The 115,343-nt window shown below is 45.7% G+C and carries 95 protein-coding genes, 5 tRNA genes, 1 other RNA gene and 6 pseudogenes (1 of these 107 running past the window's edge); 65 read left to right on the top strand and 42 right to left on the bottom strand.

Going from position 1 to position 115,343, the window contains the following annotated elements:
* A protein-coding gene (locus tag ACE3T3_RS00535) for an MFS transporter (RefSeq protein ID WP_374663053.1) crosses the window boundary here: on the bottom strand, positions 1-716 show its 5' portion. The gene continues 592 nt to the left of window position 1, outside the view; 716 of the gene's 1,308 nt are visible here — the first part of the coding sequence; its start codon is at positions 714-716; its stop codon lies beyond the left edge, outside the window.
* A 373-nt stretch (positions 717-1,089) separates the two neighbouring features.
* On the opposite strand from ACE3T3_RS00535, the gene glpD reads away from it, so the two are divergent.
* Positions 1,090-2,622, top strand: coding sequence for a glycerol-3-phosphate dehydrogenase (gene glpD, locus ACE3T3_RS00530; protein ID WP_374663052.1), 1,533 nt, complete (start codon positions 1,090-1,092; stop codon positions 2,620-2,622).
* Positions 2,623-2,756: 134 nt separating this feature from the next.
* On the opposite strand, the pseudogene ACE3T3_RS00525 reads toward glpD, so the two are convergent.
* A pseudogene (locus ACE3T3_RS00525) lies at positions 2,757-3,084 on the bottom strand (hypothetical protein).
* A gap of 174 nt (positions 3,085-3,258) precedes the next feature.
* Positions 3,259-5,088 carry a phosphoenolpyruvate carboxykinase (GTP) gene (locus tag ACE3T3_RS00520; protein WP_374663051.1) on the bottom strand — a complete coding sequence of 610 codons (1,830 nt, stop codon included), beginning with the start codon at positions 5,086-5,088 and terminating at the stop codon, positions 3,259-3,261.
* Positions 5,089-5,500: 412 nt separating this feature from the next.
* Between ACE3T3_RS00520 and ACE3T3_RS00515 the strand changes: the two genes are divergently transcribed.
* The 5 genes from ACE3T3_RS00515 (at position 5,501) to ACE3T3_RS00495 (ending at position 10,764) form a co-directional block, all read left to right on the top strand.
* Positions 5,501-6,439: a diacylglycerol kinase family protein gene (locus ACE3T3_RS00515; RefSeq protein ID WP_374663050.1), complete on the top strand. Its 939-nt coding sequence runs from the start codon at positions 5,501-5,503 to the stop codon at positions 6,437-6,439.
* Positions 6,420-7,190 carry a metallophosphoesterase gene (locus tag ACE3T3_RS00510; RefSeq protein WP_374663049.1) on the top strand — a complete coding sequence of 257 codons (771 nt, stop codon included), beginning with the start codon at positions 6,420-6,422 and terminating at the stop codon, positions 7,188-7,190. Before ACE3T3_RS00515 ends, ACE3T3_RS00510 begins: the two co-directional genes overlap by 20 nt.
* A gap of 199 nt (positions 7,191-7,389) precedes the next feature.
* A complete protein-coding gene (gene groES / locus ACE3T3_RS00505) occupies positions 7,390-7,680 on the top strand; it encodes a co-chaperone GroES (protein WP_374663048.1) in 291 nt (96 codons plus the stop codon).
* A gap of 79 nt (positions 7,681-7,759) precedes the next feature.
* Positions 7,760-9,394, top strand: a complete 1,635-nt coding sequence (gene groL, locus ACE3T3_RS00500; protein WP_374663047.1) for a chaperonin GroEL — start codon at positions 7,760-7,762, stop codon at positions 9,392-9,394.
* A 209-nt stretch (positions 9,395-9,603) separates the two neighbouring features.
* A complete protein-coding gene (locus ACE3T3_RS00495) occupies positions 9,604-10,764 on the top strand; it encodes a helix-turn-helix transcriptional regulator (RefSeq protein ID WP_374663046.1) in 1,161 nt (386 codons plus the stop codon).
* Positions 10,765-10,883: 119 nt separating this feature from the next.
* Here ACE3T3_RS00495 and ACE3T3_RS00490 read toward each other — a convergent pair whose 3' ends face one another.
* Positions 10,884-12,119 (bottom strand): hypothetical protein, encoded by a 1,236-nt coding sequence (locus ACE3T3_RS00490; RefSeq protein WP_374663045.1) that lies wholly within the window; start codon positions 12,117-12,119, stop codon positions 10,884-10,886.
* Positions 12,120-12,322: 203 nt separating this feature from the next.
* A complete protein-coding gene (locus tag ACE3T3_RS00485; protein WP_374663044.1) occupies positions 12,323-12,817 on the bottom strand; it encodes a copper resistance protein NlpE in 495 nt (164 codons plus the stop codon).
* Positions 12,818-13,074: 257 nt separating this feature from the next.
* Between ACE3T3_RS00485 and ACE3T3_RS00480 the strand changes: the two genes are divergently transcribed.
* A complete protein-coding gene (locus tag ACE3T3_RS00480; protein WP_374663229.1) occupies positions 13,075-13,674 on the top strand; it encodes a 1-acyl-sn-glycerol-3-phosphate acyltransferase in 600 nt (199 codons plus the stop codon).
* A gap of 95 nt (positions 13,675-13,769) precedes the next feature.
* Here ACE3T3_RS00480 and ACE3T3_RS00475 read toward each other — a convergent pair whose 3' ends face one another.
* Complete coding sequence (locus ACE3T3_RS00475; RefSeq protein ID WP_374663043.1) at positions 13,770-14,108, bottom strand: hypothetical protein; 339 nt, start codon at positions 14,106-14,108, stop codon at positions 13,770-13,772.
* Positions 14,109-14,420: 312 nt separating this feature from the next.
* Between ACE3T3_RS00475 and ACE3T3_RS00470 the strand changes: the two genes are divergently transcribed.
* Positions 14,421-14,876: a hypothetical protein gene (locus ACE3T3_RS00470; protein ID WP_374663042.1), complete on the top strand. Its 456-nt coding sequence runs from the start codon at positions 14,421-14,423 to the stop codon at positions 14,874-14,876.
* 286 nt (positions 14,877-15,162) lie between these two features.
* Positions 15,163-15,477: a hypothetical protein gene (locus ACE3T3_RS00465; protein WP_374663041.1), complete on the top strand. Its 315-nt coding sequence runs from the start codon at positions 15,163-15,165 to the stop codon at positions 15,475-15,477.
* A 59-nt stretch (positions 15,478-15,536) separates the two neighbouring features.
* Here ACE3T3_RS00465 and ACE3T3_RS00460 read toward each other — a convergent pair whose 3' ends face one another.
* Positions 15,537-16,268 (bottom strand): sulfite exporter TauE/SafE family protein, encoded by a 732-nt coding sequence (locus ACE3T3_RS00460; RefSeq protein WP_374663227.1) that lies wholly within the window; start codon positions 16,266-16,268, stop codon positions 15,537-15,539.
* 365 nt (positions 16,269-16,633) lie between these two features.
* On the opposite strand from ACE3T3_RS00460, the gene ACE3T3_RS00455 reads away from it, so the two are divergent.
* Positions 16,634-16,855: a hypothetical protein gene (locus ACE3T3_RS00455; RefSeq protein ID WP_374663040.1), complete on the top strand. Its 222-nt coding sequence runs from the start codon at positions 16,634-16,636 to the stop codon at positions 16,853-16,855.
* A gap of 280 nt (positions 16,856-17,135) precedes the next feature.
* Here ACE3T3_RS00455 and rsmD read toward each other — a convergent pair whose 3' ends face one another.
* On the bottom strand, positions 17,136-17,696 hold the full coding sequence (gene rsmD, locus ACE3T3_RS00450) for a 16S rRNA (guanine(966)-N(2))-methyltransferase RsmD (RefSeq protein ID WP_374663039.1): 561 nt from the start codon (positions 17,694-17,696) through the stop codon (positions 17,136-17,138).
* A gap of 9 nt (positions 17,697-17,705) precedes the next feature.
* Positions 17,706-19,751: a penicillin-binding protein 2 gene (mrdA, locus tag ACE3T3_RS00445; RefSeq protein WP_374663038.1), complete on the bottom strand. Its 2,046-nt coding sequence runs from the start codon at positions 19,749-19,751 to the stop codon at positions 17,706-17,708.
* Between the two features lie 242 nt (positions 19,752-19,993).
* Here mrdA and ACE3T3_RS00440 point away from each other — a divergent pair, with 242 nt between their 5' ends.
* The 4 genes from ACE3T3_RS00440 (at position 19,994) to ACE3T3_RS00425 (ending at position 22,949) form a co-directional block, all read left to right on the top strand.
* Complete coding sequence (locus tag ACE3T3_RS00440) at positions 19,994-20,512, top strand: hypothetical protein (protein WP_374663037.1); 519 nt, start codon at positions 19,994-19,996, stop codon at positions 20,510-20,512.
* Positions 20,513-20,592: 80 nt separating this feature from the next.
* Complete coding sequence (locus ACE3T3_RS00435; protein WP_374663036.1) at positions 20,593-21,909, top strand: hypothetical protein; 1,317 nt, start codon at positions 20,593-20,595, stop codon at positions 21,907-21,909.
* 75 nt (positions 21,910-21,984) lie between these two features.
* Positions 21,985-22,644: an adenylate kinase gene (adk, locus tag ACE3T3_RS00430; RefSeq protein WP_374663035.1), complete on the top strand. Its 660-nt coding sequence runs from the start codon at positions 21,985-21,987 to the stop codon at positions 22,642-22,644.
* Between the two features lie 80 nt (positions 22,645-22,724).
* On the top strand, positions 22,725-22,949 hold the full coding sequence (locus tag ACE3T3_RS00425) for a hypothetical protein (protein WP_374663034.1): 225 nt from the start codon (positions 22,725-22,727) through the stop codon (positions 22,947-22,949).
* Positions 22,950-23,092: 143 nt separating this feature from the next.
* Here the strand turns inward: ACE3T3_RS00425 and nth are convergent, their stop codons facing one another.
* The 3 genes from nth to ACE3T3_RS00410 form a co-directional block, all read right to left on the bottom strand.
* Positions 23,093-23,782 carry an endonuclease III gene (gene nth / locus ACE3T3_RS00420; RefSeq protein ID WP_374663033.1) on the bottom strand — a complete coding sequence of 230 codons (690 nt, stop codon included), beginning with the start codon at positions 23,780-23,782 and terminating at the stop codon, positions 23,093-23,095.
* 1 nt (position 23,783) lies between these two features.
* Complete coding sequence (locus ACE3T3_RS00415) at positions 23,784-24,578, bottom strand: RnfABCDGE type electron transport complex subunit B (RefSeq protein ID WP_374663032.1); 795 nt, start codon at positions 24,576-24,578, stop codon at positions 23,784-23,786.
* 136 nt (positions 24,579-24,714) lie between these two features.
* Positions 24,715-25,032 carry a hypothetical protein gene (locus tag ACE3T3_RS00410; protein ID WP_374663031.1) on the bottom strand — a complete coding sequence of 106 codons (318 nt, stop codon included), beginning with the start codon at positions 25,030-25,032 and terminating at the stop codon, positions 24,715-24,717.
* 418 nt (positions 25,033-25,450) lie between these two features.
* On the opposite strand from ACE3T3_RS00410, the gene gdhA reads away from it, so the two are divergent.
* Positions 25,451-26,794, top strand: coding sequence for an NADP-specific glutamate dehydrogenase (gene gdhA / locus ACE3T3_RS00405; RefSeq protein WP_374663030.1), 1,344 nt, complete (start codon positions 25,451-25,453; stop codon positions 26,792-26,794).
* A 64-nt stretch (positions 26,795-26,858) separates the two neighbouring features.
* Here the strand turns inward: gdhA and ACE3T3_RS00400 are convergent, their stop codons facing one another.
* The 3 genes from ACE3T3_RS00400 to rlmH form a co-directional block, all read right to left on the bottom strand.
* Positions 26,859-27,626: a DUF4377 domain-containing protein gene (locus ACE3T3_RS00400; RefSeq protein ID WP_374663029.1), complete on the bottom strand. Its 768-nt coding sequence runs from the start codon at positions 27,624-27,626 to the stop codon at positions 26,859-26,861.
* Positions 27,627-27,770: 144 nt separating this feature from the next.
* Positions 27,771-28,547, bottom strand: coding sequence for a class III extradiol ring-cleavage dioxygenase (locus tag ACE3T3_RS00395; RefSeq protein WP_374663028.1), 777 nt, complete (start codon positions 28,545-28,547; stop codon positions 27,771-27,773).
* Between the two features lie 113 nt (positions 28,548-28,660).
* On the bottom strand, positions 28,661-29,143 hold the full coding sequence (gene rlmH / locus ACE3T3_RS00390; protein WP_374663027.1) for a 23S rRNA (pseudouridine(1915)-N(3))-methyltransferase RlmH: 483 nt from the start codon (positions 29,141-29,143) through the stop codon (positions 28,661-28,663).
* A gap of 152 nt (positions 29,144-29,295) precedes the next feature.
* On the opposite strand from rlmH, the gene ACE3T3_RS00385 reads away from it, so the two are divergent.
* Positions 29,296-30,252 (top strand): M28 family peptidase, encoded by a 957-nt coding sequence (locus tag ACE3T3_RS00385; protein WP_374663225.1) that lies wholly within the window; start codon positions 29,296-29,298, stop codon positions 30,250-30,252.
* An 807-nt stretch (positions 30,253-31,059) separates the two neighbouring features.
* Here the strand turns inward: ACE3T3_RS00385 and ACE3T3_RS00380 are convergent.
* The 3 genes from ACE3T3_RS00380 to ACE3T3_RS00370 form a co-directional block, all read right to left on the bottom strand.
* Positions 31,060-31,437, bottom strand: a complete 378-nt coding sequence (locus ACE3T3_RS00380) for a VOC family protein (protein WP_374663026.1) — start codon at positions 31,435-31,437, stop codon at positions 31,060-31,062.
* 232 nt (positions 31,438-31,669) lie between these two features.
* Positions 31,670-34,096, bottom strand: a complete 2,427-nt coding sequence (gene lon / locus ACE3T3_RS00375) for an endopeptidase La (RefSeq protein WP_374663025.1) — start codon at positions 34,094-34,096, stop codon at positions 31,670-31,672.
* Positions 34,097-34,243: 147 nt separating this feature from the next.
* A complete protein-coding gene (locus tag ACE3T3_RS00370) occupies positions 34,244-34,831 on the bottom strand; it encodes a 5-formyltetrahydrofolate cyclo-ligase (protein ID WP_374663024.1) in 588 nt (195 codons plus the stop codon).
* 437 nt (positions 34,832-35,268) lie between these two features.
* On the opposite strand from ACE3T3_RS00370, the gene ACE3T3_RS00365 reads away from it, so the two are divergent.
* The 12 genes and pseudogenes from ACE3T3_RS00365 to ACE3T3_RS00310 all read left to right on the top strand — a co-directional run bounded on the left by ACE3T3_RS00365 (position 35,269) and on the right by ACE3T3_RS00310 (position 49,289).
* Positions 35,269-36,480 (top strand): YncE family protein, encoded by a 1,212-nt coding sequence (locus ACE3T3_RS00365; protein WP_374663223.1) that lies wholly within the window; start codon positions 35,269-35,271, stop codon positions 36,478-36,480.
* 272 nt (positions 36,481-36,752) lie between these two features.
* Complete coding sequence (locus ACE3T3_RS00360) at positions 36,753-37,208, top strand: hypothetical protein (protein WP_374663023.1); 456 nt, start codon at positions 36,753-36,755, stop codon at positions 37,206-37,208.
* A 364-nt stretch (positions 37,209-37,572) separates the two neighbouring features.
* Positions 37,573-37,929 carry a DUF1304 domain-containing protein gene (locus ACE3T3_RS00355; RefSeq protein WP_374663022.1) on the top strand — a complete coding sequence of 119 codons (357 nt, stop codon included), beginning with the start codon at positions 37,573-37,575 and terminating at the stop codon, positions 37,927-37,929.
* Positions 37,930-38,308: 379 nt separating this feature from the next.
* The gene (locus ACE3T3_RS00350) at positions 38,309-39,040 is read left to right on the top strand and encodes a UTRA domain-containing protein (RefSeq protein WP_374663021.1); all 732 of its coding nucleotides are present in this window, start codon (positions 38,309-38,311) and stop codon (positions 39,038-39,040) included.
* 175 nt (positions 39,041-39,215) lie between these two features.
* Positions 39,216-40,187 carry a putative 2-aminoethylphosphonate ABC transporter substrate-binding protein gene (locus ACE3T3_RS00345; RefSeq protein WP_374663221.1) on the top strand — a complete coding sequence of 324 codons (972 nt, stop codon included), beginning with the start codon at positions 39,216-39,218 and terminating at the stop codon, positions 40,185-40,187.
* A 161-nt stretch (positions 40,188-40,348) separates the two neighbouring features.
* Positions 40,349-41,546, top strand: a pseudogene (locus ACE3T3_RS00340) (ABC transporter ATP-binding protein).
* Positions 41,540-43,252, top strand: a pseudogene (locus tag ACE3T3_RS00335) (putative 2-aminoethylphosphonate ABC transporter permease subunit). The pseudogenes ACE3T3_RS00340 and ACE3T3_RS00335 overlap by 7 nt, the downstream one beginning before the upstream one ends.
* A gap of 126 nt (positions 43,253-43,378) precedes the next feature.
* A complete protein-coding gene (locus ACE3T3_RS00330; protein WP_374663020.1) occupies positions 43,379-44,533 on the top strand; it encodes a TIGR03364 family FAD-dependent oxidoreductase in 1,155 nt (384 codons plus the stop codon).
* 67 nt (positions 44,534-44,600) lie between these two features.
* Positions 44,601-45,713 (top strand): 2-aminoethylphosphonate--pyruvate transaminase, encoded by a 1,113-nt coding sequence (gene phnW, locus ACE3T3_RS00325; protein WP_374663019.1) that lies wholly within the window; start codon positions 44,601-44,603, stop codon positions 45,711-45,713.
* 47 nt (positions 45,714-45,760) lie between these two features.
* Positions 45,761-46,576 carry a phosphonoacetaldehyde hydrolase gene (gene phnX, locus ACE3T3_RS00320; protein ID WP_374663018.1) on the top strand — a complete coding sequence of 272 codons (816 nt, stop codon included), beginning with the start codon at positions 45,761-45,763 and terminating at the stop codon, positions 46,574-46,576.
* A 321-nt stretch (positions 46,577-46,897) separates the two neighbouring features.
* A pseudogene (locus tag ACE3T3_RS00315) lies at positions 46,898-47,906 on the top strand (IS3 family transposase).
* Between the two features lie 230 nt (positions 47,907-48,136).
* A pseudogene (locus ACE3T3_RS00310) lies at positions 48,137-49,289 on the top strand (IS3 family transposase).
* Positions 49,290-49,560: 271 nt separating this feature from the next.
* On the opposite strand, the gene ssrS reads toward ACE3T3_RS00310, so the two are convergent.
* The 3 genes from ssrS to ACE3T3_RS00295 form a co-directional block, all read right to left on the bottom strand.
* A non-coding RNA gene (gene ssrS / locus ACE3T3_RS00305) (6S RNA) lies at positions 49,561-49,745 on the bottom strand.
* Positions 49,746-49,842: 97 nt separating this feature from the next.
* The gene (locus ACE3T3_RS00300) at positions 49,843-50,130 is read right to left on the bottom strand and encodes a cell division protein ZapA (protein ID WP_374663017.1); all 288 of its coding nucleotides are present in this window, start codon (positions 50,128-50,130) and stop codon (positions 49,843-49,845) included.
* Between the two features lie 2 nt (positions 50,131-50,132).
* Positions 50,133-50,684: a hypothetical protein gene (locus ACE3T3_RS00295; protein WP_374663016.1), complete on the bottom strand. Its 552-nt coding sequence runs from the start codon at positions 50,682-50,684 to the stop codon at positions 50,133-50,135.
* Positions 50,685-50,748: 64 nt separating this feature from the next.
* Here ACE3T3_RS00295 and ACE3T3_RS00290 point away from each other — a divergent pair, with 64 nt between their 5' ends.
* The 3 genes from ACE3T3_RS00290 (at position 50,749) to ACE3T3_RS00280 (ending at position 54,374) form a co-directional block, all read left to right on the top strand.
* Positions 50,749-51,366 carry a UPF0149 family protein gene (locus tag ACE3T3_RS00290; RefSeq protein WP_374663015.1) on the top strand — a complete coding sequence of 206 codons (618 nt, stop codon included), beginning with the start codon at positions 50,749-50,751 and terminating at the stop codon, positions 51,364-51,366.
* 55 nt (positions 51,367-51,421) lie between these two features.
* A complete protein-coding gene (pepP, locus tag ACE3T3_RS00285; RefSeq protein WP_374663014.1) occupies positions 51,422-52,744 on the top strand; it encodes a Xaa-Pro aminopeptidase in 1,323 nt (440 codons plus the stop codon).
* Positions 52,745-52,859: 115 nt separating this feature from the next.
* Complete coding sequence (locus tag ACE3T3_RS00280) at positions 52,860-54,374, top strand: hypothetical protein (protein WP_374663013.1); 1,515 nt, start codon at positions 52,860-52,862, stop codon at positions 54,372-54,374.
* A gap of 159 nt (positions 54,375-54,533) precedes the next feature.
* Here ACE3T3_RS00280 and ACE3T3_RS00275 read toward each other — a convergent pair whose 3' ends face one another.
* Positions 54,534-55,163, bottom strand: coding sequence for a class I SAM-dependent methyltransferase (locus ACE3T3_RS00275; RefSeq protein WP_374663012.1), 630 nt, complete (start codon positions 55,161-55,163; stop codon positions 54,534-54,536).
* 109 nt (positions 55,164-55,272) lie between these two features.
* Complete coding sequence (locus ACE3T3_RS00270) at positions 55,273-55,620, bottom strand: carboxymuconolactone decarboxylase family protein (RefSeq protein WP_374663011.1); 348 nt, start codon at positions 55,618-55,620, stop codon at positions 55,273-55,275.
* Between the two features lie 478 nt (positions 55,621-56,098).
* Here ACE3T3_RS00270 and ubiH point away from each other — a divergent pair, with 478 nt between their 5' ends.
* The 3 genes from ubiH (at position 56,099) to ACE3T3_RS00255 (ending at position 58,975) form a co-directional block, all read left to right on the top strand.
* Positions 56,099-57,307, top strand: a complete 1,209-nt coding sequence (gene ubiH / locus ACE3T3_RS00265; protein WP_374663010.1) for a 2-octaprenyl-6-methoxyphenyl hydroxylase — start codon at positions 56,099-56,101, stop codon at positions 57,305-57,307.
* A complete protein-coding gene (locus tag ACE3T3_RS00260; protein WP_374663009.1) occupies positions 57,304-58,548 on the top strand; it encodes an FAD-dependent monooxygenase in 1,245 nt (414 codons plus the stop codon). Before ubiH ends, ACE3T3_RS00260 begins: the two co-directional genes overlap by 4 nt.
* 178 nt (positions 58,549-58,726) lie before the next feature.
* Positions 58,727-58,975, top strand: a complete 249-nt coding sequence (locus ACE3T3_RS00255; protein ID WP_374663008.1) for a hypothetical protein — start codon at positions 58,727-58,729, stop codon at positions 58,973-58,975.
* A 28-nt stretch (positions 58,976-59,003) separates the two neighbouring features.
* Here the strand turns inward: ACE3T3_RS00255 and ACE3T3_RS00250 are convergent, their stop codons facing one another.
* Together ACE3T3_RS00250 and rsmI are read right to left on the bottom strand one after the other, a co-directional pair.
* Positions 59,004-59,414, bottom strand: a complete 411-nt coding sequence (locus tag ACE3T3_RS00250) for a hypothetical protein (RefSeq protein WP_374663007.1) — start codon at positions 59,412-59,414, stop codon at positions 59,004-59,006.
* Positions 59,415-59,760: 346 nt separating this feature from the next.
* Positions 59,761-60,612: a 16S rRNA (cytidine(1402)-2'-O)-methyltransferase gene (gene rsmI / locus ACE3T3_RS00245; protein ID WP_374663006.1), complete on the bottom strand. Its 852-nt coding sequence runs from the start codon at positions 60,610-60,612 to the stop codon at positions 59,761-59,763.
* Positions 60,613-60,622: 10 nt separating this feature from the next.
* On the opposite strand from rsmI, the gene ACE3T3_RS00240 reads away from it, so the two are divergent.
* From ACE3T3_RS00240 to ACE3T3_RS00225, 4 genes are all read left to right on the top strand, one after another.
* Complete coding sequence (locus ACE3T3_RS00240; RefSeq protein WP_374663005.1) at positions 60,623-61,567, top strand: penicillin-binding protein activator; 945 nt, start codon at positions 60,623-60,625, stop codon at positions 61,565-61,567.
* A gap of 58 nt (positions 61,568-61,625) precedes the next feature.
* Entirely contained in the window at positions 61,626-62,039 is a 414-nt protein-coding gene (locus ACE3T3_RS00235) for a YraN family protein (protein ID WP_374663219.1), read from the top strand.
* 63 nt (positions 62,040-62,102) lie between these two features.
* A complete protein-coding gene (locus ACE3T3_RS00230) occupies positions 62,103-62,789 on the top strand; it encodes a BON domain-containing protein (RefSeq protein WP_374663004.1) in 687 nt (228 codons plus the stop codon).
* Positions 62,779-63,660: an alpha/beta hydrolase gene (locus tag ACE3T3_RS00225; RefSeq protein ID WP_374663003.1), complete on the top strand. Its 882-nt coding sequence runs from the start codon at positions 62,779-62,781 to the stop codon at positions 63,658-63,660. Before ACE3T3_RS00230 ends, ACE3T3_RS00225 begins: the two co-directional genes overlap by 11 nt.
* 94 nt (positions 63,661-63,754) lie before the next feature.
* Here the strand turns inward: ACE3T3_RS00225 and nudC are convergent, their stop codons facing one another.
* The 3 genes from nudC to dnaQ form a co-directional block, all read right to left on the bottom strand.
* Positions 63,755-64,528: an NAD(+) diphosphatase gene (nudC, locus tag ACE3T3_RS00220; protein ID WP_374663002.1), complete on the bottom strand. Its 774-nt coding sequence runs from the start codon at positions 64,526-64,528 to the stop codon at positions 63,755-63,757.
* Positions 64,528-66,156 (bottom strand): chemotaxis protein, encoded by a 1,629-nt coding sequence (locus ACE3T3_RS00215; protein WP_374663001.1) that lies wholly within the window; start codon positions 66,154-66,156, stop codon positions 64,528-64,530. Before ACE3T3_RS00215 ends, nudC begins: the two co-directional genes overlap by 1 nt.
* Positions 66,157-66,283: 127 nt before the next feature.
* Positions 66,284-67,678 carry a DNA polymerase III subunit epsilon gene (dnaQ, locus tag ACE3T3_RS00210; RefSeq protein WP_374663000.1) on the bottom strand — a complete coding sequence of 465 codons (1,395 nt, stop codon included), beginning with the start codon at positions 67,676-67,678 and terminating at the stop codon, positions 66,284-66,286.
* 207 nt (positions 67,679-67,885) lie between these two features.
* Here dnaQ and ACE3T3_RS00205 point away from each other — a divergent pair, with 207 nt between their 5' ends.
* From ACE3T3_RS00205 to ACE3T3_RS00175, 7 genes are all read left to right on the top strand, one after another.
* A complete protein-coding gene (locus ACE3T3_RS00205; RefSeq protein WP_374662999.1) occupies positions 67,886-71,242 on the top strand; it encodes a LysM peptidoglycan-binding domain-containing protein in 3,357 nt (1,118 codons plus the stop codon).
* Positions 71,243-71,272: 30 nt separating this feature from the next.
* Positions 71,273-73,108, top strand: coding sequence for an extracellular solute-binding protein (locus tag ACE3T3_RS00200; RefSeq protein WP_374663217.1), 1,836 nt, complete (start codon positions 71,273-71,275; stop codon positions 73,106-73,108).
* A gap of 24 nt (positions 73,109-73,132) precedes the next feature.
* Positions 73,133-74,200, top strand: coding sequence for a microcin C ABC transporter permease YejB (locus ACE3T3_RS00195; protein WP_374663215.1), 1,068 nt, complete (start codon positions 73,133-73,135; stop codon positions 74,198-74,200).
* Positions 74,200-75,213, top strand: coding sequence for an ABC transporter permease (locus tag ACE3T3_RS00190; protein ID WP_374662998.1), 1,014 nt, complete (start codon positions 74,200-74,202; stop codon positions 75,211-75,213). The genes ACE3T3_RS00195 and ACE3T3_RS00190 overlap by 1 nt, the downstream gene beginning before the upstream one ends.
* A complete protein-coding gene (locus ACE3T3_RS00185; protein ID WP_374663213.1) occupies positions 75,188-76,810 on the top strand; it encodes an ABC transporter ATP-binding protein in 1,623 nt (540 codons plus the stop codon). The genes ACE3T3_RS00190 and ACE3T3_RS00185 overlap by 26 nt, the downstream gene beginning before the upstream one ends.
* Positions 76,811-76,920: 110 nt before the next feature.
* Positions 76,921-78,165 carry an NADH:flavin oxidoreductase/NADH oxidase family protein gene (locus ACE3T3_RS00180; protein ID WP_374662997.1) on the top strand — a complete coding sequence of 415 codons (1,245 nt, stop codon included), beginning with the start codon at positions 76,921-76,923 and terminating at the stop codon, positions 78,163-78,165.
* 108 nt (positions 78,166-78,273) lie between these two features.
* Positions 78,274-78,870 (top strand): YiiX family permuted papain-like enzyme, encoded by a 597-nt coding sequence (locus ACE3T3_RS00175; RefSeq protein ID WP_374662996.1) that lies wholly within the window; start codon positions 78,274-78,276, stop codon positions 78,868-78,870.
* Between the two features lie 74 nt (positions 78,871-78,944).
* On the opposite strand, the gene ACE3T3_RS00170 is transcribed toward ACE3T3_RS00175, so the two are convergent.
* The 11 genes from ACE3T3_RS00170 to pyrC form a co-directional block, all read right to left on the bottom strand.
* Positions 78,945-79,020 (bottom strand) — tRNA-Glu (locus ACE3T3_RS00170).
* Positions 79,021-79,074: 54 nt separating this feature from the next.
* Positions 79,075-79,150, bottom strand: a tRNA-Glu gene (locus ACE3T3_RS00165).
* A gap of 24 nt (positions 79,151-79,174) precedes the next feature.
* Positions 79,175-79,250 (bottom strand) — tRNA-Glu (locus ACE3T3_RS00160).
* 132 nt (positions 79,251-79,382) lie between these two features.
* Positions 79,383-80,267 carry an alpha/beta hydrolase gene (locus tag ACE3T3_RS00155; RefSeq protein ID WP_374662995.1) on the bottom strand — a complete coding sequence of 295 codons (885 nt, stop codon included), beginning with the start codon at positions 80,265-80,267 and terminating at the stop codon, positions 79,383-79,385.
* Between the two features lie 97 nt (positions 80,268-80,364).
* Entirely contained in the window at positions 80,365-81,777 is a 1,413-nt protein-coding gene (locus tag ACE3T3_RS00150) for an amino acid permease (RefSeq protein WP_374662994.1), read from the bottom strand.
* A gap of 121 nt (positions 81,778-81,898) precedes the next feature.
* A tRNA-Glu gene (locus ACE3T3_RS00145) sits at positions 81,899-81,974 on the bottom strand.
* A gap of 390 nt (positions 81,975-82,364) precedes the next feature.
* Positions 82,365-83,795, bottom strand: coding sequence for an amino acid permease (locus ACE3T3_RS00140; protein ID WP_374662993.1), 1,431 nt, complete (start codon positions 83,793-83,795; stop codon positions 82,365-82,367).
* Positions 83,796-83,917: 122 nt separating this feature from the next.
* Positions 83,918-84,064 carry a hypothetical protein gene (locus ACE3T3_RS00135; RefSeq protein ID WP_374662992.1) on the bottom strand — a complete coding sequence of 49 codons (147 nt, stop codon included), beginning with the start codon at positions 84,062-84,064 and terminating at the stop codon, positions 83,918-83,920.
* A gap of 115 nt (positions 84,065-84,179) precedes the next feature.
* The gene (locus ACE3T3_RS00130; protein WP_374662991.1) at positions 84,180-86,666 is read right to left on the bottom strand and encodes a TonB-dependent receptor plug domain-containing protein; all 2,487 of its coding nucleotides are present in this window, start codon (positions 86,664-86,666) and stop codon (positions 84,180-84,182) included.
* Positions 86,667-86,900: 234 nt separating this feature from the next.
* Entirely contained in the window at positions 86,901-87,560 is a 660-nt protein-coding gene (gene rnt, locus ACE3T3_RS00125) for a ribonuclease T (protein ID WP_374662990.1), read from the bottom strand.
* Positions 87,545-88,579 carry a dihydroorotase gene (gene pyrC, locus ACE3T3_RS00120; protein WP_374662989.1) on the bottom strand — a complete coding sequence of 345 codons (1,035 nt, stop codon included), beginning with the start codon at positions 88,577-88,579 and terminating at the stop codon, positions 87,545-87,547. The genes rnt and pyrC overlap by 16 nt, the downstream gene beginning before the upstream one ends.
* 152 nt (positions 88,580-88,731) lie before the next feature.
* Between pyrC and ACE3T3_RS00115 the strand changes: the two genes are divergently transcribed.
* The gene (locus ACE3T3_RS00115; protein WP_374662988.1) at positions 88,732-89,988 is read left to right on the top strand and encodes a GGDEF domain-containing protein; all 1,257 of its coding nucleotides are present in this window, start codon (positions 88,732-88,734) and stop codon (positions 89,986-89,988) included.
* 189 nt (positions 89,989-90,177) lie between these two features.
* Here the strand turns inward: ACE3T3_RS00115 and argG are convergent, their stop codons facing one another.
* Positions 90,178-91,521, bottom strand: coding sequence for an argininosuccinate synthase (gene argG, locus ACE3T3_RS00110; protein WP_374662987.1), 1,344 nt, complete (start codon positions 91,519-91,521; stop codon positions 90,178-90,180).
* A 255-nt stretch (positions 91,522-91,776) separates the two neighbouring features.
* On the opposite strand from argG, the gene ACE3T3_RS00105 reads away from it, so the two are divergent.
* The 15 genes from ACE3T3_RS00105 (at position 91,777) to ACE3T3_RS00035 (ending at position 107,096) form a co-directional block, all read left to right on the top strand.
* On the top strand, positions 91,777-91,947 hold the full coding sequence (locus ACE3T3_RS00105; protein WP_374662986.1) for a hypothetical protein: 171 nt from the start codon (positions 91,777-91,779) through the stop codon (positions 91,945-91,947).
* 348 nt (positions 91,948-92,295) lie between these two features.
* Complete coding sequence (locus ACE3T3_RS00100) at positions 92,296-92,649, top strand: hypothetical protein (protein ID WP_374662985.1); 354 nt, start codon at positions 92,296-92,298, stop codon at positions 92,647-92,649.
* A gap of 590 nt (positions 92,650-93,239) precedes the next feature.
* Positions 93,240-94,910, top strand: coding sequence for an L-lactate permease (lldP, locus tag ACE3T3_RS00095; RefSeq protein ID WP_374662984.1), 1,671 nt, complete (start codon positions 93,240-93,242; stop codon positions 94,908-94,910).
* Positions 94,911-94,938: 28 nt separating this feature from the next.
* Positions 94,939-95,682, top strand: coding sequence for a transcriptional regulator LldR (gene lldR, locus ACE3T3_RS00090; protein ID WP_374662983.1), 744 nt, complete (start codon positions 94,939-94,941; stop codon positions 95,680-95,682).
* Between the two features lie 2 nt (positions 95,683-95,684).
* A complete protein-coding gene (gene lldD / locus ACE3T3_RS00085; RefSeq protein WP_374662982.1) occupies positions 95,685-96,839 on the top strand; it encodes an FMN-dependent L-lactate dehydrogenase LldD in 1,155 nt (384 codons plus the stop codon).
* A gap of 227 nt (positions 96,840-97,066) precedes the next feature.
* A complete protein-coding gene (gene dld / locus ACE3T3_RS00080) occupies positions 97,067-98,761 on the top strand; it encodes a D-lactate dehydrogenase (RefSeq protein WP_374663211.1) in 1,695 nt (564 codons plus the stop codon).
* A gap of 257 nt (positions 98,762-99,018) precedes the next feature.
* Complete coding sequence (locus ACE3T3_RS00075) at positions 99,019-101,055, top strand: FAD-dependent oxidoreductase (protein WP_374662981.1); 2,037 nt, start codon at positions 99,019-99,021, stop codon at positions 101,053-101,055.
* A gap of 87 nt (positions 101,056-101,142) precedes the next feature.
* Positions 101,143-101,232 (top strand) — tRNA-Ser (locus ACE3T3_RS00070).
* A gap of 799 nt (positions 101,233-102,031) precedes the next feature.
* Complete coding sequence (locus ACE3T3_RS00065) at positions 102,032-102,292, top strand: hypothetical protein (RefSeq protein ID WP_114237855.1); 261 nt, start codon at positions 102,032-102,034, stop codon at positions 102,290-102,292.
* A gap of 17 nt (positions 102,293-102,309) precedes the next feature.
* The gene (locus ACE3T3_RS00060; protein WP_265466089.1) at positions 102,310-102,891 is read left to right on the top strand and encodes a hypothetical protein; all 582 of its coding nucleotides are present in this window, start codon (positions 102,310-102,312) and stop codon (positions 102,889-102,891) included.
* A gap of 11 nt (positions 102,892-102,902) precedes the next feature.
* Entirely contained in the window at positions 102,903-103,283 is a 381-nt protein-coding gene (locus ACE3T3_RS00055) for a hypothetical protein (RefSeq protein WP_265466088.1), read from the top strand.
* A 111-nt stretch (positions 103,284-103,394) separates the two neighbouring features.
* Positions 103,395-103,694, top strand: coding sequence for a hypothetical protein (locus ACE3T3_RS00050; protein WP_096902831.1), 300 nt, complete (start codon positions 103,395-103,397; stop codon positions 103,692-103,694).
* A gap of 111 nt (positions 103,695-103,805) precedes the next feature.
* A complete protein-coding gene (locus tag ACE3T3_RS00045) occupies positions 103,806-104,843 on the top strand; it encodes a DUF932 domain-containing protein (protein ID WP_265466087.1) in 1,038 nt (345 codons plus the stop codon).
* A gap of 144 nt (positions 104,844-104,987) precedes the next feature.
* Entirely contained in the window at positions 104,988-106,061 is a 1,074-nt protein-coding gene (locus tag ACE3T3_RS00040) for a YqaJ viral recombinase family protein (protein ID WP_374662980.1), read from the top strand.
* 138 nt (positions 106,062-106,199) lie between these two features.
* Entirely contained in the window at positions 106,200-107,096 is an 897-nt protein-coding gene (locus ACE3T3_RS00035) for a hydrolase or metal-binding protein (RefSeq protein WP_374662979.1), read from the top strand.
* Between the two features lie 103 nt (positions 107,097-107,199).
* Here the strand turns inward: ACE3T3_RS00035 and ACE3T3_RS00030 are convergent, their stop codons facing one another.
* The gene (locus ACE3T3_RS00030) at positions 107,200-107,796 is read right to left on the bottom strand and encodes a putative adenosine monophosphate-protein transferase Fic (protein WP_374662978.1); all 597 of its coding nucleotides are present in this window, start codon (positions 107,794-107,796) and stop codon (positions 107,200-107,202) included.
* Between the two features lie 12 nt (positions 107,797-107,808).
* On the bottom strand, positions 107,809-107,979 hold the full coding sequence (locus ACE3T3_RS00025; protein ID WP_000935322.1) for a YhfG family protein: 171 nt from the start codon (positions 107,977-107,979) through the stop codon (positions 107,809-107,811).
* Positions 107,980-108,279: 300 nt separating this feature from the next.
* Here ACE3T3_RS00025 and ACE3T3_RS00020 point away from each other — a divergent pair, with 300 nt between their 5' ends.
* The 4 genes and pseudogenes from ACE3T3_RS00020 to ACE3T3_RS00005 all read left to right on the top strand — a co-directional run bounded on the left by ACE3T3_RS00020 (position 108,280) and on the right by ACE3T3_RS00005 (position 115,197).
* The gene (locus tag ACE3T3_RS00020; protein WP_374662977.1) at positions 108,280-110,565 is read left to right on the top strand and encodes an N-6 DNA methylase; all 2,286 of its coding nucleotides are present in this window, start codon (positions 108,280-108,282) and stop codon (positions 110,563-110,565) included.
* A pseudogene (locus tag ACE3T3_RS00015) lies at positions 110,565-111,306 on the top strand (restriction endonuclease subunit S); the annotation flags it as partial. The gene ACE3T3_RS00020 and the pseudogene ACE3T3_RS00015, both read left to right, overlap by 1 nt.
* Before the next feature lie 163 nt (positions 111,307-111,469).
* On the top strand, positions 111,470-111,949 hold the full coding sequence (locus ACE3T3_RS00010) for a restriction endonuclease subunit S (RefSeq protein WP_374662976.1): 480 nt from the start codon (positions 111,470-111,472) through the stop codon (positions 111,947-111,949).
* A complete protein-coding gene (locus ACE3T3_RS00005) occupies positions 111,946-115,197 on the top strand; it encodes a type I restriction endonuclease subunit R (protein ID WP_374662975.1) in 3,252 nt (1,083 codons plus the stop codon). Before ACE3T3_RS00010 ends, ACE3T3_RS00005 begins: the two co-directional genes overlap by 4 nt.
* The last annotated feature ends 146 nt before the right edge of the window (positions 115,198-115,343 follow it).

Genomic DNA, 115,343 nt, shown 5'->3' with positions numbered 1-115,343 from the left:
TTAAATAAAGCCAGCAGGCCGGATTCGGGCTGGGTTTTATCATTTTGCGCATTTTTAAAGGATTGCGTTTCCAAAAGCCCGCGCCGGATGCGGAATACCACAATGGCTAAGCAGGCACCAATAAAGAAGGGGATGCGCCAGCCCCAGTCATGCAGCTGTTCTTCCGTCAGCAGCCATTGCAGAATCAGCAGAACGCACAGTGCGGTCAGCTGGCCAGCAATGAGCGTCACATATTGGAAGCTGGAAAAGAAGCCGCGCCGATTGCGGTCAGCCATTTCACTGAGATAGGTTGCGCTGGCGCCATATTCGCCGCCGACGCTGAGGCCCTGAATCAGCCGCGCAACCACCAGGATAATCGGTGAAAAGATGCCGATCTGGTCATGGGTGGGAGAAATGGCGATCAGCAGTGACCCGACGCACATCAAGGTGACGGACAAGGTTAAGCCGGATTTCCGGCCTTTTTTATCCGAGTAAATGCCCATAATCCATGCGCCGATGGGGCGCATGAGAAAGCCGACAGCAAAAATGGCCGCCGCTTGCAGCAGCTGCGCAGTCTGGCTGCCTTTGGGAAAAAAGGCATGAGCGAAATAGAGGGTAAAGGCGGCGTAAACATACCAGTCATACCATTCCACTAAATTGCCTGCGGAGCCGCCAAGAATGGATTTTATGCGTGTTCTGGTGTCTAAGTTCGGCTGCAGCGCCGTGTCTTCAGTCATGATGAAAATCCATTTTTTTATTCTGTTTTTTTATCTTATGCTTCCGGATTGAATGAAATGTAAACAAAATAAACATTCTGTATGTTAAATGTACTGTATGCATCAGATGTCATCATCTTCGTTTGAAATGGCTTTTATCCAAAATTCGATGCGGATTGTTAAAAAATCATATTGCTCGGCCTTTCTTTTTGCTATGTTTAAGGTTCAAGGATAAGCACAGCAGCACGGAGAGATGCTGAAAAATAAGATGTTTAATATGATGAAATAACGAGCTGTATTAAATAACGAATTGTGTGCAATAAAAACGATATGCCATAAACGCCGCGTGCTGTAAAAACCAAACTTTATAAAAAGCCGGCTGCAGGAGAACTCTATGAATGAACATCACACTCTCTATGATATTGCAGTGATTGGCGGCGGCATCAATGGTGCGGGCATTGCCGCCGATGCGGCAGGCCGGGGGCTTTCAGTATTCTTGTGTGAAAAAGATGATCTGGCTTCGCATACATCCTCTGCCAGTTCCAAGCTGATTCATGGCGGGCTGCGTTATCTGGAACATAAAGAATTCCGCCTCGTGCGCGAAGCTTTGGCGGAACGCGAGGTGCTGCTGAAGAAAGCGCCGCATATTATTCATCCTATGCGTTTTATTATGCCGCACCAGCCGCATTTACGGCCGGCCTGGCTGATCCGCACCGGTTTGTTTTTTTATGATCATCTGGGAAAACGGGAAACACTGGCGGGTTCAAATCCAGTGGATTTTCAGCCCTTAAACAGTCCTTTAAAGGCCGATATAACGCGCGGTTTCGAATATTCAGACTGTGCGGTAGATGATGCGCGGCTGGTGGTGCTGAATGCCATGCAGGCGCGTGAACTGGGGGCAAAAGTCGTGAGCCGGACACGCTGCATCGGTGCAGCACGGTGTTCGGATGGTGGGCAGCCGCATTGGCAGATTGAGCTGGAAAATGAGCAGGGCCGTTACAGCATTCAGGCCAAAGTGCTGGTCAATGCTGCAGGGCCTTGGGTGGCGCAGTTTATCCAGCAGGACTTGCAGCTCAAATCGCCTTACGGCATCCGCTTGATTCAAGGCAGCCATATTATTGTGAATAGGCTGCATGCGGGCGATAAAGCCTATATTCTGCAAAATGATGATCAGCGCATTGTTTTCGCTATTCCGTACTTAGGCAAATACACTTTGATTGGCACCACTGATAAAGAGTATTTAGGAGATCCTAATACGCTTGAGATTACAGCGGAAGAAATTGCCTATCTGCTGGATGTGTCGAATGATCATTTTAGAACACAGCTGACCGCCGAGGACATTATCAGCAGTTTTTCAGGGGTGAGGCCTTTATGTGATGATGAGTCGGATAATCCATCGGCAGTCACCCGGGACTATACGTTGGCGCTCAGCCATGAACGTGCAGATGAAGCACCGCTGCTGTCGGTATTTGGCGGGAAGCTGACGACTTACCGTAAGCTGGCCGAGTCGGCGCTGGAGCATTTGAAGGCTTTTTTCCCAGATATGGCGAAACCGTGGACAGCGGCGGCAGCCTTGCCTGGTGCAGAAAATTTCAATACTGCGGCTGAACTGATTGCTCAAATACAGGAGAAAGTCAGCACTGTGCCGGATGAGCTGGCCGCGCGCTGGGCGCATGCATATGGCACCCGAGCATGGGCAATGCTGAAACAGGCCGCTTCAATTCATGAGCTGGGGCAGGATTTAGGCCATGGCTTATATGCGCAGGAAGTGGATTATCTGGTCGAGCAGGAATGGGCTATTTGTGCAGAAGATATTTTGAGACGGCGCAGCAAGCTGTATTTGGAATTCACTGCGGATGAAGCGCTGCAGCTGGAACAGTATTTGCAGGCCTTGCATCAGCGCAGGCTGCAGCAAGATGTGGCGTAGCTGCTCTGGATCTGATTTGAATCATGGCGCAGCTGTGTTTTGCCGTCTTTGTTTAAGCAGTGCTTATAAAATTGATGCTGATGAAGATCAAAAGCCGCAATCCAATTTGTGGCTTTTGAACAGCGTGCCGGAGATTAAATTTCAATGCCGTCAAGGGATGTGCAGTTCACGGGAGTATTCCATTTTACTGCCGTTCCTGTAATTACAGGGCGCACGATGCGCCATGGCTAAAAACCAAAACGCTGGCTGATATGGTGGTTGATTACAATATCCGCTGATTTGGTGAGCGCAGGCCGCAAAACGCGGATTAACCCCGACCACGCTGCCATATATGCCTTTGGCTACTTTGATGTGCTTTTTAATGTGGTATTAGCTTGCGTCTGGTTTGCCCGCAATGGCGCAAATGCGCTGCGGGTTTTACGCTGTTTCTTGATCGGCGGCGGCAAAACCGGATGCAGTCATTAGCATGATTGAAGCGCTTAGAATTTTAAGAATAGTGAATTGTTTCTTTGCGTTTTGTAAAGCATGAATTGTTATGACGTTTTATACATTTTTTATTTAAAAAAAGACCGCATAAAGCGGTCTTTTTTTTAATCTTCTTGAATCCCTCTATTAAAAGAGGGATTCAAAGATGAATTAAGCAGATTTAACAGCAGCAATTAACTCAGCTTGACGCGCTTTAAGTGCTTCTGGAAGGCGATCACCAAGTTTGTTGAATAACTCAGTGTGGCTTTCAAGTTCTTTGATCCACTGATCTTTGTCTTGTGAAGTCACAAGATCAAATTGTTCTTTCGTGAAGTCAGAACCAGTCCAGTTCAATTGTTCGAAAGTCGGTACACGGCCGATAGGTGTATCAACAGCAGTTGCACGACCTTCACAACGGTCAATGATCCACTCAAGAACACGCATGTTTTGACCGAAACCAGGCCATACGAAGTTGCCTTCAGCATCACGGCGGAACCAGTTCACGTTGTAGATACCAGGAAGTTTGTTGCCATGAGCAGCAGCTTTCTCACCAACTTCTTTACCCATTTCTAACCAATGAGAGAAGTAGTCAGCCATGTTGTAGCCAGCAAATGGAAGCATCGCAAATGGGTCACGACGAACGATACCTTGTTGACCAACAGCAGCAGCAGTTGTTTCAGAGCCCATCGTTGCAGCTTTATAAACACCGTCAACCCAGTCAAATGCTTCTGAAATTAGAGGCACTGTATCTGCACGGCGACCACCGAAGATGAACGCAGAAATTGGAACACCTGCTGGATTTTCCCAGTCAGCGTCAATAGAAGGACATTGACCCGCAGCAACAGTGAAGCGAGCATTTGGATGCGCCGCTTTTTCACCAGCAACGTGTGGTTGACCTTTCCAGTTCGTCAGGTTAGCAGGCGCTTCTTTAGAAAGACCTTCCCACCAAACTTCACCGTTGTCAGTGACTGCAACGTTGGTATAGATAACATCTTTAGTCAATGTTGCCATACAGTTCGGGTTGGTCTTGGTATTTGTACCCGGTGCTACACCGAAGAAACCAGCTTCAGGGTTGATTGCATATAAGCGACCGTCTTCACCTGGTTTGATCCAAGCAATATCGTCACCTACAGTTTCAATTTTCCAACCTTCATAACCTGCTGGTGGAATCAACATTGCGAAGTTTGTTTTACCACATGCAGAAGGGAATGCCGCTGCGATATAGTGTTTTTCGCCTTGTGGGTTGGTCACGCCAAGAATTAGCATGTGTTCAGCTAACCAGCCTTGTTGACGGCCCATAGAAGATGCAATACGTAAAGCGAGGCATTTTTTACCTAACAATGCGTTACCGCCGTAACCTGAACCATAAGACCAGATTTCACGAGTTTCTGGGTAATGCACGATGTATTTTTCAGGGTTGCAAGGCCATGCAACATCTTTTTGACCTTCTTCCAGTGGCGCACCAACAGTGTGTACGCAAGGAACGAATTCACCGTCAGTACCAAGTACGTCATAAACAGCTTTACCCATGCGAGCCATTTTAGACATGCTTACTGCAACGTAAGGAGAATCAGTTAACTCGATACCGATGTGTGCAATATGAGAACCTAAAGGACCCATAGAGAAAGGAACAACGTACAAAGTACGGCCTTTCATTGAACCGTCGAATAAACCGTTAAGACGGGCGCGCATTTCAGCTGGAGCTTCCCAGTTGTTTGTTGCGCCAGCATCTTCCTGTTTTTCTGAACAGATAAAAGTACGGCCTTCAACACGAGCAACGTCAGAAGGATCAGAATTAGCAAGGTAAGAACCAGGATGTTTTTCTTGGTTCAGTTCTTGCATTGTGCCGTTAGCGATCATCAAGTCGATATAACGTTGATATTCTTCTGCGCTACCGTCACACCATTCAATTTTCGCTGGTTTCGTTAATTTTGCAATCTCTTCCACCCAAGCAATAAGCTTAGGATGGCGAACGAATTCTGGTGCGTTCACTTGGGTCATGGTGAGGCCTATCTTAAAAGTGTACAAAATGTACAAAGTATAATCGGAGCAATGGGGTACATCGCCCAGATGAAAGATGAAAAAAAGTGGCGCTATTAAAGCATAATTTCATAAAAAAAATAAGACTAAAGATGAGGTTGATTTATATGGGAGAATGATGATATTTATTGATAATAATATTAAAAAACAATAATTTATAATTGAATTTCTGATAATTTTATGTCATTTATTTATTTTATGGATATTATTTAGTTTATTAATTTTATTAAAAAACAATAATTTAGCTTTTGAATTCATTTGAGACTTATTATTGATTAAATAAATGGGGATCATTTGAATTTTACATAAAGGAACAGTTAATTGCTGATAAATTCGACAAAATTAGAATAAATGCTTTAAAGGCGCCTAAATAATGTCAAATCAAGCGCAGCCGCTGTCTATTATTTATAATAAGAACTCAGGATTTCATGCGGTAAATAAAGATGAAATCTATGAAGAACTTGTACGTTTATTATCCGAATATGATTATGAAATACAATCTTTTGAAATGGGCAAGTTTGAAACTTTTGCCGCGCTGATGAAGCAAGTGATGCAGCGCCATCAAAATGCAGCCAATACGGGGATCATTGCCGCTGCTGGCGGTGACGGCACTTTAAATGCCGTGGCCCGCTATCTCATGAACAGCAATGTGCCGATGGGGATTTTACCGCTGGGGACGTTTAATTACGTGGCGCGGGCGCTGAATATTCCGCTGGATATATTGCAAGCAGCCAAAGTTATTGCGGAAGGCGAAAACCGCGCCGTACACACAGCTGTCATCAATGATCAGATTTATTTAAATAATGCCAGCCTGGGGCTGTATCCGTTATTTATTCAAAAACGTGAGCAATACAATCAGCATTTTGGCCGTTTCCCTTTAAATGCCTATACCTCTGGGCTGGATGTGCTGATTCGAGACCGCAAAGAGCTGAAGCTGCAAATTGAAGTGGATGGCATGACATATCCAGTGAAAACACCGCTGATCTTTTTCGGCAATAATCAGCTGCAGCTGGCGGATTTAAATCTGAAAATTGCTGAAAGCGCCGCGCAAGGCCGAGTGGCGGGCGTGGTGGTCGCGAAAGGTGGCAAACTCACGCTGTTTAAATTGCTGTGGCAATTGATCAAGGGAACCATCGAAAAAGCGCCGGATGTTTACAGCTTTGATGCCGATCAGGTGGTGATTGATTCGCCGCGCAAAAAGCTGACCGTTGCCTTGGATGGTGAAATTGTGGAAATGAAGCCGCCGCTGCACATTCGCGTGCAGAAAAATGCTTTGCAGGTTCGGGTGCCTCATGCTGCTGCATCTGTCTGATTTGCACTTCGGCACGGAACGGCAAAGCTGCATTGATGCGATTCATCAGTTTTGCCAAGAACACCGGCCGGAAGCTGCGGTGATCAGCGGCGACTTAACTCAGCGCGCGCGCTACCGCCAGTTCTTGGCCTGCCGGCAATTTTTAGACAGCCTGAACATGCCGTATTTGGCTATTCCGGGCAATCACGATATTCCGTTGTACAATGTCTGGAGCCGTATTTTCAGCCCGTTTGCCCGCTATCAGCTGTTCTTCGGCAATTTGGAAACGGTTTTGGAAACTGAGCATTTTTATGTGGTTGGCGTAAACAGCATCCGCCGCCGCTACCACACACGCGGCCATATTTCTTTAGCGCAAATTCAGGCGGTCGATGAAAAATTGCGGCAGGCGCCGGCGCATAAGCTGAAAATTGTGGCGGCGCATCAGCCTTTTTATACGCCGCCGGACGATCCGCATGGCGTGAATGATTGTCCTGTCATGGGGCGCATGGCTTTGGAAACATGGAGCAAGAGCGGTTTATATGGCTTGCTGCATGGGCATTTGCATGTGCCGGCAGTGTATGACCTTAATCTGATTTATCAGCTGCAGGCGCAGCATCCCGTGCTGGATATTCATGCCGGAACCGCTACATCGTACCGGCTGCATGAAGGATTGCCGAACAGTTTCAATACTTTGGATGAGACCGGTGATGTTGAGCCTTATTTATTTGATCCGGCTTCAAAACAGTTTTTCAGCCGCCGTAAAAAGCGCTGAACGATGCTGAATTTAAAAACTGAATGGAATCTGCATAAAAAGCAGGCAAATTTAAAAATATTTTTCAGTTTTGCCCTTGAAGCGTTTTTTTCCATCCCCACAAAAGTGTCATATCAAAATTTTGTTGATGACCTAGGAATAAGAGTCATCTTCACATCGTAATCAAATGACATTTATGCAAATGTCTATGGAGTTAGAAATGAGCAAGATTCGCCCTTTACATGACAACGTTGTGATCCGCCGCGTAGAAAAGGAAACTAAAACTGCAGGCGGTTTGATCTTGAGTACTTCTGCTGCTGAACAGCCAGCTCAAGGTGAAATCATTGCTGTAGGCAATGGCAAAGTAACGGACAATGGCGTTCGCGCTTTAGACGTTAAAGTAGGCGACAACGTACTGTTCGGCGCGTATGCCGGCACGAAAGTAAAAGTCGACGGCGAAGAGCTTCTTGTAATGAAAGAGTCTGATATTTTAGCGGTTCTTGAAGCTTAATTCAGAAGATCAATCTGATTCAGAGCTTGCTATTGAAGCAATATAATTGATTAAAATTTAAAAATATTTGGAGTTCAGCATGTCAGCTAAAGACGTAAAATTCGGTGATTCAGCGCGTTCAAAAATGATCGCAGGCGTAAACGTGCTTGCAGATGCAGTCAAAGTGACTTTAGGCCCTAAAGGCCGCAACGTGGTCATCGACCGTTCTTTCGGTGCGCCGCACATCACTAAAGATGGTGTTTCTGTTGCTAAAGAAATCACTCTGAAAGACAAGTTTGAAAACATGGGCGCTCAGCTGGTTCGTGAAGTGTCTTCTAAAACCAATGATATCGCAGGTGACGGTACAACTACTGCAACTGTATTGGCTCAAGCGATCCTGAACGAAGGCATCAAGTCTGTGACTGCGGGCATGAACCCAATGGACTTGAAACGCGGTATCGATCTTGCGGTTAAAGCATTGGTTGCAGAAATTAAAGCCACTGCAAAACCAGCGTCAGATACTAAAGCGATTGAACAAGTCGGCTCGATTTCTGCCAACTCTGACGAAACTGTCGGCAAACTGATTGCGCAAGCAATGGAAAAAGTGGGCAAAGAAGGCGTAATCACTGTTGAAGAAGGTTCAGGTTTTGAAGATTCTTTAGACGTTGTGGAAGGCATGCAGTTTGACCGCGGCTATATCTCTCCATACTTCGCAAACAAACAAGATACTTTGACTGCAGAGCTTGAAAACCCGTTCATTCTTCTTGTTGATAAAAAAATCGGCAACATCCGTGAGTTGATCGCTGTTCTTGAAGCGGTTGCAAAAACAGGTAAACCATTGCTGATCATCGCTGAAGATGTTGAAGGCGAAGCGTTGGCAACACTTGTTGTGAACAACATGCGCGGCATCATTAAAGTATGCGCAGTGAAAGCGCCTGGTTTCGGTGACCGCCGTAAAGCAATGCTGCAAGACATCGCGATCTTGACTGGCGCAACAGTGATTTCTGAAGAAGTGGGCATGTCGCTTGAACAAGCGTCACTTGAACATTTAGGTACTGCGCACAAAGTGACTGTATCTAAAGAAAACACCGTGATTGTGGATGGTGCAGGCAATGCAGGTCAAATCGCTGAGCGTGTAACTCAAATCCGCGCGCAAATCGAAGAATCTACTTCTGAATACGACAAAGAAAAGCTTCAAGAACGCGTTGCTAAATTAGCAGGCGGTGTTGCCGTGATCAAAATCGGTGCAGCGACTGAAGTTGAAATGAAAGAGAAGAAAGACCGTGTTGACGATGCGCTGCATGCGACTCGCGCTGCGGTTGAAGAAGGCGTGGTTGCTGGCGGCGGTGTGGCGCTTGTACGTGCAGCGAAATCTCTTGACGGTGTAACTGGCGCGAATGATGACCAAAACGTAGGCATCAGCATTTTACGCCGCGCAATTGAAGCGCCGCTTCGTCAAATCGTAGCGAACGCGGGTGATGAGCCTTCAGTTGTCATCAATGCTGTGAAAAATGGCGAAGGCAACTTCGGTTATAACGCTGCAACTTCAACTTATGGTGACATGCTTGAAATGGGTATTCTTGATCCAGCAAAAGTAACACGTTCTGCGCTTGAGCATGCGGCTTCTGTTGCGGGCTTAATGCTGACGACTGAATGCATGATCACTGAAATTCCAGAAGATAAACCAGCGATGCCTGATATGGGCGGAATGGGTGGAATGGGCGGCATGATGTAAGTCATTCCGGTCATTTGATCTAAAAAATCCCTGCTATATGCAGGGATTTTTTATTTTAATAATCCGCGGCAGAATTAAGGGAGCTTCTTCTATATGAATAGATTTATATTTGAATGAAACCCTTAAGTTATGTAATAAATCATGTATTTTTGACTTTGAATAATAACTGGATAATATTAAGTCATACTAAATAATAAAAAGGGCATGCCATGGACCCTGAAATTGAGAATGCGATGATCGGGACGATCTATGATGCAGGCTTGGATGCCTCATTATGGCCCAATGTAATTAAGCAAATTGTTGAATGCACACATAGTAAAACAGCCATTTTAACAGCGATGGATCAGCTGAATCCGAATTATGATTTTCTGCATACATGGAATATTTCTCAAGCTGAGCATGAAGCTTTTCTGGATGAACAATTAACGCTGACAGATATGAAGCTGCATTTGCCTTTATGGCAGCAAGTCGGCCTTGGCGAAGTGATGCATCAGGACTTAAACAGCTATGCTGAATTGATGAATCATGATGAGGCGGTATTTTACGAGCGCTGTTTAAAATCGACAGGCATTTGCTATATCGCAGGTGTGCTGCTGGATGAGGGGAATTACCGCTGGGCGGTATTGGGCTTATACCGCGCAGCTGATCAGCCTGCATTCCAGCAGGAAGAACTGGCCTTTTTAAAGCGCATAGGCGTGCATATACGCAGAGCGCTGCAGATCCATCGGCAGCTGAGCTTTTCAAGAATCGAGCATGACAATCTATTTAAAATGCTGGATGCGATTAAAGTCGGCGTAATTTTAGTTGATGAACACTGCCGTTTTTACTATTCGAACAAGCGCGCGCAGCAGCAGCTGGCGCAAAATAAGATCTTTGAATTTGATCACAGCAATAAAATTTGCACGGGCAAGCAGTATCAGAAAAAGTTTGAACATTTGGTGCATGCAGCCCATTCTGGAACGAAGCTGAAACATCAGGATGCCGGGGGCGGCGTATTGGCGCTGGAGGATGAGCAAGGCCAGCAATTTATGGTCACCATCACACCATTTAACAGCATGAACGGTTTGGCGCATTTGGCAGACCGGATGCAAAATTATGTGGTGCTGTCTATTTCAGATTTGGAACAGCGCTATGCATTGGCTACGCCTTTTTTGAAAGAAAATTATGCGCTGTCTGCGAGAGAGTGTGAGATTTGCGAGCTGTTTGTCAATGGGTTGAATTTGGAAAAAATTGCCTCGCATTGCTGTTTAACCATGAATTCAGTCCGCACTTACGTTAAAAATATTTATTCAAAGATGCATTGCAATTCACAGGCAGAGCTGCTGTACAAGCTGATGGGTATGACCATTCATTTTGAGCATGTCTATTAAGGATTAAATCGTGCATTGGATAAATAAAAAAGCGGATCAAAAAACAAAAAGGCCTTGGAAAACCAAGGCCTTTTTGCAAATTAACTAAAAATAAAAATTAACTAAAAAAAGATACGATCTTATTTTCGGCTAAAAACTACCGGTACATCCGTCTCGCCAGTATCCCCATCAACATACTGCACAGTTAAAGAGTTGCCTGCCAAGGTAAGTTTAAATTTATCTAAATCATATTGGTCTGCGGCACTGCCCCAAGTATCCACAAAACCTGAGCATCCTGTTGTATCTATACTCATCGTTTTGGCTTGTATGTAATCAGCGCCTGCTTCATATGTTCCTGCTTCTATGCCTGGCTGCGCGCAATCATCAGTTTCTGTCGCAATTGTGATAAATGATTTATCGCTGGCCAGATTGATGATTAAGCCATCGGTCACCCATGTGCCTACAACACTATTTGCTGTATTGTCAGCTTTTTTAAAGATGTGTGTCTCATTGCCTTCTTTCAGGATTAAAGTATCTTTGGCTGTTCCATAGGTTAAAATGAAATCACCTTGCGGATGCGAAAGCCCCCATTCACCATTGGTATCTATTTCAAAATCTTGGACTTTGCTTAATTTGCCTGTCATTGGATCCCAGCTGATCTGGCCTTTTTCGATGCCTGGCTTGCCAGAATCATCAGCTGCAGCTGTTTCGCCAAGGAGGAAGTTAAAGGCATATTGATTGTCACCCGAAGCCGTTTCGCTATCGATATAAAGGATGACTTTGCTGTTGTCTGTTTTATCCTCAAGAATCCAAGCGCCAGCATTGTCTTTAATAAAGCTATCAAAGAAATTCTTTTTAGCCGCATCTGCCGTCACAAGCGTGAGATTTTCACTGCTTAAGACTTCTGTCAGCGCTGGACTTTGAACAAATTGTTCAGTATCTACGCTGAGATCCAGCGTTTTGCCTTTCAGTGCAGCAAGCACATCGTCACTGATCCTGATGCCATTGCTGTGATCGTGGTCTGAATCTAAAGACTGCAGCAGGATCAGAAGATTGGTGGCGCGTACTGGAGAATCAGGGGATAGGTCCAGCGGAGTGACATGCGCTTGTGCTTCGCTGCTGCCAAGTTTGATATCGCCTAAATAGAAAGTGACAGAATCACCAGTATTGTATTGAAATTGCCCTTGCGCATCGGTGGTGCCGGTTAAACCGCTCGAGGTTTCATAGCGGATATTTGCAACAGGTCCATCCGTGAATACGCCGGTCTGCAGGCTGGATGATGGCGCGCCGCCGCCAGAAGATGAGTCATCATCAGAGGAGCTGCCGCAGGCTGTTAATAAACAGGCCAAACTTATTGCCAATAGTGTTTTTTTCATGATATTCCCTTGGTTGTTGTGACGCGGTTTTTCCCATCTTATGAGGAATATAGCTGTTTAAACTATCCGCAAATGGGGAGGGGAAAGAACAAAATGAAAATGGCCGGCGGCGCCATAAAAAGAAGCTTTAATTAAAAAGGCGCTGAATATCAGCGCCTAAATGAGATGAATTGGGTTGTTGAGCTTGAAATAAATGCCACGTTTTAATGCATTTCTTTGACCAGCTTATAGTTTAATTTGCTGTCTATTGCCTTGCCTGTCTGCATGTCGCGCGCTTCGGCAAAGTTTTCGCCAATAAAAAATTTGCGGTTATCGCCGGCTTTATCCAGCGTAATGATAGAGGGATTTTCAGCATCAAAGCTGAATGAGCCTTGGCTTTCAAATTTTTTGCCGTCACCTTTGCCAAGGTATTTCTCGCTTAATTCAAAAGTTTTGTTGTCTTTGAGCTCCAGTTCGATTTCAATGCCTTCACAGTCTGCGCAAGGGAAAATACCTTTATATTCACCAGCCCAATCTAAAGCGTTTTCTGCAGTATCGCCTGCAGGTGCTGCATGATCCGCGTTTGAATCATGGTGTGCAGCGGCTGTTTCTGCTGGAGCTGTTTGCGCCTGATCTTTGGATGTGGCTGCATTGTCGGGTTTTGAACATGCTGTTAACACTAAACTGCTGATGGCAATTAATAAAAGAATTTTTTTCACGGAACTGACCCTCTATGTATAGCTGTATTTTATTTAATAAACAGTTTAGCCGGCGCTTCAAATATTGAAAGAAACTTCTTGTAAAGGCTTCTGTCTGCATAAAATATTGAAAATATTTATATATCTGCGTACATGGCTCAGATATAGGACTTGCAGGAAATATTTATACATTTATATATTAATTGCCTGATAAGTGATCAGCTTGGGCTGGCTTAATTTTGAATTGCCGTTAGAATTTGCGCCTTATTCACATGACGATGGTGCAGCCAGTGTTTGAAAAATTTGCAGAAAAAAGCCTGAATATGCTGGGCTGGGAAATTGATAACCATTGGCCTTTGGATTTAGCGCAATGCGTCATGATTGCTGCGCCGCATACCAGCAATTGGGATGCGCTGTATGCGCGTTTGGCCTTGAAAGCCTTAGGGGTGAATGTCCGCCTCACCATTAAAGACAGTTATATGAAGCTTCCTTTTGGCCCCTTTGTCCGCGCGATGGGCGGTATCGGCATTGACCGGAGTCCGAAAGCCGCTGGCGAGCAGCGCTTAAGTATGGTCGATGTGATGACAGGCTTATTTAAAGAGCATCCAGAACTGGTGATGCTGGTGACGCCGGAAGGAACCCGCGCCAAGCAGGAAAAATGGAAAACCGGCTTTTATCATGTGGCCTGCAATGCCGGCGTGCCGATTGCGCTGGCCTATATGGATTATGAAAAGAAAAAAACCGGTGTCGGTAAAATTGTTTATCCGACAGGGGATTATGAAAAAGACATGGCGGAAATCATGCAGTTTTATGCGCAAATCAGCCCCAAATTCCCTGAAGACTTCAGTGTTGACAGCCGCTATTATTCAGCGGAATAAGTGTTTAAAAGCATGCTGGGGGTTAGGTCTGGCATGCAGTTTAAAAACGCCGGATATGATGTCCGGCGTTTTTTTATGGGCATGGCCGCTGAAAATTATTGGTCTGAGGATGGTATGTCTTGTGAAATGCCGCCTAAGTTTTGGCAGGCGTCTTTATAAATGCTGTATTGCTGCTCAACAACGGACGTCAAAGGAATATTGAACAGCTTTTCGCCATTTTTATAGCTTTCTATATAAGCTGCTGCTTTTTGCTTTGAGCTTTGCAGTGTTTGTTCATGGTAGCTGGTGATGGGGGAATGCGCCATCTGTGAACTTTCAATATTGCTGCACTGGAAGCTGGACAGCAGTTTTTCGGCTTTTTTTATGTCACGGGAAGTACTAATCGAGCAGCCTGCCAAGACTAAAGCTGTGGCAAATATGGCGAGCGATTTCATAATGCGGATGAAGATAATGATTGGGTCAAATATTGTATAAACTTTTGCGGGCTATGTTTGGTTTTGATCGAAATAATCGCCGAATTAGTGTCCAGTTAAATGAGTCTGATCAATCACGCTGAGCAGATCTGCCGCTGCACTGTTTAGCTGCTCCGTTGAATTGGTATTTTTCAGGCGAGCCTCTGCCGCATCGTGAAAAGAACGGGTGATGCAATTTCTTTAGGACGCAGCGCGCCTGCAGATGGCATGGACATCCGGCTGATTTTTGAATATAAGTATTTCAAATCCATTTATTTTTAAGAATGCAGTTGCATGTGGCATGAGCGCGGGGCGAATTGGGGAAACTGCTTTCAGGCATGGGCAGTCGGCGTAGTTTTGAACTGCTGTTCAGCATCTGCGTTCAGCCAAATGCAAGACGGCATTATTGTCATGGATGAGAGCCTGGAAAACCCAAACGGGCAGGAACAGCAGAAACTGGCCCGCAATGAGCTGGAGGGGCAGCAGGACTATGCCGTGCTGAATCATGCATTTTTTGAAAATGATGTCGTGAAGATTTATAACTATACCGCTTATGAGGCTGGCTCGGCGCAAAATAAGTTTTTATTGGGGCATTCTGAACAAATTGGTCTGCAGGATTTCGGCATTTCATTCGGCTTTGGCCTCGAGCTGAGATTAAACGGCAGGCAAAGCATAGGCTACGAATATTTATCCAATTTTCCTTATGACCGCGGGCAAATTATCCGTTTCTATTGGCATGCGAAATTTTAAGCTTTCAGCCACTCAGCCACTCAGCCACTCAGCCACTGGCCATCAGAAGCTGCTTAAATGAGCAATTTCAGTATGCGTCTAAATATAAGATAGAATTTCGGACACTTTAAATATTGCAGGAGGATAGGCTGCAGTGCAGGCGCGGGCCGCAGTATTTGACTCTTGCATATAACAGCTGATGTATTTGAACGCCAACTGTACGAATGCTTACAAGGCTTTCAAGATTTCTGCAATATTTCCAATAATAATGCCTGAACTGCTTCAATCATCGCCCGAGGCCAGGCCTATGCGTTTAGAGCTGTTCAGAAAACCTTTTGCTGCGCTTTGCATTGTTTTAGTCAGCAGCAGTTATGCGGCGTCGGTACCTGCAGTTCTGCAGTCTATAGATCAGCGGGCAAGCAGCAGTGCCTATGCTGAAACACCAAATCCAAAGCCTGATATAAAAGCAAGTCATGCTTCTATTTCATCTGCAGCGCCTGGCTGCCTTTTGGTGAATAATCTATCGGGTTCACAGCAGGATGATTCTGATATCAAAGAAGCGAGGGAAGAAGATGCTCCTGTGCGTGACGCGCGTCCAGTCCGGCAGTCTAAACCGCTCTAAAGCCTTGCAAATGAGTTATGCATAGCAGTAAGTGCCAGCCTCGGGCATCTAAAAGAGCCTTAAATGAGGCTGGTCAGCAGCAAAAAACAGCCGGAGGCAAAAAGCAGGCTTAAAACGGTATGCTTGAATTGCCGTTCTGATATTTTATAAAACAGTTTTGCGCCAAGAATGGCGGGAATGCTGACGCACAGCAGCAGCACGCCCATATACGGCAGATGCATGCGGTGAATGGTGCCCTGCAGCAGATAACTGAACAGGGTAAAGACCTGAATGGCGAAATTAAAATGCCGCAAGATATAGCGCTGTTCATCTTTGGGCAGATGTTTCAGCATGACCCATGCTGAAGGCAACGAGCCGCAAAAACCGCCGAGCCCGCCCAGTATGCCGCCGATAAAGCCGATGCTGCTGTCGGCGATTTTTCCGGATTGGCGAATGCGTTTAATCTGCGGATTGAACAGCATCATGGGGCACCAAAGGACTAAAAATAAGCCCAAAACCAATTTAAAGGTCTGCGGATGAATAATTTCCAGCAAATGCGTGCCAATGGGAACGCCAAGCAGTCCGGCAAGAATATAGGGTAAAATCAGTTTTTTAGAGAAGTGATGCCGCTGCTCATGGAGCAAAGAAATGATGTGGCTCCAAATAGAGGCAAACACCACTAAGGGAGCCGCCAATTGCGGCGGCAGCACCCAGACCCAAAACGACATGGCGACAAGCGCAAAGGCGAAGCCGGTTAAACCTTGAATAAAGCCGGCGATCACCGCGCCGCTGATAAATAAAAACCAAGTCATCATATATGTCATTGAAACTGCAGAATGAGTGTAAAGGCTGGCGGCAGTACAGGAAAATCATTTTTTGTTCTATGCTCAGCAGGCGCTGTGCAGCAGAGCGGGAAGCTTAGGCATGCTGCTCCTGCAAAATACAGCCCTTGCTGCAAATGATGAATTTTCAGATACAAGAAACTTACACTAAATCCGATCCATCTCCATCGCGCTGCGCAATACTGAATGCATACACAAGGTTTAAACCGCAATTCAACTCATAGGAATTATTGAGCATGAGATGAATCTGCCGCAAACCGATGAATAAGTAAGCTGAATATTCAATGGATAACCGAAAATGAGCTGGAAATTCATTGAAATAGAGAGGTGATGAAATGATAAAAAAAATAATTCTGCTATCTGTTTTCGCCACTGTGCTGACAGGCTGCATGGTTTCGCCGTATGACGATGATTACCCGCACGACGGCAGGCATCATTCAGGACAGTATGACAACCATCACCGCTGGGATGGTGACCGCAATGACCATCCTGACTGGCGTAATCACAACCGCCATGATGATGGACACCGCCACTGGAATAATGAAAATCAGCAATAAGGCGCTGATGAAACCCGCCGGTGGGCAAAACAGAGCTTGAGCAAAGATTCCTTCAGGAATGGTCTAGGCCTATTGCAGCCATAACACTCAGCTGTGCACTGCAAGACCTTAAATTGTGCCTGCATTTGACAGCAAAAAGGACGCGTATTTCGCGTCCTTTTTGTGCTTTCAGGATGATGCGTTGAGCTTATGCAATTTCAAATCAAATCTAAATTTTTATGATGAATAGGCTGATGCTGGAAGCCGATCCAGCCGCAGTTTCATCCCGCTTGCGCTTATTTTAAACCGCTGCCGATTTTTGAAATAGGCCGGCACGGACAGTACCGGCTTTGGTTTCTTTAATTTTATGCCAGCTGCCGGGCAATTTCAGCTGGGCCAAGTCACGGTCTGCCTCAACATAAATCAGGCCTTGGTCTTTGATCAGCGGATCGGCCAATACCGCCAATTGTTCCCATAAATCCAAGCTATAAGGCGGATCTAAAAACACCAGATCAAACTGATCCTTTAAACCCGGCAGCGCTTGCTGCGCAGTTGAAACTTTCAGTTTGGCATGCTGTGCAGTGACTTTCAGCAGCTGCAGGTTGTCAGTTAAAAACTGGGCTTGCGTGCGGTCAGGCTCAATCATGACCACTTGCGATGCGCCGCGGGACAAGGCTTCAAAGCTCAGTGCGCCGGAACCTGCACACACATCCAAGACGCAGGCGTTCTGAATATCCCACATCAGCCAGTTGAATAAGGTTTCCCGTACACGGTCCGGTGTCGGGCGCAGGCCGTCAATGCTGGCAAATGGAAGCTGGCGGCGTTTCCATTCCCCGCCAATAATACGCAATTGGTTTTTCATTGTTGATTTCTACTCTTCATCATCAGCTGGCTGGCTGGCTGGCGCGACAGCATGGGCATTGCGGTTTGGCGCAGCAGGCGCATGGCTATGCGCGGCGCTGCTGGCAGCATCTTGGCCGCCGGCATTGTTTTGCACTGGATTTTCACCGCTCGGCAATTCACTTGGCTTAATGCCTGCGGTCATCAATCCGCCGCTGACTTGAGATGCCGATGGACGGATCGGAGATTTGTTGCGTGTCAGCAGCCAATAATCAAATACTGGACGGGCCAGCTGCGCAGCCGAACCGCCGTGCCGGCCATTTTCCCAAATCACCGCAATGGCAATTTCCGGCTTATCTGCGGGCGCAAAACCCACAAACAGGCCATGGTCGAGCTGGCGTTCAGTGAGCAGCGCTTCATTATAGCGTTTGCCTTGCGCAATGCTCTTCACCTGCGCGGTACCGGTTTTGCCGGCAATTTTATACATCGGGGTGCGGATGCCGCGGCCGGTACCAGTTTCAATCACATCCACCATGGCATCGCGCATTTTAATCCAGTCTTCGGGCTTGCCGTTGAAATCAATTTTGCCGTCCGGCGCATTATGCACCGTATAGGGTTTGGTTCCTTTGCTTTCGCGCAGCACGTGCGGAACAACGTGCTGGCCAGCATTTGAAGTGATAGCGGTAGCCATGGCCAGCTGCAGCGGTGTTGCAGTAAATGCGCCCTGGCCGATACTGACTGAAATGGTTTCGCCTTTCAGCCATTTGGTTTTCCGGGTACGCATTTTCCATTCCGGGCTTGGGTAGAGGCCGGTGCTCTCACTCGGTAAATCAACGCCGGTTTTTTCCCCGAAGCCGAATTGGCGCATCCAGGTATTCATACGCTCAATACCCATGCGGTAGGCAAGGGTGTAGTAATAGGTATCGCATGAAACCACTTGCGCTTTATGCAGGTTGACGGAGCCGTGGCCGGTTTTGCGCCAGTCGCGGAAACGGTGCGAATCGCCAGGCAAAGAGAAATAGCCAGGGTCAGAAATAGCCGTGTTCCAGTCCACGATGTTGTAGTGCAGGCCGCCTAAGCCGAACATCGGCTTAATGGTGGATCCGGGCGGGTAGGTTCCCTGCACGGCACGGTTGTACAGCGGCTGATCCAAATCATCACGCAGCGCAGAATAGTCTTTGCTGCTGATGCCGGTGACAAATAGATTCGGGTTGAAGCTAGGGCTGGACACCAGCGCCAGAATTTCACCCGTGCGCGGATCCATCGCGACAATGGCCCCGCGGCGGTCTGCGAGCTGCTCGGAGGCGACAACCTGCAAGCCATAATCCAGAGACAAATATAAATCATTGCCCCGAACCGGGTCTTTGCGGCCCAAGTGGCGCAGCACGTTGCCGTGCGCGTCCGCCTCTACAGATTCATTGCCGGGCAGGCCATGCAGCAGGTCTTCATAATATTTTTCGACGCCAATTTTACCGATCAGGTTGGTGCCGGCATATAAATCTTTATTGATATCTTTTAATTCTTTGTCATTGATGCGGCCGACATAGCCAATCACGTGCGCAAATAATTCGCCATGCGGATAATAGCGGGTCATTTGCGTCTCTATGTTGACGCCGGGGAACTGAAACTTCACTTCACTGAAACGGGCGATTTCCGTTTCATTCAAATTCAGCTTCAGCGCAACCCGCTCCGTTTTTTTCGAGGTTTTAATCCGGCTTTTGAAACGGTCAATATCTTCTTCGGACAGATTGATGACCGGCGTTAAGCGCCGCACGGTATCGTCAATATCCTGAATGTCGGCGCGGCTCATGGTGGCTGAAAAAACCGGATAGTTGTCGGCTAAGAGTACACCGTTGCGGTCATAGATATAGCCGCGGGCAGGCGGCAGCGGCTGCAGGCGGACACGGTTTTTATCCGAATCTGTGGCGAATTTGTCGTAATTGAAAATTTGCAGATAAGAATAACGTGAAACCAGCAGCAATAAAAAGAAGATCACAATGCCCAATGAGAAGTAAATTCGATTGCGGAAAATGCGCTTTTCTTGCTGTACATTTTTTAAAGGAAAGTGCTGCTTCATACGCGATCGACTTGAGATACACAAAGGGGAATTTAAGGCTGACCATTCTACCGCAAGTTCCCAAAATTTGATAAGCCAATTCAAAGCCGCATTGTAAGTTTCGCTTAAACTTTGACTTTGCAGACATTAAAAAAGTTCGGTGCTGTATATAAGAGTCCATATTATTCTGCTAAAGTCGGAAAGCATAAAAATAGGACTTATTACAACTAAAAAGCCTGAAATTAAGGATGATGGTGAAAATAATGAACAAAGCTTATTCTTTGTTAGCATTGGCATTTATTGCACATGCCGCGGCAGCGCAAGACAGCGGTATTCTGCCGGAAGCGAATTTAACTGGAGCGGATGTCTCGGCGTGGAATGTGGGGGCCGGATTTACGCAAAAATTACTGCATGTGAATACGGAATGGGTTAATCCATACGGCATTGCCTATGTAAAAGCGGGCGCATTTTTGAATGGCGATAAAACTTTCGGCGCTCAGGCCGGGTTCCGCCATCCCATTCATTTTACCGGCAAAGACAAGAATGGCTATTATTTAGGCGTATACGCCGGCCATATTGAAAGTAAAGATGTAGATGGCGATTATGAAAGCCGTTTAGGCGGCGGTGTGGATTTATCCTATGTTATGCTGAGCAAAGAGCGGATCAGCACCTTCAGCGTCGGCATTGGCGCCGGTGAAGAGCTGACCGACAGCAGCGGGCGCACGATTGCTGAAACAGAACCGAAAATACAATTTTCCTATACTTTAAGTATCGGTTTATAGAGACAATATTCAACTTTGTTTGAATTGAATCTGTTTAAATTAATATATTCCCTGAATAAAATTAAATATGGAAGTTATGCATGCTTGAGTACGTCAATGAGTTGTGGCAAACCTTTTTGAAACGGCCAGATTTCTGGGCTGTACTGAGCATTATTCCTGTTACTGCTTTTGTTACTTGGGCGCACGTCTGGATGGCGCTGAAAATGGTGTTTTACCCGATTAATTTCTGGGGATTCCATCTGGGGCCGCTGCCAGTGGGCTGGCAGGGCATCGTGCCGCGCAAGGCCGGGCGCATTTCAGGCATTATCACTGACAATACGCTGTCTAAATTAGGTTCGCTGCGTGAGTTTCTGGAGGCGATGGATCCGGAAGATATGGCGCGCATCATTGGCGAGCAGGTCGGATTTGAGCTGGAACATCTAATTGATGAAGTGATGATCGACCGCAATGCCGTGCTGTGGGAAAATTTGCCGTATTCAATTAAGCGCCGTATTTATGCTCAAGCACAGAAACAATTACCGGGTACATTAAAAGAACTTGTGACCGAACTGACCATGAACGTCGAGTCACTTGTGGATATGCGTGAAATGGTGGTGAGCCAAATGGAAGGCGACCGCCGCTTAATGGTGCGGATGTTCCTGAAAGTCGGCCAAAAAGAAATCAATTTTATTTGGCATATCAGCGCCTTGATCGGGATGTTCTTTGGCATATTCCAGATGATCGTCTGGTTTGTGGTGCCTTGGCATTGGACGGTGCCATTCTGGGCATCAGTTTGGGGTTTCTTGACCAACTGGATCGCCATTTGGATGGTATTCAATCCAATCGAGCCGCATTACATCCGCTATCCGCAATTCTTTGAATTAACAAAGAATCGCAAGTTCCCATGGATCAAGCCGGTGATTCCGCGCATAGGCACATACAATATGCAGGGCGCGTTTATGAAGCGTCAGGAAGAGGTTTCTGATGTCTTTGCCAGCGTCGTGACCGAAGACCTGATCACGCTGAAATCGATCATGACTGAAATGATGTACGGCAGCAAAAAAGACAAGACCCGCCGTATTGTCAAGCGCCATATTAATGAAATTATGGAAACTCCATTGGTCAGAACATCTTTACAGCTGTCATTAGGGCCAAGAGAGTACGCAAAACTCAAGACAGACTTGATTGATCGCTCAATTGAAATTACGATGGTGCCTGTATGCGACCCTGCGTTTAATGCGAGCCGTGCACAGAAAATCTTTCAAATGTTTCGAGACCGTATCCGCGAGCTGACACCTAAGGAATTTCAGAATCTGCTGCGTCCTGCCTTTCAGGAAGACGAATGGATCCTCATTGTTTTGGGCGGCGTTACTGGCTTTATTGCGGGCACCATACATTTGTTTGTGGCTTTCTTATAATTAGATGCTGAAGCATGTCAGAGAACTGATATGAACAAGGCGTCAAATACATTGTTTAAATGAGGATGTTTTTTTATGCGCATTATCTTACTCGGACCACCTGGAGCAGGTAAAGGTACACAAGCTCAGTTGATCTGTAAGCGCTACAATGTCCCACAAATTTCAACCGGTGATATGCTCCGTGCTGCAATTCGTGAAGGTACTGAATTAGGTCTTAAAGCTAAAAGCGTCATGGAAAGCGGCGGTCTGGTTTCTGATGAATTGATCATCGGATTGGTCAAAGAGCGTATTGCGCAGCCTGACTGTGTGAATGGTTGCATCTTTGACGGTTTCCCGCGCACCATTCCTCAAGCGGAAGCTTTGGAAAAAGAAGGCATCAATATTGATCATGTGATTGAAATTGATGTGCCGGATGAAGAAATTGTTAAACGCCTGTCTGGCCGCCGTCAGCATCCTGCATCTGGCCGCGTATACCACATTGTTTACAATCCGCCGAAAGTGGAAGGTAAAGATGATGAAACTGGTGAAGATCTTGTTCAGCGTCCAGATGACCAAGAAGCGACGATCCGCAAGCGTTTAGGTTCGTACCACACTGAAACTGAACAATTGGTCGGCTTCTACCAAGGCCGCGCGGCTTCTGGTGAAAATGCGCCGACATATGACAAGCTGAACGGCTTGCGTCCAATTGAAGAAGTTCAAATCGATTTGTTCGCCATTCTGGATCAGTCTAAATAATCCGTATTTGCGGGTTTTGACTTTCAAAGAGTCCTAAGTCATATTAGGGCTCTTTTTTATTGTGTGTTTGGAGATGGGCTGTGGAGCAGATTGCAGTGATTTTAGTTTTGGCAGCAGCTGCAGTGCTGGTCGTGGGCATGCTCTATTTCAGCTATAAGCTGCTGAAAAAAACGCAGGAACAGGAAAAATTGGAGCGCCGTAGCCAATCTGCGGAATATCAGCTGCACCCGAAATTAAAGCAGGAACAGCAAAAACGAGAACAGCAAAAGCAAAGCCAGCAGAAAAACGAACAGCACCCCAAATAACTGCTTATGCGGCTGCAGATGAACTGACCGCGCCGTTGGGGCTGTGACAAGACCGCCGGTTTTCAATGCGCACTGTGCGGTGCCGAGATTCAAGACCATCTTTTAGTCTGAACAATCAAACTCAAAACAAGCCGTTTTTGCGGCTAAGGCTCTATATTTTTGACAGCAATGGGCCGCGCTGCGCCGAATTCAAAACGGTCTGGCCAGTTGCAGACATCTGAAACAATGCATTCAGCGCATTTGGGCTTGCGGGCTGTACAGCAGTAACGGCCATGCAGAATCAGCCAATGGTGTGAGTCCACAATAAATTCCTTGGGAATCACTTTCACCAGACGCTGTTCCACTTCAAGCACGTTCTTGCCGACTGCTAGGCCTGTACGGTTGCCGAGGCGGAAAATATGCGTGTCTACAGCCATGGTGGGCTGTCCAAAGGCGGTATTCAGCACCACATTGGCCGTTTTGCGTCCCACGCCGGGCAGGGCTTCTAAATCGGCACGGTTATTCGGCACAATGCTGTTATGTTTTTCAATCAGCATTTTGCAGGCTTTAATGACATTTTCCGCTTTGGAATTATATAAACCAATGGTTTTGATATATTCCTTCAGGCCATCCACACCCAGCGCGTAAATGGCTTCAGGCGTATTGGCGACAGGAAACAGCTTATCTGTGGCTTTGTTGACGCTGACATCGGTCGCTTGAGCAGATAAGGTTACAGCCACCAGCAGCTCAAACGGGCTTGAATAATTCAATTCTGTTTTGGGGTTGGGGCGCTGTTCACGCAGCCGTTCAAAAAAGATTTGAATCTGCTTCTTGGTCATATTCTTGACGGCCATGCTATTCCCCTTGCAGCGCATTCAACTGCTGGTTTAACTCTTCCAGTAGCGTACGTTTTTTGGCATCGTCACGGACATTGAGCTGTTTTTCCAGTTTTTTGATCTGGGTGCGGATTTTAGCCAGCTCAATGGTGGCTTTGGCATCCTGCACTAAGGCTTTTTTGTCGGTTTTTTCAGTCAGCTCAATATTCGGCACGCTGTCAGTCTGTGTTGAGAAGCGGGCAAACAGCGCGGTATCAATTTCAGCACGCACCACCGGGCCTTTGCGGTTGATGCGGCGTTTTTCCTCACGCTGAATATGCGCATAATAGCGCTGGCGCAAATCCTGCTGTTCCTGATCACGCAGGTCGTCGGTCGGCAGGGGCTGCACATCTTCAATTAAATCAATGCAGTCGACAGGGCAAGGTGGAATGCACAGTTCACAGCCGGTGCACAAGTCGGTCAAGACGGTATGCATCAGCTTGCCGGAACCAATAATGGCATCCACTGGGCAGGCGCTGATGCATTTGGTGCAGCCGATGCATTCATCTTCACGAATCACGGCTTTCATGCGCTGCGGGCGGCCATCTTGCTGTATAGGCCAAACGCTTTCTTCTGCCGGCAAGGGCGCACGGTCCAGCAAAGCTGCCAGCGCATCCGCTACCGGCTGTCCGCCCGGTACGCATTTATTGGCTTCCTCACCTTCAGCAATGGATTTTGCATAAGGCAAACAGCCATCTCGATGGCCGCAAAGCCCGCATTGCGTTTGCGGGAGCAGGGCATCAATTTTTTGGATGAGGGAAATTTGTGTATTCATGAATAACCGGAAATGCTGTGCAATCAGCGTGAAACAAAAAATGCTGGAATGCAATATTAGCATGTTTTATCAGGGCTGTAGACTATTCCTGAACCCGCGGCTTGGCGCTAAGAGCCTGCGCTTCAGCCTCATCGCGTCAGGATCTCCGGCGGTTGTTGCGGTTGCCTATATTGTTGCTGTTGCATATAAGTGAGGTGTAAATAAAAAGTAAGGTGCATATAAAGAGGCTGTCCGCATGCAGTGGGCTTTTGGTAGATCTGCCGGCACGCTTTTGATCTGGCTGAGCTGCAAGAGCAGGCCAATGCTTAAGTGCATGGCGGGCATTGGCCTGCAGCGGGGAATACTGCAGGAGCAATTTATCGAATGGCTTCTGATTTAAACAAAACAATAAACAGGCCGTAATCCAGGCAATATCAAGGCTGTTCAGGCCTTTTGGCGCCTTTGGAATATGCATTGGAGAATGCAATTCGCCAAAGGTATAAAAGGCATGAGGCGTTTTATGGGAAAAATGGGCGCCTGATAGGCTGAATGCGCCTGTTCTGCACGCCTGCAGTATAAGGGAAATTTTTCTGGAATGCTGGAAGAGTCAAGCAAAATTCGGTATTTACAGTACAAAGCAGTGCGCAAAAATGGTTCGATCTATGCATGCTTATTGCGCAAAATATTACACTGTTATATTCTAAAAAGTTATTACATTTATAACAAAAAAGACTATGAAATTAAATTAAATCCATGTTCTATAAAGAAAATTCAAGTTTTTTTGAGAAAACTATTGCTGAACGGGTGTAAAAGATATTTAATGTTTTGCGCCAAAATATATCACCGATTGAAATTTTGACCGATTTTGATCCATTTCTGCTGAGGATTAAGCGTTGAAATATAACAGCCTTAAAGACTTCCTAGACTACGTAAAAACACGTGATTCACATCAACCAGAATTTCTTCAAGCTGTAGAAGAAGTTATGACCAGCCTTTGGCCGTTCATTGAAAAGAATCCTGAATATGCTGACTACGGATTACTTGAACGCCTTGTGGAGCCTGAGCGCGCGATTCAATTCCGTGTATCTTGGGTTGATGACAAAGGTCAAACTCAAGTGAACCGCGCTTTCCGTGTGCAATATAACTCAGCAATCGGTCCATTCAAGGGCGGTATGCGCTTTCACCCGTCTGTAAACCTTTCTATTCTTAAATTCTTAGGTTTCGAACAAACATTTAAAAATGCCTTGACCACACTGCCTATGGGCGGCGGCAAAGGCGGTTCAGACTTTGACCCTAAAGGTAAATCTGAAGGCGAAATCATGCGTTTCTGCCAAGCTTTAATGATCGAGCTTTACCGTCATCTTGGCTCTAACACAGACATCCCTGCGGGCGATATCGGTGTGGGCGGCCGTGAAGTGGGCTATATGGCCGGCATGATGAAAAAGCTGAGCAATGACACATCATGCGTATTTACCGGTAAAGGCTTATCTTTCGGCGGTTCTTTGGCGCGTCCAGAAGCAACAGGCTTCGGTACAGTTTATTTTGCTGAAGAAATGCTGAAAACACGCGGCGACAGCTTTAAAGATAAAGTGGTCACAGTTTCAGGTTCAGGCAACGTTGCGCAGTTCGCGGCTGAAAAAGCAATGTATTTAGGGGCGAAAGTGGTTTCACTTTCTGACTCTAACGGCACCGTTTATGTTAAAGATGGCTTCACGACTGAACTGCTGTGCGAAGTGATGGAACTGAAAAACGTAAAACGCGGCCGTATTTCTGAATTCGCTTCTAAGCACGGTTTTGAATATCTTGAAGGCAAACGCCCTTGGTCAATCAAATGTGATATCGCGCTTCCATGCGCAACACAAAATGAATTGAACGGCGAAGACGCTGCGCTATTGCTTGCAAATGGCGTAATCTGCGTAGCGGAAGGCGCGAACATGCCTTCTACTTTGGATGCCGTTGAGAAATTTGTTGAAGCGAAAATCCTGTATGCGCCGGGCAAAGCATCAAATGCTGGCGGTGTTGCAACTTCAGGTCTTGAAATGTCTCAAAACGCGATCCGTTTGGGCTGGACTTTCGAAGAAGTGGATGAGCGCCTGCATGCTATCATGAAAGAAATCCACCGCAACTGCGTGAAATACGGTACTGAAGAAGACGGTACTGTGAACTATGTAAATGGCGCAAACATTGCCGGCTTCGTAAAAGTCGCTGACGCAATGCGTGCTCAAGGCGTTTACTAAGTTCTGCGCAAGCACGAACTAAAAAACCGAGGCTTTTGCCTCGGTTTTTTATGCCGGATTGTTTTTATTTAACCGTTTCGCGCTCAATGATCATGTCTTGAACATAGGCATATTTTGATTGATCCGCCGCTGGGTTTTTAATTTCATAGCGTTTGATGCGGACAACTTGGCGCTCTTGAGGGTTATGGGTAAAGCCTTCAATGCTGTTGTAGAACAGTGTCCAGTCTTTGTCTGCCTGAGTTTTGACGCCATTTTCAGCATATTTGATTTCACGGACCTGCAAGCAGGTTTGCGGCGCTACACCTGTGCATTGCTTAGTGACCGGGCTGATTTCCAGGAAAATGGTTTCGCCTTGAGTTTGGTATTTTGTTTCAGGCGTCATTTTGCCAGTAAATACCAGCTGTTCGCCTTTTGCATTCACAATCGTCAAAGTCGGATTGTCTGCATCCTTCAGATTCAGGATAAATGGTGCTTTGCGGTCTTGGAATAATTGCGCCGCTACGCCTTCCTGCTGCATGGCATTGTCTGGGCAAGCCATTTGCGTAGACATCAGCGCGCCAGTGACAATCTGGTTGTTTTCAACTTTCCAGCTGCCGCCCATGGTATTGCAGCTGGTCGAAATGCTTAAGCGGTTATTGTCTAAAAATTTTAAAACCAGCGGTTTTGGCGCATTGGGCGTATTGGCGCTCCATTCGTATGCAGCCAGTGTTTTATCTGCATTTTGCTGTTGTAGAACAGACACGGCGAGATCTCCAGCTTTTTGAATATCACTTGATTGACACGCGGCTAAAGCGAGCGGAAATAATGCGATTGCTAAATATTTTAATTTCATTTTTGACGGTCTTAAAATGGGATATGGATAATAGGAGTTAGCATAACCGATTCAATTTAAAAAAGAATGGATACATTTAGCGCAATTCAGTTTCAAAATGTATCCATGAATAAAAATTAATATTTTTATAAAAAATATTTATGCTTAGTCGAAACGGTAAATATCCATGCCGAGTGAGCCCATGCTGAAACTGCTGTGCACAATGCTGAAACGGGGGCCCGTTCCCATGGCAAAAAACAGCGGCGCAAAGTGTTCCAGTGTTGGATGATTGCGTTCGACGTAAGGGATCGACTGCCAATCCAGCACGGCATTAAAATCGCTATGCGCCAATTTGCCGGTCACATAGTTGCGGAAAGTGGAGGCCCATTCAGGAACAGGCGCAGGCTGGAGGTTCCAGGATAATTCACGCAAATTGTGGGTAATGCTGCCCGAGCCAATCAGTAAAATCTGCTTCTCGCGCAGCGGCGCAAGCGTTTGGCCGATTTTGCAGATATCTTGGGCGGTCATGCTCATCGGCAGGGCAATTTCCACCACAGGAATATCCGCCTGAGGATACATGTGCAGCAAGGGCATCCATACACCATGGTCACGCGGGCGGGTGCTGTTGGCATGGGCTGAAAAGCCGGCTTCCGCAAGCAGATGCAGCACATCTTCAGCCAAATCCGGCTGGCCCGGCGCAGGGTAGCGGATCTCGTACAGTTCTGCGGGGAAGCCGCGGAAGTCATGCCAAGTGTCTGGCCGCGCGCCGGTGCTCACCTCAAGCGCGCTGCTTTCCCAATGCGCAGACATGACAATAATGGCCTCAGGTTTCGGCAGATTTACGCTCAAACGCTGCAGTGCCGGGCCGACTTGCTCAGGATTAATCGCAAGCATCGGCGAGCCGTGAGAAATAAATAAACCAGGAAGGGTTTGCAGATTCATTGCGATTAGCCTAATTAATTGTTGCTAAAGCATTTTGACAAATTACATTGTTCAAATAAATACTGGATATATCAACAAACCGTTGCATCTATAGAACGGTTGGATCTTTAGACTCAGCCGGCCCGGTGATAAGGATGATTATGATTGATGCTCATCGCGCGGTAGAGCTGTTCAATCAGCATGACGCGCACCATTGGGTGAGGCAAGGTGAGTTTTGAAAGTGACCAATGCCAGGCCGCTGCTTTGCGTACCGCTTCAGAGTGGCCGTCTGGGCCGCCAATGGCTAAAACGATGTCATTGCCTTCCAGCATCCAGCCTTTCATGGTTTCGGCCAGTTTTTCAGTGCTGAATTCACGGCCGCCGACCTCAAGCGCAATGAGGGTTTCATTTTGCTTCATGGCATTTAAAATGCTGTCGCCTTCAATTTGGCGGTATTTTAAAATATCGGCTTCTGAGTCATTTTTACCGCGTTTGGCCATGGGCAATTCAATAATTTGGGTTTGCACGAAAGGCTGAATGCGTTTGAAATAGTCTTCAAAGCCAGTCAGCACCCAGGCTGGCATTTTTTGGCCAATGGTAATGATGCGGATTTTCATAGCAGGCGGTATTGATGAGAAAGCGCCATTATAGCGTGAAATAGCGCTTGGCTCAGCGCCGAAACAATTTGCAATTGAATTGGCAGCGCTGTTGTTGTTTTAATACTCTGCAGAACAGCTTCGTTTGTATGATGTACGGAATAATAACAATGATGAATCAATTGCAGAAAAATAAAATTAAACAGTTCATTCAGCAGTGTCTTTTCGTTTTGACTGCAGCAGCTGCCGCGGCATCGGCGCATGCAAATGCTCCTCATTCTGCAGAGCCGCAGAATTTAACCGTCTACATGGAACAGCTGCTGGGCGGCGGCGATTTCCGCAATTTTAAGGACGTGAAAGAGCTGAACCGCGTATCTGCATGGATCCGTGAGCAAATGCGCCTGTTTGGCGTGCCATGCCAATATCAGACCTATAAAGTGAATGATGAGGCTTACCGCAATGTGGTGTGTTCTTTAAAAGGCCAAAGCGCCGACAAGATCATCGTCGGCGCGCATTATGATGTTTTTGAGGATAAACCGGGCGCGGATGACAATGCTTCGGGCGTGGCGGGCGTGATTGAAACCGCGCGCATTTTAGCGGCGGAGAAAAAGGCCTTAAAGAACAGTATTGATTTTGTATTCTATACCCTCAATGAAGCGCCGTTTTCCGGCACGGAAGAGATGGGCAGCTATGTGCATGCCAAATCGGTAGAGAAGCAAAGCAAAGCCATTAAAAGCATTTATATCTTGGAAAATATTGGCTATTACGATGTGAATTTAGTGCAGCAGTATCCGATTGGCTTGAAGTGGATTTATCCTAGCCATGGCAATTATATTGCGGCGGTCGGCAATTTGCAGTCGCGGGAGATGACGGCGGAATTCTGCAAGGCCATGAAAAGCCTGAATCAGCTGCAATGCGAGCGACTCATTGCGCCATCTTTTGTGCAGGCTATGGATTTTTCAGACCACAATAATTACTGGGCTTTTGACTTGCCTGCGATTGTGATTACCGATACTGGCGCTTACCGCAATAAAAATTTCCACACCGATAAAGACACCATTGAGCAATTGGATGTGCAGAAGATGGGGCAGGTGGTGAATGGGCTGGTGCAAACCCTCTTGAGGCAATAATCCGCCCAGCGGCTCAATGCCGGGATTTTATCCGGCAGCGCGGGGAGAGGGCTGAAAACAGAACTGCATAAAAAACGCAGCCCTGAAAGCCTTTGGACTGCGATAAAAGGTCACCCGCCTGGAGATGCAGATGACCATTTTAGAACTTAGAAAATCAATGCTTAGAAAATAAATACTAAGCGCCTAAGCAAGCAGAAACATACAGCGCATATGCATCTACTATTAAGATGAGGGAAAAATACCATTTTTCAAGTCTGGTATTGCTTCTGCTGATCAGCGATTTCCAATTGACACCGTCTCAGCGTGAGCGTGTTTGAGCGCTGATCGGCCATCTGCCGGATGCGCTTGATTCGGCAAGTTGAAACCGTCTGTTCATCTCATGATGCCAGCATAAAGTTTGGCTGAAATCATGAGCAATATCAGCAACCTTTGATTAAAAGCATTGTCCAGTTAAATGGGAACGCTATTCAGCCGAAGCAAGCATTCAGCTGTCTAAAGCCTGCTGATTGCAAGACTGCGCCTATAGAATTAATGTACGCTTAAATTGCATTTTTGCAATCGTATGGTTGAATTTTAATCAAAAAATAATTGCAGTAATCTTGCGTAAGCCAGATGAATCGGCAGATACAGCTTCATTTGTTTTTGCAAAAAAAATATACATTTTTTTTAATGCAGGCCGAAAACTGTTTAAAAAGCATCTTCGGCCGCGCAGCCCGTCTAGGCATTTGCATGACGGCTGTATATCCAACGCTGCATTTAAAAACACGTTCGGGCAATGCGTTTTGATCCGATATGCAGCAAGGGCCGCTACTTCATGGAATGGATTCCGAACATATTGCCTTCTGTATCTATGCCTAAAACCATTTGGCCGTATTCACCGATGGACAATTTGCCTTGGTGAACTTTGCCGCCAGCCGCTTCAATACGGCCTTGCTCGATGGCGCAATCTTCGCTGCTAAAGTAAATAATGGTGCTGTTGCCGCCTGCGGATACATCATCAGCTTTGACCAAGGCGCCGGAAGAGCCATATTGATTCATATCGGAGGGAAAGGCCCACATCGCCATACTGGAATCAGCGGGATTGCTGAGCTGGCTCAGCTGAATGTTCAGCAATGTTTCATAAAACTTTTTGGCTCGCTCCATATCATTGACATAAATTTCAAACCAGCAAACAGGATTTGGCATGGCAATGGTCCTCTTTTCATTTGAATGGCTGAATGTTGAGTTGATCATAAACCGATCTGTTTTATTATGCGTCAAATGTTTAAAAGCGGAATTTGATTATTGTAAGGGAAGGTATAGATTGTTCAATCTCCGTTCCTGCGGCGGCTGTATTTTAAGCATGATGAGGCTTCAAGCGAGGAATGCAGAACAAAAAAAAGAGCGCCGGAGCGCTCTTTTTTATACAGGGATCAGATCAATGGCGTGCTGCTTTGCCGCCTTCAGCGGCTTTGACAATCGGCGCTTTCACCAAAGGCTTCGGCATATCGATTAAAGCCAATGGCAGGATCTCATCGATGCTTTTCACGGGTTTAATTTCCAAGCCTTCTTTGACATTCTCTGGAATTTCCGCAAGGTCACGGACGTTTTCCTGAGGAATGAACACCAGCTTGATGCCGCCTCGGTGCGCTGCCAGCAGTTTCTCTTTCAAGCCGCCGATACGCATTGCGCGGCCGCCTAAGCTGGTTTCACCTGTCATCGCGATATCTGGACGGATCGCAATGCCTGTGAATGCCGAGACAAGGGCTGTGGTCAGCGCTAAGCCTGCAGACGGACCGTCTTTCGGTGTTGCGCCTTCTGGCAAGTGCACGTGCACATCGGTTTCTTCAAAGCGTGATGCTTCAATGCCCAGCTCATCAGCACGGGTGCGGACAACGGTCATGGCTGCCGTAATCGACTCTTTCATCACATCGCCCAGCGAACCGGTGGTAATGAATTTGCCTTTGCCTTTAACGGCGGCCACTTCAATAGTCAGCAATTCACCGCCGACTGACGTCCAAGCCAAACCGTTGACGCGGCCGACTTGCGCTTCTTCTTCCGCCATGCCGAAGTCAAACTTATGCGGACCCAGATAGTCAGGAAGATTGGCGGAAGTTACATCAACTTGCAGGTTTTTGGCCTTTTTGCTGACGGCTTCTTTCACCACTTTACGCGCAATTTTAGACACTTCACGTTCAAGGCTGCGCACACCGGCTTCACGGGTGTAACGCTGCACGATGTCGCGGATCGCTTCTTCATGCACAGTCAGTTCTTTCGCACGCAAACCATTGTTCTTAATCGCTTTCGGAACAAGATAACGTTCTGCAATGTTGATTTTTTCCTCTTCGGTATAGCCCGGCAGGCGAATGACTTCCATACGGTCGAGCAGCGCTTCTGGAATATTCATGCTGTTGGCCGTACAGATGAACATCACTTCAGATAAATCCAGATCAAGATCTAAATAGTGATCATTGAATTTATTGTTCTGTGATGGATCCAATACTTCCAGCAGGGCCGAAGCTGGGTCGCCGCGGTAGTCTTGCGCCATCTTGTCGATTTCATCGAGCAGGAACAGCGGGTTCTTCACGCCGACTTTAGTCAATGACTGCACAATTTTACCCGGCATCGCGCCAATATAGGTGCGGCGGTGACCGCGGATTTCCGCCTCATCGCGCACGCCGCCCAGCGCCATGCGGACAAACTCACGGCCAGTCGCTTTCGCTACAGACTCGCCCAGTGAGGTTTTACCCACACCCGGAGGCCCCACTAAGCATAGAATCGGGCCTTTGAGTTTTTTCACACGGGATTGCACGGCAAGATATTCCACAATGCGGTCTTTCACGTCATCTAAGCCGTAATGGTCCGCATCTAAAATTTCTTGCGCTTTTGTCAGGTTAATGCTGACTTTGCTCGCTTTATTCCAAGGCGTATCTAAAATCACCTCTAAATAGTTGCGAACCACTGCCGCTTCACTCGAAGCCGGCTGCATGGCTTTGAGCTTGCGGAATTCCGCTTCAGCTTTTTTGCGCACATGCTCAGGCAAGTCCGCTTCAGCCAAGCGTTTTTCAATTTCCGCAACGTCATCTTCTGCGCCGCCATTCATGTCGGACAGTTCGCGCTGAATCACCTTCATCTTTTCATTGAGGAAGTATTCGCGCTGGTTTTTCTCCATTTGGCGTTTGACTGAATCATGCAAAGTCTGTTCGATCTGCTGTTCTTCAGACTGCTGCAGCAGATAGGTCATCAGCTCTTGCAGATGCGCTTCGAACGCGTCGTGTTCTAAGAATTTCTGCTTCACATCAATATTCAAAGGCACGCGGGTTGCGACGAAGAACAATAATTGCAGTAAATCGTCAATTTTATTGGCGGCGGCAATCAGCTCGCGCGCATTGCGCAGTTTCGCTTCAGCGTACTGAGCGAACATGGTGCGCAATTCTTCAATGCGCGACTCTTGCGCTGCGCTTGCTTCAGGCACAGTCATCGGGCTTAAGCTGTGTTCTGCGGACAAGTGATCTTCGTTGTCGATGATTTTGACCAGCTTCGAACGGTGCAAGCCTTCGATTAATACTTTGATGCAGTTTTCATCATTCTCGTGATTCACAACTTGCACAATCTTCGCGACAGTACCGTATTGATATAAATTGTCGTGATCAATTTCTTCTGTAAGCGAATCTTTTTGTGCAACTACAAATACTAGATTGTCACTGTTACGAGCCACGTCCACTGCATTGATCGATTTTTCACGACCCACAAATAGCGCAATTTGCATATGCGGATAAACCACCACATCGCGCAGCGCTAAAAGCGGTAATACACTTGGAACCTGAGGCTCTAAGGTTTCTTCATTCATAATAATTTCAGACATGGGCACTCCTAATGAGTGACAACGGTGTTGCCATGTTTTTTATAGTGATGGGTATTTTTTAAATTACAAGGGCAAGGTAAAATAAATTGTATGAAAAATGAATAAATATGTGATTTTAAAGCATTCTCGACTGTCAAAATGATCAATTTAGCGTTTGAAGCCGAAGAAGTGCTGCGGGGTCAAAAGTCCATCTAAGGGCTGATCCCAGGCTTCACGCGGCAAGAGATCCTGTACCAGCTGAAAATCATGGGCGAGGCCCAGCCGGTAAGGTGCGCCCGGCGCTGCAGCCAAGGTTTTATCATAGAAACCGCCGCCCATGCCGATGCGTGTCCCGGCGGCATCGCAAGCCAGCAAAGGCATCAGCAGCATATCCAGCGTTGATACATGCAGGCCGCGGGCAGCCATAGGCTCTTTCATGCCCAGCGGATGGTGCGAAAAGCGTTGGCTGCGGTATTGATGCTGTGAAACTTTGACCCAGACCAAACGCTGATTCATCGAGCAGATCATCGGCAAATACACGGCTTTGCCGTGCGCAAAACAGTATTCCATGATTTTACGCGTATGAATTTCACCAAAAGCATGCAAATAGACGCCGATTTTTTGGGCGCGCTGAAATTTCGGCAGCCGAATCAGTTGATTGAGCACGCGCTGTTCGGCCTGTTTTTGCTGAAAAGGATTGACCGCGCGGCGCTGTTTGCGCAGTGTTTTACGAAGCGTATTCAGTGGGTATGACATGCGGGCAAAGCTGTGGTTTTTTTAAAGTTTAATCTTTTGAGCCGTGACTGCAAGCCCTGACCGCGCAAAAGCAAAGCTAAAGTCAATCACTGGATGAATTCGCTTTTGAGCAAAGCGTCTTTGATGGCATGGAATATTTCCGTTTATCTAAATTATTCTGCAGCGCAGATTTTTCATCGGAATAGCGGTGCATGAATATATTTACATTTGTATATTTATTGAAGCTTAACTTGCATGCAAAGGGATAAGCAGCTCAAAGGCAATGGTCAATACAGGCGGGCCAATACAGGAATTACCCGCTGATCATTGAATAAAACAAAGATAAAACAACTTGGTCAACACCAATAAATCAATGCAGCCGGTCTAGCTTCAATACTCGGGCGGTTTGCAGGAGAATAAAAATGAAAGCCAAAACAAAAATGGATGTAAAGACAAAAATGCGCAAGGGCTTGGCTGGATTGGCTTTAGCCGTTATTGGCGCCAACGCGGTATACGCCGCTGCGCCAGCGAACAGCCAGCAGGTGTTTTTTGTCGGCAATAACTGGGATGGAACGGTGACGGTGATTCGTCCGGCAGGCGATTATGGAAAAATCGGCGTGATTAATATGATTCCAGACCGTAAAGAGCGCCTGCTGGAAATTCATTTAAATCCTGTGAAATTGATTGCTTATACCTATATTCAATCGACCGCAGGTGAAGGGCATGATCAGCTGGTGGATGACATGTATTCTACGCCAGACGGCAAATCTATTGTGGCCTCCCGTCCAAGTTTTGCCGATGTGGTCTCGATTAATATTGCGACGGGTAAAATCAATTGGCGGACAGCGGTGCAAGGCTTCCGTGCTGACCATATGGCGGTGTCTCCAGATGGTCAGCAGGTGGCGGTTTCAGCATCGTCCGGCAATGTGGTGCAAGTGCTGGATATTAATACCGGCAAGGAATTAGGGCGTTTTGCCACGGGCGATAAACCGCATGAAAATATTTATTTCGATGGCGGCAGCAAGATTCTCAACTCTGCGATTGGCAACGTCGAAACATCAATGGATGCGGCATGGCAGGACTTTACCAAGGGCCAGCGCTATCTCACCATTGCCGATGCCGGTAATTTCAATGTATTGAAGAAAATTGATTTTCGCCCAGCGCTGGATGCCTTTGGCCGTAAAGACCTTTCCAGCTCAGTGCGGCCGATTGTCTTCAGCAAAGATGAGTCAAAAATCTATGCACAGGTATCATTTTTTAATGGCCTGGTGGAATACGACTTAAATCAGGATAAAGTTACACGCATTGGGCAATTGCCAGGCAGTTCCTCCATTCCATCTGACCGCAGCAAATGGGTCAATGATTCACGCCATCATGGCCTATCGATCAGCGCAGACGGCGAAAAACTCTGTGTGGCCGGCACCATGGATGATTACGCCACCATTGTAGACCGGCAAACGCTGAAAGCTGGCAAGCTGATTGCTGCAGGCAAGCCGTACTGGGCGACCCGCAGTCCAGATGGCAAAAATTGCGTGATCTCTGAAAGCGCCAATGATGCTGTGACAGTGATCAATTTTGAAACTGGCGATAAAGTGCTGACGGTGCCTGTGGGGAATCATCCGCAGCGTGTACGCATTGGCTATGCGCCTGCTGACTGGTCTGCGCCTTAAGGTTCACAGCATCGTCTAAAATGAAAGCGCTGAAACAGATGAAAGCGCACAGCTGAACATCGGGAAAAGCAGAAGCAATCTGAATGCGGCCTAATGCATGCAAATGCAAAATTTAAAGGCTGGCAGTCAGCTCCGAATAAATCGATGTGGCAGTGATGATGCGCTTATTTCTTTAAAATTGGTTCGAGGCGCAGAAGACTTGGTTGTTCTGCGCCTCATGCAATTTAAACCATTCGATCAAGCAGTCCAATAAAAAGAACAAGGGTTGAAGAATGAACTGGATCAAATTTTCCGCAGTTGCGGCAGGCGGGCTGATTGTTTTATGCCTCATCGTGTTTTTTTTCAAGCCCGAGGAAGCGCGGCCTTCTAAAGTGCCGGAATCATCAAAAGCGCCGCCAGATACGGTGCTGACTGCCGCCCAAGAATCTGGGCCGCAGCATTTGCAGCTGGCACCGCAGCGCCTAAAACAGGCGGATAATCAAACTGAACTCTTGCGCCAGCGTGATCAGCTTTACAGCGAATTTGCAGCCCTTAGCCAAAGCTTGAGTCAGGGTCAAAAACCGGATGTTCAAAAAGTCGAAATGCTGCTGCAAAAGCAGATGCAACTGGTGTCCAGCGGGGTGCTGTCCGCACAAGATGCATTGAATTATTGCCAGTTTTTAAGAAAAATCATGCCTGAAATGCAGGGGCAGCTGAATGGATATATCGATCAACTGGAAAAAATGTAAATTTTAAGATTCTGAATATGCAGTTGAGCAATCAGCTATCGGATGCCTATTTAAAATGAGGAGCATACGCAGCGAATGAGCCGAATTTGATTCCATGGAAATGGATGCGCGAAAATGGAGCTGAACGGCCTAAAGCCTAAATGGGCATTATAATTAATGTCATAAAAACATATGAAAGATGCAGTTTTTTAAACAATCTCGCCCAAGCATACGCTATGTATTTACCCTATAAAAAAATAGGGGAGGCAGTAGATTGGCCAGGCAGATAATCATGCTTTGCATGGGCTTGATAAATTGATATACAAGAAGGTTGAATAGCATAAAAATAGAAACCTGCTCATCAGATTATAAAAAGGACTTAGATGTGATCTCACAAATACTGATCGCCTTGATTGCATTGCTGCATCTTTACTTCCTGATTTTGGAAATGTTTCTCTGGGAACAGCCATCCGGTTTGAAGGCCTTTGGCAATACGCCGGAAAAAGCGAAATTAACCAAAGTGCTGGCGCAAAATCAGGGGCTGTATAATGGTTTTTTGGCGGCAGGTTTAATATGGTCACTGATGGCGGCGCAGCCTTTCGCAGCCATGCTGGGCAACTTCTTTTTAGTTTGCGTATTGATTGCCGGCATCTATGGCAGTTTAACGGCGAGCCGAAAAATACTGTATATACAAGCCTTGCCGGCATTCATTGCGCTGATTGCCTTAAATGCGGGCTGGTAGATTTAAGCGGTGATATGCATCAGAAAGGGAGCAGTTTAAATATCTGGGCTGAGCGTTTTTAATTATTCGTTTTTAAATTATTGAAGAGCGCTGCGTTTTTTATTTGGATTTTGATGAGGATAAAAATGAATAAACGGCCGTTGAAAATGAGTCTACTGATGCAGTGTTCAGTAAATTTACGGAATTAAGCTGACTTTATACTCAAGTTGTCACTTAAATTTGAGTAGCTTCGGGGGCAAGCTGGTTTTTTAAGTCTTTGTACGAAAAGCTATGAAATAAGTATTTGATACTTATTGTATTGATCACGATACAATTGCTTTTCATTACTTTGAAATTAAAATTTAGTATAGTGGTTTAAAATTCTCAAAAATTTACACTTATGTCCGATTTGGCTACAACTTCCCATCGTATTCCTAAATATTTAGCGATCAGAGATGTGATTGCTCATGAAATTGAGTCGGGTCAATTCAGCAGCAATACAAAATTAGCCTCTGAGCGTTTGCTGTCTGAGCAATTTTCAACAACACGAGTTGCTGTTCGGGAAGCATTATTGGCGCTGGAAATGGATGGTCTAATTTACCGTTTAGACCGCCGGGGCTGGTTTGTACGTGCGCCGCGTATTATTTATCGGCCTCAATCCACCCAAAGTTTTAATCAATATGTCCAAGAACAGGGCAGTATTCCAGAGACTGAACTGATTTCAGCTGAACTGTTGACGGTAACAGCATGGGATATGAAGCATTTAAGTCTTAATGCTGGAGATCTGATTTACTCAATTTGGCGCCGCCGCAGAATTAATGGCCGTCCTGTGGTTATAGAACACATTCGTGTAAATGCGGCACTTTTTCCTGAATTTTTAGAACAAAATCTGGAAGACTCAATTACTGTATTAATGGCTGAAAAATATCAGCGGCAGTTAACCCGGGCGCATATACATCTTTATCCAACAGCTTTTTCAGAACAGCAGGCCAAAGCCTTACATGTGAATATGGGGAGCATGGGCTTATATATTTGCCGGACCAATCGTGACCAAAATGGAACCATTACTGATGTAGATCAGGAATATTGGCTACACGATGTACTTGATCTGCATTTTGAAGCGTCAGAATAAAGAAATATAAAAAACAAACTGGTTTAAACCAGATTAATTAAACTGTCATAAACATTTGCTGAAATACTGATTAACAAGAAACCGCATTCATTAGGAATGTCAGATGAGTCAGTATTTAAAACAGTGCAAGAAGAAGATCAGTTTATGTGTCCTAAGCCTTGGTACGGCTTATGTTATGGCAGGATGCACCACGAGTTCAGTTTCACAGGATGCTGAACAAATTACGGTTTATACTGCTGTAGAAGCCGATCAGCTCAAACGCTATCAATGGGAATTACGCAAGGCGCATCCTGAGTTAAAAGTAAAATGGGTGCGTGACTCTACTGGCGTGATTACTGCAAAACTCTTGGCAGAACAAAAAAATCCTCAGGCAGATGCAGTGATGGGCTTAGCCTTGACTAGTTTATTGGTCATGGAAAAAAAGGACATGCTGCAGCCTTACCGTCCGCATAATGTTGAACAGCTTAAAACTGAATTTTATAGTCAAAAAGACATTCCAACATGGACAGGTATGACCGCTTGGGAATCAGCTGTTTGTGTCAATACCGTAGAATTAAAAAAGAAAAATCTGCCTATTCCGCAAACTTGGCAAGACCTGAGCAAACCTATTTATAAAAACATGATTGTGATGCCGAATCCAGCTTCCAGTGGTACAGGCTATTTGGATGTCACTGCATGGATGCAGATTTTTGGTGAAAATCAAGCTTGGTCTTATATGCAGGCACTGGACAAAAATATTTCTCAATATGTTCATTCAGGTTCCAAGCCTTGCAAAATGGCGGCGCAAGGTGAGGCAGTCATTGGTATCTCGTTCGGCTATCCAGGCTTTAAGCTTAAATCCCGCGGTGCGCCATTAGAGATTGTCTATCCTGAAGAAGGTTTGGGCTGGGAAATGGAAGCTTCTGCAATTGTGAAAGGCACCAAGAAATTGAGCAGTGCGCAGAAATTTATTGATTGGACGGTCAGTCAGGCTGCGAACCAAGCCTATGCACAAAATTTCTCTATGGTTGCTCATCAAAATGTCCAAAGCAGCAACACTGACTTCCCTAAAAATTTGTCTGAACAATTGGTCAAAAATGATTTTTATTGGGCGGCAGAACAACGGGACACGATTTTAAAAAAATGGTCAGAACAGTTTGAAAAGTAAATTAAAGGTTCGGTGAGTCATCTGCATTTCTTCAGCAGCGGCTATGTTGATCAGCGGTTTTTGCTCTGAATGTTTAGAGGGTAATGGGAAAAATACACATACCGTTTCATCTAGGCTGAAGCAATGTGATTTAAACAAATGAAATTATAATTAGGCGCAGTATGCAAATTCCAACTCATTTACAAAATGCTCTTCCCCCAAAAAGGGAGTGAGCTGTCAGCAGGACATTTGCTGTCAACCTTAAAAAGTTATCAAACAGCAAATAAAAAAATAGTGCTTGAAGCGGTGGATATTCAAAAATTGTTTGCACAAACCAAAGTATTGGAACACATCAATTTAGATTTAAAAGCAGGTGAGTTTGTCAGTTTTTTAGGGCCATCCGGCTGCGGGAAAACCACATTGCTGCGGATTATTGCCGGTCTGGAACAGCCTGATTATGGGAAAATTATCAAACAAGATGCTGATATTACCCATTTAAATACGGCTAAACGCAAGTGCGGCATTGTGTTTCAAAATTATGCCTTATTTCCGAATTTAACCGTTGCTGAAAACATTGCCTTTGGTTTGCATAAAAAGCTATGGACTGCTGCACAAATTCAAACACGAATTACTGAGTTATTACAGCTCATCGAACTGCCAGATATTGCTCACAAATACCCGAATCAACTGTCAGGCGGGCAGCAGCAACGTGTTGCGCTGGCGCGAGCCATTGCGCCTAAGCCTGATATTTTATTGCTCGATGAACCATTATCTGCCTTGGATGCTTTAGTTCGTTTAAATCTGCGTCAGAAAATCCGTACCATTCAACGTCAGCTCAATTTGCCGGCAATTATGGTGACCCATGATCAAGAAGAAGCTTTGAGTATTTCGGATCGGGTTGCGGTAATGAATAAGGGATTGATTGAGCAGCTGGATACCCCGCACAATATTTACTATAAGCCTCAAACACGTTTTGTTGCGCAATTTATTGGCACAATGAACTTTATGCAGGCGACAGCGATGTCAGCGCATGCTTTAAAGATTGCGGAGCAATATGAATGTGAGCATCTGAGTCTGAATTTTAAAGCCGGTGAGCAGCTGGAGATTGCATTCAGACCGGAAAATGTTGAACTGGTTTTAGAACCTGCTTTGTGTAAAGGACAATTCAATTTGCCGGTCCGTATTTTAAATATGGAGTTTCTAGGGGCAAAACGCCGTCTGTTTTGCGAGCTGAAGCAAAATAACGCTCAAGCCGAAGCAGTTGAATTGCAAATTGATATTGAAAATCAGCAACTCATGAATTTAAAGGATGAGATGTGGCTGCAAATCCCAGTTCAGGCTTTGCATATTTTTGATTTGCAAGGAAGAGCAAGATGTTAAATCAATCGGCTGCAGAAGCCATTTTAAGCAGCAGGAAATCCAAACCCTCATTGTACTCCTTGCGTTCTAGTACAGTGCTGTTTGCGGCTGCGATTTTATTGACATTGAGCTTGATTGCACCGCTGCTGTTATTGTTGCAAAGCGCCTTTTTAGATGAAAACCAGCAATTTGTTGGGCTGGAAAATTTCATTGCTTATTTCTCTAATCCAGCATTGTTGTCATCCATTTTTAATTCAGTCTGGATTGCATGTACCGCTATGCTGCTGACGGTAACTCTGGCGAGTATTTATGCATTTGCCATAACCAATGTGAATATTCGAGGCAAAGCATTTTTTAAAACTGTGGCATTTTTGCCGATTTTAGCTCCGTCGCTTTTACCCTCACTGGCTTTGGTGTATTTGTTTGGACAGCAAGGCGTCTTTAAAGGCTTGCTCGGCAGTACCGAAATTTATGGACCTTTGGGCATTTTAATCAGTTATTGCTTTTGGCTGTTTCCTGCCATGGTGATGCTGATGATGGCGTCATTCCGCAATATTGATCAGCGCTTAATTGAAGCATCCCATTCTTTAGGAAAAACCATCTGGCAAACGCACTGGGCGGTGACTTTACCGGCGATCCGCTATGGACTGGTCAGTGCCTGCCTGGTGGCATTTACCTAGGTTATTACCGATTTCGGCATTCCTAAAGTGATTGGCGGTTCGTTCAATATGATGGCCTTGGATGTCTATAAGCAGATTATTGGTCAGCAGAACATGAACATGGGTGCTGTGATTTCCATTTTGCTGCTTTGTCCTGCTGTGATGGCTTTTATCTTTGATCGCTATCAGAGCCGCCGTCAGGCACGTTTTCAGAATGTCCAGATTCAGCCGTACCGCATCAGGAACAACCCGCGTCTGGAAAAACTACTGACTGTATTTTGCAGTGTAATTGCGGGCAGTATTTTACTCATTGTGATCACGGCTATTCTGGCTTCTTTTATCCGTTACTGGCCGTATGATCTCTCGCTGACTTTGAATCATTACCGTTTTGATTATGTGGATGGCGGCGGTTGGTCGAGTTATTTGAACTCCATTCAGCTGGCGTTCTGGAGTACCCTTGCAGGCACAGTATTGATTTTTATCATCGCTTTGTTTACCGAGCGCTTTAAAGCCCATCCCCTAATTAAAAACTATGTACAGATGTTAGTGCTCCTGCCTTTGGCTGTGCCGGGTCTGGTACTCGGTATTGCTTATATCCTGTTTTTTAATCAGCCAGAAAACCCTATGTCTGTGCTGTATGGTTCGCTGACCTTATTGGTGATTTCAACCGTTATCCATTATTACACGGTGCCGCACTTAACGCTGAGCAATGCCATTAAGCAGATTCCCAGCCAGCTGGACCATGCAGGTCAAAGCTTGGGTGCATCCAATTGGACCATGTTTCATAAGGTCTACTTACCTTTAACTTTTCCTGCGCTGTGTGATGTGTCGGTCTATATCTTTGTCAATGCGATGACCACGGTGTCAGCGGCAATTTTCCTTTATTCACCAGACACCAATCCGGCTTCTGTTGCAGTACTGAACATGGATGATGCTGGAGATACGGTGTCGGCGGTTGCTATGAGTATTTTAATTTTAGTGACTTCCTGTGCAGTCAAATTGCTGCATTGGTTTTTCACCCGAAAAATGATGAAGTCAAGCCAGCGCTGGCGCGAACATCAGCATTAAGCCTTGCAAAACTTTAGCTTTTAAATTTGTTTTAAACCTTAATTTGTAACCCATTTTTTGAACGCTTTTTTAAGAAGGCCTGGGATTTTGCATCCTGAAAATCTTAAAAAGGCATGGAAACCTCAGATGAACACAGCAAAATCAGATTTAATTATTGTCGGCGCAGGTATTTTAGGGCTATCAGCAGCGATTCAGGCCGCTGAACAGGGACTGAAAGTACAGCTCTTTGAAAAAGATGCTCAGCCTGTGGGCGCGACCCGACGTAATTTTGGCATGGTCGGGACTTCAACACTTAGCCGACCAGATGAGGAATGGCGTGAATATGCGCTGGAAACACGCAAGTTTTATCAGCGTATACAGGCACAGCATGACATTTCATTTCAGCAGCGTGATGGCTTGTATCTGTCCAATACGGATTTGGAATGGCAAGTGCTGAAGGAGTTCGCACAAGCTGCGCCAGACTATCAGATTCCCGTAGAGCTGCTGAACCGGCAGCAATTATTTGAGCGGTATGGCTATTTAGATCAAAACGCAAAAATCAGCGGGGCGATGGTTTTTCAGGAAGATTATTCGGTTGAACCGCATCTGGTGGGGAATCGTTTGCTGCAGTATGCAAAGCAATTGGGCATTGAAATTTATTGTAATGCCTGCGTGGTGCGTACCGCATATCACAATGGACAGGCTGAAATTCAGTTGGCTTCAGGACAGCAGTATCGCGCGGATAAAATTTTGATTTGCCACGGTGAAGCTACACAAATCCTATATCCAGAATTATTGCAGCAATTAGGTTTGCAGCGCTGTGCTTTGCAGATGGCATTGACTCAGCCTTTAGCACATCAGTTGAATGCATCTATTTATTCAGGCTTATCCATTTCCCGTTATCCCGCTTTTGAAATTTGCCCAAGCCATCAGGCTTTGACCGAAGAATCACAGCAGGGCCTAGTCAAAGACTTCGGCATTCATATTTTGATTAAACAAAATGAATTTGGACAAATTATTTTAGGCGACAGTCATGAATATCTTCCTGTTCAGGATGCCCCGCAGTTTAGCCAACGTGAAGAAATTAATCAGTTTATTGAGAAATATTGCAAAGAAAATATTGGTTTAAGGCTGCCAGAGATTGCATCTCGCTGGAATGGTTATTACCTCACGCATCCGCAAGAACTGGCGTGTGTGACAGAAGCTGAGCCGAATATTTACCTGATCAGCGCTATTGCAGGCAAGGGCATGACCACGGGTGCCGGTTTTATGAAAAAAGTGCTAGAAAATCATATTTTGTAATCTGGTTTAAACCAGATTGGCTTATATTGTCTTAAATTGAATTGAAAACCTGATAAGGAATTGAGTGATGAATGTGCATATTGAACTGGAAAATAAATATTTGCTTCTGACACCAGGCCCATTGTCGACTTCTCCAGCAGTACGCCGTGTCATGCAGCGTGACTGGTGTACGTGGGATAAAGAATACAACGGCTTAGTTCAGGATATTCGCCAGCGTTTAGTGGCTTTGGCGACAACACAAACTGAGTTGTACAGTGCGGTGCTGATGCAGGGCAGCGGCAGTTTTTCTGTTGAAGCAGTATTGGGATCAGCGATTCCAAGAGATGGAAAAATCTTAATTATCAATAACGGTGCTTATGGCGCACGCATGGTGCAGATGGCGCGCTGTTTAAATATTGATGTAGTTGAACTGGCTTATTCTGAAACTCAGATTCCAGATTTAAAAGATATTGCAGCAGCTTTAGCCGATGCAAGCATTACTCATGTGTCATGTGTGCATTGTGAAACCACCACGGGGCTGCTGAATCCTATTCAGGAGATTGGCCGCATTGTGAAAGCAGCGGGCAAAGTGTGGATTGTTGATGCTATGAGTTCATTTGGCGGTGTGCCGATGGACATTGCAGAGCTTGAAATTGATTTTTTAATTTCAAGTGCCAATAAATGCATTCAAGGGGTTCCCGGTTTTGGCTTTATTTTGGCGAAACGTGAACAGCTGCAAGCCTGCGAAGGTCAAGCGCGTTCAGTGAGTCTGGATTTATATGATCAATGGAACACCATGGAACAGCACAATGGAAAATGGCGTTTTACTTCGCCTACACATGTGGTACGCGCATTTTATCAGGCTTTACTTGAACTGGAACAAGAGGGCGGTGTTGAAGCGCGCTATCAGCGTTATTTGAATAATCAAAAATGCCTAGCGGATGGCATGCAAAAACTTGGTTTTAAATTGGTACTTGATGCTGATATTCCACAGTCACCCATCATTACCACATTCATGTATCCAAGCGAGGCTGATTTTAGCTTCCAGAATCTGTATGACAATTTAAAACAGGCGGGTTTCGTCATTTATCCGGGCAAAGTTACCGATTTGGACTGTTTCCGTATTGGCAATATTGGCGAAGTTTATCTTGACGATATTGAACGCTTGCTCACCGCAATTTCGGGATACCGCCAGCAATAATCAGTTTATTCAGACCTATTTAAATTATATTTTTTAAGGAAAAGCACATGACGACTTCATCTAACACATTACAAGCAGTGGTTTTTGACTGGGCTGGAACAACGGTCGATTTTGGTTCACGTGCTCCAATTTTAGCGTTTATGGCATTGTTTGCAGATAATAAAGTTGAAATCACAATTGAAGAGGCACGTGCACCGATGGGGCTGGAAAAACGAGACCATATTGTAGCCGTACTGGCGATGCCACGTGTGGCCGCAGCATGGAAACAAGCCTATGAGGCAGAGGTGACCGTTGCCGATATTGACCGGTTATATCAGGACTTTATTCCTTACCAGCTGAAATCAATTCCGCAATGTTCACAGCTGATTCCCGGTGCGTTGGAAGCTTTTTCAGATATTCGTGCGCGTGGCGCAAAAATTGGCAGTAATACAGGTTATGCCAGCATGATGATTGGTCAACTGGTCAAGGATGCCGCTGAACAAGGTTATGTACCTGATTGTATTATTACAGCCAGTGATGTGAAGCATGGCCGTCCATATCCAGAAATGTTATGGAAAAACTTAATTGAATTGGACGTTTCAGACATTAAAACTGTGGTGAAAGTGGATGATACAGTTGTCGGTATTCATGAGGGTTTAAATGGAGGCTGCTGGACAGTAGGTCTGGCTGTAAGCGGCAATGAGGTCGGCCTAAGCTATGAAGCATGGAGTGCTTTATCTGAAGCTGAACAAGCAGTATTAAAAGAAAAAGCCTATGCAAAAATGAATGCTTCAGGTGCGCATTATGTGATTGACAGTATTGCAGATCTGCCTGCTGTACTGAATGATATTGAGGAACGCTTAGCGCAGGGTGAAAAGCCTTGAACAATTAAATCAGAGCTAAGAAATGGATATTGAAGCAATATCCATTTCTTATTACTCATTCAAGTATTGGTTTATTCCTTTGTGATATTTACCAGAGCATCGTGTGATAAAGGCGCCTATGATATTTATTTCATTAACTGAAGAACATGCTGATTTTGAAATGTATCGAGACAAAAATCATCATCAATTAACGAGAGTGACTCGTTTCAAGGGCATATGTCCAATTTATTCTTCTGATGTCATCGTTAAAAAGGGTGATGTGTGCTGAAAAAACAGGAGGGTTTAACTTGGTAAACTCTAGACACTCATCAGGAGTTTACCATGAGTAAAAAACAGAAGTTTTATACAGCAGAATTCAAAGCGGAAGTAATAAAAGCCATAGCGGAAAATAAAGGCAATGTTTCAGAAACAGCAAGGCAACTTGGTATTTCAATGCAAACCCTTTCTAATTGGCAAAATAAGGCTAAAGCAGGAACATTGACGGGTACACAACAATATTCACCTGATCTCGTTGCTCTGCTCGAAGAAAATAAAAAGCTCAAACAACAGCTTAAAACCGCTGAAATGGAACGTGAATTTTTAAAAAAGGCAGCAGCGTACTTTGCCAAAGAAAGTCAGTAAGGTACGCCTACATGAAACAATAAAGAAATTCCTTTCCAGTTAGTCTAATGGCTCGATTACTTCATGTATCCGTTTCACGATTTTATGATGGGCTAAAGCAAGGCATGAGTAAAAGATCCATCCAGCGAAATCAACATACGATATTGGTGAAAATAGCGCATAAAGAAACTGAGAAAAGCTATGGTTACATTAGATTAGCCAAGCACTTACAGGCGAAAGGCATAAAAATCAGCCTGTATGCTGTACGTCAGATAAAAAAGCTCAATCAGCTGTATTGTAAGCGTCATAAGCGTTTTAAAAGAACAACGAACAGTGATCACAATCGAGCAATCTATGACAATTTACTTAAGCTGGACTGCACTGAATATGGCGATTCGTAATCAAAAAACATCGAAAGGTTTAATTGTTCATTCAGACAGGGGCAGTCAATATTGCAGTCATGAATATCGAAACATACTTGAAAAAAAATGGTTTTCAGGGTTCAATGAGCAAACGAGGGGACTGTTATGATAATGCACCGATTGAAAGCTTTTGGGGCATACTCAAGAATGAATTAGTGCATCATTGCAATTATAAAACCAGAGAGAAAGCTAAAGCAGATATTACAAAATACATTGAGTTATTTTATAATCAGCGAAGAAATCAAAAGGGTTTAAATTTTAAGACCCCAAATCAAATGGCAGAGGACTTGTATCGGTCCGCTACCTAGAATCTCCCAAGTGAGAGTCTCCTGCTAATTCAGCACACATCACACCATTCGACAACTTCTTTTCAACAGTATATACAAGAGAATGGCGAGTTGCCCTGATAGCAAAGCCAATCAGTTTAAGGTCACGAAAAAAAGTTGTTTACCTTTCGGAATTTCAAAACAATATTGTTGGACTGCCACCACTCTCCTAGACAAATATGGTCTATTCTTTTTGCATAGGAGAAAACATTATGAGTGGACAACGTTATACCCCAGAATTTAAAGATGAAGCTGTTAAATTGATTACCGAACGTGGATATTCTGTCACTGATGTTGCAGAACGTTTAGGCGTATCACAACACAGCATTTATAAATGGCTAAAGGCCATACAGCCTTTACGCAACAACCCCGATGAACATGAATTGCTCGAGGCAAAGAAAGAAATCCTACGCCTTAAAAGTCAGCTCAAACAAACTGAAGAGGAATGGGATATTCTAAAAAAGGCCGCAAGGTACTTTGCAAGTCTGCCCGAGTAAAGTATCAGTTTATCCTGGAATACAGCCATCAATTTAAAATTAAAACGATGTGCCGGGTTCTTAAGATTGCTCGTGTTGGCTACTATGCTTGGTTGCATGAACCCGAATCAGGCAGGACTATTGAAGATAAGCGGTTATTACAGCTCATCCGTTCTTCTTATGATGCTAGTTATGGCATCTATGGTTATCGGCGCATCACGCTAGATCTTAAAGAGTTAGGTGAAAGCTGTGGGCCTAATCGTGTGTTGAAGATCATGAAAAACAATAGCATTGCCGCTGTGCGAGGATATAAAAAGCATAAAAGTTATGGTTATGGTCGCCCTCAGATTGTGCCACCTGACCATTTAAATCGAGAGTTTTTTGTAAACACACCTGATACCTCTTGGGTGACTGATATAACTTACATTCGCACATGGCAAGGCTGGTTATATCTGGCTGTGGTTCTTGATTTATATTCGAGAAAAGTCATCGGTTGGTCAATGAAACCTACGCTTGCCAAGGATATCGTTTTGGATGCACTTCTTATGGCGGTATGGCGACGCAGACCCAATGAGCCTGTGATCATACATTCAGACCAAGGCTCACAATACAGCAGCGGAGACTGGCAGAAATTCTGTCAGAAGCATAACTTAATACCCAGCATGAGCCGTCGCGGCCTTGCGCAGTATACTGCTCATGGGATAATGCTGTTGCTGAATCCTTTTTTAGCAGCTTAAAGAAGGAAAGAATTAAAAAGAGGATCTATAAAACACGAGAAATGGCTCGTGCAGATGTGTTTGATTATATCGAGATGTTTTACAATCGAATTAGACGCCATTCTCATCTTGATGGGATGAGTCCAGAAGCCTTTGAGGCAGCTTCAAAATGAGGCTTTCTCATGTCTAGGATACTGGGAGTAGTCCATGTTTTGAATCTTTTTGAGTTTCGTCAGCATATGGATCGTTCAATTGTTTGATTAGATTCTTAACAAATGAAAGGGTAATGTGTACTTTTTTGTTGGACATTTTCATTTCCTATCAGCACTTGCTGCATAAGCGAACTTTGGTATACATGGAGTATACAAAGATCAAAAAAATGAAAATTGATTTGGTGGGGATTTTAGAATTTTTGTTCATGATTGTTAGAAAACAATCATTTAAAAGCACTCCGAAGATGCCGCTGCAATGTCGTTGCCCTGAACCCGATGAGTTCAAGGTGGACACGACGCATACTTGCTGGGTTTCCCATACGAGATGGGCATACACTCTAAATATGCAGAACGCAATCCATAAGTTTAAGTATCGGCAGGGGAATTAGACGCCGCTGGCGAACACCTCAGAGTTAAGGCAAGTATAACGAATTCGGCGCTGTTGGCAAATCACTTGCGGTATTTGATGCGTAAACTTATTTTATTTGGCTGCGCTTTATGCAAAAAATCCCGCTTATTCAGCGAGATCTTTAGCTTCTTCCAAAATGCTCTGCAGCAAGCGCTCACAGTGCTCATATTCCTGCAGGCTTTTGTTCATGCTCAGCACTTCCTGCATCAGTTCCAGCGCAACCATGATAATCAGCTTGCTGGGCTCCATGCGCGGCGCTTTGCGGCGGAATTCATCATATTTTTCATTTAACAGCTGGGCTGCGCGTTCTAAATCTGCCTGCTGGCCTGCTGTGGTCGCCAAGCGGAAGTTATGGCCTAGAACTTTTAAATCGACAGCAATTTGTTCGCTCATGCTTAAACTTCCTCGTTTGCGTCAGTCGGATGGGCCAGTTGCTGAATTTCCTGCGCATGTTGGTCTTGCGCCGTGCCTAAAATGGCCAAACGCTGAATAATGGCTTCCACTTTGGCTTTGGCATGCTCATTTTTTTGCAGCAGGCGCTGGCGTTCTTGCTGCAGCGACTGAATTTCCTGAGCCGCATGACGCTGCTCATTTTGCAATTTTTCCTTCATGATACGCAGTTCATTGCGCTCGGCCAGAATTTCCTGAAAACGGTTTTTTAAATCGGTGCAGCTTTTTTCCAAACGGCTGTAACGGTCAGCCAAAGAGCTTGCATCATTATTGAGATGCTGAAATTGAGAGCGCGATTCCGTCAATTGCTCTGTCAGCGTATCAATTTCTTCTTGTTTTTGAGTGATGATGCCGTTTTTATGCACAATTTGCGCATGATGCTGTTCATTTGCAGAATCTTTATCTTCCGCAAGTGAGGTATTTTCACTTTCATATTGCGCAAGCTTGGTTTTTAAAACGCTCAAGTGCGCTTGCAGATGCTGTAATTCTTCTAACATATCGTGGTCGCACAGTATGGCAAACAAAGGTAATATATAAGAAGTATAGAGATTGGATAAACGAATGCAAGACGATATTTCAGGTTGGTCAGAATGGGACCGCAATTTCAGCGAAATCGAAGAGATTTCCAGCCCAAGCGAACTGCACGGCTTGCTGACAGGCATTGTCTGTGTCACTGAAGTGCCGACCCGCGATGAATGGCAGCAAATTTTAGCGACACTTGAAGTGACTGAGATCAGCGAAGAAGCGATTGCGATTTTAACCGACGAAACTGAAGACATTGCGCATGCGCTGTCTGAAGATGAATTGGACTATTTGCCGCTGCTTCCAGATGATGAACACAGCTTGTCTGAACGCGTGCAAGCCCTTGCAGACTGGTGCGCCGGCGTAGTTTTAGGCTTTGGCTTGGCTTCTGGCCATTTGCGCGCTGAAGAGCAGGAACTGATTGAACATCTGCAGGATGTCGCATCGGTTGAATTTGACGAAGCCGACGATGATGAAGAAGGCGAAGAAAGCTATCAGGAGCTTTATGAGTTCGTGCGCTTGATTCCGATCAGCCTGTCGATGGGCCGCAAGAAAATTCCGGTAACGGAAAGCCCGCTTTTACAGCTGTTTTCTGCTAAAAAATCGGCTGAAGCAAATAATGTTGTAGAAATGTTTACACCGCACCGCCCAAGCTGATTTTGGGCATTGAATTCCATTTAATCCATTTTTAAGAGAGACAAGAAGCATTCAGATGAAGAAATTGACTCAAGCCGATTTTGAGGAACGCCGCGCCATTTTAGCCGGCGAAATGGGGCTGCGCAGCATTGCAATCATTGCAACCAGCAAAGAAGCAATGCGCAACCGCGATGCAGACTATAAATTTCGAGCGGACAGCAGCTTCTTTTATCTGACGGGTTTTGCCGAACCTGAAGCGGTTGCGGTGATTGAAACGTTTAATACGGAAGATGAAGGCTATAGCTACAGCTTATTTTGCCGTGAACGCAACCGCGAAATGGAAATCTGGAATGGCTACCGCACCGGCATTGACGGCGCGGTTGACGATTATGATGCAGATGAAGCGTTTGCGATTGATTTGCTGGATGAAGAAATTCTAGAGAAACTGCAAAATAAGGACAAAGTATTTTACCGCATTGGCCATGAAGCGGACTTTGATGTGCGCGTGGCGAAATGGGTGGCAAAAGCCAATGCCGATTCACGCAGCGGCGCATCTGCGCCAGCACAGCTGATTCAGCTCGACCGCATTGTGGATGAGATGCGCCTGTGCAAATCTGAAGCGGAATTGGATCTAATGCAGATCGCCTCGGATATTTCAGCAGAAGCGCATACCCGTGCCATGCAAACCGTTAAACCGGGCATGATGGAATATGCGCTGGAAGCGGAGCTGAATTATGTATTTGGCAAAAACGGCTGTGTTCCATCGTATAACAGCATTGTCGGCGGCGGTGAAAACGGCTGCATTCTGCATTATGTGGAAAATGACAAAGAACTGAAAGACGGTGATTTGGTGCTGATAGATGCTGCCTGTGAATATCAGCTGTATGCTTCCGACATTACCCGCACGTTCCCAGTTAACGGTAAATTCAGTCCAGAGCAAAAAGCGCTGTATAACGTGATCCTCAAGGCGCAAATAGCCGCCATTGATGCGGTGCGCATTGGCAATTCATACAAAGAGCCGCATGCCGTTGCGGTGCGCATTATGGTGCAAGGCTTGCTGGATTTAGGCCTCATGCAGGGTAATATCGAAGAAATTATTGCTAATGAAAGCTACCGCCAGTTCTATATGCACGGCACAGGCCACTGGCTGGGCATGGACGTGCATGATGTCGGCTCATACAAGCAGGATGGTGAATGGCGCGCGTATGAAGAGGGCATGGTGGTCACGGTTGAACCGGGCCTTTATATTGCGCCAGATGATGACAGCGTGGATGAAAAATGGCGCGGGATTGGCATACGCATTGAAGATGATGTGGCCGTCACTCAAGCCGGTCCGCGTGTTTTAACCGCTGCGGTGGTGAAATCGGTTGAAGAGATTGAAGCCTTAATGGCGAAGTAAAATTCACGAAATAAAAAAGCCGGTCAGATGACCGGCTTTTTTTTGTGTAAATAATTGATTATTCTTATAAAAAATGAGACTTTATTACCTAAATAATAAGTAAACTGATTGTAATATGGTTTTTTCTACTGTTAGAAGGCTGATACTTTTATTACCTATACTTTGTGCTTTTATTGCTTGTTCAAAAGTAGAAAAACAAGCTATTCCTTTAGAAGGTGAGACTGTCACGTGGAAAATTACATCAGGATCCGAGCTCATTATTCATACAGTATTAAAAGAAAGATTGATACTTACTAAAGAGCATAAGAAATCAATTTATTACCGCCCAGAACAAGAAAAATATTTAGGCCAATTCGCTATAGATTATGTTCCTCCCAAGCTAAAAAAAATCACAGCACAAGAAGCATTGGCACTGCCCGTTAAATCAGGAGATCTTAGATTTAATTTGATGCTGAATGGGGCAAAAGTCCAAGCGAAAGGATATATGGATTTTATTCAAAGTGAACTTGATCACAAAGATCAAGTGCGGGTTATCCTTAGCAATCAACCTATGGGTTTTAATCCTTTAGCACTGACAAAAGAATACTATGTGGAAATTAAAAATGATCGGACTAAAATTTATGATCCTGAGTTTTCAAAGAAATATGGTCTAGAGTGTTTTAAAAATAGAGATATCAATCAATTAGAATGTTTTGGTAAATCAAGTAATAAACGCGTATCTGGAGTTCTATTTCGAATTTCACGAAATTTAAAGAATAAAGTAATTGCGTATTCGATAGAACCTCAATATGGCGCTATTAAGGTTGAATGGCAAATAGATTTAAGTAATTTAAAACATTGGAAAGAAGTGGATGCCAACATTTGGCGATTGTTGGAGGCATGGAATATATCTCCAACAGAATTAAATGATAATCATAAATTAACTGATCACCATAAAAAAGGTGATTTAGTTGCATGGGAAGTTACTCCTGAACTCAGGATTAAAACAAAGCTTGGTGAAAGAGAAATTACACCTTACAAATATCCTTCTACGCGTAGATTTTTAGGTCAATTCTCAATAGATTCAAAACCCCAAAATTATCAAATATCAAAACTCGATTCTGTGGAACAAGCTTCTGACCGAGAGCATCCAATGGAATTTAATTTATTATTAAATGGACAAAAAAACTTAGCTATTCATGGGTTTTATAATAAAAATATTGAAAATCAGGTAAAAGTTTTGGTAACCAATTTAAGCGAGCTGGATAAAGATCAAGACGTTCAAAAAAATGCACGAACTCCACGGGATTGGATTGATTATTTACTATCTACTGGATATGTGAAAAATGATCATTTGTCAGAAACGTATCACTTAGAATGTTATTCCCTTAAAAATAAACCAGCTCATATTTCGAGGTTAGATCACTGTATTGGCATATCTAATAGCCCTGAAAAAAATGACTTTATTTTAAAAATTTATGCAGCTTTAGATAATAAAATTATTGTGAATAGTACTGTTGAGACAAAGAGTTATGGGCATATTTCAGTTGAATGGCAAGTACCTGTCAGTTCATTAAAAGACTGGAATAAAATTGATCAAAATATTTGGCGATTGTTAGAAGTTTGGAATGTTCGAGATAATTTGAATTAATTAAAATATGTTTGAAAGCCGTTTTAATCTTAATTGGAATTGCTAAAGAGAAATTTATTCAAAAAGCCGGTCAGATGACCGGCTTTTTACTGCAGATCAGACATTGAAATTAAATAGAGAATCTCGATGTCCATGGATTAGCAGGCTAGGACACATGCATCATCCCTGATTTTGGTACTGCCACACACTGGTCAAAAAGCTTTGAGTCGAATCCCAAGGGGTTCTGTGCAAATCCTTTTGTGCGTGAACTAAAGTAAAGTCATGGCCTAACCGCTTTTGCAGTTCCTCAAGGCTGTAGCGCTGGACGGGCAGGCCGCTGCATTGGGCTGGGCCATCCTCAGCAAAAATAGACATCATTAAATAGCCGCCTTTTTTCAATGCGCCTTTTAAATTGGCCAGATATTGTTCTTGCTGCTGTGCAGTGGTCATAAAGTGGAATACCGCCCGGTCATGCCATAGATCAAAGGACTGCTGCGGCAATGAAACAGTGCAAATATCTCCGACAACCCAATCAATATTTTCTGTTTTTAGTCCCTTATGGGCTAATCGTAATTGGGTTTTTTCTAAGGCCGTCTGAGAAAGATCCAAGACATTTAAATTGGAATATCCCGATGCAATGAGCTGGTCAATTAAAATCGATGCGCCACTACCTACATCAATAATTTTTTGATCTGGTTGTATTTTTAGCGATTTTAAAAGATCTAAGAATTGATCATCCTGAGCCTGATACCAACTGACTTGATCGGCTTCTTTGGTTTGATAAACATCTTCCCAATGGTTCTGGCTCATACTTTTAAACCTGCATATTTGTTGCAATTCACTCAAAGCCTACTAAAAATAGGCTTTGATTCTATAAAAGTAAACACTTACGATTCAGTGTCATTCAAACTTTGATGCTTTATTTCGCAGCTTGATTGCTAAACTCATGAAATGCATCCAGCACATGTGTAGCGAACATCAAAGAAGAACCTCCTCCCATCATGACCGCTACGCCTAAAACTTCTTCGATTTCCTGAAGGTTTGCACCGAGTTTGACCAACGCTTTGGTGTGGAATGCAATGCAGTCATCACAACGTTTTTCCACAGCGATTGCTAAGGCAATAAACTCTTTCGTTTTGGTATCTAAGACTGAATTTTCTAAAGCCGCTTGACTGAGCTGGCCAAAACCTTGCATCAGTTTAGGCATATCTTGATGCAAGGTTTTTAAATTCTTCGCAATGTTTTGCGTGGTGTCTTGATAGCTCATATAAATCCCCTAATTAAACAGTATATTTAATTATATATTGTATATAAATATATTGTTTTAGGGAAATGATGTTTAATTGTGGTGATTATTGAATTGAATTCAGGGCGGAATTCAATAGGTAGTATTTCTTAATGAGAGTCTGAAATAAACATAAATAGATCAACTGTCTGTTGAGAAAATTGAAAAAGTGAATATATCAAAAGCAGACATTTTTATTTGAGAAAAGTTGGAGATTTCTGCTTGGTATTTACATTTTTGCTTTGTCTAAGAGCTATTATTTTAAGTGGTTGTACATAATAAATGGCTGCTTTGAAACAAGATAATAGGTGTTTGTACTAGTGATCCTGACTCAATTCAGTGCAAAAGCCTGCAACAAATTGCTAATTCATTATAAAAATCTAAGCCCTTGAGGTAAGATAAATTCAATCAAGATTATAAGTATCTAAACCTCGCTAGATACGCATAGAAGGATCAAAGCATGCAGCAAGAAGTCATCATTGTGGGTGGTGGAATGGTCGGACTGAGTCTGGCTCTGATGTTGGCAAAAGCCCAGATTGGCGTAAAGCTACTCGAAGAGATCAAATATCCAGATTATGATGATGCCAATCTTGCGCCATACCATTCAAGCTTTGATGCGCGAAACAGTGCTTTGTCACGCCGTACCGTGCAAATTTACCAAGAGCTGGGTTTATGGAATGCTTTACAAGCGCATGCAACGCCTATTTTAGAAGTTAACATTACCGAGCAAGGCAGTTTCGGCAAGGCACGATTAAAAGCAGAACAAGAAAAAGTCGAAAGCTTTGGACAGGTGATTGAAAATGCATGGCTCGGTCGTGTACTACTGACTGAAGTGAAAAAAGAATCACTCATTGAACTGATTGATGGCGTTCAAGTCACTGCACTTACTCAAGATGCAGACCATGCCTATATTGAAGCTCAGCGCGGCGATGAGCAGCTCAAACTACAATCTAAAATCGTCATTGCTGCCGATGGTCGAGACTCATTCTGCCGTAAAGCTTTAGGCATCGGGGCATCCGTACATGATTATGACCAAGTGGCGATTGTTACTACCGTGCAAACTTCGAAACCGCATCACCATGTCGGTTTTGAACGCTTTAGCCATTTAGGGCCATTGGCACTATTACCATTGCCGGGTGAATACCGCCGTTCAGTGGTCTGGCCCGTACCTAAAGGCACAGAAGGTGAATGGTTAGGCGATGAAAATGATCAACATTTCCTTGATGCCTTGCAAGAAACTTATGGCGACCGTGCAGGTAAATTCCAAAAAACCGGTAAACGCTTTAGTTTCCCACTGTCCCAAGTCCTTGCAGAGAAACAAGCGGTGGGGCGTGTGGTGCTGATGGGCAATGCAGCACATACCATTCACCCTGTTGCAGGTCAGGGCTTTAACCTATGTATGCGTGATGCTTATGTGCTGCTACGCTATTTAACTGAGCAAGTACAAAATCATGCCGATTTAGGTGATGCCGCAATGTTGCAGGATTATGAAAAATCCCGTCTGACCGATCAGCAACGCGTCATCAAGTTCTGCGACTCTGTGGTGCGTGGTTTTAGTAATCAAAACCCAATTTTAAAACTGATCCGTAATACCGGTTTGGTGGCCTTTGACACTATTCCGGGTATTAAACCTCTGGTTGCCAATTATGCAATGGGGTTAAAAGCATGAGTTTAAATCAGTCAGACATTCTTGATGTGGTCATCGTGGGCGGTGGATTAGTTGGCGGCTTAACGGCTTTATTGTTGGCTCAAGGTGGCGTACAAGCGACTGTACTCGATGCAGCTCCCATTTTAGATGCTGAAAAAACTAAAGGTGTTGCCAACCCACGTGTTTTAGCCCTTAGTCAAGCAACCATTCATTTACTGCAAACGGTTGATGTCTGGGACAAGCTTGCCCGTCAGCAACCTTATACTGGCATGCAGGTGTGGAATAAAAATGGCTATGGTGAAATTAACTTTGGTCATGCCACAGAACATACACCAAGAGTGGAGCAAGCATTGGGTTCGATGGTTGAGCCGAGCTTATTGAACTTAGCCATTCAAGAAAAAATGCTGGAACAGCTGCAAGACTATCGTACCCAAGTCAAAGTGACACGAGTAGAGCAAGGCGTGGGGGTATGGATTATTCATCTCGCCGATGGGACACAGCTTAAAACCAAATTGGTGATTGGTGCAGACGGCGCAAACTCCTTTGTTCGTGAGCAAGCCTTTATTGATCTGGATGTTTTAGATTACCAGCAGGCTGGTGTCAGTTGTGCGATTAAAACCGCACAACCACATCAACATGTGGCACGTCAAATTTTCCTAGAAACTGGGCCGCTGGCATTTTTACCGATGGCCAGTTTAAAAGCTGAGGAAAATGGTTATTGGCAATCGATTGTGTGGACTTTGCCTGATGATTATGCCGACGAATATGTGGCGCTTTCTGATGCTGAATTTACCCAATTGTTGACGCGTGAAAGCCATCACATGTTGGGTGAAGTGCTTGAAGCCACACCACGTGCAAAATTCCCTCTCAAAGCCCGTGCGGCGCAGCAATATGTGCGCGATGGTCTGGCACTAATTGGAGATGCTGCGCATGTGATTCATCCATTGGCAGGGCAAGGGGTGAATATTGGTTGCCTGGATGCCGCCATTTTATGTGATGCATTGCTGCATGATTTAAAACGTGGCGTATGGGCGCATGAACAGACCTTGAAGCGCTATGAGCACCGCCGCAAAGGGCAGAATGATGCCATGATGCACAGCATGTCTGCGATCGGCTGGATGGAAACATCATCTTTGTTTCCTGTCGTGTGGGCGCGAAATTTTGGCTTAAAGCAGGTCGAAAACCAGCCTGCGCTGAAAGATGCGTTCATGGCGCAGGCCAATGGCCTGTCTTTGCTGAAAGAAACCCGTTACAGCGCCTAGGCTGAAATAGCGAGTTTTTTGAGCATCTGTAAATACTTGATTACGATTTTGATTAAGAAATATACAATTTTTTAACTGTTGGCTCTATGCGAAAGCTCAAGAGATTGTTAAATTTCTTTTAAATCAAAATCAGGAAATTGCCTGAGTAGTACAAGCCGTCATTCGTGGGGAGAGCAAGATGACAGATATGAATGATTATGATGATGCAGAAGATTCTGCTGTTGATGATGATGAAGCGAAAGCTGCTGAAAAAGGCGCATCAGATTCAGCTGAAGGCGCATCAGATGGTGATGTCGCCGAAGCGGAAACCTTGACTGTTACTGCGAAGCTGAAACAGCGCCAATCTTTGGAAGATGAAGTGGCCGCATTTTTAGCGCGCGGCGGTAAAATTACTGAAGTGCCGCCAGATGAAGCAGCGCATGACTGATCCTGCTTTATCAGCTATAAAAACACCGCTATGATGCGGTGTTTTTCTTTTGTGCATATTTTCTGCGCAGCGCATAAAGGGGATAAAATACCAGATGCGCCAGCAGGATCAGCATGCAGTTGATGATCAGCGCGCCCCAGTAAGGCGGTGCATGCATTGCGCCGATAAAAGAGACAAAGCATTGAAACAGTAAAATTGCGCTTAAACAGAGATATGCCCAGCGGGGCATCTGGCGCCAAAACGGTGTCAGGCGCAGCAGGTTGTCGGCAATAAAATACAGTGAATACACCGCGCAAGCCATCAGCACCGCTTGAATATCTGGAGTGATCATTTCATCAAAAATATAATGCGGATAAGGTTTTGATCCGTAATAGCCAATGTGCAGTAACCCCAGCAGCCAAAACACATTAAAGACATACACGCTTTTTATCGTTTTCATTATTGCATCATGCTCTTTGATGAACTGCAATGATTTTAAAAACATGCATCCCTTTCAGCAAGTGATGCTTTTTGATCGGGCCGCAGCGCTGTGGGCAGCTTAGATGGAAAAGCCGAGGGATAGAGCCGATAGAAAAGCAGACCCTACTCATAGTAAGAGCAATTTAAAATTAAAGCGGATTGACCTTAAAACAGATTGAAGTTGGTGCGGAATAAAGTTAGCGGAATAAAAAAAGCGCATTCAGCCATGGAAGTGAATGCGCAATTTGAAGCTTTAAAATCTATTTTTAGTGCAGATAATGGCAAAGGGCGGATGATCAGGCCTTTGCCATGCGCTGTTGGGTGATTTACTCGGCGCCGTTATTTTGCTGGGTCAATTCCAAAGCGCGCTGATATGCCACTTTCTTTTTAATTCCAGTCAAATCAGCAGCCAGCTGTGATGCCGCTTTAACGGATAGGTCTTGCAGCAGTCGGTTCAGCAGCTGATCCAGTTTTTCCTGCTCCATGTCTTTTTCTTCAGTCGCGCCGCCAATCACCAGCACAATTTCACCTTTTTGCTGATTGTGATCCGATTCTACAAAAGTCACCAATTCGCCCAAAGTCATCTTTTTGATAGTTTCGAAGGTCTTGGTAATTTCACGGGCAAAACCGACTGGACGTTCAGCGCCGAAAACGTCCGCCATATCTTTCAAGCAATCCACAATGCGGTGCGGCGCTTCATAGATGATTAGGGTCTGGGTTTCATCTTTCAGCTTATTTAAAGCAAGCAGGCGCTGCGACTGCTTGGACGGCAAAAAGCCCTCAAAGCTGAAGCGGTCACTTGGCAGGCCGACGGCACTCAGCGCAGCAATGGCGGCGCAGGCGCCCGGTACCGGAATCACCCGAATATTTTTTTCTTGCGCTGCACGCACCAGCTTAAAGCCGGGATCGCTGATCAGCGGCGTGCCGGCATCGCTGATCAACGCCATATCTTCGCCGTTTTGCAGGCGCTGAATCAGCTGATCAATTTTATTGCTTTCATTGTGGTCGTGGCAGGCGGTAAGCGGTGTTTGAATATTAAAGTGTTTGAGCAATTGCGCAGAAGTTCGTGTATCCTCTGCGGCAATAATACTAACAGACTTCAGCACATGAATTGCACGATAACTAATATCATCTAAGTGCCCGATTGGAGTCGCAACAACAAATAACTGAGCACCCATAGGTTTCTCCATGTTTGAAAATAAGCAAAAGAATAAGAAAAATTTACTTGTATTGGCGTTGATGGGAGGAATGACCTGCGCCCAAGCAGAGGTTTTGGTTATTTTACCCGAATCTGGCCCTATGGCGCGAGCGGCTTCAAGCATCAAGCTGGGTTTTCAAAGCGCATACAGCGCTTCTGGCGAGAAAGAGCCGGTTAAATTTGTTAATTCGGATCAGAAACAGCTGGCCAGCGTGCTGAAAAAACATGTCACGGCCAAAACCAAATTGATTGTAGGCCCCTTGGGGCGCAGTGAAGTCGATGCCTTGATGAAAGCCAAGCCAAAACTGCGCGTGCTGACGCTGAATGAAGGCGCCAAGCAGGCGGGCAATATTACCCAGTTCAGCCTGTCTAAAAAAGATGATGTAGCAGCGCTGAAAAATGTCATGGAACAAGATCAGGTGCAGGAACTGCTGGTGCTGCGCCAGCCCGGAACCGAAACAGAGCATGAGCTGTTTTTGATGGCTTTGGTCGCGCAGGCTGGCCTGCCGATGCAGGTGCTGGATGCCTATCCGCAGAAATTAAAGAAGCATCAAGCCATGCTGCTGCTGGGCGGCAATACTTGGCTGAATGAGCAGAAGCTGCCAAAAAAACAGATTTATACGCTGTCCAATGCGATTGAAGAAGGCCAACCGATTCCGCTGGGCATCAAGTTCTGCGACACGCCGGCGCTGTACCGCGGGCAGTGGGCAGATATGTACAGCGCGTATAATCAGCATCCGGTCACCATGCCGTATCAGCGCCTGCTGGCTTTTGGCGGAGATGCGTGGAGCATCGCGCAATTGTACCTGCAGAATCCTACAGCTCAGAACCTTGCTTTTGAAGGGCGCACCGGCAGCATTCAAATCAGCGGCAATCAGATTCAGCGCAGTCCAAAGTGCTATCAAAATACCCGCAAAGGCGTGGCGGCGCTTTAATGCAGATTCATCTTTTTCAATACCGCGCATTTTTCTATATTTTGAGCAGTGCCACATGATGACGCTGGGGCCATGGGCCGAGCGGGAGGCGCTGAAATGGGCGCAGCAGCAGGGTTTTGTCTTGGTGCAGGCCAATTATCACAGCCGCTATGGTGAAATCGATCTGATTGTTCAGTACGCCTCGGAGCAGTCATTGCTGTTTATCGAAGTCAAAGCGCGTTCTAAAACCGCATATGCACAGGCGGCGGAAACGGTTTCCATACATAAGCAGCGTAAAATGCTAAAAACAGCGCTGCATTTTTTGCATGCACACCCTCATTTTCAGCAATACTATTGCCGCTTTGATGTGATTTGTTTTGATTTTTATCAAAGGTTTGCAAAATCACTACAGCATGAATTTTCCAATTTCACTTATGATTCGCAATGGATAGAAAATGCTTTTACTTTTGATCCAGAGTTTATTAATCTTTGAACAAAATAGACTGTGTAAATGCATAGATAGAAAACGATTGAAAAAAATGAGGAGTCTTGCCGAGTGGTTAAGCGTATTGCAATGACAATGCTGTGTGTCGCGAGTTTATCAGGATGTGCAAGTTTTATTGCTGGCGGCACAGGGACTGCTCCTGTTGGCACAGACAGCGGCGCGCGTTCTTTGGGCCAAGTTTTTATTGATTCATCCATTGTCAGAACAGCAAAAATTAATTTGTATAAGCTTGATGCGCGCTTTAAGCAGTCGCGGATCAATATCGACAGTTTTCATGGCAATGTGCTGCTGACAGGGCAGGTGCCGGACGGGCATTTAAAGCAGCTGGCGGAAGACAATGTCAAAGCCATGAGCGATGTAAAAAGCGTTCACAACTTTATTACCGTGGGCAATCAAATCAGCTATAACACCATCATGCAGGATACCGCAGTTACCGCCAATACCCGCGGCCTGATCATGAAAGCGCCAATCGTGTCCGACAGCAAAGTCAATATACACACCGAAGATGGCGTGCTGTATGTGATGGGCCGTTTGAATACGGCTGAAATCAATGATTTGAACCAAGTGCTGCAGCAGGTCGGCAATGTCACCAAAATCGTCACGCTGGTGGATAATGTTGACCAAGCGCAGCAAAGCTCCATGGCTTCCAGCTTCAGCTCCCCGATGCTGAACGCTGCGCCGGCTGCTCAAACTCCTGTAGCGATTGACCCGGATGCCGTTGACCCGAATGCGCCTTAATTTGCAGCGCTGGTCCCGCCAGCTGAATGAAACCGTTAAAGCGGTCAAAATACTGTATCGGGATTTCCGCATTTATGATTTTGGCAGCTATGCTTTAAACCGCTTAACACCAAAACAGGGCTATAGCGTACAGAAAAATGTGCCTTATGGCCTCAAAGCGCGCCACCGTTTGGATCTGTACCGCAGCAGCGCGCCGCGCCAGCAGCGGCCGCTGATTGTCTTTGTGCATGGCGGCGCATGGATGCATGGCGATAAAAAAGACTACAGCTTTATTGGCGAAGCCTTCGCCAAAGAAGGTTTTGATGTCGCAGTCATCAACTATCATCTGGCGCCAGCGCATATTTTTCCCAGCTATATCGATGATCTGAGCTTGGCATTAAACTTTATCAGCCAGTCACAGCAGAAACTGCAGGTGGTGACGGAAAATATCGTGCTGATGGGGCATTCAGCCGGCGCTTTTAATGTCATGTCGGCGCTGTATAATCCAAAGCCCTATGAGCTGCTGAGCAGAGACAAAATCCGCGCGATTATTGGCTTGGCTGGGCCGTATCATTTTGACTACAAAGGCGACCCGCTGTGTGCGGATGCTTTTGATCAGGAACTGCCATATCAGCAGGTGATGCCGTATTATTTTGTGCAGCAAAACACCATCAAGCACTATTTGTTTACCGCGGCCAATGACAATATTGTTGGCCCCAGCAACAGTACGGATTTGGATGCCAGGCTCAAGGAATTAGGCAATTACAGCCAGCTGATTTCTGTGCCGCGGGTCGGCCACATTACCATGATTGGGTCAGTTTCCAGCATCTTCAGCCGTTTTTTCAGCACCAAATCGCAAATTATGCAGGCTTTGGAAGACGCTTTAAAATAAGTCAGGCATTCAAATGCCATGCCATAAAAAACCGCTCACATAGGAGCGGTTTTTTTATGGGCCAATTACATGCGCCAGAAGCGGCTCAAAGGATTTAAAGCCAAGCTTGGGTATCATCCGCGACGGCCGTGCCGTGAATGACGTGCATGATCATGGCATGCGCAATGCTGCCTTTAAATGGAATTTCCGGCAGCTGATCAAATTTGAAAAAGGCGGCATCGCTGATTTCTTCCGGCTGCAGCTTAATCTCGCCAGACGCATACTCAGCTTTATACGCAATCATCAGGTTGCTGGGAAAAGGCCAGGGCTGGCTGGCCAAATATTGGATGTTTTTCAGCTTTAAGCCGATTTCTTCCAATGTTTCGCGCCGTACAGCATCTTCCAGCGTTTCACCGACTTCGACAAAGCCTGCAATCAAGCCGTACATGCCGCGGGTGTTTTTCGCATTTTTAGCCAGCAGGATTTCATCTTCGCCGCGGGTAATCACGGTAATGATACAAGGATTCACGCGCGGATATTGATGATAGTTGCAGGCTGGACAGATCATGGCGTATTCAGTGGTATGCGCTTCTGTCTGATGGCCGCAGTGGCTGCAGAATTTGTGATTGCGCCGCCATTCTAAAAGCTGAATGGCCCGGCTGGCCTGTTCAAATTCTTTAATATTCCACAGCTGCAGCAGCTGGCGGATCGGCACCAGCTGCAAGCCGGCAGGGATGGATTCATCATCGTGCAGGTCACGGGCAATCACTTGATCACCCGTGCCGATCAGCAAATCACTTGCCAGTGTTTCAACTTGTGGAAGCTGATAATGTTCATCGACCAGCAGCTGCTGCTGTTTGAAAATATAGGCAAGTGAAAGTGTGGTCATTAGGCTGCTGTTTTCAGTTTATCGCTGCTGTCCGTTGCTACTTTAAACATGGAATGCAATACAGGCAAATTATTTTTTAAATTGTCAATCAGCATGTCCGCGCTGGCTAAGGTATCCAGCACATGATTGATATGCTGCGTGTCAATGGCCTTGCCTGCTTCGAGGCGGTCTTGCAGGAAGGCTGCCGCTGTATTCAGCGCATTTTGCCCGGTTTCTGCATTGAGGAACAGCAATGCGCCGCCGATTTCACGCAATTGCGCCGGCACCGCTTCCAGTACCGCCTGATCTTGATCTTTCACGTATTGCACCAGAGTTTGGCTGGCTGCATCAATCTGCACGCGGGTTTCATTCAGCAAGGCGCTATGCGCTTCATCCAGACGGTCTAATGAAATATTCATATTATTGACGCGAAGCTGTAAACGGCTCGAAGTGTGATGGCGCTCCAGAACACCAATCGAGTTCATGGCCGATAAAATGCAATTCATCAGCTGCTGCGCAAAGCTTTCATCTTGATCCAGCGATGCCGCCTGACGGGTCAAGTCGTTATGCGCTTCGTTCAAATTCAGCACTTTGAAAATATTGCCCAGCTGCATCAACTTGCTTTGCAGTTCCTGGGTTTTTTCAGGCGTCATGTTTTGATAGTTGTATTCGATATCGTTGCGGATCTGCGCCATTTCAGCAGTCACAAGATCGCTGATGGTGTGCATGGTGTCAAAATCCGGGCCATATAAATGGCGGCTGAACACCTGCAGCTGAATATCAGTCAGCAATTCATCGCCGATATGCAGCTGCTCACGGATATGCTGAGAGACTTCATCTTCCTGGCTGATGCATAGGCTCAGGACATTGGCAAGGTCTGGCAGCGAAGCTTTAAAGCGTTCCGGCGCGCCGAAATACTGCGCCATATTGCGTTCAATGCTGATGAGGGTGCGCAGGCGGGGATCGCTGATAAGCAAATGGTCGATTTGGCTGAAAGCGCTGAAGACTAAGCCCCAATACTGCTTGCTTGGATGCCGGTCTGACATGCCGGAAAGATATGCGCCTACCAGTTTGATGGCTTGCAGGTCAGATTCATTTTCTTCCTGCTTCAGCAGTTTATTCAGCGCAAGCTTATACAGGCGGTGCACGTATTGCGATTTTTCCAAAGCCGGCGCTTGCGGCAGCTGGAAGTCCGGCGTAATGGAATCCAGCAGCATTTCAATATGCTGGCCTTCAGCCGTCAAGGGTTTGCCTAAAGCCAATTCCAGACGGTTTAAGGTGTCCAGCAGGAATTGCGGAATCTTGACTTCGCGCAGGCAGATGAATTCGATATAGCGCTTCAGCATGGTGGTACCTTCGCTCAGCGCAATCACATCGGAAGCATTGATAACGGCAGGATTCCCCATGATCTTGCGCATTAATTCCGCCGAGTATTGAGCGATTTTAGCGAGGCTGCACATATCAATCAGCGCAAGCACTTGAGCGCATTGCTCGAATTGATTCAGCGCATCATCAATGCCGAAAGGTAAAGTCTGGTCTTCTACTAAGGTGCTGACTGCTGATTCGACTAACTTGATCGAGTTATCAACCTCATTTTTTATTATCAGCAAAGCCGTTGGGTCAAAATGTATAGAGGTTTGGTAAGACATGGATCTGCACCTTTCCTAGGGTTTTATCTTGTTTGTGAACTGCCATGTTTCAGGCGGGCCATCTTTTGTTTTACTATAGCGTATGTTTTAACGGTTTAAATACAAAAAGTAACAGGAAATTGAGTTTTTATTTTGCAAAAAGGCAAGGCGCGCCATGCTTTTCTTCAAATTGTTTGACCCAATTCTCATGCTCGGCCAATTCTTCGGCACTGGGTAAAATGGCCGCCAGCTCAATTTGCACCGCTTGGCGGGCCGCTTCACCTTGCGCGCCTTCACTATGCGTCAGGGCATCAATATCGAAAGACACCTGGCCGCCGGTCATGGCTAAGTAGACATCGGACAGAATTTCCGCATCCAGCAAGGCGCCGTGGAAGGTACGGTCACGCTGCGGAATTTCATAGCGGCGCACGAGCGCATCCAAGGAGTTTTTCTGTCCTGGATGCTTGGCTTTGGCCATGGCCAAGGTATCGGTGACTTCGCAGACTTCTGACAGTGCAGGGAAGCCGGCACGGGTGAACTCCATATTCAGGAAGTTCATATCGAAGGTTGCGTTATGCGCAATAATTTCCGCGCCTTTCAGATAGTCAAATAAGGTATCGGCAATTTCAGCATACAGCGGCTTGTCTTTGAGGAAGTCATCGCTGATGCCGTGAATATTCTCTGATTCACCGACCGGTTTTTGCGGATTGATATAAATGTGAATGGAGCTGCCGGTCAGTTTGCGGTTGATCATTTCGATGGCGCCGACTTCAATGATGCGGTCGCTGTCCTGAAAATAAAAACCGGTGGTCTCCGTATCCAGAATCAGCTGGCGCGGGCCTTGCAAATCCACGGTTGCAGGCGTAATCACAATTTTAGGGTGCATCGGCGAAGCAGGCGCTGCTTGAGCCGCAGGCGCCTCTACTGGTTCTTCGGCATCATCTGCAGATTGCATTTCGACTGGAGCAATTTCAGCGGGCTCTAATTCAGGCTCATTCATTTCCTCTGCTTCGTCTTCCTCATCAGCGGCATCTAAACCAAAGGGATCGGTGAGCAGCCAGTCCGGCTCAGCTTTTTTTTTATCGGTGTTGCCAGCTGCCGCAGCGCCATTTTTCAGCTGCTGCGCTGTTTGTTCTGCGCCCAGGTTGGCCAATTGATCGGCCATTTCATTGCCGGCATGTCCCGCATGGCCTTTAATCCAGTTCCACTCAATTTCACGGCCTTGGCAAGCGGCGTCGAGTTTTTTCCAAAGATCCGGATTCTTTACGTCTTTCCAGTTTTTCTTTTTCCAGCCGTGAATCCACTCGGTAATGCCTTGCTTCACATAATTGGAATCGGTCCAAATCACCAGTTTGGCATCTGCAGGGCAAAACAGCACGCCTTCAAGGGCTGCCGTCAGCTCCATGCGGTTATTGGTGGTTTCGGCTTCCCCGCCGCAGAGCTTATGTTCTTCGGATTCGGTAATGACATATGCCCCCCAACCGCCTAAACCGGGATTGCCCTTGCAGGCGCCATCGACATAAAGCGTGATTGTTTGTGACATAAATGTGAATCCGGATAGTTAAGGCTGAGTTCAGGGGAGTATTGTATAACGCAAATGGAATTGGAACAGGGATATCCTGATGATTTTTTAATTTCTTGTAACATTTATACTGGAAACGCGTTAAATTAACGCCTTGTGTCTGCGTACCGCTTCACTACAATGGCATATCTAAAAAATAAATTTTATACGAGTTGTTTGGATTTTTTTATGTATAAACCAACCACAATCTGGTGTCAGCCTAATTTCCCGTCATTATTTAAAATTACAGTACTGGGTTCAGCGTTAGCGGCTTTAGGCTTAACGGGCTGTTCATCATCTTCAAGCGCAACCAGCGCCTCGAAGTCGAAAATGGTTGGTTCATCGGGCTACTTGGACGCCAACAGCTTAGATGGCCTTGAAGATTTGCTGTCTGCAACAGACATGCGCGCAGTAGAAGGCGACCGCCTGCAGGTGTTAAAACATGGTGATGTCTGGAAGCGCATGACCGTGGGCTTTAAAATGGATCTCAACCATTGGGATACCCGCATTGAAGCGCAGCGCGGCTGGTTCGCTTCTCGCCAGCCGTATATTGACCGCCTCAGCGCGCGCGCCTCACGCTATTTGTATCACACTGTTAAAGAAGCGGAACGCCGCGGCATGCCGACAGAATTGGCGCTGCTGCCCGTCATTGAAAGCTCATATGACCCGGCAGCCACTTCCAGTGCGGCCGCTGCCGGCCTTTGGCAGTTCATTCCAAGCACCGGCCGTATTTACGGCTTAAAGCAGACCAGCATGTATGACGGCCGCCGTGATGTAGTGGAATCGACACGCGCTGCCTATGAATTTTTAGGCGGACTGTATAATCAGTTTGGTTCGTGGGAGCTGGCTTTAGCGGCGTATAATGCCGGACCGGGCCGCATTCAGCAGGCGATTAACCGCAATAAAGCTGCCGGTTTGCCGACCGATTACTGGTCATTGAAATTGCCGCAGGAAACCATGAACTATGTGCCACGTTTTTTAGCTGTAGCGCAAATTGTAAAAAATCCTGGCGCATACGGTGTAAGTTTGCCGCCAATCGCCAACCGTCCTCACTTTCGTGAAGTGGTGGTCGGGCCTGCAAACTTGAATGAAGTGGCTTCTGTGACAGGCCTCAGCCGGTCTGAGCTGTATTCATTGAACCCTGGGCACCGCGGTGATGTGATTGATACATCCAGCCCAATGCGGATTTTAATTCCTGCAGACATCAGCCCGTCAGTCGATGAAAAATTGAAGAAGATGAAATCATCATCTGGCGGCTACTGGGCAGGCGGCTTAACGCAGAATTTGTCGCAAAATAATGCGGCCATTGCACCATCGCGTCAAACTCCGCCAGTTTTGAATACGCAGGTGATTACTCCGTCTAAAGCGGCGCCGCCGGCGATCTCAGCATCAAAACCTGCTGCTCCAGCAGCAAGCAGCGCCTCAGCCTTAGGCCGACCGCAAGCTCAAACGCCGCAAGGTTCTGCAGCGCTGGCGGCTTTTGCATCCAGTACTGATATTCCTAGCGCGCCGCGTATTCCTGTTGCGGTAACGCCAAGCGCCCAAGTGAAATCCGTATCTGCTGAGCCGCCATTGTCGGCCAAAGAACGTGAACAGATTATGGCGGCGATTAAAGCCGAAGGCGAGACCAAAACGGTTGATGAAGTGCTGAAACCGGTTGCAACCAAAGCCGAGCAGGATGAAGTGGTTCAGGAGCTGACAGCGCTGGCGCCTAAAGGCACAGAAATTGTCGATCCGTATGACGGCAAAATTAAGCTGACGGCTATTCAAACCAGCTTGTCTGTGGCAGAACAGCAAGGCAAAGAATTGACCAAAGGCTTTGCCTATCCTAAAAGCGTAGCGGAAAGCACCCGTCCTGATTCAGATGAAGTCCGCCGCAATCAAGGCAAAAATATCATTAAAACGGATTCCGAAATCGTGGTGGTTGCGCCGAAAGGCAAGCGCAGCACCTATACGGTTCAGTCGGGCGATACCTTAGCTGTGATTGCCATGAAAAATGGCGTGAACTGGCGTGATATTGCAAAATGGAACCAAATGGATGCGGACTCTAAATTATTTGTCGGCACCACCATCTATTTATATGATGCTAAACCTGCAGCGCAGCCAGATGAAACCAAGTCGAAACCATCATCTGCAAAGGCGCAGCCTGAAAGCTATGTTGTCAAAGCCAATGACAGCTTGACCGGCGTTGCCGGCCAATTCGGCTTATCCGTCAAGCAGCTGGCGGATTATAATAATCTCAGCACCACCAGCGGTTTATTCGTCGGCCAAAAATTGGCGTTAAAAGAAACTGCAGCCTCTAAGGCCAAACTTGAAGCAGACAGCAAGCAAGCTGAAGCTGAGAAAAAAGCGCTGAAAGTGAAAACCAAGCCTTATACCGTGAAGCGCGGCGAATATTTGAAATTAATTGCTGACCGCTATGCGCTTTCCAATCAGGAACTGGCAGATTTGACCGATGGCCTGACTGCAGGCAGCAGTTTAATGGTGGGTCAAAAAATCAATGTGCCTTTGAATGATGTGAATGAGGCCAATGAAAGCGCTGCTGTGAAATCAGATGCGAAAGGATCTGCTGCAAAAGCTGAGACGAAAACAGCTGCACCAAGCTACAAGACCGAAAGCTATAGCGTACAGCGCGGTGACACCTTATACAGCGTCGCAGCGCAATCCAAAATCAGTGTCGCTGAGCTGGCTGAAATCAACAGCATCGCTGCCAATACCGGCCTGCGCGCGGGGCAAAGCCTGAAAGTGCCGGCTCAAAATAAAACGCCTGAACAGTATGTGGTGCAATCTGGCGACAGTTTATCCGCTATCGCCAGCCGCTATGATTTAAGCATTGATTATATTGCCAATGTTAACGGCATCAGCCGCAATACCGGTTTGCGTGTGGGACAGAAACTGCAGCTGACCGGTGATGCGCCGGAAGAAAAACCAGAAGTGAAAGCTTCAGTTAAAGCGGAAGCTAAAACGGCGCCAAAGCATGACAAATCCGCTGCTGGCTTAATGCCGGATACGCATACGGTTAAATCGGGGGAAAGCCTGACATCCATTGCGCAAAAATATAAACTGCAGCTGAACTATTTGGCCGAACTGAATAATCTGAACCGCAACAGCCCAGTCCGTATTGGGCAAAAGCTGAAAATTGCAGAAGATACAGCGGAAGCTGAACAATCGGCTCCAGCGGCAAACAGCAAGTTGGCTTCATCGTCTAGCGCGCAGGCCGCTGCACCGTCTTCATCAGGCAAGCAGCGCAATACTGAAAGCTATAGCGTGAAATCAGGCGAGTCTTTGAATTCGATTGCCAGCCGTACGGGTTTGAGCGTTGTGGAATTGGCTGAGCTGAATAATCTGAGCGCCAAAGCAGGTTTGCGCGTGGGGCAAAAAATTCAGGTTCCGAAAACGGTGTCTGATTACCGCATCAAGCGCGGCGATACGCTGATTGGCCTTGCCAGCCGTTATGGCATGAACAGCAGTGCGCTGGCTGAGCTAAATAATATTCAGCCTTCGGCGCAGCTGCGGATTGGTGAAGTCATTAAAGTCCCGAACTAAAGCCAGAACACCGCAGGGAGCGCTGTGAATATTTTATTAGCCAAGCTTAATCCTTATGTGCTGGCAATTGGGGCTATTTTAACGCAAGGGGCGTGGGCAGCAGTGCAGACCACACCTTATATCGCGCTGCATAGTACGCCGCTGTATGCCTCTTTGCCGGCCATGCCCTATGCCAATGCCAGCGCGCCTAAAGGCGGTTATCTCAGTACTGCCAGCAATGGTACTTTTGATAATTTAAACAGCATGAATGGCAAAGGCAGCGCCGCCGATGGCGTCAATTATCTCTTTGACTCCTTAATGAGCAGTTCGCTCGATGAGCCGGGGGTAATGTATCCGCTGTTGGCGGAAAAGGCGACGTTTGATCCAAAGAAAACTGCTTATGTGATTTTTCATCTGAATCCCAAAGCTAAATTCAGTGACGGTTCGCCCGTAACAGCAGAAGATGTCAAATTCAGCTTTGATGCCTATCAGAGCAAATCCAATCCGGGCCTGCAAATGTATTTGGCCGATTTGGCTAAAACCGAAGTGCTCTCCAAGCATCAAGTCAAAATGAGTTTTAAATCGGACAATAATGCGGAAATGCCGCTGATTTTGTCGCAGATGCCGATCTATTCGAAAAAAGACTGGGCCCAAAAAGATTTTACCCGCGTGACCATGCAGCCGATCTTGGGTTCAGGGCCTTATCTCTTAGACCGTATTGATGCAGGGCGCAGCCTCAGCTTTAAACGCAATCCGAATTACTGGGCTAAAGATCTGCCTGTCAACAAAGGCCGCTATAACTTTGACCGCCTGAAATATGTGTATTACCGCAGCTTAGATATTGCCTTTGAGGGCTTTAAGTCTGGGCAATACACCTTGCATGAAGAATACACTGCGCGCAAATGGGTGACGGAATATAACTTTCCTGCGGTCAAAGCTGGCATGGTGGTGAAATACCGTTTTAAGCACAGCAACCCGATTGCCACGCAAAGTTTTGTCTTTAATACCCGCCGCGATCCATTTCAGGATATCCGTCTGCGTCAGGCGCTGACCTATGCCTATGATTTTGAATGGCAGAATAAGGCGCTGTTTTATGGACAATATACCCGTTTACAAAGTTATTTTGCCAACAGTGAGTTGGAAGCCAAAGGTACACCTTCAGCCGCAGAGCTGGCGGTGCTGAAACCGCTGCTGCCGAAATTGGATTCGGTGCAGCGTGCAGGGGTGTTGAAAAATTGGAAGTATCCTGTTTCAGATGCCAGTGGATTCAACCGCAATAACCTGCTGACAGCGCGTCAGTTACTGCTCAATGCAGGCTACAAATATAAAAATGGCCAGCTGCTGGACAAAAAAGGCCAGCCGATTCAAATTGAATTTCTGATCCATCAGGAAGGTTTGCAGCGCACCTTGATGCCTTTTGTGCGTAATATGAAGCGTTTGGGCATACAGGTAAATATCCGTCAAGTGGATGTGCCGCAATACATCGAGCGCATGCGCAGCAAAGATTTTGATATGACCACCAGTGTGATGCCGCAGTCCTTAAGCCCGGGCAATGAACAGGCACAGTTTTGGGGCAGTGCATCGGCGGATCAGCCCGGCAATTACAATTATGCGGGCATTAAAAATCCCGCAATTGATGCGATGGTCGAGCAGGTGATCCGTGCGCCAGACCGGCAGGCTTTGGTCATCCGCACGCGCGCTTTAGACCGGTTGCTGCGGGCAGGTTATTATCAAATTCCGACCTATGGCAAAGGGGAAAACTGGCTGGCCTATTGGAATATGTATAAACAGCCAGCCGTGAAGCCGAAATTGTCTACCGGTATTGATTACTGGTGGAGCGATACTGCACAAGCGCAGAAAGTCGCCAGCTATTTGCGCAAGCAATAAGCCCAAAGCATAAGGATAATAATGATGGGCACCTATATTTTAAAACGTCTGCTGCTGATTATCCCCACACTGCTGGTGATTCTGCTGATTAACTTTATTGTCATTCAGATCGCACCGGGCGGGCCAGTGGAACAAGCGATTCAGCAGGCCGAAGCTTTTCAGGGCATGGGAACCGCGGGCGGTGGAGAAACTGCGCAAGGCGGCAGTAAGTATCAAGGCGCCAAAGGCCTGAGTGAAGAGATGGTGCAAAAGATTGAAGCGCAATATGGTTTTGATCAGCCGGCCCATATCCGTTTTTGGCACATGCTGAAAGGTTATGCCACTTTAGATTTTGGCACCAGTTTTTTTAAAGATAAACCTGTGACTCAATTGCTGTGGGAAAAACTTCCGGTTTCACTGTCTTTGGGCCTATGGAGTACACTGCTGATTTACTTGGTGTCGATTCCCTTAGGCATTAAAAAGGCCCGTCAGTATGGCTTATTGTTTGATAAAGCCACGTCGATGTTACTGGCAGTCGGTTATGCCATTCCAGCCTTTGCTTTTGCTATTCTGCTGATTGTATTTTTTGCCGGTGGCTCCTATTTTCAATGGTTTCCACTGCAAGGCTTGGTGTCGGAAAATTTTGCTGAACTCAGTCTGTGGGGCAAAATCACCGATTATTTCTGGCATATGACTTTGCCGCTGCTGGCGATGGTGATTGGCGGCTTCGCAGGATTAACCTATTTAACCAAATATTCCTTTATGGAAGAGCTGAATAAGCAGTATGTACTGGCAGCGCGTTCCAAAGGCTTAACCGAGTCACGCGTGTTGTACGGCCATGTATTTCGTAATGCGATGCTGATTGTGATTGCAGGTTTGCCCGAAGCATTAATAGGCATCTTCTTTGTCGGAAATTTATTTATTGAGATTATTTTCAATTTAGACGGTTTAGGTCTGCTGGGTTTTGAGGCCATTGTACAGCGTGATTATCCGGTGATTTTCGGTACATTATTTATTTTTACCTTGCTGGGTTTAATTCTGCGTTTAATCAGTGATGTGCTGTATCAAGTCATTGATCCGCGGATTAACTTTGAATCACGGGGAGCAAAATAATGTCCCCAATTATGCAAGCGCGGTTAAAACGCTTTAAGCAAAATAAACTGGGTTTTGGCTGCTTCATTGTTTTTACCGTGATTTTTGTGCTGTCGCTTGGTGCAGAACTGATTGCCAATGATAAACCGCTGTTGGTTAAATACGGCAGCAGTCTGTATGTGCCCGCATTTAAAAGTTACCCTGAAACTGAGTTTGGCGGTGTATTTGAAACCGAAGCGGATTATAAAGACCCTGCGGTGCAGCAATTGATTGATGAAAAAGGCTGGGCGCTGTGGCCGATCAATCATTTTTCCTATCAAACCCCAAATTTAGAATTGGCCGTGCCAGTGCCATCTGCACCAACTGCACAAAACTGGCTGGGCACCGATGACCAAGGCCGTGATGTTTTGGCGCGTATTCTCTACGGTTTAAGAGTCTCACTGCTGTTCGGCTTTGCTTTGACGCTGGCTTCAGCATTGCTTGGTATTATTGTGGGCGCGGTGCAAGGCTATTACGGTGGTTGGGTCGATCTGATTGGACAGCGCATATTGGAAGTATGGGGCGGCTTGCCGATGCTGTTTATGGTGATGATTTTGGTCAGTATGTTTACCCCAAGCGTGTATTGGCTGTTTGTGATTATGCTGCTGTTTGGCTGGACAGCATTGGTCGGTTTGGTGCGTGCAGAGTTCTTGCGGGCACGGAATTTTGACTATGTACGCGCGGCGCGCAGTTTAGGTGTGTCGGATCGCGCGATTATTTTCCGACATATACTGCCGAATGCCATGAGTTCGAGTCTGTCACAACTGCCGTTTATGCTGACCGCAAATATTACTGCACTGACAGCTTTGGACTTTTTAGGTTATGGCTTACCGCCAGATGCAGCGTCATTAGGCGAGCTGCTGCTGCAGGGTAAAAATAATTTAAATGCGCCGTGGCTGGCGCTGTCAGGCTTTTTCACCTTGGCGATTGTGTTGTCATTGCTGATTTATATTGGGGAGGCGGCACGTGATGCATTCGATCCAAGACGTCAATAATATGCCGCAAAATACCGTGCAGCAGAATACAAAACAGCAAAGTCCAATTCTGTCGGTCTGTCAGCTGCATATTGAATATGAAGGGCTGGCTTTAGTTCAGTCCTTGAATTTTGAGTTGCAGGCGGGTGAAACACTGGCGATTGTGGGTGAAAGTGGTTCTGGAAAATCCATCAGTAGCCTAGCCATATTGGGGCTGTTGCCGAAAAATTTGCAGGTTAAAGGGCAGGCGTTGCTAAACGGGCAAAACCTTTTGGCGATGAACTCAGCACAATTGCGCCAAATCCGCGGTGAAAAGATTGCAATGATTTTTCAGGAGCCGATGACTGCGCTAAACCCGCTGCATCGTGTGGAAAAAATTATCGGTGAAAGCCTGCTGCTGCGTGGTTGGTCAAAAGCCAAAACCCGAGAGCGAGTGATTCAGCTGCTGCAAGATGTCGGCATTCCTGAACCTGAAGAAAAATTAAAGCGCTATCCACATGAGCTGTCTGGCGGTCAGCGTCAGCGGGTGATGATTGCGATGGCTTTGGCACTGGATCCGGAGATTCTGATTGCTGATGAGCCAACCACAGCACTGGATGTAACCCTGCAAGCCCAGATTCTGAATTTGCTTAAAGAGCTGCAGCAAAGCCGTAAGATGGCGATGATTTTAATCAGCCATGACCTGAATCTGGTGCGTAAATATGCCGATCAAGTGATTGTGATGCACAAAGGCGAGGCTGTGGAACAGGGCGGCGTACAGCAGATTTTTGCTGCGCCTGAGCAGGACTATACTCGAGATTTGCTGAATCATGATTTTGGTGAAGCATTAAAGCTTGAAGCTCGGCCCGTACTGCTGCAATTGGAAAATTTAGGCGTCAGGTTTCCAATCAAGCAAGGCTTGCTGAATCGGATCAAAGATTACTTTGTCGCAGTTGAACCGTTAAGTATGGCGTTGCAGCAAGGTCAATCCATTGGCATTGTCGGTGAAAGCGGTTCAGGTAAAAGTTCCTTGACTTTGGCGGTTTCGCGATTAATTGACAGTGAAGGCCAAATCCTATTGCAAGGGCAGGATTTGAATCGGCTGAATGAAAAACAGCTGCGGCCTTTACGCAGTGATTTTCAAATTGTATTTCAAGATCCGTTCAGCAGCTTAAACCCGCGTTTGAATGTTGAGCAGACTATTGGTGAAGGTCTGGCGCTGAAAAAGCTGTCAGCGGCGGAAATCAGCGCGAAAATTGAGGCGGCTTTGCAGCAGGTGGAATTGCCAGTCAGTTTTAAACAGCGCTATCCACATGAACTGTCAGGCGGTCAGCGTCAGCGGATTGCGCTAGCACGGGCGTTGGTGCTGCAGCCAAAAGTGCTGATTATGGATGAGCCGACTTCGGCATTGGACCGTACCACACAGCGTGCGATTGTAAAATTACTGCGCCATTTGCAGCAAGAAACGGGCATGAGCTATTTGTTCATCAGCCATGACCTGCAAGTGGTGAAAGCGCTGTGCCAAAAAGTGCTGGTGCTGCGTCATGCACAAGTGGTTGAATTTCAGGATACGGATCAACTATTTTCACATCCGCAGGCAGAATATACGCAGAAATTAATTGCCGCCAGTCAGTATTAAGGCAGGGCTGGCTTTGCCTAAAGTGACAATATAAATTGTCTAGCTGCTATTGACGTGCACATAAATGTCATTAGAGTAAAGGCATCAATTAAAATAATGGATATCACCACATGAGCCATCTTGCTAAAACAATTCAAATCCGCAATACACAGTTTAAAAACCGCATTATTAAAGGCGCAATGAGCGAGGCGCTAGCCAATATGGCAGGGCAGCCAAACCATCTGCATTTTGGCTTGTATGAGGCCTGGGCTAAGGGCGGTTTAGGCTGCGCGATTACCGGCAACGTGATGGTGGATTTACGCGCCAAAAATGAACCGGGCGTGGTTGGAGTTGAGTCTGAACGCGATTTGGCTTTACTTAAGCAATGGGCTGATGTCGGTAAAAAATACGGCATGGTGCAATTGGTGCAGCTGTCGCATCCGGGACGCCAATGTCCGAAAGGCTTAAACAAAGAAACGGTTGCACCTTCAGCTGTTCCTTTTAGCCCAATGTTGGCAACCACTTTTGGCACACCGCGCGCACTGCGTGAAGAAGAAATTTTAGATATTATCCAGCGTTTTGCTACAGCAGCAGCGGTGTGTGAAAAAGCCGGTTTTGAAGGCGTGCAGCTGCATGGTGCGCATGGTTATCTGATCAGCCAGTTTTTATCGCCATTAACCAATCAACGTACCGACCAATGGGGCGGCTCCATTGAAAACCGTATGCGCTTCTTGCTTGAGGCTTATAAAGCCGTCCGCGAAGCAACGTCTGACAATTTTATTATTTCGGTAAAACTCAATTCAGCCGATTTTCAGCGTGGCGGCATCACTGAAGAAGATGTAGTGACCGTATTTAAAGCCATTGATGCAGCGGGCATTGATCTGATCGAGGTATCTGGCGGTACCTATGAAGCGCCAGCTATGGCCGGTGCCAAGGAAGATAAACGCAAAGCATCGACCATTGCCCGTGAAGCCTATTTCCTAGATTTTGCAGCAAAAATCCGTCAAGAAGTGAAATGTTATCTCATGGTGACAGGTGGCTTCCGTACCGTTGAAGGCATGAATGCGGCGCTGGATAGTGGCGCATGCGAATTTATCGGTATTGCGCGTCCATTTGCGGTAGAAACAGCGCTGGCAGACCGCTTAATTGCAGGTCAGGATGTGCGTTATGGTGTTGATAAAATTAAAACAGGTATTCCTATGGTTGATAAAATGGCGATTATGGAAATCATCTGGTATGCCGCGCAGTTTAAAGCCATTGGTGAAGGCAAACAGCCGAATCCAAAACTGTCGCCGTTAAAAGTGTTCTTTAATTATTTAAAAGGCAATTTAACTGCGGTGATTAAAGGCCGAGTGAATTCACGTAAATCGGCTTAGACGGATTGAAGGAATTTAAGTCTACGTATTTTCTGTAATTTTTCATTGGGTGACCCTTTTACTGACCAAGTGGAGGGTCATCCTGTTTTGATACGATAAAAATGATTCATGTTTAAAATAATTTATATGCTGTTTGTCTGTGGGCTCAGTTCACATGTATTTGCCAATCCTCAGTTTCAGACTGGGGATATTATTTTTCATATTTCAAAATCACAGCAAAGTTTAGTCATTCAGCAGGTAACTCATTCACCTTATAGTCATATGGGGATGATTGTGAATAAAAACGGTCAAACTTGGGTGTTAGAGGCGATACAACCTGTGCAATATACTGCACTGAATAAATGGATTGCACGTGGGGTAAAAGGGCATTATGTGGTTAAGCGAATGCAGTCAGCTTTAAATGTGAGTCAAAAACAAAAGTTGGTAAAAAATGCTGAGCAATACCTCGGCCGTCCTTATGATATTTATTTTGAATGGTCAAACCGTGCAATCTATTGTTCTGAAATTATTTGGAAAGCCTATGACCAAGCCTTGGGTATTCAGCTTGCGCCATTACAACACTTAAAACAATTTGATTTAAAACAAAGTTCAGTGCAAAAGTTGATGAAGCAACGCTATGGTCAAAACATTCCTTTAAGTGAAACGGTGATTGCGCCGAAAGCCATTTATGATTCGAAGCATTTGCAAGAAGTATTTAGAAATTAAAGCAATAAAAAAGCCCAAGTCATTATGCTTGGGCTTTTTTATAAGATGACTCTAGAAAGAATCAATCTCGAATATGGCGTCCCTACGGGGATTCGAACCCCGGTTACCGCCGTGAAAGGGCGATGTCCTAGGCCTCTAGACGATAGGGACAGTACAGAAGATCAATTTTAAAGCCAATACTTTTGATCAAATCATTTGAAGTAATGGCGTCCCTACGGGGATTCGAACCCCGGTTACCGCCGTGAAAGGGCGATGTCCTAGGCCTCTAGACGATAGGGACTTAATAAAATGTACTTCTGAAAATTGGCGTCCCTACGGGGATTCGAACCCCGGTTACCGCCGTGAAAGGGCGATGTCCTAGGCCTCTAGACGATAGGGACGTTTCAGAGGTGGGCGTATAATAGGGTGAAAATGGGGGGGTGTCAAACGCATTTCTATAAATAATTTCAGTTTTAGGTGCTGAGTGCATAAATTTAAAACAATCTGATGCAATTGTTTGAAAAATACATTGTTTATGTTGAATTTTTAAACGTATCGACAATGGCCTGAATCACGTCAGGATGTTTTAAATAACCGTCGATATCATGCGGGCGATCGATCGATGTGCGGATTTGGTGATTAATAATGGCGGGGCTGAAATCAAAAGGTGCATTTTGTAGTGGAAAAGCAGTCAGGAAATCATCATGTGAATAAAAATTAATCCAGTCGCCTGAAATTACAGCAGGGCGCTGAATGGGCTGTGGTAAATGACCTTGAATTACCCGAAAGGCTAAGGGAGAACCAAGGGTAATAAAGCAAGGCACATTTAATTCAGGATGTAGCAGCAAAAAATGATAGGCAATCACAGAACCTAAGGAATGCGCCACGATGACATTTGGTTTGGTGCTGTGTAATTGTTCATGTATGCGCACATGAACTTCGTGCATAAAATGCGGATTGGATAAATACAGATAAGTTTCAACTAAAAATTTGTGCAACAGTGTGGCATGCAATTTCGGAAAATAATTCATCAGCAGGGCAAAATCGCGCAATGCATAATCTTTACTTAATGCGCCCAGCGTATGTAGTTCATGCTGAAAGCTGTGACTATCATTCATCTGCATTTCTGGCAGCGGATTGGCTGCAGGTTGATGTTCTTCCGGTTTTGCAGGATGAATAAATGGTAAATGTATCCATGTTTGTGGCATCAGTGTGCTGGCGCTTAAGGTGTTTTCTAAATGATGGCGTGATAGTAAATCACCATAAAAGGGCATACGAAAATGCTGCTTTAAATAAGGAAAATGACAGTGCTGATGGATGTTTTTTAGACTTTGCTCAAGCAAATTGAGCCAGCGTTTTTCTAAAGATCGTGCAGTTTGGCGTTGTTGGTTCATACCGTGAATAAAAACAATATTCATAAGCAGCTCCCGCAACCAATCATTTTATTTTCATTCAGTATAAATAAAAAAGAGCAACGAAGTTGCTCTTTAATGTTGCTATTGACCAAGCGATGTATCAATTTTTGTTGTGATACAAGGTGTAGTAGCTAATGTAGCAGACCGCAATAAAGGCCAAACAACCAAAGAAGCTGATGCGCATGGTTGGATCAAAGACCATGCTGACGCAGGTAATAAAACAGAACACAAATCCGAGAATTGGCACAATTGGGAACAATGGAGCGGCAAAGCCCAGTTCTTCTTTGCTGTGACCCGCTTTATACCATTGACGGCGGAAGTTGAATTGACTGAGGCAAATGCTCATCCAGACCACAACCATGGTAAAGGCTGCAATTCCCAATAAATTGGTGAAAATCGCTTCTGGTGCAAACTGTTCAGACAGCAAGCCCGGCATACCACCAATCATGGTGACAATCACCGCAACATAAGGAATGCCGCGTGAATTGAGTTTTGAGAATACTGCTGGCAGCTGTTTTTTATAAGATAGCGACCACATCATACGTGATGCTGCAAATAAGCCCGAGTTCGCCGCAGACAATAATGCCGTGATAATCACAAAACGGATAATGTCTTCGGCATAAGGAATACCGATATGCTGGAAGACGGTCACGAATGGACTGCTGCTGACGCCTTCAGCGGCCAAGCCAGCTTCCTGATGCGGCAGTAAAGCAGTGACCACCACAATGGTTCCGACAAAGAAAATCAGCAAGCGGAAAATTGCGGTATTAATGGCTTTAGGCACGTTCTTGGCAGGATCTTTGGTTTCACCGGCAGCCACACCAATCAATTCTGTTCCTGAAAAGGCAAAATTCACAATCAGCATGGTGGTGAAGATCGGGAAAAGACCTTCTGGGAACCAGCCTTGAGCGGTTAAATTGCTGAATAGCGGTGCAGATTCATAACCGCGATAACCCAGTACCCCAAAAATAGCCAATAAACCTAAAAGAATGAAGGCCACCACGGTAATCACTTTGACCAAAGCCAGCCAAAATTCAGATTCGGCAAACCAGCGGGTCGAGGTCATATTCAACAGGAATACAAATACCCCAAAAATCAGCGTCCACATCCACATGGAACTGTCAGGGAACCATTCCTGCATCAGCAGCGCAGCGGCGGTAAATTCCGTTCCCAAGGTTACAGACCATGTCAGCCAGTACAGCCACGTCATGGTATAGCCTGTGCCTGGGCCGATATAGCGGGTGGCATACGCGCCAAAAGAGCCGGACTCAGGCATGTGGACAGCCAGCTCACCAAGGCAGAGCATGACCATATAGGCGATAACGCCGCCTAAAAAATAAGAAAGAATGGCACCGACAGGCCCCGTTTGTGCAATGACTTCACCCGACCCTAAAAATAGGCCTGTACCGATTGCGCCGCCAAGCGAAATCATGACCAGATGCCGAGTACTCATAGCGCGTTTTAAAGGCGCAGAATTGCCCTGATGCGAAGCATCATTCGGAGATGAGTGCATAAAATGTCATTAAGAAAAAACAGTGAGGCGAGCTATTGTAGAGAAAATCAGCAAGAGTGCAATCGCGATTTAATTATTTGATGAAATGATAATCTATGAAAATAGAGAATATAGCAAGATATGGCGTCCCTACGGGGATTCGAACCCCGGTTACCGCCGTGAAAGGGCGATGTCCTAGGCCTCTAGACGATAGGGACGTTGTGAGGTGATGGCTATATTAGGGATTTTTAAAAAAGCTGTCAAACCCGAGATGGCATTATTTTTATAATCTTGAATTATGTGATTAAAAAATGAAAGATTTATTTTAAGCCGGCCAATTTCAAAGCACATTTATCCTGAATCGGCGCATTTTCAATGCGCCATTCTTGGGCAATAAGCGGGGTGGAATCCTTCATTTAAAATAGGCAGCCTGAGCAAGCTATTTGAAAAAAGCCGAATGAATAGGCAGTCAATAAAAACCGGTCATTAAAAAAGCGCAGCATTGACGCTGCGCTTTTGATGTTTTGGAAAATGCCTTTAAAAACGGTTTTTAAAGGCGATTCTAAAAAAATCTGGCGAGAGGCTGCATGGAGCATTGGCAGCCGTTCTTAATTTTTATTGTGATACAGCCAGTAATAGCTGGCGTAACACGCCGCCATAAACAGCAGGCAGCCAATAAAGCCAGACAGCATTTCAGGGTCTGCTGCCATGCTGAGGCCGGTCGCCGTACAGCAGACAAAACCTAAAATAGGCACTAGAGGGAACCATGGCGTTCTGAATTTCAGTTCAGATACACTATGTCCGGCTTTCAGCCATTGGCGGCGGAAATTGAATTGGCTCCAGCAAATGCTCATCCAGACAATCACCATAGTAAAGGCAGCCACCCCCATCAGGTTTTTGAAGATGACATCGGCGCCAAATTGTTCAGACAGCAGGCCCGGCAAGCCGCCAATCATGGTGACCCAAATGGCGACCACAGGAACGCCTGTTTTGCTGACTTTAGAGAAAACGCGCGGCAGCTGGTTTTGCGCAGACAGCGCCCACATCATGCGTGAAGCGGCATATAAGCCTGAGTTGGCCGTAGACAGCAGGGCGGTAATAATCACAAAACGGATAATGTCTTCTGCATAAGGAATGCCCATTAAATTGAAGACCGATACGAATGGGCTGCTGCTGAGGCCGCCGTGACCGCCGACATTTAAGCCGGCATCGGTATAGTTGAGCAATGAACTGATGACAATGATGGTGCCGACAAAGAAAATCATCAGGCGCCATACGGCTGCATGAATGGCTTTCGGCACATTTTTCTCAGGATTTTCTGTTTCACCTGCGGCGATACCGATCATTTCTGTGCCGTTAAAGGCAAAATTCACAATCAGCAAGGTCGCAAACAGCGGGAACAGGCCGTTCGGCAGCCAGCCATGTTCGGTTAAATTGCTGAACAGCGGCGCTGAGGTATAGCCTTCAAATGGAATCCAGCCAAAAATGCAGGCAAAGCCCAGCGCAATAAACACCAGAACGGTAGCCACTTTAATGAAGGACAGCCAAAATTCCGATTCTGCAAAGGTGCGTGTAGAACTGAGGTTGGAAATCAGCACGCCTGCGGCAAAAATCAGCGTCCAAAGCCAAATGGAGGTTTGCGGGAACCACTCCTGCACGAGCATCGCTGCTGCGGTAAATTCAGTCCCTAAGGTTGCAGACCAGCCTAGCCAGTACATCCAAGACACCATATAGCCTGTGCCGGGGCCGATATAATTGGTGGCAAATGCCCCGAAAGAGCCAGAGACCGGCAAGTGTACGGCCAATTCACCTAGGCACAGCATCACCATATAGGCGATCAGGCCGCCGATGATATACGCCAGAACAGCGCCTAAAGGCCCGGCTTGAGAAATCACTTCGCCAGAACCCATGAATAGGCCAGTACCAATTGCACCGCCTAAAGAAAGCATAATCAAATGACGTGTAGTCATCGCGCGTTTTAACGACGGCGAATTCCCTTCCGCAGGCGAGTGCTGCGAAGGCTGAGAGGGAGATTGCATAGATTGAAGACAAAAGTTTTTAAAACGATATTTTATAGGTTCATTATGTGAAAAATCATATAAATCGATTTTTTCTTATGATTTATATTTTGTTATCAATAAAATAGATATAAATGTTTGGCTTAAGGGGCGGGCTGAGCTGCCGGGCGCGGTGCAGAAGAGAGCTGTTTGGATTTTGCAGGCTGAGCGCTGTCATCACGGTTCACCACATAAATATATAGCGCAGCAGGAAGCAGAATCAGGATGACCAGCAGGATATTTTTAAGCATAAATGTGGGAAAGATTGAAAAAGCCCGCACAGTATAGCGAAAACAGCGCAGGCTGTAAGCCGCAAAATTTGTGAAGACAAGCTGCATTGTTTTCAGTCAGGCAAATATTTAAGCGCTAAAATTTAAAGGTGATGTCGGCAATGAATTGACGGCCGATATCTGGATAAACGATGCCCGAAGACACATAGGTATTTTTGCGGTCGGTGACATTGTTTACGGTTAAGCTAAGTGTTGTTTGGCTGCCATGAGCCATCGGGATGTCATATGCCGCCCGTAAATCCCAGTAAAATTTATTTTTAGCGGTATATGGCGTGTACATGTCATATTCGATGCCGTTTTCATCGGTATAGCCTTTGACAGTTTTTTTCATGGCGTCGGCTTTGCCTTGATAGCTGATGAAGTTATTAATGGAGAAAGGCAAGCGGTCAAACTGAATATCCCAGCCTAGGCGTGTTGTCCATGGCGTGTTGAAGGTTTCGGCAGGGCGGTCTTCGGCGTTGATGATTTTGCCGTCATAATGAATTTCTGGCGTTCCTATATAGAAGCTCGAGCTGTACGAGTTAAAGTTGCGCTCCGTTTGAGTATAGTCCGCATCGAAGCTGAACCGATGCTGGCTGCTTAAGAATTGAAGCGGCTGAATATTGCGGATGCTCAGGCTGAAAATATCGGATTCTGAACGCCCGGAATTATCGTAAGTATAGGTGCTTCTTGCACTGTCGATGCTCGGATCAATCAGCGATTGCGTTCTGCGCAGCTGGTCTTTGTTTTTACGGTTGACCCATTTTAAGCCCATGAACGCATTGGCATATCTGCCATTCACGGCAAACAGGGTTTCATCCGCGTAGGGGCTGTCAAGCTGTGAACGGTAGCTATAAGAGGCTGCCGTGTTTTTATCTTTCCAGTTATTGCTTAAATCCGTACGGGTCTGACTGGCCAGCAATAAGCCTTTGCGGTCTTGCAGCTCATTATAGAATGCATTTAAGCCATAGTAGCGGTTCCAGCCCGCAGAGAAATACAGGCTGTCACTGCCGAAAGGCCTATAAACCAATGCGCTGCGGGGCGCAATCGTATTGTTTTTGGTTAAGCTGTCGTAGTCTGTTCTTAAGCCTAATGTCGCAGTGAAATATTGATCCCATTGAATCTGATTTTCTGCAAACGCATGCCAGCGGTCTTGCTGCATCTGAATTTTGCCTGCTAAGTAGGCTGTTCTGTTCGCAAGATATTGCCCATCAGATCCATTGCCTTCATCGCAGGCATCCAAGCGCTCGCCTGAAGCATCATAGCAAGTCAGATTGTTTTTGCTGCCTGCCGCGCCTGAGTAAATATAAGTTGTTTCAGGCCTTTCCCAATAGGCATTGTAATGCCCATAGCCCGCACCAAGCTTGAAGGTTTGGCGGGTACGGCCAATATGGATCGGCTCAAATATGGCTTTAGCCGTGTATTCCAGCTTTTCTTCCTGCTGTTCCATGGTGCCGAAGCTGCCTTCAATTTGCGTGCCGGATGCGCGCCAGTTTTTCGTGGATGACTTTAACCATGAGTAGTTGTCTTTTTCACCTTCACGCGATGCAGTTTGTGTCTGGTAGCTGAGCTGCTGTTCGATTTGAACAGTATTGAAATTTTGATCGTAGTTGATATAAAAATTTTGGCTGTCCGAAACATGAATGCTTTCAGAGTTGGCTGTTGTCGCTAGAAAATAGGCGCCTTCAGATGCCATCAACTGTGCGCCGATTTTCAGAGCGGCTTGATCATTCGGAGTATAAAATAATTCTAAGCCGGCATTGGATGATTCACGTTTTTGATCAAAATCCGCAGGCGTGCTGATGCTGGTTTTGAGCGGAATATCGGATCTGCGGTATGAACCGGACGCGTTCATGGCTAATGTTTCAGACAGCCGGCCATAAGCCGTGGCGCTGATTCCTTGTTTGGTAAAGAAAGGCTGGTTTGCTTCACTGACGGAGTTTTCGAAGCTGTCCGCTTGTTCTTGCGTCGGAAAGTGGATTTTCGTCCAGCGATCTGCGGTGTAGTCATAGCTGATATGGCCATGCATTTTGCCGATTGCCGTGGCGGGCGCACAGGTTTCGGCACTGACCACACCGCCGGTAAACTCGCCGTATTCTGCACTGACATTGCTGTCTAAAACGGTAAGTTTGCACAATAAGTCTGTATTGACCGCGACTGTTTGCGAGCTTCCCATCAATTCCGAAACATTTGCGCTGCCGGCGCTGCTGTCAGGATTGATGCTGTTGTTGATACTCATCCCATTCATGAGAAATTTATTGTCATAGGGCAGGCCGCCATTAATGCTGATTTCGGAAGAGTTCAGTTCACCTTGCTTTAAGCCGCTGCGTGCGTTTGAGTCAAACTGCACATTCGGATTTACTTTCAGAAAATCAGTAATATTTTTCGAACTGTTCGGCGTTTTTTCTAAATCTTCTTTGCTATACGATGTTTGGCCTGCTTCGTCTGCTTTGGTGACTTCAACTGTAATGGTATCGAGTTTGGCCGCAGGCTGAATGCGGGTATTTTCAAGATCACCGGCATATGCGAGAGGGCTAAGCGCAGCAAAAATAGCCAAAGTGAGCGGGGAATAGGCAAATCGCATAATAGTTGAAGATAGTGTTAATAATAATGCGAATAATTATTATTAACTTTAATGAATTAATCAATATAAATGAGAATTATTTTCAATATGGGCTGGTTTTAAGTCTAAAAAGAAGGCAATAAAAAAATACGGGGGAGAAGGCTGAAAATAAATAAGCCCCGCAGCGCTTTCAATTTGAATCAGCCAATTGGCTTCAATCTGCTCAAATTTACAGTCAGCGGGGCAGGGCAGCGGTTATTTATCTGCGCTTAAGGTATCTAACAAACTTGGGCCCAGTTTATTCAAGATAAAGCAGAATAATTCAGCCGTTTTTTGCGTGTCATACAGTGCGGAGTGGGCTTCTTTGCCGTCAAACTCAATGCCGGCCTGAATGCAGGATTTGGCTAAGACAGTTTGGCCAAAGACCACAGCGCTTAATGTCACGGTATCAAAAACAGAAAAACTGTGGAAAGGATTCTGATTTTTGGTGCCAGTACGCGCAATTGCAGCCTGTACAAAACCTAAGTCAAAATGCGCATTGTGGCCGACCAATACGGCATGCGTGCAGCCTTGCTGGCGGCGCACTTCATTGACTGATTTGAAAATCCGTTTCAATGCGGATTTTTCATCTTCAGCCATAGCCATGCGCATTGGATTAAACGGGTCAACGCCAATAAAATCCAATGATCTGCGGTCTAAATTTGCACCTTCAAAAGGGTTGATATGCGCATGATGCGCTTCGCCCGGCACAAATTTTCCTGCTGCATCATACACAATCGGTATGGCTGCAATTTCCAATAATGCATCGGTCTGTGAATTAAAGCCTGCGGTTTCGACATCGACAACGACAGGCAGAAATCCACGGAAACGCTGACCAATTACTGGTAGAGTTTCATCTGTCACACTTTTCTCCATTGAATGGTTTTACCCGCATGCAGCGGAATAATCTGTTCACCATCCAAATAGTCTAAACTTTCAGGAATCATTTGATCTTCTTTAACCAAGGTAATGGTCTTGGTATTGCGCGGCAGGCCGTAGAAGTCTGCGCCAAAGTGGCTGGCAAAGCCTTCCAAGCGGTCAATTTTGCCCACTTGATCAAATGCTTGAGCATACAGCTCGATTGCGGTAGGCGCACTATAGCACCCTGCGCAGCCGCATGCATTTTCTTTGGCATTTTTTGAGTGCGGCGCACTGTCTGTTCCTAAGAAAAACTTAGGGTTGCCGCTGGTCGCCACTTCAAGCAGAGTTTGCTGATGGGTTTGACGCTTTAAAATCGGCAGGCAGTAAAAATGCGGTTTGATGCCGCCAATCAGCATGTCGTTGCGGTTGAACAGCAAATGCTGCGGGGTAATGGTGGCAGCGACATTGCGGTCATGCTCCAGAACAAAGTGCGCAGCTTCGCTGGTGGTGATGTGTTCCAGCACCAATTTTAATTTTGGAAACTGCTGCAGCAGCGGAGAAAGCACTTCATCCACGAAACGCTTTTCACGGTCAAAAATGTCGACATGATTATGCGTCACTTCACCATGCAGCAATAGAGGCACTTGATGCTCTTCCATTTGCTCAATCACGCCGTACACTTTGCTGATGTCGCTTACGCCGCTGTCAGAGTTTGTCGTTGCGCCAGCTGGGTAAAGCTTGATTGCATTGACATGTTCAGACTGCTTAATCTTCAGGACTTCGCTTGGCGCAGTATTATCGGTGAAATACAGCACCATGCGAGGATCGAAATCAACGCCTTCCGGCACATGCGCCATAATGCGCTCGCGGTAAGCATTGGCTTCTTCAACTGTTTTTACAGGCGGGACGAGGTTCGGCATGCAGATCGCACGGGCAAATTGCTTGGCTAAATCAGGCACTGTGCGCTTTAATGCTAAACCGTCGCGCAAATGCGCATGCCAGTCATCTGGCTGAAGGATAGTAATCGTGTTCAAGGCGATTTCAAACTTGGAAATAAAACAAATGATAATGCATAAAGTGTGAAAATGGTAACGTGTTTTAAAGACAAATGGCGGGAGTGCTGTAAATAAACCGAAAAAAATATGTTATCTTTAATAGACTAAAATAATTACATCAATCGTTGGCAATGGAATACAAGTATAACCTTGCAAAATTGCAATATGATAAAGAAAAATTAGAAGAATTGATTGCACGCCAAAACCGCCGTGTGGGGCAGGTTTTTCCTAAAAGGCTTGAGACTCAATTTTGGCGCGCGAATCTAGAACGCGCCAAAGACAATATCAATCAATATGTCTGGACCGGCGTCTTAGCTTATTTCATCCTCATTTTATTGATCATTCCCGGCGATTACTGGATTATTGAACAAGCTTATTTTGCGCACGATTTCATTCATTGCCTGGCTGGGCTGGCCAATGGCGCGCTCAGCTTGTTGATGCTGTATATTTTTGCCCATCATCAAAAATTGAAACCCTATTTCCCGCATGCGGCGATGGCCGTGGTCTTTTGGTCGGTGATTTCCATGTCATGGCTGACCATGACGGTGCATACGCCTGCACTGAAGCATCAGGCCATGATGATCATCTGCATGATCTATATTTTGGGCTATATTTTAACAGGGGTAAAACCGGTGCAAATGCTGTGGGTTGGGCTGACTGCGGCGGTTGTGACCTTGCTGATGCTGTTTTCGCTGTATGTGAAATTTGATGCCATGGTGATGGGGCGGGTACTGGTCGGCAGCTGCGTCTTTGGTTTTGCGATCAGCAAAATGCTGTGTACGCGCGAACGGATGATTTTTCTCAGTATGCTGCGCGCCGATGTCAGTGAAAAAATCCACCGTATTCATACCGCGGAGCTGCTGCATCTCAGCCAGCATGATGAGCTGACGAAAATTTCAAACCGCCGCACGTTTGATGAAATGCTGGATACCTGCTATGAGCAGGCAAAACGCGATGAAAGCGCGCTTTCCATCTTATTTATTGACGTTGACCATTTCAAAAACTATAACGATTTTTATGGCCATCAAAAAGGTGATGATGTGATTTCATCCATTGCGAAAACCATTAAAAATGCCATCCGGCATATGGATTTTGTCGCGCGCTACGGCGGCGAAGAATTTGTGGTGCTGCTGCCGGAAACCGATGCGCATGGCGCTTATGCGGTGGCATCCAATATTTACAAGGCCATTGACCGCTTAGAAATTCCGCATGCGAAATCGTCGGTGTCCAGCCATGTCACGATCAGCCTAGGGATTACGGTATTCCGCGGTGAAGACTTATCCAAAGAAGATTTGCTGTCTATTGCGGATCAAGCGCTGTACCGCGCAAAACAATTGGGCCGCAATCAGATTTATTATCAATCTATCCGTGCTGCACACGTGGCTTAAGTTTCAGCTAGATTTTCCGCTTTTAAGCTGCTGATTTTTTGACTTAAACTTGAACCGTTATTTTCATCTAAACAATGCATTGCGGACAATGCCGAAAGCGGAAGCCCATCAATTCTGTACTGGATTTGCAATTTTATTTTAAGCATAAAAAAACCGCTCAAATGAGCGGTTTTTTTGACTCAACAAATCTTATTTGTTTTTGTCTTTCAGCTGAGGCACAGCAGAACCAGTACCTACAGCCAGTAAGCCTGCACCAGTGTAGATGCCCAATTTCGCGCGGGTGTCTGTGATGTCGAGGTTACGCATGGTCAATTGGCCAATACGGTCTGCAGGAGAGAACATAGAATCGCCTTTTTCCATAGTCAAGCGTTCAGCTTCGTATGTCAGGTTTTCAGATTCAGTGTTCATGATGGTGTAGTCATTACCGCGGCGAAGCTCTAAAGTCACAGTGCCTGTAATTGCTTTCGCTACCCAGCGCTGTGCAGTTTCACGAAGCATAAGCGCTTGTGAATCGAACCAGCGGCCTTGGTACAGTAAACGGCCTAAACGCAAACCGTTGATGCGGTATTGCTCGATGGTATCTTCGTTATGAATACCAGTTACAAGGCGTTCATAAGCGATGTGAAGCAGCGCCATACCCGGTGCTTCGTAGATGCCGCGAGATTTCGCTTCAATGATGCGGTTTTCGATTTGGTCAGACATGCCTAAACCATGACGGCCGCCGATACGATTCGCTTCAAGAATGAATTCCACTGGGTTTTCGATGCGCTTGCCGTTCAATGCAACAGGGAAGCCTTCTTCGAAAGTGACAGAAACTTCTTCAGCTTTAACTTCTACGTCATCTTTCCAGAATGCAACGCCCATGATTGGGTCAACGATTTTGATGCCGGCATTCAGGTATTCAAGATCTTTTGCTTCGTGAGTTGCGCCTAACATGTTTGAATCTGTTGAGTACGCTTTCTCTTTTGACATTTTATAGTCAAAACCATTGTCGATCAGGAACTGTGACATTTCTGCACGGCCGCCTAATTCGTCAATAAAGGTTTGGTCTAACCAAGGTTTGTAGATTTTAAGTGATGGGTTAGTCAGCAGGCCATAACGGTAGAAACGTTCAATGTCGTTGCCTTTATAAGTCGAGCCGTCACCCCAGATGTTGACGTCATCTTCTTTCATTGCGGTAACCAGCATGGTGCCTGTTACTGCACGACCTAGTGGAGTCGTATTGAAATAAGGCATACCGCCAGTCGAAATGTGAAAAGCGCCGCACTGGATCGCTGCAATGCCTTCAAGCGCAAGCTGTAGACGGCAATCGACTAAGCGAGCTTTTACTGCGCCGTAAGCTTCTGCTTTTTTCGGAATCGCATCATAGTCATCTTCATCAGGCTGACCCAAGTTTGCTGTATAAGCATACGGTTCTGCGCCTTTTTGTTTCATCCACAAAAGAGCAGCTGAAGTATCTAGACCACCAGAGAAGGCAATACCAACTTTTTTGCCAACAGGGACATTCTGCAAGATAGTTGCATTATCAGTCATTGTTAATCCTAACGATATGAAAATAGGCACCTTGAAATGGGTGGCCCAAGAGAATACAAATTTCTGCAATCATATCACTTTTTGGTGCAACTTTTTTCTGAAAAAAGTTGCAATAGATAAAAAAAACGGTTTGAAGAATAGATTCTTATCGAAGAAATAGAATGGAGCGGACGGCGCGCCGCAAAAATCGGCCATATATGCGGAATAAAATAAGGCGTTTATCCTAATTAAGCCGTATTCATTGGGCTGTGTGCAGTGCGTGGGCAAGTTGGCGCAGATGTGTTCAGCACTGCATGTAAAAGTGCCGGTTCAGCCGGCACGTCTCATGCATCGGCAGCCCAGCAGCTGCGGATAGGGCTTAAAATCGAGCTTAAATCTGCACAATATTTACCGGTCTTTTTGGCCATGCGCTGCGGCATGAACTGAGAACATTCAATATTCTGATCTGCGCTGTTTGGGTTGGTTCCGGCATTATTCTGAGTACATTGAATTTTGCATCAAAGCGGAATAATCAGCGCGCCATCATGGAAAACCGGCATTAAAGTGCAGTACATTCACATAAGAAGCATCTGTTGCTGGTATATTGATAGCGGCAACGGAGATCAAAAAATGAATAACATCCTTGCCGTATTGCCTTGTCATATTGTCTTGCCGTATTGCGCTGCAAGATAAGGGCCGGTTTTTTAAACTTGATTTTGGGATAGGCAATCATCAAGTTCAAAAAACTGGTGAAGTTGAAAATCTATTTTAGTTTGAATTGAGGGTCTTGCCATTATGGCCATGAATCATTTACCGCCGCTCTATCCATATCAAAAAAGCAAAAACGAAACTTTAAGCTTGGTGCATGGCATTTATGCAGGCTTGTTGCTCTGCGCTTTAGTGATTGTCTGGTACTTGGAATACCAGCAAAGCAGCATGCCGATGCTGGAACTTGGCGCATTAAGCGCATTGATGCTGTTGATGTTTGGTTTCAATGTTTTGGCTTGCCTGAAAGTGAAAAAAGGCAATAATGCAGGGCTGATTTTATCCCGCATCATGGCGGTGCTGATGCTGCTGAGTTTCCCCATCGGGACATTGCTGGGCTTATTCTGCTTATGGAAAACCACTGCCAAGCAATGGGAAAAATAGCTGCAGCCAAGCTCAATGACATGGCTATGGCTTAGGCCGTGGACATGTTTTGGTTTTCTTATCAATATGCTTAAATAATATAATAAAAATCATGAGCGTACATTATTCTGATGCTGCTGGTTTTATCTTGAATTTTCCTTGATGCGGCGTAGATTGCAGAAGAGGATGGGGCTGCAATGCACTGAGAAAATTGCTGTGCATTCCGATCTTGAATGGAAAAAAATCTGCTGAAAATTTCAGCGCTATACGGATTCAGCGCTCTGAAATCAGTAATCTAGACTAAAGTATAGTAATTCGATGCCGCTTGAGCGTGAACAGAATAAAAAAATATTAAAAATTAGCTTATTAATGCCTTATCCATGTTCTTTGAATCATTTTTTAAGATGAAATTTGGCTTTAAATTCGCTGTTTGTTTTGGTATGACCAATTAATTTATTTAAATTAACGATTGATCTTTAATTCTGTAAAAAGTACGATATTTTTGCTTTTAGATACATATTTTTTACTTTATTAAATATTGGTCATATCAATTATAGTGTAACTCGATGGGTGTTCAGACCAGTATGTGTTCTGGAAAGCATTTCAAGGAGATGACAATGCTTCAGCAATGGCAACAGATTTATGATCCGATGGGGAACATCTGGCTTTCGAGCTTGGTTGCCTTGATCCCGATTATTTTTTTCTTTCTGGCTTTGGCCGTTTTCCGTTTAAAAGGCAGTGTGGCAGGTACCATTACGGTGGTTTTGGCACTATTGGTTTCACTGTTTGCGTATCAGATGCCATCTGCGATGGCATTTGCCTCAATGATTTATGGCTTTTTCTATGGTCTATGGCCAATCGCATGGATCATTATTGGCGCAGTGTTCCTGTATAAAGTTTCCGTAAAAACCGGTCAATTTGACATTATCCGTTCTTCGATTTTATCCATTACCGAAGATCAGCGTTTACAAATGCTCTTTGTTGGCTTTGCTTTCGGGACGTTTCTTGAAGGTGCAGCCGGTTTTGGCGCGCCTGTGGCAATTACCGCCGCATTATTGGTCGGACTCGGTTTTAAACCGCTCTATGCCGCAGGTCTCTGCTTAATTGTGAATACTGCGCCAGTAGCATTTGGCGCAATGGGGATTCCAATTATTGTGGCGGGGCAGGTTTCAGGCGTTGAAACCATGGAAATCAGCCAGATGGTCGGCCGCCAGCTGCCATTTATGGTGATCATTGTGCTGTTCTGGATCATGGCGATTATGGATGGCTGGCGCGGTGTGAAAGAGACGTGGCCTGCAGTGATTGTCGGTGGCGGTTCATTTGCGATTGCGCAATATTTAACATCGAACTTTGTAGGGCCTGAATTGCCGGATATTACCGCGGCGATTGCGGCATTGGTGTCACTCACGATTCTATTGAAGTTTTGGAAGCCAAAACATATTTTCCGTTTTGCTAATGAAGATGCAGATATTCAGGAAAATTTAGCTGAACAAACACAGCAAAAATACAGCTTGGGCCAAATTGCCAAGGCATGGTCGCCATTTGCAATTTTAACGGCAATGGTCACGATCTGGAGCATTAAGCCTTTTAAGAGCTTATTTGCCAAAGATGGCGCGCTACAAGATTGGGTGATCTCGGTCAAAGTACCGTATTTGCATCAATGGGTGCAAAAGATGCCGCCGGTGGTGCCTGAAATCAAAGACTACGATGCGATCTATAAATTTGACTGGTTCTCTGCAACGGGTACCGCGATTATTTTTGCCGCTATCATTACTATTATTTTCCTTAAAATGAAGCCGAAACAAGCGATTGTGACTTTTGGTGAAACCTTAAATGAACTGAAAGTGCCGATTTATTCGATTGGTATGGTGCTGGCATTTGCTTTCATTGCCAACTATTCAGGTATGTCGGCCACTTTGGCTTTGGCACTGGCGCATACGGGTGATGCCTTTACCTTCTTCTCGCCATTCTTGGGTTGGCTGGGGGTATTCCTGACGGGTTCAGATACATCGGCAAATGCATTGTTTGCCGCATTGCAAGCCACTACGGCGCAGCAAATTGGTGTACCGGAAGTTTTATTGGTTGCAGCCAATACCAGCGGCGGTGTTACCGGCAAAATGATTTCACCGCAGTCGATTGCCATTGCCTGTGCGGCGGTCGGTTTGGTGGGTAAAGAGTCTGATTTGTTCCGTTTTACCGTAAAACACAGTATAACGTTCACAATCATGATGGGTATTTTGATTACTCTACAAGCCTATATGTTCCCATGGATGATTCCATGAGACTGAAGTGAAACTTTAAGGAAAACAGATGAAAGTCTCCGACCAAGCCGTACAGAAATTACGACTGCTGATTGAACAGCACAGCATTCAGGTTGGAGACCGTTTGCCTGCGGAGCGCAAGCTTTGCGAACAGTTGGGAGTTTCCCGCTCATCATTGCGTGAAGCCATTCAGCAGTTGATCAGCACGGGCATGTTGATCAGTAAAGCAGGTTCGGGAACTTTTTTGCAGCAGTTGCCCTCCAATTGGTCGAATCATCAAATCGTTGAGCCGCTCAGCAATTTGATTGATCAAGACCCGGCTTACCGTTTTGATGTTCAGGAAGCACGGAGCATTTTGGAAGGCGGCACGGCTTGGTATGCCGCGCAGCGCGCCACAGTGGAAGATATAGAACATATCCGCCAATGTTATGAGCAGATCGCGCATTTCCAATCGATTGGGGATGATGCGCAGGCCGCCAAAGCCGATGCTGCATTCCACTTGGCGATTGCCGAAGCCTCACACAATTTGGTACTGATTCAAATGATGCGTGGATTGTTTGACCTACTGCAGTACAACGTGGTGCTAGGCCGCCGCAAAGTGTATACCGAAGCCCGAACCTATGATCAATTGCGTGACCAGCACTTTAATGTGATGGATGCGATTGAACGCCGTGATCCTGAAGCTGCACGCAATGCAGTTCGCGGACACATTGAATTTGTAGTACAGCAAGTACGGATGATTGATGAGGAAGAAGCCCGTCGTCAGCGTGCGAGCCGATTAAATAGGACATAGACATGATTATTTCTTCTGCGAATGACTATCGTGAAGCCGCACAGCGCCGCCTGCCGCCGTTTCTTTTTCATTATATTGACGGTGGGGCATACTCGGAATATACCCTGAAACGCAACGTAGAAGATTTATCAAAAATTGCGTTAAGGCAGCGTGTGCTGAATGACATGTCGCAATTGAGCCTTGAAACCAAACTGTTTGATGAAACCTTATCGATGCCAGTGGCGCTGTCGCCTGTAGGTTTAACAGGTATGTATGCACGCCGCGGTGAAGTTCAGGCGGCTGTCGCAGCAGATAAAAAAGGTATTCCGTTTACGCTTTCTACCGTATCAGTTTGTCCGATTGAAGAAGTGGCACCTGCAATAAACCGTCCAATGTGGTTTCAACTGTATGTGCTGCGTGACCGCGGCTTTATGAAAAATGCTTTGGAACGCGCCAAGGCTGCGGGCTGTTCAACTTTAGTTTTTACCGTGGATATGCCTGTTCCGGGCGCGCGTTACCGTGATGCGCATTCTGGCATGAGTGGGCCAAATGCCGCGATGCGCCGTTATATGCAGTCTTGCTTCCACCCGCATTGGGCCTGGAATGTTGGCCTAATGGGCCGTCCGCATGATTTGGGCAATATCTCTAAATACCTAGGTAAGCCAACAGGCTTGGAAGATTATATTGGCTGGTTGGGCAATAACTTCGATCCTTCAATTTCATGGAAAGACCTAGAGTGGATCCGTGAATTTTGGGATGGTCCGATGGTGATCAAAGGCATTTTAGACCCTGAAGATGCCAAAGATGCGGTACGTTTTGGTGCCGATGGCATTGTGGTGTCGAACCATGGTGGCCGCCAGTTGGATGGAGTTTTATCTTCAGCGCGCGCTTTGCCGCCAATTGCTGATGCAGTCAAAGGCGACATTAAAATCCTCGCTGATTCAGGCATCCGCAATGGTTTGGATGTGGTTCGTATGCTGGCGCTAGGTGCAGACACCTGTATGCTTGGCCGCGCATTTGTCTATGCTTTAGGTGCAGCAGGCGGTGAGGGCGTAAGCAACTTACTGGAACTGATCGATAAAGAAATGCGTGTCGCGATGACCTTGACGGGTGCGAAAACCATTGCAGATATTACTTCGGATTGTTTGGTGAAGTTGGATAAAGAGTTGGCTGAATAATTACTTTTGATAGTGAATCCCTCCCTTTTGTAAAAGTGGGAAATGTTATTTGATTCAAATAGCGATACTCCTTCTCCCTTTGGGATGAGGTTGGGATGAGGGGAGGATTATTCCTTCATTTAATTGAAAAGCACCTCTCCCTAACCCTCACTTGCGCTGAGTTTTAAAGCAGTGCTTTAAAACACGCTCAGGAGAGGGAATATTAAAAAATGGAAGATGTTATAAATATGCAAACTCAATCATCACAGCAAACCATTCAAAAACTCATCAATATTGTCGGTAAACAACATGTGCTGACCGATGATAACGACACACGCCTTTACCGCCAAGGCCGCCGCTACGGTTCTGGTCAAGTGCTGGCGGTTGCAGTTCCGGGGACATTGCTTGAACAATGGCAAGTGCTGAAAACTGCTGTTGAAGCAGATTGTATTGTGATTATGCAGGCCGCTAATACGGGATTGACGGGAGGTTCAACGCCTTTTGGTGAGGATTATGATCGTCCTGTGATTTTGATGAGCACGCGCCGCTTAGCGGGTATTCAAGTGATTAATGAAGGTCAGCAAGTGATTTGCCTGCCGGGCGCAACCTTAGACCGTCTTGAAAAAGAATTGGCGCAGTTTAACCGTGAACCGCATTCGGTGATTGGTTCATCGTGTATTGGTGCATCCGTGCTTGGTGGCGTGTGCAATAACTCAGGCGGAGCATTGGTGCGCCGTGGGCCTGCTTATACTGAGCTGGCGCTGTATGCACGGGTGAATGATGCAGGTGAACTGGAGCTGGTTAATCATTTAGGTGTTCATCTGGGGGAAACGCCTGAAGAGATTCTGACTAAACTGGAAAATAAAAATTATCAGCTGAATGACATTGTGAATAATGCCAGCTGCTGTGCATCAGATCAGCGTTATGCGCATGATGTGAAACAAGTCGATGAAAATACTCCAGCCCGTTTTAATGCAGATCCATCGCGTTTATTTGAAGCTTCTGGTTCTGCGGGTAAAGTTTGCGTATTTGCCGTGCGTTTGGATACTTTTGAAAAAATCCCGAGCCAAGTATTCTATGTTGGTACCAATTCGCAGGATGATTTAACTGAAATCCGCCGCTTCTTACTCAAAGATTTGCCACGTTTGCCGATTGCTGGCGAATACATCCACCGTGTAGCCTATGACATTGGTGCAGAATACGGTAAAGACACTTTTGTCTTTATTGAGAAATTTGGCACCGCCAAAGTGCCTGCCGCATTTGCCATGAAAGACAAGGTCGATGGCTATTTAGAAAAAGTGGGATTACGCGGTTTATCAGATAAAGTTTTGCAGCTGATGACCAAATTTATGCCGAATCATTTGCCAAAACGCATGAATGAATTCCGCGATTTGTATGAACATCATTTGGTGATCCGAATTGAAAATCAGGATGCCGAATTAGCTGAAAACTATTTAAAAACCTATTTTCAAGCCAAGGCAACAGGCAGTTATTTTCCTTGCACAGAAGAAGAAGGCCGTAAAGCCTTTTTGCACCGTTTTGCTGTGGCTGGCGCAGCCATCCGCTATCGCGATACGCACCGTTCAGAGGTAGAAGATATTGTGGCGCTGGATATTGCTTTGCGCCGCAACGACCGTGAGTGGGTGGAAACTTTGCCCAAGGAAATGGATGAATTGATTATCCATAAATTGTATTACGGTCATTTTCTTTGCCATGTGTTCCATCAGGATTATATTGTGAAAAAAGGCGTGGATCCTTTAGCCATGGAACATCAAATGTGGCATTTATTGGATCAACGCGGCGCAGAATATCCAGCGGAGCATAATGTTGGGCATCTTTATGTGGCTAAACCGGCTTTAAAAAATCATTATCAAAAACTTGATCCAACCAATAGTTTTAACGTCGGAATCGGGCAGACCAGTAAACTCAAATATTGGAAATAAGCATTTTCCGTAAGTGCTAATTAGCTCAGACTTGTATTTAAAAGCCAGTGAATCATCCGCATTGGCTTTTTCTTAGGATATGTGAATAATAAAATAATAAGTAAATAGAATTGCTTAGAAAAATACGTCAATGATAAAACTGCGATTGCATTGACCTAAAGCACAGACAAATTTTGCTGAATTGCCATCGTAAAAGATAAAAATAGCGTTAAAGTATTATGCAACAAGTTGCAAAGCCAAATATAAAAGGATTCCGCATGACAACGACTAGCTATGCAAATATTTTAAAACCACTGCATTTAGGTTTTACCACGATTAAAAACCGCGTGGTGATGGGCTCCATGCATACGGGATTAGAAGATCGTTTTTATAATTATCCTAAATTGGCAGCTTATTTTGGTGAGCGTGCAAAGGGTGGGGTTGGCCTGATTATTACTGGTGGTATTTCACCAAACCGCCAAGGCTGGTTGCTCCCAGCAGGCGGCACCATGAATAGCTTGGGCGATGTTGCACCGCACCGTTTGGTGACGCATGCCGTGCATAAGCATGGCGCAAAAATTTTGATGCAAATTTTGCATGCAGGACGTTATGGTTATCAACCCTTTGTCGTGTCTTCAAGCGCAATTAAATCGCCAATCTCGCCGTTTAAACCGCGCCAGCTGAGTGAAAAACAAATACTTGCAACCATTGATGATTATGCAAACTGCGCCAGCCTTGCTAAAAAAGCGGGTTATGATGGTGTAGAGATTATGGGCTCTGAAGGCTATTTGCTGAATCAGTTTTTAAGCCGCCATGTCAATCAGCGTACCGATCAATGGGGCGGTGAAATTGAAAACCGCATGCGTTTTGCTGTGGAAATTGTGAAAGCTATCCGCGCTAAAGTGGGTGAAAAATTCATTATCTGCTTCCGTTTATCCTTATTGGATTTAGTGCATGACGGCAACACCATGGCAGAAGTGATTACCGTGGCGAAAGCATTGGAACAGGCAGGCGTCACATTATTAAATACCGGTATTGGCTGGCATGAAGCGCGCATTCCAACCATTGTGACTTCTGTGCCGCGGGCGGCGTTTGCGGACTATACTGCCGAGGTGAAAAAGCAGGTATCGATTCCAGTTATTGCGTCTAACCGTATCAATATGCCGGAGACTGCGGAAGAAATTTTAGCTTCGGGCAAAGCCGATATGGTGCAAATGGCCCGCCCATTATTGGCAGATCCATTCTGGGTGAATAAAACTGCGACCAACCGTGTCGATGAAATCAATACCTGTATCGCCTGCAACCAAGCGTGTTTGGATCATACTTTTAAAAATCAGCGCGCTACCTGCTTAGTCAACCCGCGTGCGGCTTTTGAAACTGAACTGGTCTATGTAAAAGCGGCTAAGCCTAAACGTGTGGCGGTGATTGGCGGCGGCGTGGCAGGCATGTCGGCAGCCACTGTTGCGGCCAGCCGTGGGCATCAGGTGACTTTGTTTGAAGCCAGCCATGAAGTAGGCGGGCAATTCAACTTGGCCAAAGTGATTCCAGGCAAAGAAGAATTTCATGAAACCATCCGCTATTTTAAAGTGCAGATTGAAAAAAACGGTGTCGAACTGCGTTTGAATACCAAAGCAAGCCGCGATCAGCTGGAACGCGAAGGTTTTGAAGAAGTAATTGTGGCGACAGGCGTTGTGCCGCGTGCGTTGCAGATTGCAGGCAGTGATGCGCCGCAAGTATTGTCTTATGCAGAAGTGCTGCGCGGTGCGCCAGTCGGCAACCGTGTGGCGGTGATTGGTGCAGGCGGCATTGGTTTTGATGTGTCTGAATTTTTACTCAAACCGCCGCATCAGCCGCAACCTCAGCCTTTGGCGGACTGGCAGCGTGAGTGGGGCGTCGATCCGAATCCTAATTATGTGACTGAAGGCGGCATGCAGCCAGCTGAAGTGCATGAGCCTGTCCGGGAAATTTATTTGCTGCAGCGTAAAACTACTTCGCTGGGAGCCGGGCTGGGCAAAACTTCGGGCTGGGTGCACCGCGCGCAGCTGAAAAAGCATCAAGTCCGCATGCTGCGCGGCGTGCAATATAAAGCAGTGACGGATGAAGGTCTATGGGTTGAACATGCAGGACATGATCAATTGCTGCGTGTAGATACTGTGGTGGTGTGCGCAGGTCAGGAGTCTGTCAAAGATGTTATGCCATCGGAGACTGAAAAAACTTTGGCCAATTATCATATTATTGGCGGTGCAAAACTGGCGGCAGAGCTGGATGCAAAGCGCGCCATCCGTGAAGGTGCGGAAATTGCAGCCAAGCTGTAAAGAATTGGTGAAACAATATTCATTTGAATGATTTAGCCTGAATTTTTTCTTGTCATAATGCCGAAAGCACCGTATTATGGCGTCCATGGAAGCGTGGCAGAGCGGTTTAATGCACCGGTCTTGAAAACCGACGAGGGCGCGAGTCCTCCGTGAGTTCGAATCTCACCGCTTCCGCCAAATATCTAAATAAGCCCTTGTTTTTACAAGGGCTTATTTTTTGTCTGTAGTTTTACCCCTCAACTTACCCCTCATCAAATTTTGGATTGGATTGATTTCTTTTGGTGGTATTTGGAAGATTAAGGAATATAGTTTAATAAGCTGTATTTAAATCTAACTATATTCTTATTCAAACATTTCTTAATTATAAATATTTTCACTTCCCATTTACTTAGCTTGCTTGACGCTCTACAGCGTGCAGATTATCCTTAATCTGCTGACCTACATCGTCAGCGGGTTTTAGCAGACCCATTAACAAAGACAATATGTGAAATCTCATTTTGCATGTTGTGGACCCGTTCGTCCCCCTTTCTTTGCGGTAGGGCGGAGGGGGGACGCGCTTGCGCGTGCTGGTTTCTTTGTTACCAGTCTGCTAACCCTCCTTCGTTCTGCCACCATCATATTAGCAGTGATTTGGCAGGATTCTTTTAAAACAAAGGAGTACGCCATGCGCTTACATCAAGACCGTCTTTTATATTTCTCTTTTTACATGTTTGTGCCGTTGGATGATTAGACCTGATGCTGTGCAGTCAATGCATAGCTGTGTCGATGACTTTCTAAGAATAAAACTTTTTTAAGTACATATTACCGATATGAAGATGAATCTCTCATGCTGTTTTGAGGGGCATAGATTTGTGTGCTTTATCGTCTATAACACTTCAAAAAAACATAGATATTCATTCCAACATTTATGACATGGGGAACACTGTGTCTGATTAAGACCAAGACCAGTGATGCCTATAAAAAAGAGAAAATGATGATGTTTAAAACCTTCCTAAAAACGACCCTGATTTCATCACTACTTGCAGGCGCATCATTGGCGCAGGCAGGCTGGTTTGCACAAGCCAGTGAATCCCACCTTGTTCAAGCACGTCATACAGGCGGTGGGGTTTATCAATGTCTTTATAAAACCAATCCTGGCAACCGTGGTTGGCGTAATTTCACGGTGAACTTTCAAGGTGGTTGTCCACGTTTTGTTCACTTTAATGCGCAGAATGGTCAAGTCACTGTGCCCAACTAAATGAGGGGAACATTCAAATGACCCAAAAAACCATCTTGGGCTTGGCGGCAATCTTAGCCCTGACCTTGATCAGCATCGCAGGCTTCTATTTCTTTAGCCCCAAACATGCAACTGAAAAAACGGTTCAAGCTAACACTTCTGAGGTCAGCTCTGCACAACCTTTAGAATCTGCCAGTTCAGAAGCAGTATCCACTGAGATTGCAGCAGCGGAAGTGGATGGGATTGATGTCAAAGAATTGACCACGGGAAGCAAAAGTCTGAGTCCAGCAGACCATGAACCTGAATTGCTGAGTTTTGAGTTTGATCAAAACCTTAAGGCGGCGGATAACTTACTGTCGATGCTGCCTTATGATGAACTGCCTGAATTTGAGCAGGACAATATAGACAAGTATCAACGCTATATCTTTGCCAAAGCCGCAAAAGATAAAGGCAAATCAGTGCAAGACTTTAGCTTGCAAGAACATGGCGCACTGGAGTCGGAGCAAGCGGGTAATCGCTACTACGTCTATAAATTTGATAACGGCACAGACTGTGAAATCCATTTGGCTAGCATTGATTTAAATACAGGCGATTATGGCGTGAGCTATAACTACTGCTAAGGATGAACTTGATGAAGCAACTTTTAAAACCCTTACTCCTCGCAGTGACTACAACGACAGGCATCATGTTGAGTGGCTGTAATGCAGGTCTTGATCCAAACACGTTTACGGTAGAACTCGATGTAATTGATACCAGTAATTGGTATGCCCAAAATCAATCCGCTACGGTATTGACCATCCGTTCCAATATTGCAGAGCCTCTCGATGTCAGCAATGTTTCTGTCAATCATGGACAATGTCGTTATGAAGGCTATCGTCGATCATTGGAATATCCGCAGCATTTTAAGATGGGGCAACGTTTAAGACTGAAATTAACAGACTGTAGCTACAGTAATGTGGTGCAGGTTGATGTCGAAACAGATAAAGGTACTGCAAGCTATAGCTTTCAATAGCGACTCTCCTCGACAAAGCAAAATTAAATCAAACCGTGTCCTCAATGGGCACGGTTTTTTTATGCCCTTCATTCAGCGCTTTGCACTGAATTCATTTCGCAAGGAATCCTCATGTCTTTTATTCGATGTCCCTACTGTCAGTCTACCCAGGTCAGACAAACCGATTCAGGCAATGCGCATGCCAATTATTTTGAGCAACTACAACGTTGTATCTCACCAACACAGATGGCGATGTTTGGCATGCAGGTCGCTCGCAAGTCAGGCTTTTCACCACTCTTCGGTGCAGCCGTTGGGGTCGTGGTGGGTGGCGTACTGGTGGTGGTGAGTCAGTATGCCTTTGAAAAATACTACAACAATGCCGAGCAGTATCTCTGTTTGGATTGCCAACAAGCGTTTGCATGGGTGCCGTAATTGCATCTCTGACTTTACACGGTTACATCTTTGAATAGATGGATTGTTTAAACCCTTTCAGCACATTTCTGCATCTTTACATCTTTCACTTTTATTTAAGGAATAATCAAAATGGCACATCAACTTGAACAAATGGCGTATGTCGGACAAACCCCTTGGCATGGTCTGGGCAATCAACTTAGCCAAAACCAACCGATTGAAGTCTGGGCCAAGCAAGCAGGTATGGATTGGCGTATTGAATCATCCAATGTCAGCTACATGGCTCAAAACTCACGTGGACAAAGCATCATCATGCCGTATGAAGAACAACGGGTACTGTATCGTTCAGATACCCATACCCCTTTATCGGTGGTGAGTCAGCGTTATCAGGAAGTCCAGCCAATGGAGATTCTGGAATTCTACCGAGACCTAACGGAGCAATCGGGCTTTGAACTGGAAACCGCAGGTGTCTTAAAAGGTGGCAAGAAGTTCTGGGCCCTGGCACGTACAGGACAAACCGCAGAACTTAAAGGTGGGGATGTCAGCAATGGCTATATTCTGTTGGCAACCGCATGTGACGGCACGTTGGCGACCACAGCACAATTCACCAATATCCGTGTGGTGTGTAACAATACTTTAGCGATTGCCTTACGAGGGCAGAGTTCCAATGCAGGCGTGGTCAAAGTACCGCACAGTACTAAGTTTGATGCCGACAAGGTCAAAGATCAACTCGGTATTTCAGTGAAAACATGGTACGACCACATGTATGAAATGAAACAACTCACCCAGCGTAAAGTCACCCAGAAAGAAGCAGCAGCTTATTTTGATGCGGTATTTAACAACAATAGCCTAAGTGCGATGGAACAGGAGGATAACATTATTCAGTACTACCGTAATGTTGCATCTCAAGCCAATCCACAGCCCAATAAAACTGAACCGAATGGACGTGCCATGACCAAAGTCATGAATATGTTTAATGGGCAGGGACGTGGAGCAGACTTATCTTCAGCCAAAGACACCGCTTATGGATTGCTTTGCGCGATCACAGAATTTGTCGATCACGAACGTCGCGCGATGAGTACTGATCACCGCCTTGACTCTGCTTGGTTTGGTGCAGGGGCAGCATTGAAACAACGTGGATTGGAACAAGCTTTACACTTGGCTGTTTAAGCTTGATTTAATCTTGAGATTCTATCATCAGGGCATGTGATCCGTACGATCAAGTGTCCTCCTAATCAACGATCCCTCTTTGCCACATCTTCGGATGTGGCTTTTTTTATGCCGTTTTAAAATCAATGATAGAAGGATAAACCCATGAATCAGATTATAAACCCAACAGTAACGTCTCAATCTCAGTATTTACCAACTATAGCCAATGACAAGCCTAAACAAAGTCAATCAGGTTCAAAACGCAGCTTAAATGCCAAACGTCTGATCAACACCAAACAACTGGACTATCAGGCATGGCTGGAAGTGCGTAAACAGGGAATAGGCAGCAGTGATGCCGCAGCTGCCTGTGGCTTGAATCCCTATATGTCGATGCTGGAACTGTGGATGATCAAAACAGGACGGGTACAGCAAAATATTGAAGATGAAAGCTCAGGACATGCACCTTTATATTGGGGCAAGCAGCTAGAACCGCTAGTGGCTGAATACTACAGTCTGCATACCAATAATAAAGTCCGTCGGGTCAATGCGGTACTGCAGCACCCTGATCCTGACAAAGCCTTTATGTTGGCGAACTTGGATTATGCCGTTGTGGGCAATGAAGACGTGCAAATCCTAGAATGTAAAACCGCAGGGGAATATGGTGCCAAACTGTGGCGAGATGGTGTGCCGTTATACGTGTTGTGTCAGGTACAACATCAACTGGCGGTGACAGGTAAACAAGCGGCACATATTTGTGTGTTGCTGTGTGGGCAGGAAACCAAAATCTACAAAGTCAGTCGTAACGAAGCCCTGATTGAACAAATCATTCAGGCAGAACGATTATTTTGGGAATGTGTTGAAAATGACGTTCCACCAGCAGTGGATGCCAGTGAATCGGCAGCCAAAGCTTTACAACAGCTCTATCCTGAACATACTCCACTGAGCTGTGTTGATCTAACGGAGGTCCAACTTGCCAATGAACTGTTTGATCAACTGATTAAAGAAAAGAAGCAGATTGAACAACACCAAACTCAGTTTGACCTACTTAAACATCGTGTTCAAGCACTGATGCAGGAGCATGAGCGTGCCGTATTTCAGCAAGGTTCGGTGACATGGAAAAAGAGCAAGGACAGTATTAGCCTAGATACCAAATCCTTACTTCAGCACCAACCTGAACTCATCCAACAATACCCACTGCAGAAAGCAGGCAGCCGTCGTTTCAACATTTATCACGATTAGCTCAAAGCCTAGAGCCAAACGCTCAGCAAGAAGAAACCTGAAATCCCGTGCAGCCCTGCACGGGATTTTTTATGCCGATTTTAATTTAAGCAAACAGTGCAACACATCTAAACATCTCAACGACAGAGGAATTTCAACATGATTAAAGGTCTAGCAATCACACCACCCATCTTGGGACGGATCAGTATTGGCCGTGTAATAGAAAAGAATGGCAAGCGTCTGCCAGAGAAAGACGATCAGTTCACCATTACCAGTCAAATACAGGGTAAGGACGGTTGGATTAAACACCCCTTGGATGAGCAATTGCGTAGCCAAGCACCGAATCAAAAACTGCGCAGCATCCCTGTGCGTATGATCTTCAATGACCCTGAATTGAACTTACGTGCCGAGTACAGCTTGTTTGACCGACAGACAGGTCGCCCGATTTGTGTGGGGAATGGTCAAACCTGCCAACGTATGACATCACAAGGTGTAGAGCAACATCCTTGTCCATCACCCGACTTATGCCCACTTGGACAAGGTGGACATTGCAAGCCTTATGGACGCCTGCATGTCAATTTAGGTGAAGCAGATGAGTTTGGGACTTTTATTTTCAGAACCACAGGCTTTAACAGTATTCGCACTTTGGCAGCACGTTTGAATTATTACCATGCAGCTTCAGGTGGTTTGTTGTCGTGTTTACCATTGCAGCTCACCTTGCGTGGGAAAAGCACCACCCAAAGCTATCGTCAGCCTGTGTATTACGTGGATTTAACGTTACGGGAAGGTGTGGATTTGCAATCCGCGATACAGACAGCCAAGGAGATTCACCAACAAGGTAAGCAGGCTGGGTTTGATCAGGCGGCATTAGATCAGATTGCGCGGCAGGGTTTTGCCAATGCCAAGTTTGAGGTGCATGCAGAGGAGGGGATGGAATTGCTAGAGGAGTTTTATCCAAACAATGACAGTGCTGTAGATACGGAGCATTCAGTGCAATTGAGCTATGTGCAGGAGATTCAGCAGGGGTTGCAGCAGAGTGTTAGAGCTGTGAATTGAGCACAGTTGAATTATCTAGTCAGCTTGGTAAGTCAATTAATGGACTCTGAACAAGTTGGCTAGTCACTAATTGAAGGGAGCTTCGGCTCCCTTAATTTTTTTGTTATTCAGGAGTGATAATGCAGGCTTCAAAAATAGCGATCAGTCCATCTAGCCGGCAGTTGAATCCATCAATATTGGCCTGAATCCAAACTTCTTTATTGTCAATTTTGTCCCATTGTACGCCATAGCCGCAGTGGGCGAGTAAATGCTCAAAGAAAATACGCTGAGTGCGTCCATTGCCTTCTCTGAAAGGGTGAATGATATTAAGTTCACAATAAAAATCAGCGATTTTTTGGATAAGTGCTGGTTTTGCTAAACCTTGAAAATAGTTCTGCTGCTCAAGTTGCTTGAAGAGCTTATTGGCTTCAATTTCAATACGTGGGAAGGTACAAAAGCGGGTATCGCCTTTGGCAATATCCACTTGTCTTAGTTCACCTGCCCAGGCATACAGGTCTGAAAAGAGCTGAAAGTGAATGGATTGCAGGTATTTGAGATCGTAAGGTGGCTCCGCATACTCAATGCGTGTGCTGGCATACTCAGTCAACTCCAGTTCTGCCTGTTGCAGAATTTCAGCATCCTGAATGTTTAGTTTGTTTTTGAGGACGTCCGAGTCGGGGTAACAGTAAATGCTGTCACCCATTTCACCATATTTATCCATAAGGAAGCCTGATCACGATTCCGAGGTCTGTGAGAATTTCTTATATTTCTGTAGAATCTGAGCTTTACTTAATGCCGGTGCGGTTGAGGATGGGTTAATGCCTTCCAGCTTTAAACTGGCTTGATAATTCTGCAAGCGGGTAGCTTGGATATATTTTTTTTTCTGTTCGAGAGTGTTTAGCATTTTGGAATTTCCTTGAACAAAGATAATGTAAGCCTAGTTTAGCAGATGGGCTTATAAATAGGCACGGCTTTCAAAAGTAGGGTTGTAGCGTTATGGTGGATGAACCTTCTATGAGAAAAATCTGAAACCAGACGACAAAATTTGTCGCTTAACTGTCATGCAATAAATGAATAATCAACAATCTGCTTTTAAATAATATAATATTATCCAATAGTTAAAAAATTATCAGTATTATCTCTAGTAACCGAAGTGTCGCCAGATACTGATCACAGATAAGAATTCAGGAATTGATTCACCACTATGACCAACAATAACTTTTCACAAATCGCTTCTTTCATCTGGTCGGTTGCCGACCTGCTGCGTGGTGACTTCAAACAATCGCAATATGGCCGCATCATACTGCCATTTACGTTGTTGCGTCGTCTGGAGTGTGTACTGGAAGAAAGCAAGGCTGCGGTACTGGCAGAACATGAAAAAGTCTCCAAGCTGAATCTGCCAGAAGAAGCTCAAGAAAAGTTATTGCTGCGTGCCACCAATGGTCTGGCGTTCTTTAACATCTCCCCAATGGATCTCAGCAAAATGGGGCAGAGTGACATCAAGGCCAACTTAAGCACCTACGTGCAAAGTTTCTCCAAAGATGCCCGTGAGATATTTGAATACTTTAACTTCATCGAATTTGTGGGCCTCCTCGATGATGCCAACCTTTTGTATAAAGTCGTGCAAAAGTTTGCCACCACGGATCTGAGTCCAAAGAACGTATCCAACCATGACATGGGCTTGGTGTTTGAAGAACTGATCCGTCGTTTTGCCGAAGGTTCTAATGAAACCGCAGGGGAACACTTTACCCCGCGTGACATTGTACGTTTGACCACTGCACTGGTGTTTATGGAAGATGATGACGTGCTGACCAAAGACGGCATTATCCGTACCATTTACGACCCGACAGCCGGGACGGGTGGCTTCCTGTCTTCAGGGATGGAATATCTGCATGAGCTAAACCCGAATGCCGTAATGCGTGCCTTTGGTCAGGAGCTTAACCCAGAATCCTACGCCATCTGTAAAGCCGACATGCTGATCAAAGGTCAGGACGTGAGCCGAATTAAACTCGGTAACACGCTGTCAAATGACCAGCTTGCTGTTGATCAGTTTGACTACATGCTGTCGAATCCACCCTTTGGCGTGGACTGGAAAAAGATCGAACAGGACATCAAGGACGAGCATGAACAAAAAGGCTTTGATGGCCGTTTCGGTGCAGGCTTGCCACGGGTATCGGATGGTTCACTATTATTCCTGATGCACCTGATCAGCAAGATGCGTGATGCCAGTAGTAGCGAGAGTGGCAGCCGCATCGGGATTATCCTGAATGGTTCACCTTTATTTACCGGTAGTGCAGGCAGTGGTGAAAGCGAGATCCGTCGCTACATTTTAGAAGCTGACTTGCTGGAAGCCATTATTGCCTTACCGAATGACATGTTCTACAACACCGGGATTGCCACCTATATCTGGGTACTCAGCAATAAAAAAGCCGCTGAACGTAAAGGCAAGGTACAGCTGATCAATGCCTCAAACCTCAGTACCAAAATGCGTAAGTCGCTGGGTTCAAAACGTAACTATCTGACTGAAGCTGAAATTGCCACCATTACCCAAAATTACGGTGACTTTGTCGCGGTAGACACCTTGGCGCAGGATGGCGAAACCGAACAGCAAAAACCATTCGCCAGCAAGATTTTTGATAGTCATGAATTTGGCTACCGTCGCGTGACCATTGAACGTCCATTACGTTTATCGACACAGATCACGGATAGCGCGATTGCTGCATTACGTTTTGCGCCAAAACCGTTTAATGCCGTGATGCAAAGTATTGATGCGCAATTGGGCACAGCCTTTGGTACAGCGTGGACAGCAGAAACTTATGGTCAGTTGCAGGACGTGGCGCTTGAGGTGCGTGCCCTGATTAAAGCCGAGTTCCCTGAGCTAAAAGAAAAAGACATTAAAGAGGTATTGGATAGCAAAATCTGGCTATTCCAGAAAGCCCTGATGGAAAAAGCCGAGGCGTTACAAGAGGTGATTGGTACTGAGCAGTTTGATGACTTTAACCAGTTTGATGAAGTGTTGAAAAAAGCCCTCAAGCAGACCGACATGAAGCTGGATGCCAAAGAGAAGAAACAGCTGTTAGAAGCCATCACCTGGAAAAATCCTGAAGCTGAACCGGTGATTAGCAAGGTCTTGAAACATGCGGAAAATCCACTATATGGCCAGTTCAGCTACCAGGGCAAAGTGGTCGAGTTTGTGCAGGATGGTGACTTGCGTGATGCGGAGAACATTGCACTGAATCCAAAAGTCAGCACTACAGAGCTGATTGAAGATTACTTCAAACGTGAAGTAAAGCCACACGTGCCGGATGCCTGGATCAATGCTGATAAGCGCGATGAAAAAGATGGCGAGATTGGCATTGTGGGTTATGAAATTCCGTTTAACCGTCATTTCTACGTGTACCAGCCACCGCGTGACTTAGCCGAGATTGATACAGATCTTGATGCGGTGAGTGCCGAGATTATGCAGCTGCTACAAGAGGTGCATTCATAATGGCAAAGTATCAGGCGTATACGGAATATAAGGATTCAGGGGTTGAGTGGTTGGGGGAGATCCCTAGTCATTGGAATTTATATTCTTTAAAACGATCAGTCGATAAATGTACTAATGGTTTTTGGGGGAGTGAGCCTGATGGAAGAAATGATCTTTGTGTTTTGCGAGTAGCTGATTTCAATCGTGATAATTTTACGATAAATGAGGATAAGCTTACATTACGATCTGTTTTACCAAAGGAAGCGGAAAGTAGATTACTTAAAAAAGGTGATTTATTGATTGAAAAGTCAGGTGGTGGTGAAAAGACATTAGTCGGTTGTGTTGTACAGTTTGATAAAGACTTTCCAGCTATTACATCAAATTTTGTTGCCAAAATGACACCGAATGTAATAACTGACAGTAAATATTTAACTTACGCGTTTGCTCATTTATATTCAGGACGTGTTAATTTTCCCTCAATTAAACAGACTACAGGTATTCAGAATTTAGATTCTGAAGCCTACCTGATGGAAAAATTTGGATTCCCTTCCAAAAATGAGCAAATCCAAATAGCCAACTTCCTCGACCACGAAACTGCCAAAATCGATCATCTGATTGAAAAACAAAAACAACTGATTGAACTGCTTAAAGAAAAACGCCAGGCAGTAATTAGCCATGCCGTGACCAAAGGACTCGACCCAAATGTCCCGATGAAAGATTCGGGTGTGGCATGGTTAGGGGAAGTGCCGGAGCATTGGGAAGTCGTTAAACTAAAATATGTAGTTAAACAAATAGTTGATGCCGAACATAAAACTGCACCTTATTTTGATAATGGTGAATATCTTGTTTGTCGAACTACCAATGTACGTGATGGTAATTTACGTTTAGATGGCGGAAAGTACACTAACTATGAAACATTTATAGAATGGACACAACGAGCCACCCCCGAAGTAGGAGACATTCATTTACTCGTGAAGCACCCGCTGGTGAAGCGTGTATTTACGATGGATCAATCCCATTATGCTTAGGACAAAGGATGGTATTGTTTAAACTTGAAAAAGAAAAAGTTCTGCCAGAATTTGTCTTATATTCTCTCTATTCAGGTCTGGCTGATGACTTTATCAAACAGCTTTCACAAGGTAGTACAGTCGTTCATTTTAATATGTCCGATATTCAAAATATTCCCTTGTTTGAATTGCCATTAGAAGAACAGAAACAAATTATCCAATATCTGTCTCTAAAATTAGAAAAATATGACACGTTGATCAAATCTGCTGAATCAGCAATTCAACTTATGCAAGAACGCCGAATCGCCCTGATCTCAGCCGCAGTGACTGGAAAAATCGATGTCCGCAACTGGCAATCGCCAACGGTTGCTGAGGCAGACACGGAGTTCAGCGCATGAGTCTAGACGCCACCCGCGAAAGCATTTTCCAGAACGACATCATTCAGCAGATGCTGGCTCAGGGCTGGCAACTCGGTACGCCACAAGGCTACAACCGTGAAACCGCCTTGTATGAACAGGACGTACTGGATTTTGTGCAACAGACCCAAGCACAAGACTGGCAGAAGTTTCAGCGCATCTTTCCAAATGATACCGAACGGCATTTTCTCGATGCGGTGGTTGCCCAGCTAAAAAAAGCCGACATCAATGCCACTGATGAACAGTCACGTAGCTATGGCACCTTGGGTGTACTGCGTCACGGAGTTAAAACCCGCAGTGCCCGTTTTTTCCTGTGTCAGTTTAAACCAGAACATGCGCTGAATCCCGATACCTTAGCCAATTACAAAAAGAACATCTGCCGCATTGTGCCAGAGTTGGTCTATAGCCCGTATGCTACGGCTGCCGAGTTACAGGACATGGGCAAACAGGCCAAGAAATGGCGCATTGACCTGGTGCTGTTTATCAACGGCTTTCCGGTGGCAACACTGGAACTCAAGTCCGAGTTTAAGCAGGCCGTGCAGAATGCCATGTTGCAGTACAAACGTACCCGCTTGCCGAAAGATCCAGAAACCAACAAGCCTGAACCCTTGCTGATGTTTAAGCGTGGCGCATTGGTACATTTTGCCGTGAGTCAATACGAAGTCTATATGGCGACCCAGTTGGCCGGAGAAGATACTTTCTTCCTGCCATTCAATAAAGGTACGCATGACGGTGGCGCAGGCAATGATGTGCCAGAAGACCAGAATCAGTACGCCACCGCCTATCTGTGGAATGAAGTCCTCACACCGGACAATTTGCTGAATATCATTGGACGTTTTGTCCATCTGCAAATTGAAGAAAAAGAAGACTGGGAAGGACGCAAGTACAAAAAAGAACTGCTGATCTTCCCACGTTACCACCAGTGGAATGTGGTCACCAAACTGATCAATGCCGCCTTAGAGGAGGGCACTGGACAGAAATATCTGATTCAGCACAGTGCAGGTTCAGGTAAGTCCAACTCGATTGCCTGGACAGCACATCAGCTCTCGACCCTGTACGATCAACAGAATCAGAAACTGTTTGATTCGGTGATTGTAGTCACGGATCGTACCATTCTGGATGCCCAGCTACAGGACACCATCTACCAGTTTGAACATGCCGATGGCGTGGTCGGACGCATCAATAACAAAGAAGGTGATGGCTCCAAATCGGAAAAACTGGCCAAGGCACTGGAAACCTCACAGCCGATTATCATTGTGACCATCCAGACTTTCCCCTTTGTGCTGCGTGCGATTGAAAACAGTACCAATCTGAAACAGCGACGTTATGCGGTGATTGCCGATGAAGCGCATTCTTCACAAAGTGGCTCTACGGCACGACAACTGAAAGAAGTGTTGATGCTGGAAGAGCGCGAAGAGGATGCTGAACTGTCTTCGGAAGATATTCTGGATGCGGTGGTGGCTGCACGTAAGGGCAGTAATAACCTCAGCTACTATGCCTTTACCGCGACACCGAAAGACAAAACCCTGCAACTGTTTGGCCGTGTACCCAATCCTGAGCTCCCGCCATCCAAGCAGAACAAGCCGGAAGCCTTCCATGTTTACTCCATGCGCCAAGCCATTGAAGAAGGCTTTATTCTGGATGTGCTGAAAAACTATACCAACTATAAAGTGGTGTATAAGCTCAAACAAAAAATTGAAGAAGCCGACAAACAGGTCGATGCCAAAAAAGCCAAGATCAGACTGAATCAGTGGGTGCGCCTGCATGACCACAACATTTCTCAGAAAGTGAAAGTCATTGTCGAGCATTTCAAAAATAACGTGATGGGCTTATTGGGTGGACAGGCCAAAGCCATGGTGGTGACCAGTTCACGTAAAGAAGCGGTGCGTTACAAGCTCGCTTTTGATAAATACGTGACGGATCAGGGCTATAAGTCCATTCAGGCTATGGTCGCATTCTCGGGTGAGGTTGAGTTTAATGACAAGGATACCGACAGCAGTGGTTTAGTCGGGCAGACCTTTAATGAACGCAACATGAACCCGGGGCTAAAAGGGCGGGAAATGCGTAAGGCCTTTGATAGTGATGACTATCAGGTGATGCTGGTGGCCAACAAGTTCCAGACTGGCTTTGACCAACCGAAACTGTGTGCTATGTACGTGGACAAGAAACTTGGCGGTGTGGAATGCGTACAGACCTTATCACGCCTGAACCGCACCTATCCGAGCAAGGCGGAATCTGGCACCTTTGTCTTGGATTTCTTTAACGATCCCGAAGACATTCTGGCAGCCTTTCAGCCCTATTACCAAACCGCAGAACTGGCCGATGTCTCCAATCCGGATCAGATCTTTGACCTGTTTGAAAAGCTGAAAGCTACCAAGATTTTTCTGTGGACGGAAGTTGAACAGTTTGTAGAAGCCTTCTTTACCAAGAACAAATCCAATGCTGCGATCAGTAATATCTGCAAACCCGCGGTTGAACGCTGGCAGAAACGTTATAGTCAGGCCATCGAAGCCTATAATACCACCAGAGACATGCTGGAACGCTGCAAGAAAACCAATGATGCGGTGCTGATTGCTAATGCCGACAATGCCTTTAAAGAGGCCAAGCTTGAAAAAGACAAGTTGGAAATCTTTAAAAAAGACTTGGGCAGCTTTACTCGTTTTTACGAGTTTATGTCGCAGATCGTGGACTACGATGACAAAGAACTGGAGAAGCTCAGTCTGTATGCGCGTAACCTGCGTCCATTGCTGCGTGAAACCGCAACGAAAGATGATGAGGTGGATCTGAGTAATGTCAGCATGAGCCATTACCGCTTGTCCAAGATCCGTCAGCAAGACATCAAGCTGAAAGAAGATGCCGAAGATTTTAAGCTAGAACCGGGCAATGACCTCGGTGCAGCCAAGCCACGTGACAAGAAAGAAGAGTTCCTGTCACAGATTATAGAGCGTCTGAATGATGTCTTTATCACTGATAACCTAACCGATAAAGACATGCTGAACTATGCCTATACGGTACGTGACAAGCTGGCGGAAAATGAGATTGTGATGAAGCAGATCGCCAACAATACCCGTGAACAGGCCATGCTGGGTGATTTCCCGAAAGCGATGGATGATGCCATTCTTGGTAGCAGTGCCGCACATCAGGAACAGATGATGCAGTTGCTGTCTGATCCGGCGAAGGCTAGCATATTTGCACGGGTGATCTTTGATATGTTGAGCAGTCCAAGATGACCGCTAAATTAACAAAGGGGGGCTTTGTTGCACAAACCTATCTGTAAAGGCTTTTTCAGCGATATAATTTTCAAATGAAGAAGCCTACACACAAAATCTACCGCACAACCAATTGGCCCGCATATAACCGAGCACTCATGAGTCGC

The sequence above is a fragment of the Acinetobacter sp. genome (assembly GCF_041919735.1).
In the GTDB taxonomy this organism is placed as follows: Bacteria; Pseudomonadota; Gammaproteobacteria; order Pseudomonadales; family Moraxellaceae; genus Acinetobacter.
This window is presented reverse-complemented; position numbering and strand designations above follow the sequence as displayed.

Coding starts and splice junctions, on each gene's coding strand:
- ACE3T3_RS00180 (WP_374662997.1), top strand. CDS start 76,921: ATGAGCCATCTTGCTAAAACAATTCAAATCCGCAATACACAGTTTAAA.
- nudC (WP_374663002.1), bottom strand. CDS start 64,528: ATGACCACACTTTCACTTGCCTATATTTTCAAACAGCAGCAGCTGCTG.
- ACE3T3_RS00380 (WP_374663026.1), bottom strand. CDS start 31,437: ATGCCAAATCCTGTTTGCTGGTTTGAAATTTATGTCAATGATATGGAG.
- lldR (WP_374662983.1), top strand. CDS start 94,939: ATGAAAGTCTCCGACCAAGCCGTACAGAAATTACGACTGCTGATTGAA.
- ACE3T3_RS00225 (WP_374663003.1), top strand. CDS start 62,779: ATGCGCCTTAATTTGCAGCGCTGGTCCCGCCAGCTGAATGAAACCGTT.
- ACE3T3_RS00260 (WP_374663009.1), top strand. CDS start 57,304: ATGAGTTTAAATCAGTCAGACATTCTTGATGTGGTCATCGTGGGCGGT.
- ACE3T3_RS00455 (WP_374663040.1), top strand. CDS start 16,634: ATGATAAAAAAAATAATTCTGCTATCTGTTTTCGCCACTGTGCTGACA.
- ACE3T3_RS00030 (WP_374662978.1), bottom strand. CDS start 107,796: ATGGATAAATATGGTGAAATGGGTGACAGCATTTACTGTTACCCCGAC.
- ACE3T3_RS00195 (WP_374663215.1), top strand. CDS start 73,133: ATGGGCACCTATATTTTAAAACGTCTGCTGCTGATTATCCCCACACTG.
- rsmI (WP_374663006.1), bottom strand. CDS start 60,612: ATGGGTGCTCAGTTATTTGTTGTTGCGACTCCAATCGGGCACTTAGAT.
- ACE3T3_RS00440 (WP_374663037.1), top strand. CDS start 19,994: ATGAACAAAGCTTATTCTTTGTTAGCATTGGCATTTATTGCACATGCC.
- ACE3T3_RS00190 (WP_374662998.1), top strand. CDS start 74,200: ATGTCCCCAATTATGCAAGCGCGGTTAAAACGCTTTAAGCAAAATAAA.
- ACE3T3_RS00365 (WP_374663223.1), top strand. CDS start 35,269: ATGCGCAAGGGCTTGGCTGGATTGGCTTTAGCCGTTATTGGCGCCAAC.
- ACE3T3_RS00290 (WP_374663015.1), top strand. CDS start 50,749: ATGCAAGACGATATTTCAGGTTGGTCAGAATGGGACCGCAATTTCAGC.
- ACE3T3_RS00490 (WP_374663045.1), bottom strand. CDS start 12,119: ATGAAAAAAACACTATTGGCAATAAGTTTGGCCTGTTTATTAACAGCC.
- rlmH (WP_374663027.1), bottom strand. CDS start 29,143: ATGAAAATCCGCATCATTACCATTGGCCAAAAAATGCCAGCCTGGGTG.
- ACE3T3_RS00205 (WP_374662999.1), top strand. CDS start 67,886: ATGTATAAACCAACCACAATCTGGTGTCAGCCTAATTTCCCGTCATTA.
- rnt (WP_374662990.1), bottom strand. CDS start 87,560: ATGGAGAAAAGTGTGACAGATGAAACTCTACCAGTAATTGGTCAGCGT.
- ACE3T3_RS00040 (WP_374662980.1), top strand. CDS start 104,988: ATGAATCAGATTATAAACCCAACAGTAACGTCTCAATCTCAGTATTTA.
- ACE3T3_RS00385 (WP_374663225.1), top strand. CDS start 29,296: ATGAATCAATTGCAGAAAAATAAAATTAAACAGTTCATTCAGCAGTGT.
- ACE3T3_RS00255 (WP_374663008.1), top strand. CDS start 58,727: ATGACAGATATGAATGATTATGATGATGCAGAAGATTCTGCTGTTGAT.
- ACE3T3_RS00395 (WP_374663028.1), bottom strand. CDS start 28,547: ATGAATCTGCAAACCCTTCCTGGTTTATTTATTTCTCACGGCTCGCCG.
- ACE3T3_RS00065 (WP_114237855.1), top strand. CDS start 102,032: ATGTTTAAAACCTTCCTAAAAACGACCCTGATTTCATCACTACTTGCA.
- ACE3T3_RS00280 (WP_374663013.1), top strand. CDS start 52,860: ATGGTTTTTTCTACTGTTAGAAGGCTGATACTTTTATTACCTATACTT.
- ACE3T3_RS00480 (WP_374663229.1), top strand. CDS start 13,075: ATGGTGCAGCCAGTGTTTGAAAAATTTGCAGAAAAAAGCCTGAATATG.
- nth (WP_374663033.1), bottom strand. CDS start 23,782: ATGGCCGTCAAGAATATGACCAAGAAGCAGATTCAAATCTTTTTTGAA.
- ACE3T3_RS00400 (WP_374663029.1), bottom strand. CDS start 27,626: ATGAAATTAAAATATTTAGCAATCGCATTATTTCCGCTCGCTTTAGCC.
- ACE3T3_RS00250 (WP_374663007.1), bottom strand. CDS start 59,414: ATGAAAACGATAAAAAGCGTGTATGTCTTTAATGTGTTTTGGCTGCTG.
- ACE3T3_RS00470 (WP_374663042.1), top strand. CDS start 14,421: ATGTGGCATGAGCGCGGGGCGAATTGGGGAAACTGCTTTCAGGCATGG.
- ACE3T3_RS00215 (WP_374663001.1), bottom strand. CDS start 66,156: ATGTCTTACCAAACCTCTATACATTTTGACCCAACGGCTTTGCTGATA.
- dld (WP_374663211.1), top strand. CDS start 97,067: ATGCAAACTCAATCATCACAGCAAACCATTCAAAAACTCATCAATATT.
- ACE3T3_RS00350 (WP_374663021.1), top strand. CDS start 38,309: ATGTCCGATTTGGCTACAACTTCCCATCGTATTCCTAAATATTTAGCG.
- ACE3T3_RS00175 (WP_374662996.1), top strand. CDS start 78,274: ATGTTTAAAATAATTTATATGCTGTTTGTCTGTGGGCTCAGTTCACAT.
- glpD (WP_374663052.1), top strand. CDS start 1,090: ATGAATGAACATCACACTCTCTATGATATTGCAGTGATTGGCGGCGGC.
- ACE3T3_RS00235 (WP_374663219.1), top strand. CDS start 61,626: ATGACGCTGGGGCCATGGGCCGAGCGGGAGGCGCTGAAATGGGCGCAG.
- phnW (WP_374663019.1), top strand. CDS start 44,601: ATGAATGTGCATATTGAACTGGAAAATAAATATTTGCTTCTGACACCA.
- ACE3T3_RS00150 (WP_374662994.1), bottom strand. CDS start 81,777: ATGCACTCATCTCCGAATGATGCTTCGCATCAGGGCAATTCTGCGCCT.
- ACE3T3_RS00515 (WP_374663050.1), top strand. CDS start 5,501: ATGTCAAATCAAGCGCAGCCGCTGTCTATTATTTATAATAAGAACTCA.
- ACE3T3_RS00050 (WP_096902831.1), top strand. CDS start 103,395: ATGTCTTTTATTCGATGTCCCTACTGTCAGTCTACCCAGGTCAGACAA.
- ACE3T3_RS00415 (WP_374663032.1), bottom strand. CDS start 24,578: ATGAATACACAAATTTCCCTCATCCAAAAAATTGATGCCCTGCTCCCG.
- ACE3T3_RS00035 (WP_374662979.1), top strand. CDS start 106,200: ATGATTAAAGGTCTAGCAATCACACCACCCATCTTGGGACGGATCAGT.
- dnaQ (WP_374663000.1), bottom strand. CDS start 67,678: ATGTCACAAACAATCACGCTTTATGTCGATGGCGCCTGCAAGGGCAAT.
- ACE3T3_RS00055 (WP_265466088.1), top strand. CDS start 102,903: ATGAAGCAACTTTTAAAACCCTTACTCCTCGCAGTGACTACAACGACA.
- ACE3T3_RS00520 (WP_374663051.1), bottom strand. CDS start 5,088: ATGACCCAAGTGAACGCACCAGAATTCGTTCGCCATCCTAAGCTTATT.
- ACE3T3_RS00045 (WP_265466087.1), top strand. CDS start 103,806: ATGGCACATCAACTTGAACAAATGGCGTATGTCGGACAAACCCCTTGG.
- ACE3T3_RS00115 (WP_374662988.1), top strand. CDS start 88,732: ATGGAATACAAGTATAACCTTGCAAAATTGCAATATGATAAAGAAAAA.
- ACE3T3_RS00005 (WP_374662975.1), top strand. CDS start 111,946: ATGAGTCTAGACGCCACCCGCGAAAGCATTTTCCAGAACGACATCATT.
- phnX (WP_374663018.1), top strand. CDS start 45,761: ATGACGACTTCATCTAACACATTACAAGCAGTGGTTTTTGACTGGGCT.
- ACE3T3_RS00410 (WP_374663031.1), bottom strand. CDS start 25,032: ATGCATATTCCAAAGGCGCCAAAAGGCCTGAACAGCCTTGATATTGCC.
- ACE3T3_RS00025 (WP_000935322.1), bottom strand. CDS start 107,979: ATGCTAAACACTCTCGAACAGAAAAAAAAATATATCCAAGCTACCCGC.
- ACE3T3_RS00270 (WP_374663011.1), bottom strand. CDS start 55,620: ATGAGCTATCAAGACACCACGCAAAACATTGCGAAGAATTTAAAAACC.
- lon (WP_374663025.1), bottom strand. CDS start 34,096: ATGTCTGAAATTATTATGAATGAAGAAACCTTAGAGCCTCAGGTTCCA.
- ACE3T3_RS00275 (WP_374663012.1), bottom strand. CDS start 55,163: ATGAGCCAGAACCATTGGGAAGATGTTTATCAAACCAAAGAAGCCGAT.
- ACE3T3_RS00020 (WP_374662977.1), top strand. CDS start 108,280: ATGACCAACAATAACTTTTCACAAATCGCTTCTTTCATCTGGTCGGTT.
- mrdA (WP_374663038.1), bottom strand. CDS start 19,751: ATGAAGCAGCACTTTCCTTTAAAAAATGTACAGCAAGAAAAGCGCATT.
- lldD (WP_374662982.1), top strand. CDS start 95,685: ATGATTATTTCTTCTGCGAATGACTATCGTGAAGCCGCACAGCGCCGC.
- ACE3T3_RS00475 (WP_374663043.1), bottom strand. CDS start 14,108: ATGAAATCGCTCGCCATATTTGCCACAGCTTTAGTCTTGGCAGGCTGC.
- pepP (WP_374663014.1), top strand. CDS start 51,422: ATGAAGAAATTGACTCAAGCCGATTTTGAGGAACGCCGCGCCATTTTA.
- ACE3T3_RS00185 (WP_374663213.1), top strand. CDS start 75,188: ATGCATTCGATCCAAGACGTCAATAATATGCCGCAAAATACCGTGCAG.
- ACE3T3_RS00130 (WP_374662991.1), bottom strand. CDS start 86,666: ATGCGATTTGCCTATTCCCCGCTCACTTTGGCTATTTTTGCTGCGCTT.
- ACE3T3_RS00010 (WP_374662976.1), top strand. CDS start 111,470: ATGGACACAACGAGCCACCCCCGAAGTAGGAGACATTCATTTACTCGT.
- groL (WP_374663047.1), top strand. CDS start 7,760: ATGTCAGCTAAAGACGTAAAATTCGGTGATTCAGCGCGTTCAAAAATG.
- ACE3T3_RS00460 (WP_374663227.1), bottom strand. CDS start 16,268: ATGACTTGGTTTTTATTTATCAGCGGCGCGGTGATCGCCGGCTTTATT.
- ubiH (WP_374663010.1), top strand. CDS start 56,099: ATGCAGCAAGAAGTCATCATTGTGGGTGGTGGAATGGTCGGACTGAGT.
- ACE3T3_RS00370 (WP_374663024.1), bottom strand. CDS start 34,831: ATGTCATACCCACTGAATACGCTTCGTAAAACACTGCGCAAACAGCGC.
- ACE3T3_RS00140 (WP_374662993.1), bottom strand. CDS start 83,795: ATGCAATCTCCCTCTCAGCCTTCGCAGCACTCGCCTGCGGAAGGGAAT.
- ACE3T3_RS00300 (WP_374663017.1), bottom strand. CDS start 50,130: ATGAGCGAACAAATTGCTGTCGATTTAAAAGTTCTAGGCCATAACTTC.
- ACE3T3_RS00345 (WP_374663221.1), top strand. CDS start 39,216: ATGGCAGGATGCACCACGAGTTCAGTTTCACAGGATGCTGAACAAATT.
- argG (WP_374662987.1), bottom strand. CDS start 91,521: ATGACTGATAATGCAACTATCTTGCAGAATGTCCCTGTTGGCAAAAAA.
- ACE3T3_RS00100 (WP_374662985.1), top strand. CDS start 92,296: ATGGCCATGAATCATTTACCGCCGCTCTATCCATATCAAAAAAGCAAA.
- ACE3T3_RS00465 (WP_374663041.1), top strand. CDS start 15,163: ATGCGTTTAGAGCTGTTCAGAAAACCTTTTGCTGCGCTTTGCATTGTT.
- ACE3T3_RS00495 (WP_374663046.1), top strand. CDS start 9,604: ATGGACCCTGAAATTGAGAATGCGATGATCGGGACGATCTATGATGCA.
- ACE3T3_RS00510 (WP_374663049.1), top strand. CDS start 6,420: ATGCTGCTGCATCTGTCTGATTTGCACTTCGGCACGGAACGGCAAAGC.
- adk (WP_374663035.1), top strand. CDS start 21,985: ATGCGCATTATCTTACTCGGACCACCTGGAGCAGGTAAAGGTACACAA.
- ACE3T3_RS00435 (WP_374663036.1), top strand. CDS start 20,593: ATGCTTGAGTACGTCAATGAGTTGTGGCAAACCTTTTTGAAACGGCCA.
- ACE3T3_RS00155 (WP_374662995.1), bottom strand. CDS start 80,267: ATGAATATTGTTTTTATTCACGGTATGAACCAACAACGCCAAACTGCA.
- ACE3T3_RS00240 (WP_374663005.1), top strand. CDS start 60,623: ATGTTTGAAAATAAGCAAAAGAATAAGAAAAATTTACTTGTATTGGCG.
- groES (WP_374663048.1), top strand. CDS start 7,390: ATGAGCAAGATTCGCCCTTTACATGACAACGTTGTGATCCGCCGCGTA.
- ACE3T3_RS00360 (WP_374663023.1), top strand. CDS start 36,753: ATGAACTGGATCAAATTTTCCGCAGTTGCGGCAGGCGGGCTGATTGTT.
- ACE3T3_RS00295 (WP_374663016.1), bottom strand. CDS start 50,684: ATGTTAGAAGAATTACAGCATCTGCAAGCGCACTTGAGCGTTTTAAAA.
- ACE3T3_RS00060 (WP_265466089.1), top strand. CDS start 102,310: ATGACCCAAAAAACCATCTTGGGCTTGGCGGCAATCTTAGCCCTGACC.
- ACE3T3_RS00330 (WP_374663020.1), top strand. CDS start 43,379: ATGAACACAGCAAAATCAGATTTAATTATTGTCGGCGCAGGTATTTTA.
- ACE3T3_RS00075 (WP_374662981.1), top strand. CDS start 99,019: ATGACAACGACTAGCTATGCAAATATTTTAAAACCACTGCATTTAGGT.
- lldP (WP_374662984.1), top strand. CDS start 93,240: ATGACAATGCTTCAGCAATGGCAACAGATTTATGATCCGATGGGGAAC.
- rsmD (WP_374663039.1), bottom strand. CDS start 17,696: ATGAAAAACCAATTGCGTATTATTGGCGGGGAATGGAAACGCCGCCAG.
- ACE3T3_RS00135 (WP_374662992.1), bottom strand. CDS start 84,064: ATGCTTAAAAATATCCTGCTGGTCATCCTGATTCTGCTTCCTGCTGCG.